The following is a 113,055-nucleotide window of genomic DNA, read 5'->3' on the forward strand; positions in this document are numbered from 1 at the left end:
CTTCTTCCGTTCTCGCTGAGAGGCGTGGTCTTCTCCACGGGGGCGGGAAAAAAGAGGGGGCCCCCCCCCCCCCCCCCCCCCGCCACCTTCTTCGTGGTCCGCTCGACTCAGGCGACGTCGGTGCTGTACGCCGACGTGTCCCCGGACAAGGGCACGCCCGGCCGCCCGTCGACCCCCACGGGGACGCCTCCGGCGACGGTGACGCGCTCGGCGCGGCGGTGCGCCGAGCCGTAGTCGAACACGGCGTAGTGCTGAGTCGCCTGGTTGTCCCAGATAGCCAGGTCACCCTCGCGCCACTGCCAGCGCACGGTGTGCTCCGGCCTGGTGACGTACTCCTGGAGCGCCCTGATCAGGTCACGACCCGTCTGAGGTGCATAACCCACGACGCGGCGGGCGAAGCCGCCGAGCAGCAGCGACCGCTCCTGGGTGTCCGGGTGCACGCGGACCGCGGGGTGCTCCGTCTCGAAGGCCCGAGCCACATAGTCCTCCTGGTCGCCCTGGGCCAGACGGTGGGCGTAGGTGTCGTCGGTGTAGTCGCTGTCGTTGCTGTGCACGATGCGCAACCGGTCGGCCAGGGCGCGCAGTTCCTCGGGCAGGCTCGCGTAGGCAGCCGCGGTGTTGGCCCAGAGGGTGTCGCCACCGACCGGCGGTATGACCTTGGCGTGCAGCAACGCGTAGGCGGGCGGGCGATCGATGAAGGTGAGGTCGGTGTGCCAGTGGTTGGCGCGTGTGCCCTGTCGCGAGTCAATCTCGCGCAGGTGGGGCCGACCGTCGGGCGCGTCATAGATCGGGTGGCCGAGCGTCGGCGGGCCGAGCCGCTCGGCGAAGGCGACCTGTTGACCGTAGTCGAGGATCTGTCCCCTCAGGAACACCACCTTGTGGTCGTGCAGCGTCTGGCGAACCCGGGCCACGATCTCGTCCGGAAGCGGACCGCTGGTGTCCACTCCGCTGATCTCGGCACCGACGTTGCCCGTCAGGGGCCTGATTCGGACATCGAACTCAAGCAGACTTGTCATGGTGCTTACCTTTCTGGGACGGCGACCTTCCAAGGTTGCCTCGTTTGCCAATAATTGGCAACACAAGGCAAGCCAATGAACTCGCGAACCTCGGCGAGCTCTGGGCGGCACTGCACGGGGTTCGAGCCGGACTCCACCCTGGTACGCGTCCCTACCCCGAAAGAGACATCTCCGCCTGCCACTTGGGGCAACGCCCTGCCCCCGCCCGTTGAAGATCCGGAACTACTGTTGCTACACATGAGAAAAGAAAACCGTTCGGCAAGTACGGAACAGGCAAATCCAGCCGTCTCCACAGAGCCCCGACGAAAGGCACCGGACCGATGAACGTTCTGATCGTCGAGGACGACGACGGGGTCGCCGAGGCGCTGCAGCAGACCCTCCGGGCGCACGGTCACCACACTCACCGGGTCAGCGCCGGGACCGATGCCCTTGGCCGGCTCGGCGAGGCGGAGCTGGTCCTGCTCGACCTCGGTCTGCCCGACCTGGAAGGACAGGAGGTGTGCCGGCGTATACGCGAGCGCTCCTGCATTCCGGTGATCGCGGTCAGCGGACGCACGGAAGAACTGGAGCGGGTGATGGCGTTGCACATGGGCGCGGACGACTTCATGGTCAAGCCGGTGGGTCGGCACGAACTGATCGCCCGTATCCAGGCCGTCTCGCGGCGTGCCGCGGGCTGCCCATGGCACGCGCGGGGAGGGGCACCCGAAGCCGCGGCTCCGCCTGAAGCTCCCGCACCCGCTCCGGTACCCGCTTCGGCGCAGGGGCCCGCGGTCGCCGCCGTACCGAGGCAGCGGACCGAGAAGTCGGATGGACAGCCGGAGGGGCAGCTGCACGCCGGCCCCCTGCGGCTCGATCCCCGCACACGCAAGGTGTTCCTGGGCAACGCAGAAGTGCGTGCCACCCGCAAGGAGTTCGACCTGCTCGCGATGCTCATGGAGGAGCCCGGCACGGTGCTGGAACGCCAGCACATCATGGCCCGGGTGTGGGACGAGAACTGGTTCGGCTCCACCCGCACCCTCGACGTCCACGTGGGCTCGCTGCGCACCAAGCTCGGAAGCACGGCGTGGATCGAGAACATTCGCGGTGTCGGCTACCGGTTGACGGTGCCGAGCGCCGTGCACGCCTGAACCAGGAGGTGCCCAGCAGTGACCACCAGCGTGCACAGCGCCCCCCTCTCCCCCCGCCCACTCCCGTCGTTGCCCCAGGAGGGCGCCACGGTCGTTGCCGCGGCCGCCGCCCATCAGGTGCGCGGCCCGCTCTCCTCCGTACGACTGCGTCTCGAACTGCTCCAGGACCGCTTTCTCCAGGCCGCGGACGACATCGCGCGCCGAGAGGTCCGCGGCATCCTGCACGAGGTGGACCGGCTCTCCCACGTCCTTGAACAGGTTCTGGCCTGGGGGACGATCGACCATGGCGCCGCCTCGACCGAGACGGTCGACACGCTCGGGGTCGCGGCCTCCCGGGTCGATGTCTGGTCGGTTCCGGCCGGGGCGCTCGGTGTGCAGATCGGCCTGGACGGCGTGGCCTGCACGGCGTGGCAGGTGGGCGGAGCGCTGGAGCAGGCGCTCGACGTCCTCCTGGACAACGCGTTGCACGTCTCCGTCCCCGGCGGCACTGTCCAGGTGGTCGTGCGCGAGGCCGACGGGACGGTGCGCGTCGAGGTGGCCGATCAAGGCCCTGGGATGACGCAGACGGAGATCGCCCGCGCCTGCGAGCCGTTCTGGCGCGGCGCGGCCGGCCTCGGCCGCGAGGGCACGGGCTTGGGGCTGACGATCGCCGCCGCCCTGCTCACGGCGTCGGGCGGCGGCCTCGAACTGGGGCGGGATGTCGACGGCGGGTTGCGAGCGGTCGCGGTGCTGCCGGCGACGGACTGACTGACCCGCTCGCTCAACCCTGCGTGTTCCATGCCTCGTTGAACCGGTCGGTGATTTCGTGGGCGAAGGCCATGATCGTTCCTTGGGGGCTGATGCCGGTCGCGCCCGGAAGCACACTCGCGTCACAGATCCGAAGGCCCTCGAAGCCGTGCGGCGCACCCCTCCCGTCGCACACCCCGCCCCGCTCCACCCGGCCCATCCTGGCCGAGGCCATGCCATGGACCGACACCAGTTCCCAGTCGCGGGGCTGTACCTGACGGCAGAAAGCCTCGGCCTGCCCGACAGTGCGCAAGAACGGCGCGGTGGACACCGGCGGGACCACCTCCACGGCGCCCGCGGCGAACAGCAGTCGGACACTGTCGAGGAAGGAGTCACGCAGCACCGCATGGTCCACGGCGGTCATGTCGTGCCGGGCGAGCACTCCCCCACCCGGCACGGCCCGGACCGACGCGGCGCCGTGCAGGCGCACCTGGGTGGTGTAGACGCCCAGCCGGTCATAGTCCGCCAGGAGGCGTTCGAGGTCGGCGGCGGGGCGGTTGGCCAGAGCCGCGGCCAAGGTGCCGCGGGAAACGTTGGAGGGCATCATCAGTACGCCCCGGTCACCGAACTCGTGCAGCTGTGCGGTGAAGATGGTGCCCTGCTCCGCCCTCACCTCGTGCGGGAAGCGCGCGATGGTGCGCAGGTTGACGTGGAGGGCCAACTCCCTTCCCGCTCGGGCTGGTTGGATTCCGCTGCGCTGCAGAAGGGCCGGAGTACCAAGGGGCCCGGCCGCGAGGAACACCGCATCGGCACGGTGCACGGTGCGCGCTCCGTCCGGCCCGACCGCAAGGACACCGCGCACCCGGTGCGCCCGGTGCAGAATCCGCAGCACCCGGGTGTCGGGCACGATGCGCGCGCCGAGTGCCTGAGCCTGGGGGAGGTAGCTGAGGGCCATGCTCTGCTTGGCGCCGCTCGGGCAGCCCGTCGTGCAGCGATTGCGATACACACAGCCCCGTACCGCCCGCCGGGCAGGCTGCCAACGCCAGCCAAGCGCCTCGGCGCCGGCGACCAGCAGCCGGGAGTCGCGATTGTCGTCGGCGCCGCCATGGGCCTGGGTGTGCACGTGGAGCCGGGCGCTCACCACCCGCAGGTGGTGCGCCAGATCCGCCGCGCGGTAGCCGTCGAGGCCGGCCTGAGCCGCCCATCGTGCCAGGAGCCCGGGGGACGGATCCCACAGCAGGCCCCCGTTGACGACGGTGGTGCCGCCGACCGCGCGCCCTTCCCCGTAGGCGAGGGTGGGTGTCCCGAAGACCGGGGTCAGTCCACCGTTGCGATACAGAGTGCGCATGTTGTGCGCGGGGTCGGCGCCGAGGCGGGCGGCATCGACCCGCGGCCCTTCTTCCAGGACCGTCACCTGCCGTCCCGCGGCGGCGAGTTCCCGCGCCGCCACGCTGCCGCCCGCGCCCGAGCCGACGACGAGCACCTCGGCGTCAGGGGCGCGGTGCGGAGAGCGGAAGAAGCGTGTGGTGTTCATCCGGTGTCCTTGGCGTCGTGGCGCCCCCGGCGGCGCGGGGGCTGCCGTCAAGGGCTCCTATCAGGGCGAGCGCGGTACTGGAGCGCACCACGTCGGCGAAGCCGGGCAGCGCGGCGAGCGCCCGCATGCCGCGGCGGCCCTGGTCGCGGGACGCGGTGCGCAACGAGTGCCCGGCACAGACCAGGCGGTAGGCCAGCGGCAGGGCGCACAGAGCAGCCGCGTATCCAGCGCGGTAGGGCCCGGGTAGCGCGCGCAGGGTGCCGAGCACATGCGCCTCGGCCGATGCCCGTGCGGCAGCATCGTGCAGGCAGACCGGGTACTGGGTGAGCCAGTAGGTCCGCACGCCGCTGAAGTGCAGCGCTGCGCGCAGCGCGCGTTCGCCGGCCATCAGTGGGCCGCCCCGGCCGCCGTCGCCTTCTCCCGTACGAATTGGGCGAGCAGGCGTGTCGCACCGCGGCCCAGCACTTCGTCGAGGGCGTCCAGAAAGAGCCTGGCCTCGTCCGGGCCTGCCACCAACGGTGGGGAGGCGATCAGCGCGATGTCCCGGTTGGAGCCGAAGAACGTGAGGATGCCGTGGTCGCGATAGAGCGCGGCGATCACCGCGCCGGTGAGCAGCTTGGCGAACAGCTGGGGGTCCTTGCCCAGCCTCCCCGGCACCAGCCGGCGTAAGGATGGCGGGATGTGGAGCCCCTGGCGCAGATACAGGCCGTGCAACGCGCCGAGTCCCGCCGTCGAGGCCACCAGGGCCCGATGGCGGCCGGCCAGCTCGGCAAGGCCTGGCCCGAGGATCTCGCCGAGCGCACGGGCCCGCCCGGGAAAGTCCTCTTCGACGGCGACCGCTACCGCCTCCAGGGCCGTCGCCGTCTCCTCGCCGAACCCGTAGTACGTGGTGCTGTGCAAGGTGGCGTCGCCCAAGTTGTCGTACGCCGCCCGGAAGACGGGCTCCCGGGCGACGTACCCGGAGATGGAGGACTTACCGCCACCGAAGGACTTCGAGGTCGTCACGACATCGGGGACGAGACCAGGGTGGCGCATGAAGTGGAACAACTCTCCGGTCTTGCCCCAGCCGGTGTACACCTCGTCGAAGACCAGCAGGATGTCCCGTTCGGTGCACAAGCGCCGCACTTCTCGCAGGAACGCGCCGGAGCACTCGCGCAGGCTGGAGGCGCTGAACGGCTCGATGACCACCGCGTAGACATCGCTGTGCCCGCGGTCGTCGGTGTGCCGCTCCAGCGCGAGGCAGAAGGACTCGAGGTCGCCGTAGGCGAATGAGTCGGTGCCCGGCAGCCGGGGATACGCGAAGTGGATCTCCGGGGACGCGGTGAGGGAGCCCGCGCCCAGCAGCTTGCCGTGGAAGGCGATGTCGGTGTGCAGCACGGTGCCGCGACGGCCCGCGTGGTACTTGTAGGCGAGCTTGATGGCGCCTTCCACCGCCTCCGCACCGGAGTTGGGGAAGTAGGAGATGTCCAGATCGCCCGGGAGCAGCGCGGCAAGGTTGTGGCTGAGCGCGGCGACGTACGGCGACAGGTAGTTCTTGTGGACCTCCATGCGGCGTCGTTCGCGGAAGCGGTCGCGGGCCTTGAGGATGCGCGGGTGGTTGTGGCCATGGTTGAGGACACCCACGCCGCCGGTGAAGTCCAGGATGCGGCGCCCGTCGCGCAGTTGTATCCAGGCGCCCTCGGCGCTCTCGACCAGGTCGCGGCCGAAGCCGAAGGTGGCGAGCAGCGAGACCTGGCTGCGGCTGACGTATGTGTCGTAGAGGTCGTGGACCTGGTCGATTCCCAGACGCTCGGCCTGGTCCAGAGTGAGCAGCTCAGGCATGGCGGGCCTCCTGTTCCGTCGGCGTGGACGGTCGGCTCCGGGCGGCGGTGCGCAGTCGGTCGGCGATGAACCGGGCGGCCGTGCGGCCCTCGCGCACGGCGTAGTTGGTGCCGCGGTCCTGCGGGAAGACCTGCCCCATGCTCGCCAGATGGAGGCCGTCCACCGCGGTCCGGGCCGGCGGCATGGCGCGGCTGTAGTCCGGAGTGATCACGGGCTGGGCGTACTCGGCACGCCAGACGTGGTGGGCGTCGACCCAGTCGCGGCCGAAGCCGGGGAACATCCTGCGCAGGTGCGGCAAGCTGTACTCGAAGACCTCCTCGTCGCTCATCCGGTACAACTCGGCTTCCGGCGGAAGGTACTTGGACAGGTAGACGAGGTGTGCTCCCCCGTAGCGCCCAGGGCTGTCCAGGTTGGTGTGCTCGATGACGCCGACGTACGGGAACGACGGGTCGTTGACGTTCAGCCAGTAGGTGTCGGAGAGCCTGCGGTTGTTCTCCAGAACGAGGCACACGTTGGCCAGGTACCGGATGCCTCGCAGCTGCCGTACGAGGGAGGGCACGGCGGGGTGCGGCCGTGCGCCGGCGTCCGGTTCCAGGAGGCGGGCGGCCAGCGCGGGGGCGACGGTGAGCAGCACCTGGTCCGCGCCGATCTGCTCGCCCTCATCGGTGCGCACACCGGTGACGCGGACGCCGTCCGTGGTCACGCGCTCGGCCGCGGTGCCGGTGCGGATGTCGGCCCCCAGGGCCGTCAGGCGCTCGCGCATCGCCGCGATCAGCGTCTCGCTGCCACCGCGCAGGTAGTACAGCGTTTCGCTGCCCGACTTGGTGCGACTGCCGCCGCGCAGATGGAGTTTGGTCCACATCCAGGTAGCACCGACCTGATCGGCGTACCGGCCGAACTTGCCCTCCAGCAGAGGGCGCCACACGACGTCGTACACCTGGCGGCCGCCGAGCGAGATCAGCCACTCCTTCGCGGTGCGTCCCTCCAGCTCCCGCCAGTTCTTCACCCGCCGGGCGCGCAGCGCGAGGACGCCGAGCCGCAGCCGCGCCAGGGGCGGCAGCGGGGTGAAGCGCAGCAGGTCCAGAGGGCTGGAGAGACGGTGGATGGTGTTGGCGTAGTACATGCCGGTGCGGGTGAGATGCGCCTCCAGCGCGTCGGCGACACCGAGCCGTTCGCACAGGTCGAGGATGTCCCGGTCCGAGGCGAACCAGTGATGATAGAAGCGCTCGACGCGCCGGCCGTCGCCTACGTCGAAGCTGCCGGCCAGCCCACCGAGCTCCGCCTCACTCTCCAGAAGTGTCACCAGGTGGCCGAGCTCGGCCAGTTCCAGGGCGGCGGCGAGCCCGGTGAAGCCCCCTCCCACCACGACGACGTCCGTGCTGGTCGCGCTCCGCGAAGTCATGCGCACTCCCTGACGCGGCCGGAGCCGGGTTGTGGCGCCGGACCGGCGAGCGGTTCGAGACGCTCCAGGACGACGTAAGGGGGGCGGGCCTGTACCTGTCGGAGGATGCCGAGGAGGTACTCGCCGAGTATCCCGCAGGCCAGGGACTGCGCCCCGAACGCGCCGAGTGCGGCCGTGCGCCCGGTGCGGGGGCGGATGAGTCCCAGGCCGAGGCCTGCGGCGAGCGCCGCAGCTCCCAGATATGTGGGGATGCGCAGCGGCAGGCCACACGAAGAGGTGAGGATCCCGCTGCGGGAGAGCATCAGCATCTTGCGCAGGGTGTACTTGGATTCACCCACGGCGCGTGGGGCCCGCTCGTAGGTGACGGTCGTCTCGGGGAAGCCGGTCCAGCTGATCGCGCCGCGCAGGAACAGCTCCCGCTCGTCCAACCGCGTCACGAGGTCGACGACCGCCCGGTCGAGGAGTCGAAAGTCCCCCGTGTCGAGTGCAAGGGGCTGGTCGGCCATGCGGGACAGGGTCCGGTAGTAGGCGTGGGCCATGAGCCTTTTCAGCACTGTCTCGCCGTGCCGTGCGATGCGCCTGGCGGAGACGATGTGCCAGCCCTCGGACCAGCGGTCGACCATCCGCGGAATGAGCTCGGGCGGGTCCTGCAGGTCCGCGTCGATCAGGACGACGGCGTCACCCGACGCCTCGGTGAGGCCGGCCAGACAGGCAGCCTGGTGCCCGAAGTTGCGGCTCAGGCGCACGGCACGGACGGGGCCGGAGGCTGCGTACGGTGGTGGGTCGACGGCGAGCTTCTCGATCCGGGCCCAGGTGCGGTCGGTGCTGCCGTCGTCGACGTAGATGATTTCGTGCGGCAGGGCGGTCAGGGCGCGCGTGAGACGGCGGTGCGTCTGCTCGAGTATCAACTCCTCGTTGTAGCAGGGGATGACGACGGTGATGAGACGGGAGCGGGGCGGGGCACTGCTCCGCTGCTGGTACACCATGGGAATCTCCCTCTGTGTCACAGGGTCAGCAGCAATTCGAAGGGCGGGTCGGCCACCAGGTAGAAGTGGTCGCCGGGAACATTCAGTTCGCGGTGCGGGCCGGTGGTCAGCCGACGCCAGGGGCGGCAGTCCGCGTCGGCGTCGATGTCTCCGAAGATCGTGGTCACGGGGCACCGCAGGGCCGGGTCCGACGCACGAGGCCGGTAGCCGTGGAAGAGGGCGCCGTCGGCGCGCACATAAGGCAGGACCAGTTCCTGGAACTCGGGATCGGCGGCGAGCTCGGAGTCGGTGCCGCCAAGGGCGAGCAGGCGGGCGACCACCGCGGCGTCGTCCGCCGGAGCTTCGCCGACATCCTGCGGGTAGGGAGCGTCCCGTGAGCCGGAGGCGATCAGATGCGCCGGCCGGATGCCCCGGCTCTCCAGCCGCCGGGCGGTCTCCAGGGCCACGGCCGCGCCCATGCTGTGCCCGAACAGGAGCAGCGGACGGTCGGCCAGCTGCTCCACGACGTCGGCGATGTCGCGGGCGAGCTCCCGCAGATCCGTGGCAGGCGACTCGTCAATGCGTTCGGCTCGGCCCGGGTACCGCACGGAGTGGACCTCTGTGCCGGGCAGTTGTCGTCCCCAGTCCCGGAAGAAGGCGGCGGATCCGCCGGCGTGCGGGAAGCAGACGAGGCGGCGCTCGGGGTCGGGCAGGGGAGTCGGGCAGTGCAGCCAGCGCGCCCGCGCGGTGCGCGGTGCGCGGCCGGCCCGCGAGATGGCGGCGAGGTCGGTGGGGATCACTTTCCGGGCTCCTGTTCTGCGCGGCGTCGGGCGCGCAGGGTGCGTGCCCGACGGGCCGCCTCGCGGTGGGTGTCGGCGGCCTCGTGGGAGCCGGCGCCTGCGCCTTGCACCAAGGCGGCCTGGGCCGCGACCGTGGTGTGCCGGAAGAGCTGGACCATCGGCGGGCGGGTGCCGGTGTGCCGTTCCAGTGCGTCTTGGAGCTGGAACACGGCGAGCGAATGACCGCCCAGGTCGAAGAAGTTGACATCCGGCGGCACGTCGATGATCTTGAGAACCTCGGCCCAGGCGGCCGCCACGGGGGCGATGCCGCCTCCCGGCCCGGGCTGAGCGACGGCTGGTACCCGGGCAGGTTGCTGCGCGTCGGCACAGGCCAGCAGAGCCGCCCTGTCGGCCTTGCCGTTGATGGTCCGCGGCAGATCGTCGAGCACGATGATCCGGGTCGGGACCATGATGCTCGGCACCAGCTGCTGCATCTGCTTCCGAAGGTCCTCGGCGGCCGGCGCGGCGGGGGCGGCGGGGGCGGCCACGAAGCCGGTGAGCGCGGTGCCCTGCGGGTCGGCCACCGCCACGGCCTCGTTCACCCCTGGCAGGGCCCCCAGAACCGCTTCCACGGCGGCTAGTTCGACCCGGTGACCCCGAATCTTGACCTGGTGGTCCCGGCGGCCGAGGAAAGTGAGAGTGCCGTCGTCGTTCCAGCGGACCAGGTCTCCGGTGCGGTACATCCGGGCTCCGGGCTCCGTGGTGAAGGGGTCCTCGAGGAAGGACCGGGCGGTGGCCTCGGGCCTGCCCAGGTAGCCGGCGCTCACCCCGGCCCCACCGACGAACAGCTCACCCTCGACGCCGGGCGGCAGGAGGCGCAACTGTTCGTCGAGCACGTACAACTGCGCCCCGGGCGTCGGCCCGCCGATGGAGACCGGCCCCGGCGCGGCGTATCGGCGATAGCTCGCCCACACGGTCGCCTCCGTCGGCCCGTACTCGTTGACCAGGAACGCCTTGTCCGGCCGCAGGGCGAAATGACGGCGCATCAACTCGGCGGGGAGCGCCTCACCCGCAGTGATCACGGTGTCCAGCGTGCGCAGCAGCTCCAGACCTTGTCGCTCCGCGGCATCGAGCAGCACCGCGTACAGCGAGGGAACACAGAGCAGATGCGTCACCTGATGGCGGTCGATGAGGTCGATGAGCCGTTCGGGGTCACGGACCTCGTCGGCGGTGGCCACGACCAACTGCCCGCCGGCCGTGAGCGTGCCCCACAGGCCGGCGACCGAGGAATCGAAGACGAGCGGCGAGACGAGCAGGAACACCGGCACACCCGGATAGACCGTCCGCCGCGCAAGGGTCGAGGCGGCCAGCTGGCGGTGGCCGATCTCCACGCCCTTGGGTTCGCCGGTGCTGCCGGATGTGTAGATCAGATACGCCGGGTCGTCGGGGCCCACGGGCAGGGGCGCACGGACCCCGCCGGCATCGTCGGCTTCACCTTCCGCGCCGGGATCCTTGTGGTCCTCGGCGCACACCACCGGCAGGTGCAGCGGGGCGAGACGGCTCGCGGTGGCGGCGCCGGCCACCACCGCGGCGGCTCGCACGTCGTCCAGCACCCGGGCCACGTGCTGGTCGGGGTGCCCCGGGTCCAGGGGAACATAAGCGGCACCGGACTTCAGCACCCCGAGCACCGCGGCGACCATCGCCGTGGAGGGTTGCGTGAGGACGCCGACGCGGCAGCCCCGGCCCACCCCCGCCTCGGTCAGGCGTGCTGCTATTCGCCCGGCCCAGGCATCCAGTGCCCGGTAGCTGGTGGCGTCGGTGGCGCAACTCACCGCTGTGGCATCGGGTTTCAGGTGGGCGAAGCGTGCCGCAAGCTCGTGCACCGGTGCCGGCTCCTCACGTGGAAGGGGCGCACCCCGACCGAATGCGCGCACCTGACCCAACGAGCCTTTCGCATCCAGCTGTCGGCCTTGCTCCGTGTCTGCGGCCAGTGATGTCGTCATCGGTTACTCCTCTGCTGGGCAAGGCGCCACAGGGGCGGGCAAGCGGCGCCGGGACTAGGGCTGCGCACCGTCGGGGTCGATGGCGTCATGCGCGGGGCGCGGGTGCCGGTGCGAGCCTGACGTTCCCCCGCAGCCGATCCCACCTGACAAAGCATTAGGCAACTATTGGACAATAGCTTGCCAGCTGTGGCACTAATTAGGCAACCTCACATCTGGACGTGTATCAACAGGGAGGCAGAACGTGACTACAGCCCCTTACGGCACTTGGACCTCGCCCATCACCGCACACGCTGCGGCGGCGGGCGAGGCGCTGGTCGAATGGCTCGGCTTTGTCGGTGACCAGGTGTGGTGGACCGAGACCAGACCATCCGAGGGTGGGCGCAGTGCCCTGGTCGCGCATGCTCCCGACGGCACCGTGTCCGAGGTCCTCGGAGCCGGGTGGAACGTGCGGTCCCGGGTCATCGAGTACGGCGCCCGGCCCTGGCTCGCCCTCGGCCCGACCTCCGACGCCGGATTCGTCTTCACGCACTGGGACGACCAGCGGGTCTACCGGGCGGCGCCCGGCGCCGAGCCCGTGCCGCTGAGCCCCACGGGAGAGCTGCCCGCCGGAGCCCGCCACGGCGACTTCGCCCGGGTGGGAGACGAGGTCTGGTGTCTGCGCGAGAACGCCCTGGACACAGCGGGCACCGACGTGCGCCGGGAACTGGTCGCGCTGCCCCTGGACGGGAGCGCGGCCAACGACCCGGCGGCCGTTCGGGTGTTGGCCGCCAGCCACCATCTGATGACAGGGCCAAGGCTCTCGCCCGATGGGCAGCAGGTTGCCTGGCTCGGCTGGGACCACCCGCACATGCCGTGGGACACCACGGAGTTGATGCGCGCCGCCGTGCGGCCGGACGGGACACTCGGTCCTGCGCACAGGGTGGCCGGCGGCCCGGGGGTCTCCGTCGGCCAGGTGGAGTGGGCGCCGGACCGGCCCGGGACGCTGTACATGCTGAGCGACCCGGACGGCTGGTGGAACATCCACGAGATCGGCCCGGACGGCGCCGCGCACGCGCTGTGCCCGCGTGCGGAGGAGTTCGGGGAGCCGTTGTGGCGCATCGGCGCCCGCTGGTTCCTTCCTCTGGACGACGGACGGCTGTGCGTGGTGCACGGCACGAGCGAGCGGCGCCTGGCCATCCTGGAACGCGGCGGCGCGCTCGTCGACATTCCGGCCGGCCCCTATACGGAGTGGGCAGCGCTGGCGACAGATGGCCGGCGGATCGCGGGGACGGCGGCGGGGCCGCGGCAGCGCTCGCGCGTCGTCCTGGTCGACCCTTCCCTGCCGCGGGCAAGCGGGCTCGCCGGCTCCCGGCTCGACGTCCTGCGCGGTGCGCACGGCGGTGGCGGGGCGGAGCACGCGGACTGGCTGCCGCAGGGGCGGCACGAGGTGTTCGAGGGCGCGGACGGACAGCCGGTCCACGCCTTCGTGTATCCCCCGCGCAATCCCGGCTTCACGGCGCCGGAGGGCGAGTTGCCGCCGTACCTGGTGCAGGTGCACGGCGGGCCGACCACGCGCAGTCGACTCGTGGTGAATCACGAGATCGCCTTCTTCACCAGTCGGGGCATCGGCGTCGTCGATGTCCAGTACGGCGGGTCCACCGGTTTCGGCCGGTCCTATCGGGAGCGGTTGCGCGGCAAGTGGGGCATCGTCGATGTGCAGGACTGCGTCGCCGTCACCCGAGGCCTGGTGGCGGCCGGGCTCGCCGACGCGGGACGCATCGGCATCCGTGGCGGCAGTGCCGGGGGCTGGACGGCGGCGGTGTCCCTCGTGACCGCGCCCGACGTGTACCGCGCCGCCGGCATCTACTACCCGCTCCTCGACCCCGAGGAATGGCGCGAGCGCGGCACGCACGACTTCGAGTCTCGCTATTTGGAGAGCCTGCTGGGCCCATGGCCGCAGTCGGCCGAGCGTTATGAGCAGGTCTCGCCACTGCGGCGGGCCGGGCATGTGCGGGCGCCGTTCGTCATCATGCAGGGTCTGGACGACGCCATCTGCCCGCCGGTCCAGGCGGAGCGCTTCCTCGACCGGCTGCGTGGCGGCTCGGTCCCGCACGCCTTCCTTACGTTTGCGGGCGAGGGGCACGGCTTTCGCAGGGCGGAGACCGTGGTGGCCTGCCTGCAGGCCGAACTATCCCTCTACGGGACGGCGTTCGGCTTTGATCCGCCCGGGGTGCCGCACCTGGAACTGTCCGCCTGAGCCGCCGGCCGCGGTGTCCTGGCCGTCAGCCGGCGGGAGCCCGCTCCCCTGCCACGAGGTCACGTATCAGGTCGGCCTGGCCCGCCAGGGTGCGTCCTGTCATCAGGACCCGGATCGGGACCTTGACGCCCAGTTCGCGGCCGAGTCTGCGAGCTAGGTGGGTCACCTGAAGGGAGTCTCCGCCGAGGTCGAAGAAGTCGGCATCCGCCGCGAGGGCGTCCTGCCCGAAAAGCTCCGTCCAGAGCCGGGTCAGTACCGCGGTCGGGTCGGGTTCGGCGGCAGGTGCCAGTGGTTGTGGATCAGCGGGGGCGGAGGGTGCGGCTTGGGCCGATGGCCGTGTGCGCTCCGTGCCCCGGTCGGCACTGCGCGCCTCGTCCTTCGGCAGCGCGGCCTCGGGGGCCAGCCAGGGCGGGCCCGCGAAGGGGTAGTGGGGCAGGTGCACGCGGCTGCCAGGGCCGCACAGTGTGCTCACGTCCAGCGGCTGGCCTCGGGTCCACAGCGCACCGAGGGCCAGCAGGACCTCCTCCTCGGGGCGCTCGTGGCGTGCCGGGTGAAGCGGAACGGACTCGAGACCCGCCGCCTGGGCCATCGCGGACAGGACGCGCCCGGGCCCGCACTCGACGACCAGCGCACCGGGAAACTGCTCGACGAGCGTCTCCATGACGTCGGCGAACCGCACGGTGCGCCGGGCCTGTTCGACGAAGAGCCCGGCCCTGGGCTCCGTGCCCGCGGGCATCAGGCCTCCGGTCACATGTGTGGCGAACGGCACCAACGGAGCGCGCAGGTCGATGTCGGCCAGGACCTCGGTGAGGCACGCCAGCGCGGGCTCGACGAGGGCGGTGTGAAAGGCACGGCTCGTGGGCAGGCGGCGCGCGAAGACCCGGTCTGCGAGACGGTGGGTGAACTCGTCCACCGCCCGGGTCGGGCCGGCCACCACGCAGCCTTCGGTGAAGTTCACGGCGGCCAGCTCCAGTTCGAGGCCGCTGACAGCGAGCAGTTCGCGCGCACGCGCCTCGGAGCAGCCGAGGGCGAGCATGGCGCCTTCGGGACACTGCTGCATGGCCTGCCCGCGGGCGGTCACCAGCCGGGCCGCGTCAGCGAGCGTGAACACCCCGGCGACACAGGCCGCCGTGATCTCGCCGAGGCTGTGCCCGGCCACTGCTGTCGGCGTGAGGCCCAGCCCGGTCAGCGCGGTGGCGCAGGCATACTCGAGGGCGAAAAGCGCAGGTTGGGCCAGCTCGGTCTCCTGGAGCTCCTGCACGGGAAAGCGCGGGTCGGTCAACGCTGTACGCAGCCGGCCGGACAGCGGTTGCGCGAAAGCCTCCAGGCACTCCTGCAGCGCGGCCGGGAACCCTGGCAGCGCCGCGATGAGGGGCAGGGCCATGCCCGGGTACTGCGTGCCCTGTCCCGGGAAGACGAACACCGCCGGGGCGGGCCCCTGCACGGGCCTGCTGCCCCTCGCCACGCCCGTGCCGTTGCTCAGCCGCCGGGCCACCTCCGCGGTGGTGCGTCCGGTGACCGCGAGCCGGGCGGGCAGCTGGGCCCGTCCGGCGACGAGCGTCGCGGCGATGTCCGGCAAGCCGGTTTCCAGACGGGACAGATGGATACCGATGCGTTCCGCGCTGCGGTCACGGGCCGCCTCGTCGGCGGCGGATACCAGGACCAGGCGTGCGGCTGCCCCGGGGGCGGGCCGCTCGGGCCGGGCTGGCGGCTGCTCGATCACCACATGAACATTGGTGCCCCCGATCCCGAAGGAGCTGACGCCCGCTCGCCGTGGCTCCGGACCGCTCCACGGGCTGCACTCGGTGGGCACGTACAGCGGTGAACCGTCGGTCTCCAGCAAGGGGTTGAGGCCGCCGAACCCGGCCACGGGGGGCACCGTCGCCTCCCTCACCACCAACAGCGCCTTGATCAGGGCGGCGACACCGGCCGCGTTGTCGAGATGGCCGACGTTCGCCTTCAGCGCACCCACGGCGACCTGCCCGGGCCGGGCCCCCGCGGCGCTGAGCGCGGCCGACGCCGCCGACCACTCGATGGGGTCACCGACAGGGGTTCCTGTTCCGTGCGTCTCCAGATAGCCGATCGTGTCGCCGGGAACGTCCGCCACGCTCAGCGCCGCCCGGATCACCGCTTGTTGACCCTCGACGGACGGGGCGTAGTAACCCGCTTTCGCCGCGCCGTCGTTGTTGATCGCCGTGCCGAGCACCACACCGTAGGGATCGCAGCCCTCTGCCACCGCGTCGTCGAGGCGGCGCAGCACCACGCAGGCCGCCCCGGCCCCGGCGACGACGCCGTCTGCGTGCTCGTCGAAGGGACGGCATCGGCCGGAAGGCGAGTGGATGCCGCCCGGTACGGCGAGGTGTCCGGCCTGCGGATAGGGGATTCCTGCCGCGACGACCAGAGCCTGGTCGCAGTCACCGTTCAGCAGCGCCTGCACGGCCAGATGCACCGCTACCAGCGACGAGGAACAGGCTGTCTGCACGGCGACGGCGGGCCCCGTGAGCCCCAGCTTGTACGAGATGAGGCTGGCCATGAAGTCCGGCTCGGTGCCGTGCACCGCGTCCTCCAGGGTCATCGGGTCCAGCTCCCCGCCGGCCACCATGGCCCGCATGTAGCCGCTGCCCGACGCGCTGGCGAAGACCGCCGTGGTCGGCGCCCCGGGCCCGCCGACGGGGGCGGACCCGGCATCCTCCAGCGCCGCCCAGGCAGCCTCCAGCATCAGCCGGTGCTGTGGGTCCATCATCTCGGCCTCGCGTGGGGCGACCCGGAACAGGACGTTGTCGAAGCGGTCGAAGCCGTCGAGATGACCGTGTACGGGCACGTACTCGGGGTCATCCAGGAGGGACTTGGGCACCCCGCGGGCCAGCAGGTCCGCCTTTTCGTAGCGGGTGGTGAGCACTTTCCCCTCCGTCAGGGCCGACCACCAGCGGGTCACGTCGTAGGAGCCGTCTCCGCCGGGGAATCGGCCGGACAAGCCGGTGACAGCGATGTCCAGGGAACGGTCACGGGCCATGGATCCACCTTCGGTCGGGCCTACCGGGCGTCAGACAGATGGGCGCAGAGGTTCACGCTCCCGGAAGGTTGCCATTCCTGACACAACGATGGCAACCTCTTGTCAACTAAGGCGGCAGGGCATTCGTCCGCGGCCCGCACGCGGAGGAGAGAGATCGTATGGACATCGCCGGACAGACCGTTCTGCTCACCGGTGCCACCGGCGGTGTCGGCCGGACCCTGGCACGGGCGCTCACCGAGGCCGGCGCCGACCTGACGGTGACGGGCCGGAACACCGGTGCGCTGCGCGAGCTCGCCGATGAGGTCGGCGCACGGTCGTTCCCCGCCGACCTCGCCGACGCAGAGGAAGTGGCCAAGCTCGCCGAGCACTGCGTCGGCACCCGCGTCCTGGTGGCGGCCGCGGCCCTGCCGGCCAGCGGGGACCTGCTCGAGTACACGACCGAGCAGGTCGAGCGGGCCCTGATGGTGAACCTGGGTTCCGTCGCCCTGCTCACCCGGCTGCTGGCTCCGGCGATGGTCGACGCCGGCGGCGGACACCTCGCCCTCGTCGGTTCGATGTCGGGCAAGGCGGCCACCCCCTGCTCCTCGCTGTACACCGCTACCAAGTTCGGCCTACGCGGCTTCGCCCACGCCCTCCGACTGGACCTGCGAGAGGCGGGGGTCGGGGTCTCGCTGATCCAGCCCGGGTTCGTCGGCGGGGCGGGCATGTTCGCCAGAACCGGGGCGCCGTTGCCGCGCGGTGCCCGCACCGTCACCCCCGAGCAGGTGGCTCGAGCGGTGCTGCGGGCCGTCACCGATGACCGCGCCGAGATCAACATCGCCCCGATCGGGCTGCGACTGCGCTGCGCACTGGCGGTGCAGTTTCCCACTGCGGCGGCCTGGCTCGCCGGGCGGGGCGCCCCGGATACCGCCGGCCACCAGATCGTCGACGCACAGCGAGCCCTCAGATGAGGGCGGCAGGGCATGGCCATCGCCGGTCGGCCGCATCCGGATCACCCCCTCCGCCAGCGGATCATTCCCTCTGTCAAGAGGCAGCGGCGAGGATACGCCGCAGCCAGGAGACGCGGGCCCGATGGGCGGCCCGCGACAGCTCCGCCTGAGGCACCCATTCGTCGAAGCTGTGGAAGGCGCCCGACCACACGTGCAGTTCGACCTCACCGCCCACCCGCCAGATCCGCTCGGAGTAGGCCATCGCCTCGTCGCGAAGCGCCTCTACCGAGCCGACCTCGACGAAGGCGGGGGGCAGCCCGCGAAGGCCCGTTGCGCGGGCCGGGGCCGCGTAGCACGAGACCTCGGGGGTACCGCGGCGTGCGCCGAGCAGCGCGTCCCAGCCCGCCCGGTTGGAGGCACCGTCCCACAGCCCGACGTGTTCGAGCTGCGCCACGGAGTTCGTGTCGCACCGGTCGTCCAGCATCGGGAACTGCAGCATCTGCCCGATAGGGCGCGGCCCTTGACGGTCCCGGGACAGCAGGGCGAGGCCGGCCGCAAGTGCGCCGCCCGCGCTGTTGCCGCTGAGCACGAGACGCTGCGGGTCCACGCCCACATCCGCTGCGTTCTCCGCGAGCCAGAGCAGGCCCGCGTAGCAGTCCTCGACCGGCACGGGGTCGGGGTACTCGGGGGCGAGCCGGTAGTCGACGGAGACCACGGCGAGGCCGAGTTCCTGGGCCCGGTCGAGCTCTCCGGCCAGCTCGGTGCTGCGGTGGCTGCCGGAGACCATGCCGCCGCCGTGTGTGTGGTAGATCGCCGGGTGTGGTCCGCCTGGTGCGGTCGGGCGACAGATGAGCAGCGGTATCGGAGGCGTGCCGGGCGGCCCCGGAACGGTTCGCTCCTCGACGGCGAACGCCCCTTCGCGACGCAGAGCGGTATCCGTCAGCCGGCCCTCGAGCGACCTGCGCCGACGGTCCGGTATCAGTTCGGGCGTCAGCGGCATCGGCAGATCGGCGAGGATCGCGTGGAGGGGCTGGTTCAACTCACGATCGAAGGGCGGGTGCTGGCCGGTTTCGGGGTCGGGGGGTGGGAATGGCACGGTGAGGGTCATGGTGCATCCTTCGTCGTCCGGTCGCGGGGTGCGACGGTGGGCACGAGCCGCTCAGGCATCGGGGGCGAGGGCGAGCGCGTCGACCTCCAGGAGCAGATCGGGACGGTAGAGCGCCACCACCTGGACCACGGTGCTGGCCGGGGGGCGCCGCGTGTCGATGAACTCGTCGCGCGCGGAAAGGATCTGCGGCACGTGTGCGATGTCGGTGACGTAGTACGTGAGCTTGATGACGTTGTCGAAGGTGAGGCCGGCGGCGGCCAGGCAACCGCGCATGTTCCGGAAGACCTGGCGTGCCTGAGCCGCGGGGTCTCCGGTGCCGACGAACACGCCGTTCTCGTCGAACGGCATCTGCCCGGCGACAGCGGCAACCCGCCCGGGGCCGGTCACGACGTGGGCGTAGCCATCGCTGGGGGCGACCCCGGCCGGGGCGCCGATGTGGGTCAGGGCGCCGGGGTTCCCCCGGTGCTCGGGTTGCTGTCCTCCTCGGACGGGGCGTCCCGCCATGGGGGTCTCCTGTCTGTGAGCGTGGTTCATGACGTCTTCGCCGTCAGGCGTACCGGCAGCGACGCGGGGCCGTTGACGGCGATCGACCGCACGCGGGTCACGGGCCCGGCCTGCTCGATCGAGCAGCCGGAGTCGAGCAGTTCCGAGAACAAGATGCGCATCTCGGCGCGGGCCAGCGTGCTCCCGATGCAGAAGTGCTCACCGGAGGCAAGGGCGATGTGCCGGTTGGGCCGACGAGCGATGTCGAAGCGGTAGGGAGCGTCGAAGACATCCTCGTCGCGGTTGGCCGAAGGCAGCCAGAGCACGAGGCGGTCGCCCTCCTCGATCCGCCGGCCGTGCAGAGTGTGCGGCCGGGTGGCAGTGCGCATGCTGTGCGTCGCGCTGGAGGTCCAGCGCAGGATCTCCTCCACTGCGCCGGGCAGCAGATCACGGTCCTGGTCCGCTTTGCGCCACTGATCAGGGTGTTGGAGGAAGGCGAGCATGCCCCCGATCAATGCCAGGCGGCCGTTCTCGGTGGCGCCGATGAGATTCTCGCAGTTGAGCAGAATCTCGTGCTCGGGCAGCAGCTCGCCGTGCACTGTCCCGTTGACAAGCGAGCTGAGCAGGTCGTCGGCGGGTTCGGCCATGCGCGCGTACAGCAGCTCCATGAAGTACTCCATGAGCCGCGGATGTGCGGCCAGTGAGGTGTGCGCCGCGAAGGCCTCCTCACACCAGTGGTACACGGTGTCGTGGTCTCGCTCGGGGATACCGATAATGCTGCTGATCACCGAGAGCGAAAGCGGTCCCGCGATGTCCTGCGCGAAGTCGCAGCTGCCGCGCTCGATGGCGCGCAGTAGCAGGCGGCGGGTCGCGGCGCGGATCGGCTGCTCGAGGGCGCGCACCGACCGGGTGCTGAACCAGGCCGCCATGAGCGACCGCAGTTCCTTGTGGCGCGGCGGGTCGGACAGCGCGAGGGTCAGGCTGCCGCCCGGGTCCTCGCCGAGCCGGGCCGGGCGCAGCAGGACGCCGCGGGCCGAGCTGTAGGTCTGCGGATCGCGGTAGACGGCGCGGATGTCCTCGTGGCGGGTCAGCGACCAGAACGCGGGCATCTGAGCCGCCTCGTGATGGTGTACAGGCGCGAACCGTCGCATCCAGCGCCACAGTTCGTGCGGATGGCCACTGTCGTACAGGCCGGGGTCGAGAAGTGCGGAGAGGGAGGGGGCGGGGGCTTGGGCCATCGTTGCCGCCATGGGGCTGCCTTCGGGGTAGGCCGCGGTCTGCCAGGCGTCCGCGATCGGGTGGGCGGGTGAGTCAGGGGCGGGCGGTGAGCATCAGCGGTCGGGCCTCTGGCGCGTGTGCGCGCCTGGTGAACTGTTCGGCGAGGGCCTGTACGAGCTCCTGCGGTACGGCGTTCGGCCGGAAGGCGAACTCGACGAGCAGTCCGCCGTCGTCGTCGGGCCAGCACTCGGTATGCAGTTCGAGCGGCAGCTCCAGGTAGGGCTGGCGCACGAACCGGGTGCGCAGACCGGGCAGGTCCAGGTCCGGTGGCGGATTGTCCTGCAGCGCGAACAGCGTCTGATACAGCGGGTGTCGGCCGGTGCGGGGCGGATCCACCAGGGTGAGGACATCCGTCAGCGAGGTGTCCTGCGCGGCCAGGGCACGCTGGGTGATGCGTCCGGTGGCGCGGACGCCGGCCGTGCCGCCTCCCAGCGCGGCGGCGCGCAGCCGCAGGCAGACCATGTCGATGTGGCAGCCGACCACATCGGCGAGGCCCGGCCCGTCGCGCTGGGCCACGGGTACACCGACCGCGAAGTCCCGCTGCCCGGTCACGTCCGCGACACTCGCGCCCCACAGGGCGAGCAGGGCGACGAACCGCGTGACCCCCGCCCGGCCGGCCATCCGGTCGAGCGCAGCCACGACGGGCGCGGACAGTTCGGCGGTCACCCGGCCGGGGCCGTCCACCTGTGTATGCGGCGGTGGCCAGCCCAGTTCCGGTACACCGACCAGCTCGGTCACGTACGGGTCGGACGGGTCCGCCGATGCGGACATGCGCCGTCGCAGGGCGCGCTGCGCGTGCAGCTCGGCCAGACCGGGTGGCGCGGGCGCGGCGGGCTCCGGTGGTATGGCGCCTGCCGCTGAGGCGTAGGCCGCGGCCAGGTCACGGGCGAGGACGGACTGCGCGTGTCCGTCGAAGGCGATGTGGTGCACGACGCAGCCGAACACGGTGGTGTTCCCTGCCCCCACCGGCGCCAGAGCGGTGCGCCACACCTCCCCCATCAAAAGGTCCAGTTCATCGCTCAGTTCGGCGCGCAAGGCCCGCACCGCCGCGTCGACGGACTCAGCGCCGGGCAACAGTTCGAGCTCGGGCGCGGGCAGGTCCACAGGCACGGCGGAGGGCCGAGGGTCCGGCACGTAGGCCGCGCGCAAGGCTTCGTGACGCTGGTGCACCGCGCGGACCGCCTCCTGCAGGGCCGCGCGGTCAAGAGGGCCCTCGATCACCCAAGTGACCAGACAGTGCCCGGTCTTGTCCGCGCTGTCGACAAGCTGCCTGGTCAGATAGACCGTCTGGATGGGTGTCAGCGGTATCGGATCTGCCGGATCGGGTACAGGCGCCGGGGCGGGAGCGGCGTCGGTGGTGCGCAGCCAGTCGGCGAGCGCGCGGGCAGTGCGGTGGGTGTAGAGGCGGGAGACCGGTACGGGGCGCCCGAGCCGGGCGGCGACCCTCGCGCACACGCGGCCGGCCCCGAGCGAGGTGCCACCGAGTTCGGTGAAGGGCACGTCGAGCGGTACGCGGGCCAGGGCGAGCACGGCCGCGAAGGCATCCGTCACCGCCCGCACCACCGGGTCGCCGTCCGCGTCGCCGACGGGCACCGCCGTGTCCCGAAAAGCAGAGGGGGACGGTGGGTTCGCAGCCTGCGCGGCCCGGGCCAGCAGTGCCCGCTCGTCCAGCTTGCCCTGCGCAGTCACGGGGAACACGTCAAGGCTCACCACGAGGGCGGGGAGCTGATAGGAGACCAGCACCGAGCGCAGCGCACCGAGGGCACCGTGCAGCGGGTCGCCCGGCCGTACGGGGCGGCAGAACGCCACAAGTTCCTGCTCCGTGCCCGCCACCGAGGTGTGCGCGAGGACCCGGCATGAGCGCACTGCCGGCAGCAGTTGCTCCACCTGCCGTTCCACCTCGGCGGGCTCGACGCGGTGGCCGCGGATCTTCACCTGCCGGTCGGCCCGTCCCCGGAAGTGCAACAGCCCCTCGGCGTCCCATTCCGCCAGGTCGCCGGTGCGGTATACACGCACCGGCGCACCGGACGGGCCGACGGGGAGGTGGGTGAACTTCTCGTCCACCACAGTGCTCGCGCCGAGGTAACCGAGCGCCAGCCCCTCCCCCGCGACACAGAGTTCGCCTCTCTGGCCCACCTCGCACGGTGCTGTGCCGCCCTGTTCGACGACGTACACCTGGGTGCCGGGGACAGGTCGGCCGAGGGGGATGCCACCGGGCCGCGCGCAGTCCGCCGCCGTGATGCGGTGTGTGGTGGTGAACACGGTCGACTCAACGGGGCCGTAGCCGTTCAGGAGCGTTATTTCGGGGTGGTGCTCCAGGAATCGGCTCACGTGCGCGACGGAGAGTCGCTCACCACCGATCAGTACCTGGTCCAGCCCCCGGAAGGCGCCCGGGTCCTCGTCCACGACCATGTTGAACAGGCTGCTGGTGAGCCAGGCGGTGTTCGCCCCGTGGCGTGCGACGGCGGAGCGCAGGGCGGCAGGTGACAGATAGGGGTCTTGCACGATCAGCGACGTTGCGCCGCTGAGCAGCACCGACCACAGTTCGAGACTGAAGGCGTCCCACGGCAGGGGCGCGGCAAGCGGCATGACCGTGTCGGCCGTGAAGTGGGCGAAGCCACCTGGGCCTTGTGGGAAGAGGCGTGCCGTGGCGCGGTGCGGGGTGACCACTCCCTTGGGGCGGCCGGTCGTGCCCGAGGTGAAGAAGACGCTGGCCGGGGCGGTGCCCGCGACCGCCGCGGGCCGGAAGTGGGCAGGCGGGGGTGCCGGTGCGGCAGGTGGCGACCACACCTTGAGCGGCGACCCGTCGAGCGGGTGGTCGGTCCCGGCCCCGGCGATGACCAGGGGCGCATCGAGGTCGCCGAGGACGTCGGCGAGACGGCGGCTGTGCCAGGAGGGGTCGAGCAGCGCGTACGCGGCGCCGGTCTTCAGCACCGCCACCAGGGCGACAATCAGGTCCGTCCCACGGGGCAGCAGCAGAGGCACGATACGGCCCGGCCCCGCTTTCAGGGTGACGAGCTCGGCGGCCCACGCATCGGCGGTGCGGTCCAGTTCGGCGTACGTCGTGCGGTGTTCCCCCTCGATCAGGGCCACGGCGCCCGGTCGCTGCCGGGCGATCCGGGCAAGGGCTTCGTGCAGGCCTTCGGAGCGGCCGGCCCACGAGAGCCCCGCAGACCAGGAGGGGTGGGGCATGGCGCGCTGCTGGGGCGGGGGGTCTGACGGCACGGTGCTTCCTCTTCCTGGTCCGGGGGGGGTGGCGTTCGTGGGTGAAGAGCTGGCCGGGTCACCAGCGGTGGTGCACCTGAGCGCGGATATGCCGGTCGTACAGGTCTCGCAGCCGGTCGAGGGTGGCCTGGGGCAGCGGCGCCATAGCCCCGATCTCGGCGTTCGCCCGTGCTTGGGCCACCGTCGTCGCGCCGGGGATCACCGTGGTGACGCCGTCGAGTTGGGTGATCCAGCGCAGAGCCAGCTGGGCGGGTGTGACACCGGCCGGAGTCAGCTCGGCGAACTCGGCGGAGGCGGTCAGGCCGGTCTCGTAGTCGACACCGGAGAAGGTCTCGCCCACGTCGAACTGCTCGCCGTGCCGGTTGTAGGCGCGGTGGTCGTCCGGAGCGAAGACTGTGTCGCGTCGGAACTTTCCGGACAGCAGGCCCGAGGCGAGCGGCACGCGGGCGATGATGCCGACTCCTGCCTCCCGTGCGGCGGGCAGGACGGCTTCGAGGGGCTTACGCCTGAAGACGTTCAGGATGATCTGGATCGAGGCGACGTTCGGCCGGGCAAGGGCGGTCATCGCCTGGGCGCAGGTTTCCACGCTGACGCCGTAGGCGGCGATCCGGCCCTCATCGACCAGGACGTCGAGCGCGTCGTAGACCGCGCCGGACTCGAACACGGCGTCCGGCGGCGTGTGCAGCTGTACCAGGTCCAGGGTGTCGACGCCGAGATTGGCCCGTGAACGGTCCGTCCACGCACGGAAGTTGTCGAGGGTGAACGCGGCGAGCTCCTGCGGTCCGCGGCGCCCGAGCTTGGTGGCGACCATGGGTCGCTTGCCCGGCGAGGTGCGAAAGTCCTTGAGGAAGGCGCCGACCAGACGCTCGCTACGGCCGTCGCCGTACACGTCGGCGGTGTCGATGAAATCAACGCCGCCGGCCACGGCAGCGTCAAGGATGGCCCGGACGTCGTGCTCGCGCACATGGCTCCACCCGTCGCCGAACTGCCAGGTACCGAGGCCTACGACGGAGACCTTGCGCTCGGCCTTGGGCAACAGTCGCTTCTCCATGGGAATGCCTCCTGGTTTCGCTGGTGCTGGGGAGTTCATGCCGGTGATTCGGACAGCAGGGCGTCGAGGAAGGTGTTGGAGAACTTGCCGTCCGGGTCGCGCTTGGCCACCAGTTCCCGGAAGTCGCGCGCGCGGCGGTAGCAGGAGCGGATCCGCGGCCCGCTCATCGAGGTCAGCTTGGCCCAGTGCGGCCGTGCGCCCAGCGGCATCAGCGCCTGCTCCACCGCGGCGATCGCTGCCGGGACTCGGACGCGGTCCTTGGTCCACGTGAAGTGGAATGTCACCGAGTCCTGTTCATGGGCCGGACTCAGCCACAGCGCGTCGCCGCGCACGGTGCGCACCTCGCCGACCTGCAACACCGGCGCGAGGAGTACGCCCAGCGCGCGCAGGGCGGCGAACGCGGCGGGAGCGGCGGCCCGTGGCACGAAGTACTCGGACTGCAGCTCGCTGCCTGCTTGCGCGACGGTGCCGCAGCGGATGTGTGGCAGACGCTCGTGCCATGGCCCGGGCACACCGGACTGGTCGGTGCACGGCGCCGGGTCGGCCCCCGGGACGGGGTTCAACGGGTGGTGGGCCGGAACGCCGAGTTGCAGACCGGTCGGGGGGCGGTCGGGGCGCCATTTGAGCCACAGGTTCGCGTCATCGGCCCAGCGGGTGAACAGGCTGACGCTGTAGGCGGCGCCGAAGACCGCGTCGAAGGCGTCTTGTACGTCGTCGAGCCGCGCCCCCACCCGCACCGACTGGGCCATCTGATAGGCCGGTTCGATCGTCAACGTCACCCGGGTTGCGATGCCCAAGGCACCCAGGGAGACCACCGAGCCATCGAAGGTGTCGTGGTCGGCAGCCTTGCTCAGCTCTGTCATCTCGCCGTCTGGGCCGATCAGTTCGAGGCCGACCACGGCGGCCGCGAGTCCCTGCAGGCGGTCACCCGAGCCGTGCGTGGCGGTGGCACACGCGCCGGCGACCGTGATGTCGGAAAGCGACGCCAGGTTCGCCAGCGCGTGGCCCTGCCGGTGCAGCGCTGCGGACACGTCGGCGTATCGCATGCCCGCGCTCACCGTCGCGCTGCCCGCCTCGGCATCGACGGTGACAGCCGCCGGCAGACGGTCGAGCCGCACGAGAGTGCCGTCACTCGGCAGGATGCCGGAGAAGGAGTGACCCGCGCCGAGCACGCGAACTCGTTTGCTGTCCGCGACGACCTTGCGCAGCTCGTCCACGGAGCCGGGGCACGCCACCGGGGCGGCACCGAGTTCGACATTGCCCGCCCAATTCCTCATGACGCGTCCGCGAGGGCGGATGCGGCGCGGTCGACCATGGTGTCTGCCCGGACGAAGGTGTAACCGCGCTCGAGCAGACCCTCGATGATCGGAGGCAGCGACGCCACCGTGGGAGAGCGGTCGCCGCCGCCGTCGTGCAGCAGGACGACGGAGCCCGGTCCGACGCCGGCGAGCACGTCACGCGCGATGTCCTCGGCCTGCCGCAGAGCCCAGTCGTCCGGTGCCACGTCCCACAGCACCGTGGTCGTGTCGAACTGCGCGAGGCGGCCCAGCACCGTCGAGGTCCGCGAGCCGTAGGGCGGCCGGAACAGCCGAGGCACCGTGCCCCCGCTCGCCTCGGCGATGGCCTCGTCGGTACGGGCGATCTGCTCGGCGAGCTGCGCCTGAGACAGTTCGGGGAGGAAGGGATGAGACCAGGTGTGGTTGCCAAGGGCGTGCCCCTGGTCGCGCATCCGCACCAGGTTCTCGGCGAATCCCCCCGCATTGATCCCGACGCAGAAGAACGTGGCCGGGATCCCGTAGCTCTCCAGAATGTCGAGAATCTGCTCGGTGTACGGAGGCAGCGGACCGTCATCGAAGGTGAGCGCGACCTCGCGGCGGTCGCGCCGTCCGTGGCTGAACAGGCGTCCGGCGGCGGCCAGTTCGCGATCGGCGCCGGCCGCCCGGGCTATCTGGGCGGCGAGGTCGGCCTCGCGCCCGGTCTGCGTACCGCGGCGGGCCTGCAGGGGTGTGAGACCGTCCGCGCGGCGCAGGCTCGCCAAGGCCAGTTCCCTGGCCGGTACCGATCCGAACAACGGCCGGTCGGGCAGCAGCCAGGGGTCGGCGCGGTTCACGCGCACACCCGCCGCCATCAGGCGGCCGTCCAGGGTCCCGTTGGTGGATTCCACCGCGACGGTGGCACGGCCCCTCAACTGCACGAGCCGGTCGATCAGTTCGTGGGCGCGCGCCGATGGGTAGTCGTCGGCCACGACGTCGTGGCCCATCGAGTCGATCACCGCGAGCTGGTATCCGCCCGCGTGCCATGCGATTCCCGCGTGAAGCATCCGGCCGTCTCCCTATTCCGGTTTGACGTATTCGCTGAAGTGGCGCTCGTCGAACAGTGCGGGCCAGGCCGCGGAGTCGTAGGCCAGCTGCCGCCCGCGACGCAGTGCCTCTCGCCAGTACGGCTTCACCGGTGGCCACAGCGGCCCGGTCTGGCAGTAGGAAGCGTCGACGAAGTAGCGCGGGCGGCCCGGCAGGCCAGGCTTGGCGCGGCGAGCGTGGAACAGGGCGGAGTGCAGCACCACGGTCGAGCCGGGCGGCAGGTCCTCGACGAACACCTCACCGGGCAGCTCACCGGTGCCCAGGTGGCCGCGCGCCGACTTCTCGGCTATTTCGTGGTGCGAGCCGGGCAGCATCGCGAGCCCGGCCATGTCCGGGTCGATGCCGTCGAGGTAGTGGAGCGTGTGGACCATCGGGTGGGTTCGGTGCGCCTGGGGTCGCTGCTCGTAGTCGTGGTGCCAGGACTTTCCCGGCCGGTCCGGGGCGTGGCGGTCGCTGTGCATGTGGTGGTACACGAAGCTCGGCCCGATCAGCTGCGCCAGCACGCGCAACAGCGGTTCGTGGGTGAGGAGTTCGGCGTGGGCCGGCAGGTCGAGTTCAAGGACGCTCGGGACCCGGTGGGCCTCCGGGGAGAGTACGGCGGCAATGGTCTGGGCGCGCAGGCCCTCGCCGACCCAGCGGTCCACCTCCGGCTTGACACGTTCCACTAAATCGATAGGCAAGAAGTTTGACAGTATGAGGTAACCGGATTGTTCGAACCGCTCTATCTGCGCTGCATCGAGAAGCGTGGCGCGCGGAGCGTAAGTCGTCTGTGCGGACACGGAAAGGGTCTCCGTTCATTGGTGATCGGTACGGCGAAAGAGAGCCCGCGCCCGCCAACGGGGCAGCCGGGCGGCAGACTTGCCATGCTAGGCAACAGGAAGCTGCTTGCCAGTTGCGTAAACTGGCAAGAAGAGATTGACATGCTGTGTCAATTTCGTCAACGATTCAGGCAAATTTGTTTGATCTCCGTTGACACTCCACTGCGGCACCGCGGCTGGCGCAGCACGACGAGGGCCCGACCCGCGTATCTCTCGCGGACCGGGCCCTCGCAGCCCTACCGGTGCTCTCAGCTACCCTCGGCGCTCTGCGCCGCTCCGGCCGTACGCCGGTGCTCTCAGCGTTCGCCGCTGTTCTCCAGGGACTCCGCCAGCAGCCTCCAGATCTCGGCAGCCAGGTCGAGGTTCGAGGCCCGCCGCGCCTCCTCACCCAACTGCTTGAGGCGCGCGCGGCCCTGCTTGTGCTCCCCCTCGGCAATCAGCAGCAGCCCTTCGAGGGTCTGCAGCCGGATCCGGTCCCGATAGGCCAGGACGAGTTTTTCGAAGTCCACCTCGTCGTAGGCCCTCCTGGCGTCCTGAAAGCGGCCCTCCTCGAAGGCGAGCTGGGCCTGCAACACCAGCAGCTCCTGCTCCTGCACGGGCGTGCCCACGATCGGCAGCGCCATGCGTGCCTCCTCCAGACAGATGCGCGCCCGTTCGGTGAGGGCGGGCCTGGACTGCAGGTACAAGGAGGCCGCGGCCAGCCGCAGCCGCACCCACAGGAGCGGATCGTCTCGACTGTCCAGGGCTCGCACAGCCTGCTCCAGATAGGCATGCACCGCCTCGTCGTCTCCGCATCGCGAGGAGACCGTGGCTGCCGACCACAGCGCCTCGACCCGCAGCCTGTCGGACCGCTCGGCGACCAGGTCGACCAGCTCTTTCGCATGTTCCAGGGCGTCGGGCAGGCGGCCGCTCTCCACCTCGACCGAGACCAGCGCCAGCAGAGCGCTCCCGATGTCGAAGGCGGAAAGGCGTGCTTCCTTCGCTTCGCGGTAGGCGCTCATGGCGACATCGAACGCACGGGAGGCCTGACCCGCGGAGCGCAGACAGCGGGCGAGTTCCGTCCTGGACCGGCACTGCAGCGCGGGGAGTTGGAGCTCGTCCGCAATCCGTGTCTGCTCCTCCAGGCAGACCAGCTCCTCGGCCCGCTCGCCCCGTCGCAGCCGGTAACGGGCGATCAGCCACAAGGCCTGCCAGCGCAGCAGCGGGTCCTCCTGGACCGCCTCACCGAGCACCCCGATCAGCTCCTCGACCGCCTGGTCGCCGTCCGAGGAAGTGGCGATGGACAGAGCACGCGTCAGCGCCCCGGCGCCGCCCACGGGGCCCGAAGGGGACTCCAGGACCGAACGGTCCACGCCCAGCTGCTGGGCCAGGTAGGTGATCACACGTTCCGTGGGTTGCCGCGCGCCCGACTCCAGGCGCGACAAGTATCCCGTGGAGATCTCCCCGCCGGTCAGGGCGGCCTGAGAGAGGCCCCGCTGCTTTCTCAACGTCTTGAGGCGTGTCCCGAACAGGTCTGCCGTCATGTGGGTCCCGCCATCCTTGTGCCATCCGTGTCACGACGTCGCTGCCTGACCAGGCAATCTTAACTTTCTCTGCATAGTTCCGGCAACACTCTTGCCTCCTGGTTGGCACAGCAGGGGCAGTGCAGCGGAGAGGCAGGAATCTGCGGTCTATGCCAATTCTCCGCAAGGGTGCTTGCCGAGTGCCGGGGCCGGAGCCAAGGGTGGAGGTCGACCAGTGCTTCCTCCGCTCGGAATCTACGTTCTTGTCTGGAGATGCCCATGCGTGACATCGACTGGCCCTGAGACACTGCGGGGCCCCGGGACCTTGCGGGTTCGATGAGACGGGATGATCAGATCGCACATGGCAAAGATGCACGTGGATGAAGTGGACAATGGCGCGGGCCTCGTGGAACAGCTCCTACGCGCCCAGTTCCCGCAGTGGGCCCAGTTACCTGTCCGGCGTCTGGCGTCCGGCGGACCGTAGGGTTTACCCCTGGACCTGGGCCGTACAGCCCCGCTGTGGACACACTCCGACCTCATGCCGAGCAATCTGCCGGCCTCGGACGGCCGGCTCGCCGCGGTGCTCGACTTCGGCACCGCGGGTGTCGGCGACCCGGCCATCGATCTCGTCCCCGCCTGGAATGCTGCCCGCAAAGGAGCGGCAGGCCTTCCGCGACAGGGTGGACGCCGATGACGACACCTGGGCGCGCGGCCGTGGCTGGGCGCTGTCGATGACTGTGGGACAACGGTCGTACTACCGGCACACCAATCAGGTCATCTCCGACAACGCCCGCTACGTGCTGCGTCAGCTGACCGTCTGAGCAACTGGTGGGCGGCCCAGACCCGTCCACCAGTCGCGGTGCTCCTGATACCAGCGCACCGTTTCCGCAAGCCCCTGCTCCAGCGGCATCCGGGGCGCGTACCCGAGCCGGGCCAGTTTGCGGGAGTCCAGGATGTAGCGGCGGTCGTGTCCCTTGCGGTCAGGAACGTGTTCCACGAACGACCAGTCCCTGCCCAGCAGTTGCAGCAGGGCAGCAGTCAGGTCACGATTGGACAGCTCGGTGCCGCCGCCCACGTTGTAGGCCTCGCCGGTGGCCCCCTCCGCGGCGGCCAGGGCGATCCCTCGGCAGTGGTCACCGACGTGGAGCCAGTCACGCACCTGGGCCCCGTCGCCGTACAGCGGCACCTTGTCACCGGTGAGCAGGCGCGTCACGAACAGCGGGATGATCTTCTCCGGGTACTGGTGACTGCCATAGGTGTTGGAGCCGCGGGTGATGACGGCGGGCAGCCCATGCGTGCGGTGGGCCGCCAGGACGAGCAGGTCGGCGGAAGCCTTCGTGGCGGAGTAGGGCGAGTTGGGGCGCAGCGGCTGCTCCTCGTCCCAGGCCGCGCCTCTGTCGTGGGTGCCGTAGACCTCATCGGTGGAGACATGGACGAAGCGGTGCACCGCTTCGTCCATGGCCGCGTCGATCAGGGTCTGGGTGCCCACCAGATTGGTGCGGACGAAGACCCCGGCGGATGCGATCGACCGGTCGACATGAGTCTCCGCGGCGAAGTGGATGACCGTGTGCGCCCCCCGCAGCACGTCACGGACCAGCGGGGCGTCGCAGATGTCCCCGTGCACGAACCGCAGGCGGGGGTGGTGTGCCATCGCGGCCAGGTTGGCTGGATTGCCCGCGTAGGTGAGCCGGTCGAGGACCGTGACGCGGGCCCCGGCGAACTGCGGGTGAGCGTCGCGCAGGAGGCCGCGGACGAAGTGGGAGCCGATGAATCCGGCTCCCCCGGTGACGACGATGTGCACGGGATGTGACCTCTCAGTTCTCCCGGGTGATGTTCATGACGTAGGTCCCGTAGTCGGTCTGGCCCAGCCTGCGGCCGAGCGCGTAACAGGCGTCGGCATCGATGAAACCCATGCGGTACGAGATCTCCTCCAGGCAGGCGATGCGCACGCCTTGACGCTGTTCGAGGACCTGGACGTACTGCGCGGCCTTGAGCATCGCGTCGGGGGTACCGGTGTCCAGCCAGGCGAAGCCGCGGCCCAGGTTGGTCAAGCGGGCTCGCCCCTGCTCCAGATAGGTGTTGTTGACGTCGGTGATCTCCAACTCGCCGCGCGCGGACGGGCGTTGATTCTTGGCTATGTCGACGACGTCGTTGTCATAGAGGTAGAGGCCGGTGACCGCCAGCAGGGAACGCGGATGCTCCGGCTTCTCCTGCAGGGAGATCAGCGCACCGTCCGAGTCGGTCTCGGCGACGGCATAGGGCCTGGGATCCTGCACCCGGCAGCCGAACAGCGTGCAGCCGTCCACGTCGGCCATGTGCTCCTGCAACAACCGGGACAGGCCCGGCCCGTGGAAGACGTTGTCGCCGAGCACCAGGGCAACCGGGCCGTCGCCGATGTAGTCGGCACCGACCAGGAAGGCGTCCGCTATGCCACGCGGTTCGTGCTGGACGGCATAGCGGATGTCGAGGCCGAGCTCGGAGCCGTCCCCGAGGAGAGTGCGGAACATCCCCACGTGCTGCGCCGAGGAGATGAGCAGGATCTCGCGGATACCGCCCAGCATGAGGACGGAAAGGGGGTAGTAGATCAACGGTTTGTCATAGACGGGGAGCATCTGCTTGGACACAGCATGGGTGAGCGGGTGCAGTCGTGTCCCAGTACCCCCGGCCAGAACTATGCCTTTCACAGTGCCCGCCCTCTCTCGTCGAGCGGGCACAGTAGATCGCTCACGCCTCCTGTGACAACCCCGCCCATATTCCAACTGCCGTCCCGTAGGCTCCTGTTGAAACCTGTTGACACGGCCACGTTCAACCTATTAAATACCGGTCAGCCGGTTCTTGAGAAGAGGATCTGAACCGCGTATCGACGGCTGGCGCTGTGGCGGGTCCCGCCCTGTCACGGTGCGCCGGCGTCCGTGACATGGAGGAGTGGAATGCACCCGCAGACCCGGCGCACCCTCACGGCCAAGGAATTCTCGGACATCAAACACACGGTGTCGATCCGTTCCCGGTCGCGAGCCCGGCTGCGCGAGAACGCCTCGTACGCCTCCCAGGTACCGCGGGAGGTCAGCCTGCAGCTCACCTACAAGTGCAATCTGCGCTGCACGCACTGCTATCAGTGGAACGAACAGGGCTTCTTCCGCGACTGGGGAATCGAGAAGCAGCGCACGGAACTCGATCCTGCCGTCGTCGAGGACGTGCTGAAGTCGACGGCACAGGTACGCAGCAAGCTGTTCCTGTGGGGCGGTGAGCCGTTGATGCACAGCCGATTCGACGAGGTGTCGCGCCTGGTCGAACGTCACCCGCGGACCGTCAACATGTGCACCAACGGGCTGCTGTTCGAGCGCAAGCTGGACGATCTGCTGCGCATGGGCGAGGGCCTGAACCTGTTGGTCAGCCTGGATGGCCTGGGCGCCGACCACGAGGAGCTGCGCGGCCGGGGCACGTTCGCCCGCACCACCCGCAACATCGAGACGATGCTCGACCTCAAGCGCAAGGGCGAGTTCAAGGGCGAGCTGTCCCTGTCCTGCATGGTCTCGCACGTCACAGTGCACCGGATGTACGAGTTCATGGAGTGGGCCGAGCAACTCGACGTCAACACCGTCTACTTCCAGTTCCCTTGGTACATCAGTCCCGAGGTCGCCGACGCGATGGACGATGTCTATCAGGAGCACTTCGCCTGGCTGCGGCCGGACACCGGCACGGCCCGGCCCACCTGGCACTCGTACACCTACCGGTTGCCGACCGAGCTGCTGCCGACGCTGCGCGACTCCATGGCCGCGCTCGGCGGCCGGGTATGGGGGCCCCGCGTGCGCTACCAGCCCCAGCTCGAAGCGGACGAGGTGGAGTCGTTCATTGTGGGCACCTCGAAGCCGGCCCAGCGACGCACCCGCTGCCTCGCCGTCACCAACCGCATGGAGGTGCACGCCGACGGCAACGTAAGCTCCTGCAAATTTTTCCCGGAGTTCGTCGTGGGCAACCTCTACGAGACCCCGACACTCGAGCTGTGGCAGAGCGAGCGGTTTCGCCGGGTGCGCTCCGTCCTCGCAGAGACCGGCATGATGCCGGTCTGCTCCAAGTGCATCCTCCTCTACCTGAACGGAGTGTGACGCGCGATGAGCGCTGCCCCCGAGATCGCCGAGACGGAGGCGCGCGTGCGCACCGTGCTGGCCGACGTGCTGGGTGACAAGGTCGAGGACCCCGAACGCATCACCGTGAACGCCGACATGGTCCAGGAGCTCGGCCTGGACTCGCTGCAAGCCATCCAGTTCCTGCTGCACATAGAGGACGAGTTCGACATCGAGCTGGACTACGAGAACCTGCAGCTCGACCACTTGCGCACGGTCCGGCACTTCGCCGCCGAAGTCCTCGGGCCGCTGGTATCGCAGCCGTGAGTGTCCCGGTGACCGGGCGCGGCGCGTACTTCGGCTCCTTCGATGCCGAGAGCCACTGGCGCCCGACGGACCTCGCGGCGCTGCCGCGCCTGGCCGACCCGGCAGCGGACCGTCTCGTGGCCTGCATGGACGAGGCCCTGTTCGCCGCGACTGCTCCCGGCGACCTGCTCATCACCCGGGGGCCCGTCAGCGACAGGCTCCTGCACACCTGGAGTGACGCCGGATTCCCGGTAGATCACCACCCGGCCGTCGGCACCGCCGTGGGTAACACCGTGGAGCAGGCCCTGCTCGACGACACCTCGCTGCGGCGCCCGCTGGCCGGCGCCGTCCGGCCACAGCCCTACGCAGTGCTGCCGCAGACTGCCGAACTTCTCGCCCGGCTGGGCCGGGCGGACGCCGTGCCCGACCCGCAAGCCGTGACCCGGGTGAACAGCAAGACGTGGTCCAGCACACTGGCGGCCCGTCACGCACTGCCGGGCGCGGGCCATGTCGTCGCCACTTCCCGGGAGTTGGCGGCTGCAGTTGATTCCCTGGCGGAGCAGGGTCAAGGCGTGGCCCTGGTCAAGGACGTCCACGGCGTGGCCGGGCGTGGCACCTTCGAGATCACCTCGCCGCGGATGCTGGCACGCCTGGTGCGACATCTGCGCGGCCAAGAGGAGCTCGGGCTGCGGGTCGAGTGCGTGGTCCAGGCCCGATACGAACGCCAGGCGGATTTCTCCGGCCAGTTGAGCATCGGCCGCGACGGATCGTGGCGGCTGCTCGGACTACAGTCACTGACCAACGCCGGCTACCGGCACGAGGTGTCAGGGCCGATGCCCGAGCAGGTCGCGCAGCGGGCCCGCCGCCTCGGCTATGACCAGGTGCTCGAAGCGGTCGCGCGCGAGTTGTCCGCCGAGGGGTATTTCGGTCCGGTCGCCGTGGACTCCATGTTGCTGCGCGACGGGGGCTGGGTGCCCGTCCTGGAGGTCAACGCCCGTATGTCCATGGGGGCGTTGAACTTGGCTCTCGATGCCCGGGTGCGCGAGCACGGGCTGCGCAGTCATCTGTGGCAGGAGGATGTGGCCGTTGACGCCGATGCCGGCGCCGACCGGTTGCTTCAGGTCCTGGCCCGCGACGGGCTGCTCTACACCGCGGGGGCATCGCCCGGGGTGCTGTTGCTGGCTGGCGGTTCACTCACCGCGCCCCGCGGCAGGCTGGTCTGCGCGGCGCTGTGCCCTCCGGGGGACTTCGCCCAGTGGCGCTCGCGCACCCGGGACGCCGTAGGGCGGGCGGGCATGCGCTGCACCGCCAAGGGGACACCATGACCTGGGGCATCGGCCTGATCGGGGCCACCGGCATCGCGGAACGAGCCGTGATAGGGCCCGCCGTCGAGCGTCCGGAGCTCACCGTGCGCGCGGTCGCCGCGTCCGACAAACACCGCGCACTGGCCTTCGGGCGGCGTCACGGCCTGCGGGTGCTCGCCTCCTACGAGGACGTGGTGAACGCGGCGGACATCGACGTCGTCTACGTGTCGCTGCACAACGCGGCGCATGTGCGCTGGGCGTGCCGCGCGGCCAGTGCGGGCAAGACCGTGCTCGTCGAGAAGCCGCTGTGTCTGGGGGTTGCGGAGTGCGAGGCCCTGCGGGAGGCCGAGCGGAGAGGCGGCGGCCGGGTTCTGGAGGCGCTGCCCACCTTGGGGCACCCCTGGCACGAGAGGGTACGCGAGCTGATCGGGGCCGGGTGTCATGGGCCACTGTCCGCCGTGCACAGCCGGTTCGTCTTCGCGTGGCCCGCAACCGGCGGCTATCGCACCCGTCGGGACCTGGGCGGCGGCGTCTTTTTCGACGCGGCGGGCTACTGGCTCCAGGCGCTTCAGGAGACCGTCGGCCTGCCCTCCTCCGGCGGATCTGGAGTGGCCCGGTGTGTGGAGCCCGACGGCGCCGACCACGCCTTCGAGGCCGAACTCCCCCTGGGCCGGGCCGTGTCGGCGACCCTGTCCTGTGCCTTCGGCGCCCGTCACGTGGCGGAGCACACCTTCGAGTTCGCTGCGGCGCGCGTTCGCGTGCGCAGCGTACTGCTGCCTGCCGCAGGGACCATGGCGCTCAACATTGGTGTGCGTACGCCGACGGGCCGCACGCAGGTCGTGCGTACGCCCGCGGTGGCGTACTACCCCCGCCAGCTCGCGCGCCTGGCCGCCCTCCTGGAGGGGACCGGCGGACACTGGGGCGCCGATCTCGCGGCAGCCGTACCCCGGATCGCCGCCATGGAACGGATCCACAGCGCGGCACGACGCGATGTGGTGACCGCCCCGTCTGACAAGGAGCATCTGTGACTCCAGCCCTTGACCCGGCGGTGGCCGGCGCGCTCACCGCCCTCCGCGTCGGCGCGAACGATGTCGTGGAGTGCGCGCCCCTGGCCGGGGGCACGTACAACTCGCTGGTGCGGGTGTTGCTGCGCGACGGGCGGCGCTGGGTGGTGAAGCTGCCACCGTCCAGCGACGACGCGTCGAAGCTTTCCTACGAGCACGATTTGTTGCGCGGCGAAAGCGTGTACTACGGCGCCGCGACCCACATTCACCAGGTTCCGGTGCCGCAGGTGGTGCACGCGGGAATCGAGGGTGACCCGCCGGAAGTGGCTTACCTGGTCATGACCCAGTGCCCCGGAACCCCTTGGCACAGGGCCGACGCGGAGCTGAAGCCGGCCGAACGGGCCCGGCTCCGCTCGGAGCTGGGCGGCATCGTCGCCCGGATGCACGCCGTGACGGGCGACGGGTTCGGGTATCCCTCCGGTGTGTTCGCGGCGCCCGCTGCGACCTGGCGCGAGGCCTTCACCGCCATGATGTGGGCCGTTCTTGACGACGCCGAGCGATACGACGCCCGTCTGCCGCGCCCTGCGGCGGACGTGCGCAACGTGCTGGCCGCTGCGGCCGGCGTCCTGGACGAGGTCACCCGCCCCGCCCTCGTTCACTTCGACCTGTGGCAGGGCAATCTGCTGCTGGACGGCGCTCCCGGTGCCCGCACCATCGGGGGTGTCATCGACGGTGAGCGCATGTTCTGGGGCGACCCGGTCGCCGATTTCGTCTCGCTCGCCCTGTTCGACGACATCGAGGAGGACAAGGCGTTCTTGGCCGGTTACGCAGAGTCCGGCGGGGCGGCCCAGTTCACCGGCTCCGTGCGGCTGCGCCTGAATCTGTACCGCTGTTACCTGTACTTGATCATGCTGGTCGAGGCGGTTCCGCGCTGTTATTCGCGCGAGCAACAGGCCTGGACCTGGCTGCATGCGGGCCGCGCCCTGACTCAGGCGCTGGTCGCGGTGGAGGCGGCCGCCGGGAGCAGGCCGTGATCGCCCTGCTGACCTCCGGCGTCGCCCTGGGCGTGCACGTGCCCGGGCTGTTGTTGTCCGCACGGCTCGCCGAGCTCGGGGTCGCCGCTTCGGTCGAGGTGATGGAGCGGTTGCTGCCCCCCGAGCGTCTGGAGGCGATCAACGCATCTCGTTCGCTGCTGCACCGCAACTTCCGTGCAGCGCGTGCCGCCCAGCGGCTCGCCGCCGATCCCAGTGGGGCGATCGAGGACGCGACACTCGTCGCCCTGCACCGGCGGTGGCACGAGCGCGGAGTGCGCCATCTGGTGGTCTTTTCCGGGTTCTGGCTGGGGCCCCTGGAGCGGCTGGCCGCGATGGGGTTGGCACTGCCTGCCCTGACTGTGTGTCATGTGGACTCCGTGACCTCCCCGTCGTTCCGCCGCACCGGCGGCACCACGCTCCCCCACCGCACGGTGTGGCTGTCGTCGGCGGCGCAGGGTGCCCTGCCCTGGACCATCCCCGTCAGCCATCAGGCGCCTCAGGCCTGGGAGGAGCGCGCGGATCGTCTCTTGGTGCACGGTGGCGGGTGGGGCATGGGCACCTACCAAGAACGGGCGAGGGACCTCGCGGACGCGGGGCACATGCTCGACCTCGTCGTCCATGACAGGGCGGCCAAGGCCACCGCGGACAGTACAACCCGCCACTACCTGATGGACCCCGCCTGGCACCCGTGGCTCGACGAGGGCTACCCGCCGCTCGGCCGCCTGCTCCCCGGCCAGGACCACCGCTGTGTCGAGTACCGGCGCGGGCGGGCCCACCACTCTTCGTTCGACCTGGCACGGCAGGCTACGGCGATGGTGAGCAAGCCCGGCGGCGGCACCCTGCTCGACTCCCTGTGGTCGGCGACCCCGCTGGTCCTGCTCGATGCCTCCGGCGACCACGAGGAACACAATGCCCGGTTGTGGTGCGCCCTCGGGTTCGGCATCCGGTACGAGGACTGGCGGGCGAGCGGCTTCGCGGCCCAGCGGCTGCGGCCCTTGCACGAGGCGCTGCTCAGCGCCCGCACCGGCACCGCGTGGCCGCACGATCTGGCCCAGGCCCTGAGCACACTGAAGGGAAGCGAATGCCCGACCTGACAGTTTCCACACTCGCCGACCACCTGTGGGATGACGCGAGGACCATCTGGGACCACCTGCGACTGGGCCACCCCGAACAACGCTGCGACGCCGTCATCGGACTGGGCAGTCACGATCTTGGGGTGGCCGCGCACTGCACGACGCTGTACCACCGAGGTCTCTCTCCCGTCCTGGTGTTCACCGGGAGCAACAGTCCCACGACCATGTCCCGCTTCCCTCGCGGGGAGGCCGTCCACTACAGCGAGTACGCGCTGGCCCACGGCGTGCCGGGCGGGGCCGTCCTGGTGGAGGCACAGGCGGCCAATACCGGCGAGAACATCACTTTCTCGCGCGAGATCCTGGCCGGCCAAGGGGTGGTGGCGCGGTCCGTGATGCTGGTGTGCAAGCCCTATATGGAGCGACGCGCGTTCGCCACGTGCCGGCAACTGTGGCCCGAGGTGGACGTGGTGTGCGCCTCTCAACCGATTGAGTTCGCCCAGTACATCGAGGCCATTGGTGATGCACGGCTGGTGGTGGACATGCTCGTCGGCGAGCTGCAGCGGCTGGCGGAGTATCCCCGGCTGGGCCACTGCATCGCGCAGGAGACACCGGCCACGGCGCAGGCGGCGTTCCAGCGCCTCACGGCCGCCGGGTTCGACAGCCGTCTTCTGCGTGCCCAGCCGTCTTCACCACACCGAACCGGAGGGTGATGGGCTTGAGTTCCTTTCCCCTCGCCCCCGAACAGCGCAGCATGCTCTTCCTGGAAGACCTCTTCGGCCCTGGCATCTTCCGCAACCTGACCGTGTCCGTCCCGGTCGGTCCACAGACCGGCGACAGCGAGGTGCAGGCGGTGCTCTCGGCGTTCCAGGAACGCCAAGAAGCGCTGCGCTGCCACCTGGTCGATGCCGAACGTGGCGTTCAGCGCCTGGGAGCCCTTGTTCCTCGTATCGACCTCCACACGACGGCGCCGCACGAACAACTCGAACAGCTCGTGGCCACGCGACGGCAGGTGCTCCTCAACGCTCCGCAGCAGCGGAGCACGCCTGGCCGCGCCCGCTACGAGATGGTCAGGTCCGCGGACGACCGAAAGCGGCAACTGCTGGTGACGCTCGACCACTTCATCGCCGACGGGACCAGCGAGGAAGTGGTCAGGGACGAGCTGTCGCCGCTGCTGCTCGGCAGGGGGCCGCAGCCCACGACGCCGTCCCCTGGCTTCCGGGCGCTGTGCGAGCGGCGCGGCCGGTCAGCCACCGGCGCGGACCGGGAGATCAAGTACTGGCGCAAGGCGATGACCGGCGCGGAGCCGTTGTCCGGGTTGATACCCCGATCGGATCCCTCGGCCAACCGCACGCTGAGTCAGGTCGAGACCCGGCTCCCCGGGCCGGCGCTGCACCGTCAGCTGCTCACACTCGCTGCGGCCTACGGCGTGAGCCCCTTCGCGCTGATCGCGGCGCTGACCGCGGCCGCGCTGTGGCATCGGACCGGTCGACGCTCCTTCGTCCTGTTCACCCCGGTGTCGTCCCGGCAGCCCCCCGCTTTCGACGCCACGATCGGCTGCTTTGCCCATGACCGTCCGCTCGCCTGCCACGTTGACCCGATGCAGAGCCTGTCGGCGTACGTCAAGTCCACGATGTCCAGGAACTGGCTCGCCCCGCGCTTCGCGGCGCTGAGCGTGAGTGATCTGGCCTGTGAGGTGCCGGCCCTCGCACATGCACTGCTGACCGAGCCGGTGGACTATGTGCAACTGCACGTCGGCGTGCGGGCACAGTCGGCGCCCGCACCGCCGATGGAGCGGGACGCGCGGCGCTCCCTGCGCGGTCTCGGCCCGTTCCGGCCCGCGCACGATCTCACGGTGACGACCCTGCGCTTTGGTTTCTCACCGGCCGCGACCACCGCGCGTGCATTCTTCGGCGGCCCGCACGGGGGGCTCGCCCCGGCCGAGGCGCTGACCGGCGACGTGCTGTCCTTGTTGACTGCCGCGTCGCAAGGCGAAGAGCACGTCGTGGGCACGTTCGTCGACCGGACCCTGGGATGACGCACACCGGCAAGCCGCCGAAGTCGCCTCCCCACCGAGGCGGCTCCGGTCCGCCGCACGGCGCGGCGGGCCTATGGTCTCGTGACTTCAGACTGTTCCTGGTCGCCAGGGCGGTGGCCAGACTCGGCGATTCCATGCTGCCGGTGGCGCTGGCCTCGGGACTGCTGCAACACGGGTACCGCGCCGGAGCGGTGGGGCTGGCCATGGCCAGCCCCACCGTGGCCTGGGCCACCCTGGTGATCTTCGCCGGTGTTCTCGCCGACCGGATGGACACGCGCCGTCTGATGATCGGCGCCGACCTGCTGCGGATAGCCACGCAAGGCCTGGTCGCGTACCTCTTCTGGTCCGGGCATGTGGTGATCTGGCAGATATGCCTCATCGGGTTGGTGAACGGAGGCGCAGCCGCCGTATTCCAGCCGGGAGTTGCCGGAACGGTGCGCGCGTTGTCCCGTGATGTGCAAAAGGCCAACGGGGCGATCAAGACAGCCGAGTCGGTCATGTATATGGCCGGCCCCGCCCTTGCGGGACTCATTGTCAGCGTCGCTTCGGCAGGGAACGTTTTCGCCCTGCACGCCCTGATCTACGCAGTCAGCGGCGCTTGCCTGATCGCCATGCGCCTTCCCCGTTCGCACGCCAAGAGTGCACCAGCGGGGCCCGCCACCGGCCTGGCACAGGGGCTACGGCAGGGCTGGCGGGCGGTCAGGGCCCGCCCCTGGCTGTGGGCGGTACTGATGCTGTGGTGCCTGTTCGCCCTGACGGCGCGCGGTCCGACCGGCCCGCTGGTCGCCACAGAGGTGGTCCAGGAGCACGGGGCCCAGTCCTACGGGTTCATCAACTCGGCCCTGGGCGCGGGCACGGTCATGGGGGGAGTGCTTGCCATGCGCACGAAACCGCACTTCCAACTCCGTTCGGGCGCACTGGCCTTGGCCCTCTTCGCGCTGCTGCCGGCCGCTGTCGGAAGTGCCGTGCCCATGCCGGTGGCTGCCGTGGGCGCTGCCCTGGCCGGCATGGGCATCTCTTTCTGGGGCGTGATGTGGGCGACCAGCCTGCAGACTCACGTTCCTTACGAGGTGGTCAATCGTGTCTCCGCGTTCGACATGGCGGGCTCGATGGCGATGCTGCCGGTCGGCGAGGCGCTCGCGGGCCCGGCGGCCGATGTGTTCGGTCTTCGCCAGGTCCTGTTGGCGGGCGGCGCCGCGACCTTGGCGATGAGTCTGGCGCTGCTCGCAGTCCCCGCCGTCCGCCGCCTGCCCCGTGTCGAGCCTGCGGCCTAGCGCCGGTCAGGCCGAATCGCGTACGACCCGGCCGTGCGCGAGCCTCTCCAGGAGCAGCCGGGCCGCGTGCCGGCCGCTCGCCTCGGCGGCACCGGGATCCCGAGAGGGGCCCGCGATGACCAGCGCGCCCAGCGCCTGCAGGACGATGTGCGGCACCGCGGTCGCCAACAGCCGGCCGGGCAGCCCGCCTTGTGCGCACGCCGGGTCGATGAGCACACCGTCGACGCGTCCGGCGGTCAGGAAGTCGGCGAGCCATGCCTCGTCGAGCCCGGGGCGGGCGAGGGTCACCAGCAGATGCAGCCCCGCCTCCTCGACCGCCTGTCGAGCCCCGTGTACCAGAGCGCTACGAGCGGAGTCCTGGCCGTCATGGCAGGCCTGCGGCGCGGTGACGAACGCGACCACCTCGCTGTGGCTGCCGGCGAGGGTTCGGGCCGCCTGGTTGGGTACGTAGCCCAGTTCCTCGATGGCGCGCAGCACGGCCTCGCGCGCATTGGTGCTGACATTGACCGATCCGTTGATGACACGGGAGGCGGTGCCCCGGCCCACCCCCGCGCGGGCCGCCACTGCCTCCAGGGTCGGACGTGCGGTAGTCATCTCAACTCCTCTTCTGCAGGGCCTTGTTCCGGCCGGTTTGGAGGACGGCGGGAGGACGCACGCCCCTCTCGCGCCGCGCGGTCACCGGACCGCGGGCGCGCAGCCTGCGAGTGGTCAGGGCCACGGTGAACATCAGCAGCGGCAGCAGCCCCAGCGCGGTCCGCAATCCGAGGGAGTGGGACAGGAGTCCGATCAGGGCCGGGCCGCCGAGCAGACCCACGTACCCCAGGGACGCCACGGCTGCGACGGCGCTGCCGGTGGCGTGCCCGGCCTGCTCACCAGCCGCCCTGAACAGCTGCGGCGTGACGCAGGACAGGCCGAGACCGAACAGTGCCAGGCCGCTCAGGCCGCTCAGGCCGTCGCCGACGAGCAGTCCCAGCGCCAGACCGCAGCCGGCGACGAGGGTGCCGCCCGCGAGCAGCGCCGACGCCCCCGCCTTTGCCACGAGCCGGTCAGCGACAAGCCGACCGCTCGTCATCGCCAGACAGAACAGCAGGTAGCCCGCCGGTGCCCACTGCGACCCGAGCCCTGCGTGTTCGCGCAGATAGACCCCGCTCCAGTCGGCCACCGCCCCTTCGCACAGCAGACAGGCGAAGGCGCAGGCACCCAGCAGCAGGATCCGCCGGTCGGCCAGTACCGGGCGGGTGCCGGACGTCGTGGGGCCGTCCTTCTGCTCCGCGGGCCCGAGTTCCATGCGGGCTCGGGCGCACTGCAGAGCCCCGAGGACAAGCAGAACGGCGGTGCCCGTCAGCACAGTCCGCGGTGCCAGTCCCAGGTGGAGGGATCCGATCCCCAAGGCCGAACCGGTGAGGGCGCCGACGCTGAAGGAGGCATGGACCGAGGCGATGACCGGGCGTGGGTAAGCCCGGTCCACCTGAACGGCCCGGGCGTTCATGGCCACGTTGTAAGCGCCGCCGGACAGGCCGAACAGCAGTTGGGCGACGACCAGACCGGCCAGGTTGGGGGCCCACCCCGAACCGAGTAGGCACAGGGCGACGGCGAGCGACGCGACGCGGCTGACCGCGGGAGCTCCACAGCGGTTCACCAAGCGGCCGCTGAGCGCGATCCCGGCGACGGTGCCGACGGCGGCAACCAGGAGGACAAGGCTCAACTGGAGCTCGTCCAGGCCCAGTTCCCGCTTGACGTCCGGGATGCGGGCCACCCATGAGGAGAAGGCCACCCCGTTGAGGAAGAAGTACCCCGACACGCTCCACCGGGCCGCACGCAGTTCCGGGCCCGGGCCGCACACGGTCGGGTGCGCGCTAGCGGACACCGGCGGGGACGGCGGAGTACAGGCCATGCAGCTCGGCGGCCAAGTCGAGCTGGCCCTCGCGTTCCATGGTCTCCGCGAGTCGGCGCAGGAATCCGGTCTTCAGATCTGGTACGTCGGTCAGGGAGATGGTGCGCCGCTGCAGGGCGATACCGATGGCCTCGAAGAAGCCGGAGGTGTCCACCTCGGCCTTGCGCCGGTAGTAGTCACCGCCGATGCGACTGCGGTCGGAGGAGCCCGACCCGTTCTGGGGAATGCGGTACAGGCTGGGGGTCTGGGCGAGGAAAGCGAGCCCGGTTCCACCGGCGGACATCCGAAACCACGTGTGCCCGTCCTCGGAGCCGCGCACATCGGGGAAGGCATGGGCGGCAGCGAGCTCGGTGCGGGCGGACACAGTCGAGGTGAGCGTGGTGTACCCGGTTTCGGTGCCGATGCGGATCCAGGCGCGGGGCCCTTCGACGGGGGCTTCGCGGTGTGACTCGATGATTTCCCGTACGGACGGGGTGAGCAGGTGCTCGGCGACAGGCGTGCCGACCTCGTCGATGACGGTGAACCCGGAATAGACGAAGTCTATGTCGGGCCGCTCCGCCAACAAGGCCCGGGTCAGCTCGAGGCGACGCGGGTGGGAAACGTCGTCTGCGTCCTGGAAGAGCACCATGCCGCAGCCGTTGTCGCGAGCCCAGCGCACCCCGATGTTTCGGCACACGCCCTGGCCGCGGTTGGTCTCCTGCGGCAGCAGGACGATGCGGCCTGGATCGGCTGCGGCGAGCTTGCGCAGGTGCTCGCGATCCGCTGCCCGTGGTGAGGCGTCGTCGACGATCACCAGGTGCCAGTTCGGATCGCTTTGCGCGTGCAGCCCGCGCACGGCCTCCTCGACGTACTGCGCGGCCCGTGGGCCGTCGCTGTAGTGCGCCATCACGAAGCAAGCGGGGTCGGTCCGGATGGACGTCATGGTCCCTCCACGGTTCGGTGCGAGTGGGGCTTGGTGCGGTGCCGTTCCTGGCCACGATCGAACACTGTCGACTCTCGAAGAGTCAATACATACCGGTCGACTTGTCGAATTCAGCATCCCGGATCCAGTCCTTCGAGGCACGTCACTCTCCACGTCCGGCCACGAGTGGCTCCTTCCGCGGGCAAGCTGAAAGCCTCCCAACTACCTTCTTGAGCAGGTCTTTTGTAGCTGCCCTGCGCCTCACCTGGACGCACTGCCACCTTCGGCCACCCCATCCGGATCACATGGCGGTCTCATCACATAGAAAACCAGTCGACCGTTCAAAATAGTGATCTGGCGCATGCGGAGCACGCCGCGGGGAGGAGAGCCCAATGTCAGCAGTTGGGCAGCGGGAGGCCAGCCCCATCGGCGGGGCCCGGCCCCTCACACCAAAGACTTCCCGCTCTCTTGAACCGCGACTTCCGCCCGGCTGCCGGGCGGCTTTGGCGGCGTCGTCAATGCTGGAGCTCCGACCCGGAGGACGAGGAGGACGGACGGGTGAAGAAGATCCACTTCGAGGGCTCGCACCGCGTACGGCACCCGGAGGACACCTGGGCCATCATCGACGCGCTGCGTGGCCTGTACGGCATCACACGCGTCGCCGATGTGACGGGCCTGGATGTGCTCGGTGTCCCTGTCGCCCTCGCGGTGCGTCCCGGCGCGAAGACCCTCACCGTCTCGCAGGGCAAGGGCACCTCCATGCTGCTCGCCCGTATCTCCGCGGTGATGGAATCCCTGGAGCTGTGGCATGCCGAATACGCCACCCCCGCCGCCGAGATGACCGGCGTGCCCGCGTGCGATCTCCGCCTCCCCTATCGCGTCGCCACCCTGCCCCGACCTGTCGGCAGCCTCCTGAGCGACCGCACACCTCTGGACTGGGTGCGCGCCAGGGATCCGATCGGCAGCGCCGTCACGCTCGTACCCAGCGCGTGCGTCACCCTGGACCACGAGGTGCGCGACGTGTGGGCACCTCCCCTGTTGCAGGCCTGCGCCAACGGCCTGGCCGCCGGCAACAGTTACCACGAGGCGGTCGTACACGCCCTGTACGAGGTCGTCGAACGGGACTGCGCGGCCGCCCTCACGACAATCCCGGCGAGCGGCCGTCGGCACATCGCCGCACAGAGCGTCGAGGACGAACGCTGCGCCGGACTGCTGCGGAAGATCACGGAAGCGGGCGCCCGGCCAGAGATCGTCGACGTACCCAACCGCTGGAGGCTTCCCTGCTTCGTCACGTACCTGTGGTCCACGGACGTGTCTGCGCCGGCCGTGGGATACGGGGTCCACAGTGACCCGGCGATCGCGCTGAGCCGGGCCATCACCGACTCCGCACAGAGCCGGCTCGCCGCGATCGCCGGCGGCCCCGAGGACCTCACCCCGCACCTGCCGCCGCTTGGCCCGGACCTGCCTTCGCCGCCGCGCCCAGGCGGGGCGAGCGTGACATGGCGCGACGTGGCCAAGCCCGCCGCCCGGTTCACCGAGGACACGGACGAAGCGCGCTGGCTGGCGACCACGGTCCGCTCCGTCACCGGGCACGCTCCGCTGGTCGTCGACCTGAGCAGCCATCCTCAGTTCAGCGTGGTCAAGGTCATCGCCGCGGGCCTCGAGCGGGAGGAGCGGCAGGGGACAGGGCGCCCGCGGGCCACCGCCACCCCGAAGGAGGCCGGGTGAGTACGCATGTCTTCGTCGGCCCGACCCTGGCCGTGGAGGAGGTGCGCCACACCGCTCCGCACGCCGTCGTCCACCCGCCGGTGCGCCACGGCGACCTGCTGCTGCTCGATGCGTGCGCCGAGGACACCGTGCTCATCATCGACGGTGTCTTCCGCCACGCGGCCCCGGTGCGCCACAAGGAGATCCTGGATCTGCTCGCCCGCGGCACTCGTGTGATGGGCGCGGCAGGCCTGGGGGCGCTGCGCGCGGCCGAGCTGTGGCCCTACGGAATGCAGGGCATAGGCCTCGTTTTTGACATGTATGCCCAGCAGCTGGTGGAGGCAGATGCCGAGACAGCAGTTGACCCTTCGGCGCCCTGCGACGACGTACCGGCCACGGTGTCGCTGGTGAATTTGCGCTGGTCGATAGCCAACGCGGTGAGCCAGGGGGTCATCTCCGCCAACCGAGGCGCGGCGGTCCTGGAGGCGGCCGGCACGGTGCACTGGGCACACCGGAGCTGGCAGAAGGTGGTGCGCGCCGCCGATAACGCCTCGTCCGGATCCGGTGAAGCCGCCCGCGCCCTGCACTCCTTCGCCCTGGACCACCCCGACCGTGCGGATCTCCAGCGGGCCGACGCGCTGGTAGCCCTGGCGCAGACGACCCACCCGCGCACCATGGATCTGGCGCCGCTCATCCCGGCCTGGCTGGTGCCGTGCAGCAGCCATCTGGAGCGCTGGCGTGGCGCCATCCGCGCCGCCGCGCCCGCACGCCACCCCACCGGCGTCTCCGAGCTGGACGTACTGCGCTTCCAGCAGCTGTACGCCCCGGACTTCCCCGCGCGCTACCGCCGTTACGCACTGACCTCCATCGCCGCAGGGCGTCGGCGCGCGCCTGAGGGCGACCCGGCGCAAGCCGCGCTGGCCGCTGCCGCCGAGCGCGGGATCACCGCGAGGCATCTGCCGCCGCGGGTTTGGTCGCACTGGCTGACCGCGCGCGAGCTGCGGGAAAAGAGTGAGCAGTGGCGCCTGTTGCAGGTACTGGTGCGCTCCTTTCGCATAGCACCGGGTGCGGTCGCCTTCAACGGCGTCCCCGCCGAGCTGCGCGGCGGCGCGCAGGCCTGGTCGGCCAGCGCGGACGCGGTGGCGGCTGCCGACCGGCTCAACGAGCACCGCTACCGCACCACGGCCCACCGCACGCGCGAGTGGCCCGGGGCCGCCGGGGTGCGCCACCACCTCGTAGCGGCCTGGAAGTTCGACGACGTGGACGAACTGACAGCCACCGCCCGCGACCGGGGCTTCCTCTGCCTGGCCGAGGCCGAACAGGCGGCCCACCGCTTCGTGCTGCTGCGCCGCACGGGCGCGCAGGACGAACACGGCGGGAGCACTGCCTGAACGCGTCGGTCACTGTGACCCGTCGTGCACACGTGCCGAGGGTGGCGCGATCAGTGACGCGGCGACGGCCTTGTTCACCGCGTCCAGACGGGAGACCGCGGACAACTTGCCGTAGATGTTGCGCAGATGACGCTTGACGGTGCCTTCGGCGATGGACAGCCGCCGGGCGATCTGCAGGTTGCTGAGGGCCTGGCCGGCCAGGGTCAGGACTTCACGCTCCCGCGCCGACAGCCTCTCGCCCGCGAAGGACCCCACCCGGTCCAGGCCGTGCTGGGACACGGAAAGGATCACGTGCCCCGGATGACGGTTGACGCACACGCTCTGAATCGCGGAGAGCAGCTCGTGGCGGGTTGACCCCTTCACCAAGTACGCGCTGGCTCCCAGGGACAGCAGTTCGCGGGCGAGCGCGACATCGTCGTGCATGGTCAGGACGATGATGCGGGTGTGCGGGGCGATGTGGCGCAGCCGTGACAGCGTCTCTCGCACGCCCTGCCCCGGCATCTCCACGTCAAGGACGAAGACGTCCGCCGTGACCTCGGCCGCCTTGCGGCAGGCCTCCTCGCCACTGTCCGCCTCACCCACGACCTCGATGCCGGCGGCGGCGAGGATCTCCCGCACGCCCTCCCGGAACAGTGTGTGATCGTCGGCGATGAGGATACGCAGTGGCCTACTCGTTTCCACCCGTCTCACCTCTCAAAGGCCTCAGGGGCACAAAGACCAGGACCCGGGTGCCGCGGCCGCTCTGCGACTCCACCGTGACCTCGCCGCCCAGGAGTTCGGCCCGCTCCCGCATCGAGAGCATTCCGTTGTGACCGCGCGGCGCCGCGGCGCCCGCGTCGAAACCGACGCCGTCGTCCTCGATGAGAGCCCGCACCTCACCCGGCTCCAGGTGGACGGCCACGGTGACGCGATCGGCGTGCGCGTGGCGCACCGCGTTGCGCTGCGCCTCGCGGACGATCAGCAGCAACTCCTCCGTCGTTTCGGGGCGCAGCCACGACTGATCGCCCGTGACGGCGATGCGCACATGTGCCGGGTGCTCGCCCATGATGTCGAGGTCGGCCATGAGCGCGGCGCGCAGCGATCCCGCGTCGCTGCGCCGACGCAGACCGGTCATGACCTCCCGTAGGCTCGCCAGGGAGGTGCGCACCGTCCGGCCGGCCGTTCGGGCCTTCTCAGCTGCCAGATCCGGGTGCGTGTCCTGGTAGAGGTCGTAGAGCTCGAACCAGTTGAGGGCGGAACCGAGGTGGCCGGCGACCTCATCGTGCAACTCCCTTGCAACGCGCCGCCGTTCGTCATTGTGCGCAGTGTGGACGCGCTCCAGGAGGTAGCCGATGTGCGCCACGGAGCGTGCCGTGTGGCGGGCCACGATCTGGCGGTGCAACAGGGAGAAGAGCACCGCGCACTCCGCAGGCGAGGGCCTGCTCTCCTCGGGCTCACCCAGCAGCACGACGACCACCGCGTCAAAGAGCGCCGCGGCGGCACGGCCCGACTCCACAGGATGAGTGCGCGTCCCGCCGGGCTGCACCGTCTGGCTGCCCAGCGATTCCGTACCGTAGGGCAGGTATGTTCCGCGCCGCAGCTCGGCGATGACATGCACCAACAGCTGCCGGGCCTCGGACATCTGGCGGTCGATGTGACGCTCACGCCCCAACAGTGAGCTGCCGGTGGCGTGCAGGGCCGCTTCGAAGCCGGCGAGCACTTCCTCCAGACGCAGCTCGAGCACAGCGGCCGAGGTCGAAGGCCTCTCGCGGTGCACTGCCACGCCTCGCCCCCCACCCGATCTGTGCCGGTGCCCTGCCGCAGGGACCGCTGTCGCAGCCGCCTGCCCTGCAAGGGCAAGCATAGGCGGAGTGCCGCCCGGCGTGCCCGGCAGCACGGCCGACCAACGCCTCAAAACCTTCCAGCCGGTAGGGAGTTGGCGTCGGCTGCGCCGGCGGCCAGGGCGTGCCGCCCTAGCCGCCTCCGCGCGGCCCTGCCCCCGGGCGGGCGGCGGGTGCTCATCCTGCGCCCCCTGGCACCTGGTCGGCGTCATCCCAGATGCCGCCGGTACCAGCCGCTGCATTCGGCGAACCGCCGTTCGAACCCCGGACCGGGCCGCTCTCCCGTGGTGGCCCACAGGCTGCTGCTGTCATACCAGTGGTCCTGACTGAGAAGGGCGTACTGATGCGCGGAAACACCGGGCACAGCGCGCCCGACCCGGGCACGGTGTTCGGCCACGGAGATCACACCGGGCGCCAGCGGCAGCCCCAGGTCGACGTGCAGGGCGCGCAGCACCCGGCTCAGTGCCACGGGCCGCGGATCGGCCGCGTGGTAGACCTCGGGCCCCTGCGCCGGCCCGCGAGCCAGGGACACCACGCAGCGCGCCAGGTCCTGCACATAGATCATGGAGGAAAGCGCCATCGCTTGCGCGGGCCAGTCCGCAACGCCCCTGAGCAACCGGACCAGAGTCGGCACGACCCACCGGTCCCCCTCGCCGTAGACGAGATGGGGACGCAGCACGGTGCCGCCGGCCTCGAGCACGGCGCGCTCCGCGCGCAACCGGGAGGCGCTGGCTGGGGACGAGGGCGCGGGCGTCAGATCCCCTTCACGTGCTCCACGGTGCGGTCCTGTGCCGTATACGGAGGCAGTGCTGACGTACAACAGGCGTTGGACTCCCGCGCGTCGGGCCTCCCTGAGCAGTGCCTGAGTGCCCAAGTGGTTGACGGCTTCGCAGCGTTCGGCGTCGCGGCCGACGTACGAGGCTGTGTGCACCAGCGTCGTGACGCCCTCGCACACACCACGCAGGCTCTCGGGACGGGTCAGGTCGGCACTGGTGTGATCTGCCCTGCCAGGACCGGGGAGGCCAGGGTCACCACGGGAGGAGAGGACCCGCAGCCGCGGGCCACCCTCACTCTGGGTGTGCGCCCGCAAGGCGCTCACCACTGCGCTGCCGATGAATCCGGTTCCGCCCACGACGAGGACGTCCTGGCGCGCGAGATCCCTCGAAAGGGTGTGAGCACGCGTCCTCGCAGCCACTTGGCGCTCACCCACCGCTGGGGTCCAGGAGCGAGACCCGGCATACGCCGACCTCACTGCCGCCCTGGTGGAAGCGGACGGTAAGCGTGATGCGCCCTTCATCGTCGCGCCGCGGCTCATCCGTGGACACCAGGCAGGGTATGTGGAACTCCACGTAGCGCCAGAACTGCGCCTGACAGGCCACAAGCAGGACCGTGGGGCTACTCGTGGCCAGGTGGGCCGCCTGCCTGGCCGCCTCCATGAGTACCATTCCCGGCACATGGTCCACCGGGTGGTCGAAGAGCACCGGATGCTCGGCGTCGATACGCAGCGGATGCACCCGAGCGTCGGAAGAGGCGCCCAGTACGACATCGAACGAAGCCTGTCTGCCCACCAGTTCGGGTTCGACGGGCTTGATGACCGCCCGTGGTGGATGTGCACCGATCCGCTCCCCGCGTAGACGGCGATAGACGGCCTGCGAGGCACACTTGGCGCTCAGCCTGCCGACGCCCAGCCATCGGCCCTCGCGATGGGCGACGACGTCGTACGAGTAGGAACTGACGACTCCGGCACGGCGTTTGACCTCGCCCAGACGCATCTGCAGGACCACATGGGCGGGCCGGCAGGGCTTCGACAGGCGCAGACCCTGTTCGGCAACCTCGAACGAGGTCGACTCGGTGAGGAAACTGAACCCCATCGGAACGTGAAGGGCCTGGTGAGCCAGGAGCAGGCAGGCCTGGCGGATCGTCTCGCCGAACAGCATCGGATCGTGCCATCGGCCGTCTATACAACCGTAGTAACTGTGCCCGCGCGACCACTGCGCTCCGAGTTGCTGGACGTCCTTGACCGGCCGCCAGCCGGTCAGCAGCACCTCGGACACGGCGGCGCGGTGGACCAGACTGCGCGGTACGGTCTGCTCGAAAAGCTCACCCCCGTCCTGGCCCCCTTCGCAATGCGGTCGATCGGCTTGCAGAAGTGCACTCATCCTGAACCCCCGGACATGGACGCTGAACCGTAAGAACGCGCTCTGAGCAGGAAAACGAGGGGCGATTCCCCCTGGGAAGTGCCGTGAGAACTGTTGGACCATACCAGCCGACTGGTATTTTTTGATCGCGGAAGGCAAGATTGGGTCCATGACGGGCCGCGGCGATCGCCGCCGAGGGATGGAAGACCACCATCCGCGCCGCGGCGGGATGGAGAAGCGACAGTGGCCGTAGGAGCAAGGACACGGCAGGAGCGCGCCGAGGTGACTCGGGAGGCGATCCTGGACGGCGCGGCGACCGCCTTCGACGCGGCGGGCTTCGGCAGTACCAGCCTCACCGACATCGCTCGGCACTCCGGTGTCACCAAGGGGGCCATGTACTTCCACTTCCCCTCCAAGGAAGCACTGGCCCAGGAACTGATGGCCACTCAGTTCGACGTGGCCTCCTACGTGTCCGAGGCCGAGACTCCCGGTGTTCAGACGGCGATCGACCTCACGCACGAGATGGCGCACGGGCTCCGCTCCAGCGTGCGGGTGCGGGCCGGCATCCGCCTGGTCATCGAGCTCGGCTCGTTCACGGAGCCCGACCCCACGCTCTACAACAAGTGGATCGATGTCGTGCGCGACATGCTGGCCCAGGCGCAGGGACGCGGCGACATCAAGGCGGAGGTGAACATCGGGGACCTGGCCACCTACGTCGTGGGTGCGTTCGCCGGCGTGCAGATCGCCTCGCAGGTGCGCACCTCCCGCAAGGACCTGCACGAGCGGGTCACGGACATGTGGACCTGGCTGCTGCCGGCCATCGCCCCCTCGCGCCGCATCTCACGCTTCGTGCCCAGCGGCTCCGAGGGGCTGTGGCGAGCGATCGGCGCCCACGAGACCGCGGACTGACCCCACGCCCCCGCGCGCCGCGTGCTCGAGTGCGTGCGCGGCCGCCGGGGAACGACGCCGAGCACCAGAGCCGGCCGCCCCTCACAGGCGTGACCCGCCGGAGGCGTCAATGCACTGGCCGGTGACCCAGCGCGAGGCATCGGAGGCCAGGAAGGCCACGATGTCGGCCACGTCCCCCGGCTGGCCCAGCCGGTCGAAGACGGACCAGGCCGCCAGCTCCGCGGCCGCCTTGGTGCTGCGCCGCTTGGCCGCGTTCATGTCGGTCTCGACGAACCCCGGCGCGACCGCGTTCACTGTGATGCGGCGCCGGCCCACCTCCTTGGCCAGGGCCAGCGTGAACGTGTCCACCGCACCCTTGCTCATGGAGTAGACCAGCGACTCCGGATACGCGATGCGTGTCGCGGCCGACGAGATGTTGATGATGCGCCCGCCCTCCCGCATCCGCTTCAACGCCTGCTGCGCCAAGAGCACCAGAGATTTGGTGTTCACCGCGAAGATCCTGTCGAAGAGCTCCGCGGTCACCTCCTCGATGCGGGCGGACCCGCTGGTGGCTGCGTTGTTTACCAGGATGTCCAGGCCCGGGCTTGCACCCAGCCGGGCCAGCCCGGTGTCGAACTGCCCATAGAGCCTCTCCAGTTCATCCGGCGCCCCCAGCTCGGCACGGATCTCGAAGGCCCTCCCGTCGCGGCCACGGATCGCCTCCAGCGTCTCGAGCGCCGCATCCCGGTCCTCCCTGAAGTGGACTGCGACCAGAGCCCCCTCCTGCGCCAGCTTGCATGCGATGCCCCGCCCGATCCCCCGACTTGCCCCGGTCACCAGTGCCGTCTTGCCGGCCAGCACGCCACCCATGCCCTATCCCCCTTCAAGAGCAACTTCCACATTCAGCAATCGAGAGTTGTAGCATCCGCAGGAGCGTTAGGGGATAGCCGCGGCCGCACCGGTCCGGATAACTACATCACCGCCCACCGGAATCAACAGCGGAAGCACCAGTTCCCACAGGTGGCCGAGCCACTTCTCGCTCTCGTCGGCGGGCACCCCCATCCACGCCAGAATCTCGACGCCGGAGACGGCCGCGGTGACCAGCGTTCGCGCGGACACATCGGCAACGTCGGCGGCCAGTTCCCCGTTCTTGCGGGCCTCCTCCAGCAGCTGCCACAGACGCCCCAACCACAGTGGGTAGAAGTCCATGGGCGCGGGCTTACCGCCCGAGCGCTCCCGCGTGATGCGCACACCGGCCCTGATGAAGGGGTCCTGCCTCAGCAGCCGCCCCAGGGTGTAGGTGGCATCCACCAGAACCTGCAGACGCCGCACCTGCGACTCACAGAGGTCCTCGATAACCGTCTCCAGGACGTCCCGGCCGCGCGCCTGAACGGCATCGGCCAGCTCTTCCTTGGTGGCGAAATGGAAGAACAGCGCCCCCTTGGTGACACCGGCCGCACGGCTCACCTCGCCCAGCGTCGCCCCGACCAAGCCATGATGGGCGAACTGCTCGGCCGCCGACACCACCAGAGCCTCCAGCGTGCGCTCCGAACGCTCTTGCTTCGCCATCGTGACGCTCCACCTCACCTCGAAAGAACGGGGCCGACAGCTCCTGCCGCCCTCACACGCCTACGCAGCCCGCGCCACCCGCGCCGTCCCCCCGGCACCACACGTCGGCAGCTCAAACGCGGCATCTGCCAGGTCCGCCAGCACCCGCGTCACCCCCAGCTGAACCAACTGTGCTGCGGCCGGGCCCAGTTCCCCCCAGCACCCGGGGTCCGTCCCGCCCACGAAGACCGGGCCCGCCAGAGCGCCACCCGCCCGCAGGTCCTTCAGGATCTCCAGCTCCCGCGACGCCCCGGCGACCTCGCCCACGATCAGGAGCAGCGCCCGAGCCAGGGGGTCGCGTGCCAGGGCGGCGGCCGCATCGACCAGCGTGACCGGGCCACCCAGGTTCACTGTCCGCACCCCCCTGCAGTTGAGCCGCATGGAGAGGAGGAAGGTGCCGGCCCCGGCCGGCTGCCCCACCAGCGATCCCACGACCACCAGGCGCTCCCCCGGCGCGGCGTCAAGCCGGCCCATCGCCCCTCCCTCCCGCCCCGCTCGCACGGCGCAGAGCCCGGACACCGGCCTGACCGACCCGCCCGCCCACTCTAGAAACCGGTCGAACGGTACGTCAAGAGAAACCGGTCGACTGGCTTATCAAACAGACGGTCAGCGATCAGGCCCCTAGGCAACCGCGCTCGGCTACGCCATCGACCGGGGCCACCCGGCCTTCCTGACAGCCCTGGAGTGGAGGGCATCGCCATATCCGCTCAGATCGAGCTACGGCGTTCAACCTCCGGCTCGGCCCGAGCGGATCCCACGCATCCGCGCTCCCACATCGGTCCCGAACACGAAGTAGGGGCCATCCGAAGATGGCCCCTACCTGCGACGTTTCCGTCGGGACGACAGGATTTGAACCTGCGACCCCTTGACCCCCAGTCAAGTGCGCTACCAAGCTGCGCCACGTCCCGGTGCGCGTGTCCCGCTGTGTTCTGCGTGATCGCGCAGTTAGAACTTTACCCCACGTTCGGGGGTGGTCCGCGCCCCCGCCGGACGCCTGGCGAGGGACAATCGGCGTATGAGCACCTCACCTCGACCCGATGACCGTGGCCGTGACCGTGACGCCGAAGGGCGGGCCCGCAACGCGCGGCCGCGTGATGGACTCGGGCGGCCGATGCCGTACGGCACCGAAGGGGTGGAACGGCAGCCCGAAGGAGTCACGCGCACGCCCGAGGAGACGGTCACTCAGGCGCAGGCGCTGCTCGACGCGGGGCGGCCCTTTCACGCGCACGAGGTCTTCGAGGACGCCTGGAAGTCGGGGCCCGAGGACGAGCGTGACCTGTGGAAGGGGCTCGCGCAGCTGGCCGTTGGGCTGACCCACTCCGCCCGCGGCAACCTCACGGGCGGGGCGCGGCTCCTGCTCAGGGGAGCGGGCGCGATCGACGCGGGGAAGAGGGGCGAGCGGCCGTACGGGATCGACGTGCACGGACTCGTTCTGTGGGCACGGCAGTTGGCAAAATCCCTGGAAGAGGAGGAGGGGCAGAAGGTGGACGCGGCCGAACACGCGCCCCGCCTGCGCGGAGCCGACGGCGTCTGACGCCTCTGACTCGGAGCCGGCGGCCCCGTCTGACACGCCTGACGCGAGGCCGAACCTCACAGCGGCCCCGGGCACAACAGCACCGGACACAACAGCACCGCACACCCGGCGGCGCGACCCGCTCGGCCCCGCAGCGCCCCCGTACGGCAGACTCTCGGCGTGCGAAAGATTCATGTCATCGGCATCGGCGCGGGCGACCCCGACCAGTTGACCCTGCAAGCCGTCAAGGCCCTGAGGAGCACCGACGTGTTCTTCATCCTCGACAAGGGCGGGGAGAAGGACGACCTCGTCCAGCTGCGGCGTGATCTCCTCGACGCGCACCGCGCCGACGGCGCCTACCGGGTGGTCGAGGCCCGGGATCCCGCGCGCGACCGGAAGGCCGGCGGCGCGGACTACTCACCCGCCGTCGGGGACTGGCGCAGCCGCCGTGCGGACATCTACGCGCGGATGATCGCCGATGAGCTGGGTGCGGACGAGTGCGGCGCGTTCCTGGTGTGGGGCGACCCCGCGCTGTACGACAGCACGCTCGGGATCCTGGAGGAGGTCCTCGACCGGGGCGAGGTGACCTTCTCGTACGACGTCGTGCCCGGTATCAGCAGCGTCTCCTCGCTCGCCGCAAGGCACCGCACCGGCCTGAACCGCGTCGCGCGGCCCGTGCAGATCACCACCGGGCGCCGGCTTGCGGACCACGGCTTTCCTGAGGGTGTCGATGATGTCGTCGTCATGCTCGATGCCCATCAGGCGTTCCGGCAGTACCAAGGCGGAGAGGGCGGAGACATGTACATCTACTGGGGCGCCTATATCGGGACCGCCGACGAGATCCTCGTCTCCGGGCCGCTCGACGAGGCCGCTCCCCGCATCGAGACTCTGCGGGCCGAGGCTCGCGAGCGCAAAGGCTGGATCATGGACACCTATCTGCTGCGCCGCAACCTGGACTGAGCGAACGGGCGCGCGGACCGCCGAGGCCGCCGTCACCGGACCGGACCGGCCCCGCATGCACAGGCCCGGGCCCGGTGTGAGGGTGACGGTGTGACCACCACCGCCGAGCCCGCCGCCGAGGCCTCTGCCCAGGGGCCGCCCGTTCTGGACAAGCGCCGCCGCAACATCGTCTTCGTGACGATCATGCTGGGGATGCTGCTCGCCGCACTCGACCAGACCATCGTGGGCACCGCGCTGCCCACGATCGTGGCGGATCTGGGCGGCGCCGAGCACATGTCGTGGGTCGTGACGTCGTATCTGCTCGCCGAGACGGTCGCCACGGTCCTGGTCGGCAAGTTCGGTGACCTGTTCGGTCGGAAGATCGTCTTCCAGGTCTCGGCGATCGTCTTCATCACCGGCTCGTTCCTCTGCGGCCTCTCGACGAACATGACGTTGCTCATCGCCTGGCGCGCGCTGCAGGGCATTGGCGCGGGCGGTCTCATGGTGACCTCCATGGCGTTGATCGCCGACGTCATCCCGCTGCGGGAGCGCGGTAAGTACCAGGGTGCGATCGGCGCCGTCTTCGGGGTTTCCACCGTCATCGGACCGCTGCTCGGCGGTCTCTTCACCGACCATCTGACCTGGCGCTGGGCCTTCTACGTCAACGTGCCCATCGCGATCGTCGTGGTGATCGCCGCGGCGCGGAACATCCCCGTCGTGAAGTCCGCGGTGCGTCCCGTCATCGACTATCTCGGCATCGCGTTCGTCGCGATCGGTGCCAGCGCGCTGATCCTGGCGACGAGTTGGGGCGGCAACCAGTACGCGTGGGGGTCGGGCACGATCATCGCGCTGTTCGTGGGCGGCGCGATCGCGCTCGCGTTGTTCTGTGTGGTCGAGACGCGGGCCGCCGAGCCGATGCTGCCGATGCGGCTCTTCGCCAATCCCGTCTTCACGGTCTGCTCGATCCTCAGCTTCATCGTCGGCTTCGCGATGCTGGGCGCGATGACCTTCCTGCCGACCTATCTGCAGTATGTGGACGGGGACTCGGCCACCATCTCGGGTGTGCGGACGCTGCCCATGGTGATCGGGCTGCTCATCGCGTCGATCTTCAGCGGCAACGTGGTCAGCAAGACCGGGACCTATCGGATCTTTCCCATCATTGGTGCCCTGGTGATGGCTCTCGGGCTCTATCTGCTCTCTCTCATGGGCAGCGAGACCAGCACCTGGCTCGAGTCCTTGTACATGTTCGTCCTCGGTACCGGTATCGGGCTCTGCATGCAGGTCCTGACCATCGCCGTGCAGAACACCGTCGTCTACTCGGACCTGGGCACGGCGACCTCCGGGGTCACCTTCTTCCGTACGCTCGGCAGCTCCTTCGGCACCGCCGTCTTCGGGACGATTTACGCGAACACGCTGAAACCGAATCTGGAGGACGGGGTCGCCGCTGCGAGCCAGGCAGGGTCGGCCGATCCCGCCGTGGTGGCCAAGGCCGCGCAGAGTCCGCAGGGGCTGCACGATCTTCCCGCGGAAGCGGCCGCGCCCATCATCAAGGCGTACGCCGACACGCTGCACACCGTGTTCCTGTGGACGGTGCCCGTGGCGCTGCTCGGGTTCCTGGTGGCCCTCTTCCTCAAGCAGGTGCAGCTGCGGGACAGCGCGCGGATGAGCTCCTCGGACATGGGCGAGGGCTTCGCTTCGCCCACGTCGAGCGGCAGCTCGGACCGGGTGCTCGAGCTGACGGTCGGCAACATCATCCGCAGTACCGGCATGGACACCGCTCGTCGTGTCATCCGCGAGTCCGACACCCGGCTCGACATCGCCGGCGCCTGGGCCGTCATGCAGGTCACGCTCTTCGACCGGATGGTCGGTCACTCGAATCTGAGCCTGATCGCCGCCCGGCGTCAGCTGCCCGCCGAAGTCCTGGTGCCGGTCTTCGACCGCATGGTCGAGGAAGGCTTCCTGACCCGCTCCGGAATGCTCTTCTCGCACACCCCCGCCGGCGAACGCGAGGCCGACGTGATCGGCAGGGCGTGGGCCAAGTGGCTGGGCGAGCAGGTGGAGAAGGACAGTGGCCGCCCCGCTGACCAGGACCTCGTCAAGGCGGTCGACGCGATCGCGAAGCGGCTGCTCGTGGAGGACCTGGAGCACGGCCTGGCCCCCGAGGCGAGGCAGCCGGTCCCGGTGTCGTCAGGCAAGGCCTGACGACACCGGGCGCCCCGTCCGAAGTCCTCCTGTCTCAGCGGAATGCGGCGACATTCCGGGTGAGCCAGCCGTCGAAGGAGCGCGGGGCGCGGCCCAGGACCCGTTCCACGTCCGGGCTGATCCGCAGTTCGGCCGGGTTCGGGGCGCCGATGATGTCCAGGGTGTCGTCGACGAGTTCCGCCGGCGCGAATCGGGTCATCGCGGCCTTCGCCTCGTCGCGGGTGAGTTCGTGGAACCGCACCGGCGAGCCGAGCGCGGCGGCGATCGCCTCCGCCTGTTGACGCGGCGTGATCACCTCCGGCCCGGTCAGTTCGTACACCCCGCCGGTGTGCCGTTCATCCAGCAGGCAGGCCGCCGCGACCTCACCGATGTCGGCCGGGTCGATGACCGGCACCCCTACGTCACCGAAGGGTGCGGCGACCGTCCTTTGCGTACGGACGGACTCGGCCCAGGCCATGGCGTTGGAGGCGAAGCCGCCCGGGCGCAGGATGGCCCAGTCGAGGCCGGACTCCCGCAACGCGTCCTCCACCGTGCGCATCGCGATCCGCGACGGGCCGAGCGGCCTGGTCGCCACGCCCTGCGAGGACAGCAGGACGACCCGGCGCACCCCGCCGGCCACGGCCAGGTCGATGAGGTCGGCCGGCCTGGCTTCGGGGGCGTGCAGGTCGCCGGAGAGCAGCAGGAACAGCGTCTTCGCCCCGTCCAACGCGGGGGCGAGGGAGGCCGGTTCGGCCAAGTCGGCCGCCACATGGCGGACCCCGTCCGGCACCGCCGCCGCGCGCCGCGACACCGCCGTCACCTGCTCACCCGCCTCGGCCAGGGCCTGCGTCAAAGGCTGTCCCACATTCCCGGTAGCCCCGGTCACTACGATCATGTTCAGCTCCTAGTCCTTTGTGCACTGCGGAAGTTGTGCACTGCGGAAGTTGACGTTAGGAACCAGACTTACTTTCCGTAAGGACGTACCCGGAGGTAAGCTCCGGACATGAGAGAAGGCGCGCAGCTGACGCAGGCCGAGCCGGCCAAGCGGTATGACGTGTTTCACACCGACTGCCCCGCGCGCGACGTGGTCGACCACGTGACCAGCAGATGGGGCATCTGGGTGCTGATCTCCTTGCGGAGCAACGACCTTCGGTTCTACGAGCTGCGCGACAGCATCCACGGCATCAGCGAGAAGATGCTCTCCCAGACCCTGCGCGCGCTGGTCCAGGACGGCCTGGTCCGGCGGGAGGTCGAGCCGACGACGCCGCCCCAAGTCACCTACGGGCTGACTGAGTTCGGTCAGGCCGTCGGCGAGCCACTGAGGGACTTGTTCAACCGGATCACGCAGTGGTTGCCGCCGCGCGACGCGTGACAGTCCGGTGCGGTCGGCCGACGGGCCGGTGAACCGCCCCACGGACTCAGGTCACTTGACCGAGGCCACGCCCAGGAAGGACAGCACGCTCTTCTCGTCCGGCAGCACCGTCGCACCCTCCGGTGGCCGCGGGCGTCGCACGATCACCACAGGAACCGACAGCGCCCGGGCAGCGGTGAGTTTGGCCGCTGTGGCCGCGCCCCCGCTGTCCTTGGTCACCAGGACGTCGATGCGATGCGCGCGCAGCAGGGCCGTCTCGCCCTCGACGGTGTAGGGCCCGCGGTCGAGGAGCACCTCGGTGTGGCGGGGCAGGGGCGGCTCCGGCGGCTCCACGGAGCGTACGAGGAAGTGGAGTTCCGCCAGGCCCGGGACCGCGTGTGCGTCCGCGAAGGTGGCGAGGCCGAGACGGCCCGTGGTCAGGAACACACGGCGCCCGAGCCCGGGAAGCAGCGCCGCCGCGTCGCCGAGCGCGGCTGCGTCGCGCCAGCGGTCGCCCCGCTGTGGCAGCCAGCCCGGCCTGCGCAGCATGACGGACGGTACGCCGGTGGCCGCCGCCGCCAGGGCCGCGTGCTCGCTGATGGTGGCGGCGAAGGGGTGGGTGGCGTCCACGACCGCGTCCACCTCCTGGTCGCGCAGCCAGGCGACCAGGCCGTCCACGCCGCCGAATCCCCCGACGCGTACGTCTCCTTCGAGCGCGGCCGGGCGGGCGACGCGCCCCGCGAGGGACGTGGTCACCCGGACGCCAGGACGGGCGGCGAGGTCGGCGGCGAGCCGGCGGGCTTCGGTGGTTCCGCCGAGGAGGAGCACATGCATGGCCCTGAGGCTACGCGGCGTGGCGCGGCCGGGTTCGAGCAGTTCAGCGCAGCAGCAGCTGGAGGCCGCCGAGCACCGTGGCCCCGATCACCAGCCGCTCGAAGAGACGCTGGTTGATCCGGTGCACGGCCGCCCTGCCGATGAGGGCGCCCGGGATCACGAAGAGCACGAGTGCCGCGTCGAGCAGCAGCGAGTGCGCGTCGATCAGGCCGAGGCCCACGCTGAACGGCACTTTCGAGGTGTTGACGATGAGGAAGAACCACGCCGACGTCCCCAGGAAGCCGAGCTTCCGGAAGCCCGCGGAGAGGAGATACATCGACATGACGGGGCCGCCCGCGTTGGCGACCATGGTGGTGAAGCCGCCGAGCACGCCGTAGGAGGGGGCCTTGAGCCGGGAGCCGCGCGAGGGTTTCGCCTCGTCGTCCGCACCGGCAGGGGCCCTGCGCCGCCACAGCGTGACCGCCGCCATCATCAGCAGGATCGCCCCGATCGACGTACGGACGGCGGCGTCGTCGGCCCACATCAGGAAGAGCGTGCCGACGACCACGCCACCGGCGACGGCGGGGAACAGCCGCCACAGGGTGGGCCAGTGGGCATGTCTGCGGTAGGTCAGGACGGCCAGGACGTCGCCCGCGATCAGGATGGGCAGCAGGACACCGGTCGACTCCCGGGCGGGCAGGACCGCGGCGAAGACCGCCAGGCTGACCGTGTTGGCCCCGCTGACGGCGGTCTTCGAGAAGCCGACGAGCACCGCGGCCGCGGCGAGCGCGGCGAATCCCCAGAGAGACACGTCCATACCGGGATGAGGCCTACGCCCCGCTGTACGTGACGCGCAGCTCCCGCTTGAGGACCTTCATGCTGGGGCCGAGCGGCAGTTCGCCGGTGAACTCGACGCGGCGCGGGTACTTGTGGCGGCCCAGGTGCTCCTTGGACCACTCGGTGATCTGTCCGGCGTCGGGCGCGGAGCCGGGCGCCGCGACGACGACGGCGCAGATCTCCTCGCCGTGCACGTCGTCGGGCAGCCCGATCACGGCGACGTGCGCGATGTCCGGGTGGCGCATGAGCACCTCCTCGACCTCGCGCGGGTAGACGTTGAAACCGCCGCGGATGATGACGTCCTTCTTGCGGTCGACGATGGCCAGGAACCCGTCGGCGTCCTTGGTCCCGAGGTCTCCGGTGCGGAACCAGCCGTCGACGACGGCCTCGGCGGTCGCCTCCGGGCGCCCCAGGTAGCCGGAGAAGACGTTGTGGCCGCGGACCACGACCTCGCCGAGCTCCCCCGTCGGCAGCAGCTCGATCCGTCCCTCGACGTCGGCGCGGGCGATCTCCACGTCGACGCCCCACAGCGGGTGGCCGATGCTGCCCGCCCTGGTGCCGAAGACGGGCTGGTTCACGGAGGCGGTGGGCGAGGTCTCGGAGAGCCCGTACCCCTCGTAGACCGGTACGCCGAAGGCCTCCTCGAAGCGTTCCAGTACGGCGACGGGCAGCGAGGCGCCGCCGGAGATCGCGAGCCGCAGCTCGGGAAGCTCGGTCGCCGTGGCCGCGGCGGCCACGAGGTTCACGTACATCGTCGGCACCCCGTGGAAGGTGTTGACGCCCTCCGCCGCCATCAGTTCGATGGCCCGCGCGGCGTCGAAGCGCGGCAGCAGGACGAGCGTGGCGCCCGCGCGCCAGGTCGCGTTCATCGAGACGGTCTGGCCGAACGCGTGGAAGAGGGGGAGCGCGCCGAGCGCGATGTCGTCCTGGCGCACGTCATGGGCGTCGAAGGCGCAGACGGTCGCGTTCATGACGAGGTTGAGGTGGCTGAGCACGGCGCCCTTGGGGACGCCGGTGGTGCCGCTGGTGTAGAAGACGACGGCGGGGTCGTCGGCGTCGCGCGAGACGTAGCTCGGGAGCGGCTCGGCCGCGCCCGCCAGGGTTTCCAGCTCGCCGTCCCCGCCGAGCGTCAGCAGCCGTACGCCGGTGGCGGCGGCAGCGGCCTTGCCCGTCCCGGCCTGCGCGGGGTGGCACAGCAGCAGGGTGGCGCCGCTGTCCCGCACGACGTGCTCGACCTCCTCCGCGGAGAGCAGCAGGTGCACGGGGACGACCACGCCGCCCGCGGCGAGGATCGCGTAATAGGCGCGCGGGAACTCGGCGGTGTTGGGCGCCATCAGAGCCACCCGGTCCCCCGGCCGCACTCCCAGCCCCACGAGCGCGGCGGCCTGCGCGCGGGCCTGCTCCCACAACTCGCCGAAGGTGAGCCGTAGTTCGCCCTCGACAAGGGCGGTGCGTTCGGGCCGGCGACGGGCGGGCTCGGCGAGGATCGCGGCGAGGGACAGCGTGGCCATGGGTGGTGCTCCGTTTCCTTGCGTTCCGTGCGGCCTTGCGGGAGGGGGTCAGCCGCGCTCGACGAGCAGCGCGCTGCCCTGGCCGACGCCCACGCACATCGTTGCGAGGCCGCGGGCGCCGCCGGTGCGGCGCATGCGGTGCAGCAGCGTGGTCAGAATGCGCGCGCCGGAGCAGCCGAGAGGGTGCCCGATGGCGATGGCGCCGCCGGTGGGGTTCACCAGCTCCGGGTCGATGCCCAACGCGTCGACGCAGGCGAGGGCCTGGGCCGCGAACGCCTCGTTGAACTCGGCCTCCTGAAGATCGCCGATCGACCAGCCGACGCGGGTGAGCGCCTTGTGGGTGGCGGGGACGGGCCCGATGCCCATGACGTCCGGATGTACACCGGCGGAGGCGCCCGCGACGTACCGGCCGAGGGATTCGAGCCCGAGCTCGTTCAGGGCTTCCTCGCTGACCAGGAGGAGTCCGGCCGCGCCGTCGTTCATCGGCGACGCGTTGCCCGCGGTGACGGTGCCGCCCTTGCGGAAGACGGGACGCAGGCCGCTGAGCTTCTCGTACGAGGTGTCCTCACGGACGCATTCGTCGAGGTCGACGAGGGTGCCGTCGGGCAGGGTGACGGGAAGGATCTCGTCGTCGAAGTGGCCCATCTTGCGGGCCTCGGTGGCACGTTGGTGGCTGCGCAGGGCGAAGGCGTCCTGGCGCTCGCGGGAGATGTTGTGGCGCTCGGCGACTTCCTCGGCGGTCTCTCCCATCGCGAGGACGCCGTGCAGGTCCTTCATGGCGGGGTTGACGAGGCGCCACCCGAGCCGGGTGTCGGCGGTCTCCATCTTGTGCGGCAGCGCTTCGTCGGGGCGGGGCAGGACGAAGGGGGCGCGGCTCATCGACTCGGAACCGCCCGCGAGCACGACGTCGGCCTCGCCGGAGGCGATGGTGCGGGCGGCGGCGGTGACGGCTTCCATGCCGGAGGCGCAGAGGCGGTTCACGGTGGCGCCGGGCACGGATTCCGGGAGGCCGGCGAGGAGGGCGGCCATGCGGGCGACGTTGCGGTTGTCCTCGCCCGCCTGGTTGGCGGCGCCCCAGTAGATGTCGTCGATCCGGGCGGGGTCCAGCTCGGGTGTGCCCGCGAGGAGGCCGCGTACGACGGTGGCGGCGAGGTCGTCCGGGCGTACGGAGGAGAGGGTGCCGCGGAGCTTGCCGATGGGGGTGCGGCGGGCTGCGGCGAAGTGGACTGGGCGCACGATACGGCTCCGGATCGTTTGCGGTAAATTAGCGCTGCTAGTTTTTTAGTCTACGGGGAGGTTCCGCTGGGCGGAAGAGCGGTTTTCCTTCCCCAACCCCGCCCCTGCCCGAAAACCCGCTCCGGCGCGGGGGCCTTGCGTGCCGTCATCACCGGCTCCGCCGAGTTCGTCCTCAAACGCCGGACAGGCTGAGATTTCCCGCCGGTCCGGCCATGCCTTTCAGGTTCGGGAAGGGGCGGGGTCGGGGTTCGGGAAGGGGCGGGGTCGGGGACTGGAAAAGCCCTAGCCGACCGCCACCCGCACCGGCCCCCCACCCGCGTCCACCCTCCCGACCCAGCTCCCCGAGATATACAACCCCCGGTTGGGCAGAACCCTCCGCCACACCCGCTCCCGGTACAGACACCGCCCGTCCTGCGTGACCGCCAGGACGGGGCACACCAAGGACTCCGCCGTCCGCAGGACGAACCGACCCCCCTGAGCACCCGGCACGAGCCGGTTCGGAGCCACCCACCGCAGGGGGGCATCCGCCACCACCGACACCGCGCCGCGCGGCCACCCCGCACCCGCAAGATGCCCCCGCACAGCGCCGGCGACCCCTACCCCCTCCCCCGCCGCCACCCGCGCCGGCTCCACCGCATGCACCCCGCTGCCCACCGCGAAGACGCCCGGGGACGCCGTGCGGAACGACGAGTCCACCGCTGGGCCCCTCGTCCCGGCGTCGAGGAGCACACCGCCGCGCCGAGCCAGCTCGTGGTCAGGAATGAAGTCCCCGGTGAACACCACCGTGTCGCAGGCCAGCACACGCTCCCGGCCGTCGTGCCGCCGCAGCCGCACCCCCGACAGCCGTTCGCGCCCCTGGAGTTCGGCTACCACCGCCCCGGTGAGGAGCGGCACCCGAGCCGCGGCGGCCCGCGCCAAGCCCACCTGGGCCCGCGTCTCCTCCGTGACGAGCGCGGCGACCTCCACGCCCGCGCCCCGCAGCGCGGACAGCGCCGCGAAGCTCACCGGCTCCGCCCCCACGACGACCGCCCGTGTCCCGATCTCCTGCTGGTGGACATGGACCGCCTGCTGCAACTCCCCCGTGGTGAACACCCCTGCGGGGCGCGACCCCGGCACGAGCCGCGCCGTCCGAGGCCGTTCCCGCGCGCCCGTGGCCAGGACCACCGCACGCGCGGTGATCCGCTCCAGGCCGTGCGGCCCCGTCGTGTCCACGGTCAGCGGCCCTGCCAAGTCGGTGGCGCTCACCCCGGTCCGCACGGCCGCTCCGGCGCCGAGCGCGGCCTCGACGAGGGTCTCCGCGTACTGCGGCCCCGTCACTCCCCAGCGCCCGAAGCCTCCGTGGTGGCAGTGGCGCGGCACCCCGCCGGCCCGCGCCTCCCGTTCCAGGACTTCCACCGTGCCCGCGCCCGAAGCGGCGAGGCTCGCTGCGGCGGCGAGTCCGGCCGGCCCCGCGCCGACCACGAGTACGTCCACATTCCGCTGCCGCCTCATCGTGCCGCCCCCGACTCGTCCCAGCCGTCGAAGAGTTCGCGCACCGCCGCTCCGCAGTAGAACCCCTGGCAGCGCCCGCCGCGCGCCCGCGTCCGCCGCCGCAGGCCGTCCAGTGATCCGGGCGGCACCGTGCTGATGAGGGCGTCCCTGATCTCCCCGCGGGTCACGCGCTCGCAGTGGCAGACGATGCTGCCGTACGCGGGGTCGATCGCGATGAGATCGGCGCGCTGGTAGGGGCGCGGGAACGCCTCTCCGAGGTTCGGCATGCGCACCGGGTCCAGGTTTCCGGCCACCGTCAGGTCGAGGTCGGGGCCCGCGGCCTCGGCGAGCAGGCCGACGACGTACTCCGCGATCGCCATCGATGCGGTGAGGCCCGTGGACCGGATGCCTCCGACGGTGATGCACCGCTCCCGCGGTGAACTGTGGATCTGGTAGTCGTCGTGCTCCGTGGCCGCGCGCAGCCCGGCGTAGACGGCGGTGACCTCCTCGTCCAGCAACGCGGGCAGGATGCGCCGGCCCTTGGCGCGCAACCCGGCGAGACCGTCCTCGGTCGTGACCGTCGCCCTCTTGTCGTCCAACTCCTCTGCGGTGGGGCCGAGAAGGACGTTTCCGTACACGGTCGGCGCTACAAGGACGCCCTTGCCGAGCGCCGTCGGTACGGGCAGAAGGATGTGACTGACCAGGTCACGGGCGAGCTTGTCGAAGACAATGAGCTGGCCGCGGCGTGGGGTCACCGTGAACTCGCCGCGGCCGAGCAGCCGCCGGTCGAGCGCGTCGGCGTGCAGACCCGCGGCGTTGATGAGGTAGCGGGTGCGGACCACACCACGGGTCGTGGTCAGTTCATGGCATGCGGAGCCCCCGCACGAGGACGAACCCACCTTTCCCACCTCGCAGTTGAGGTGCAGATCGACACCCCCGCGGACGGCCTGGGTGGCGTACGCGAGTGTCGTCGTCCAGGGGCAGATGATGGACTCGCCCGGGACGTCGAGGGCGCCCAGCGCGCCCTCGCCCAGGTGCGGTTCGCGGGCCCGTACCTCGTCGGCACCGATGATGCGGGCTTCGTCGTGGCCGTTGCGTTCCGCCTTCTTCAACAGTCCGGGCAGCGCGGCCAGTTGTTCCTCTTCCCAGGCGACGAGGAGCGCACCGACCGGTTCGACGGGGATGCCCGACTCGGCGGCGTACGCGGCGAGCAGACGACTGCCCTCGCGTACGAGGCGGGCCTCCAGGGAACCCGGCACGGCGTCGAAACCGGTGTGCAGGATCGCGGTGTTGGCCTTCGACGTGCCGTCACCCACGTCACCGGAGGCTTCCACCAGGGCGACGCGCAGCCGGTGGTGTCCGGCCAGTTCCCGGGCGATGGCCGAGCCGACCACCCCGGCGCCGACGACGGTCACGTCGTAGGGCTCGGTCGGCAGCGGGCCCTTGGTGGTGACGCTCATGACGACGGGGCCGGCGCGCGGTCGAGGAGGGCGTCGACCGCCGTGCGGAAGCCCCCGAGGCGCTCGGCGGCCTGCGTGGCGTCGATCTTCGGCTCGTACACGGTGGTGGGCCGCCACCGGGGGACGGCGTCCCGCACCGTGAGCTTCGGGTCGAGGCCCATGCGGGCGACGGCGCCCACCCCGAGGGCGGTCACATCGGGCAACGTCGATACCTCTACCGGGAGTTGGAGCAGATCGGCCTGGGTCTGCATCAGGAGGGCCGAGCGGGTCAGGCCGCCGTCGACGCGCAGGCTCGTCAGGGGCTCGCCCAGGTCGGTGGCCACGGCGTCGGCGAGGGAGACCACCTGCGCGGCGACTCCCTCGCACAGGGCGCGGACCAGATGGCCTGGAGCCGTGTCGAGGCCGAGTCCGGTGATCGAGCCGCGCAGGTCACCGCGCCACCAGGGCGCCGCGAGCCCGGCGAGGGCGGGCACGAACGTGACGCCGCCAGCGTCCGCCACCGAGGAGCCCACCGGGTCGAGGTCCGCCGCTCCTTCGATCACGCCGAGGTCCGTGAGCCAGCGGACGGCGGACGCGGCCGTGTAGACCTGCCCGTCGAGGCAGTAGCTGCTCTGGCCCGCCAGCCGCCAGGCGACGCAGCTGACCAGGCCGGAATCGCCGCGCCGCGGGCGGGAGCCCGTCTGGGCGAGCAGGAACGCGCCGGTGCCGTAGGTGCACTTGGCGGTGCCCGGCTCGGTGACGTCCTGGGCGAGCAGCGCGGCCTGCTGGTCGACGAGGAGGCCGGTCAGCGGGAGTTCGGGTCCGAAGGCCTTCGTGGTGCCGAACCGGCCCGCCGCGTCGACGACCCGGGGCAGCCGCTCGTCGGCGAGACCGAAGACGTCCAGGGCGCGCGGCGACCACGTGACGTCGTCCAGGTCGAGGAGCTGGGTGCGTCCGGCGGTGGCCGCGTCGGTGACGAACTCGCCGGTGAGCCGGTGGATCAGCCAGGCGTCGCTGGTGGTGACGACGCCTTCCCGGGTGAGGCGGCGGCGTATCCACGCCATCTTGGGCGCCGCGAAGTAGGGGTCGAGGGGGAGCCCGGTCAGCTGCTTCAACTCTTCGGCATGTGGGGCGAGTTCCGCGCACAGCGGCTCCGCGCGCCGGTCCTGCCACACGATCGCCTCGGTCAGCGGGCGACCCCATGCGGGGTCCCAGGCGAGCACCGTCTCACCCTGGTTGGCGAGACCGACCGCGGCGACCGGCTCCCCCGCGCCCGCCAGGGCTCGGCGTCCCGCGTCGACGACCGAGGCGAGCAGCGCCGCCGGATCGACCTCCACCCGACCCCCGGAGAGGTGGCGCGGACGTACGGGCGCGGCTCCTGAACCGATCACCCCGCGCTCGGGACACAGGACGAGAGCCTTCGTGCCGGACGTGCCCTGGTCGATGGCGAGGACAGCCTCGCCGCGCGGTCCTCCGCCGTCGGTGATCACCGCGGAAGCCTGCTACAGCGCCCAGGAGGGCGTCAAGGGCCCCCTTCAGGGCCGACGCCGCCCTGGTCTTTTCTCATATTGCCAACCGGCACGCCGAGTTGAGCACAAGTCGGTCCCAAAAGATCCACGAACCGCCCTGTGAACGGAAGTTACAGATCTACACTGACCGCCGAACAACATCACTACGCCCCAGGCCAGTTCACGACCCCTGCCCACCACCCTCCTCCCCCACAGAGGATTCATGCCCACTCCGTCAGGCCGCCCCGTGTACCACCCGGCGGGCCACGACGAACAGTTGCGCGCCGTGCTCCAGGACCTCAAGACGGGTCGCTGGGTGTCGACGCGCAACCTGCTCGACTCGACACCCGACTGGGGACTGTGGACGCAACGCACGCAGATCCTGGCCGCCGCCGTCGCCGGTTCCGATGTGGTCAGGACCTGGCAGGCCGAGGAACCGCACAGCGCCGCGGCAGCCGTTCTGCACACCCGGGTCCTCGTCGAGCGGACCCTGCGCGCCCATCGCGGCGGACACCGTCACACCAACGAACTGTGGCGCGAGGCGGCAGCGGCGTGCGGGGCCACGATCGACGCCTCGCCCGAGGACCCCGTGCCGTGGGTCTGCCTGCTCGCCCTCGCGCAGCTCGACAAGGGTCAGCGGTGGGACGAGCACCGGGTGCCGGCCCCCGAGCCGATGCTGTTCCCCGGCCCCTGGCATCTGCTCGCCGAGGCCGACAAGCGCGATCCGGGCAACCGCGAGGCCTACCACCGGATGCTGCAGTTCGCGTACGCCCGCCGCCCCACAGGCCCGCTCACCGAAGCGGTCAACTTCGCCCACTGGGCGTCGGGTTCGGCGCCCGCGGGCTCGGCACTGCACGTACTGCCCCTGTATGTGCGCGTCGAGCGGTACCGCAAGGACGGCGGTGCCGAGCACGCCCTGGATCTGCACTGGATCGGCGAGGACGCGACCCGCTCCGCCCTGCGCGCGCTACGGCTGTGGTTCGATCACGCGCTGCCCGCGGCCACCTCGCTCCTCGACCTCAGCCACCTGGCCCACGCGTTGTGGGGCGCGCATCAATTCCAGGACGCGGCAAGGGTGTTCGAGGCGCTCGACCCCTTCTACACCGTCGCGCCGTGGACGTACCGCACGCGGTCGCCCGGTGACACCGACGCGGCGGCCGAGGCCTTCACGCAGGCACGTACGCGCTGTCTGAGCGCCGTACGAGAGCCGGACTGAGGCACCCGGCTCCGTCCCGGATCAGCACGAGGTCTCCCGCACCACCCGCTCTCCCCCTCATCCCCCGCTCCCCGACGGAGGTACACCCGTGTCCCGCACCACCTGGTCGAGTCCCGCCTCGACCGAGGCCCCGCTGCCCGACGAGGAACAAAGGCTCAGGGAGCTCGGCTACCAGCCGGTCCTGGCACGCCGGATGGGCGGGTTCGGCAACTTCGCCATCAGCTTCTCCGTCATCTCCATCCTCTCCGGCTGCATGACCCTCTACGGCTTCGGACTCGGCACCGGCGGCCCGGCCGTGATGCTCTGGGGCTGGGCGGGCGTCGGCCTCTTCGTGCTCTTCGTGGGCATGGCCCTCGCGGAGGTCACCAGCGCGTACCCGACGTCGGGAGCCCTCTACTACATGGCCGACCGGCTCGGCGGGCGGCGCTGGGGCTGGTACACGGGCTGGTTGAACCTGCTCGGCCTGCTCGGCGCGATCGCGGGCATCGACTACGGCGCGGCGCTCTTCTCCGGGGCGTTCCTGAACCTGAAGTTCGGCTTCACGCCGACGCCGGAGAAGACCTTCCTGATCTTCCTGTGCATCCTGCTCCTGCACGCCGTCCTGAACCTCTTCAACGTACGCCTGGTCAGTCTGCTCAACTCGATCAGCGTGTGGTGGCACGTGGCCGGAGTCGCCGTGATCGTGGGCGTCCTCGCCATCGTGCCGGACCACCACCAGTCGCCCGGATTCGTCTTCGGTGAGTTCGTCAACGACACCGGGTGGGACAACCCGCTCTACGTCACGGCGATCGGTCTGCTCCTCGCGCAGTACACCTTCTGCGGGTACGACGCGTCGGCTCACCTCTCGGAGGAGACCTCCAACGCCTCGGTGACCGCCGCACGGGGCATCGTGCGTGCCATATGGGCGTCATGGATAGCCGGTTTCATCCTGCTGGCCGGGCTGACCTTCGCGATCCAGGACTACGCGGGCACGCAGGCCAGCGAGACCGGCGTACCGCCCGCGCAGATCATGATCGACGCACTCGGCGAGTCCGGTGCGACGGCACTGCTGCTCATCGTGATCGTGGCGCAGCTGTTCTGCGGCAACGCCGAGACGGCGGCGGCCAGCCGGATGGTGTTCGCGTTCAGCCGCGACAACGCGCTGCCCGGCTCGAAGGTGTGGCGCAAGGTCAGCTCCCGTACGCAGGTGCCGGTGCCCGCGGTGTGGCTGTCGGTCGGTCTCGCCGCGGTCATCGCCCTGCCCTCCCTGTACTCGACGACCGCGTACACGGCCGTGACCGCCATCAACGTCATCGGGATCACGCCCGCGTACGCCATCCCGATCTTCCTGCGGCTGCGGGCGGGCGACCGCTTCCAGCCGGGTCCGTGGAACCTGGGCCGCTGGAGCAAGCCGATCGGCTGGGTCGCGGTGGTCTGGGTCGGTTTCGTGACGGTCCTGTTCTGTCTGCCACAGGCCTCGCCGGTGACGGTCGACACGATGAACTACGCGTCGATCGCGCTCGTGGTGGTGCTGACTCTCGCCACGGTGTGGTGGTTCGTGGCGCGGCGCTCCTACAGCACGCCGTCGGCGTACGGGTCGGAGCGGGAGCAGGCGGAGATCGCGGAGGACATCATCTAGCTCCCTGGCCCCTTACGGGGTGCGGTCGTTGAGAATCCGCTGGAAGAGCCGGTGGTCGCGCCAGGCGCCGTTGATGTGCAGGAAATCCGGCGCGACACCGAACTCCTCGAAGCCGCTCTTGGCGAGGACCCGCTGCGAGGGCACGTTGTCGAGGAGGGTGCCCGCCTCGACGCGGTGCAGGCCGAGCTCCGTGTCGGCGGACAGGCAGGCGAACATCACCGCGGCGGTGGCCAGGCCTCGGCCGATGTGGTCCACGTCGATCCAGTAGCCGAGGTTTCCGCTGCGCAGCGGCCCGAGGACGATGTTGGACATGGTGACCGAGCCGACGATGTCCCCGTCACGGTCGAGCACCCAGGGAGCCGTCCGCCCGGCCCGGCACTCCTCCAGCTGGGCGCGGAGCCGGGCCGCCTGTGACTGCCGGGTGAAGTAGTCCTCGGGCCTGCTGGGCTCCCACGGCTCCAGGTGCGCGCGGCTGCGCGCACGGGAGCGGGCGAGCCCCTCCGCGTCCTCCAGCGTGGCGGGGCGCATGACGACGTCCGGGGTGATGCGGGTGCATTCCGTGATCATGCGCCAAGCGTAGGGACTGCGGCACACGCGCGTGCCGGTTGGTTCACACCGGCTGGCTCATGGCCGGTTGACTCATGTCCGGTTGACTCATGTCCGGTTGACTCATGCCCGGTTGGCTCACCTTCCGCCCGCCACCCGCAGGATCGTGCCGGTCGCGTAGGACGCCTCGTTCGACAGCAGCCAGGCGACCGCCGCCGCGATCTCGTCGGGGTGGCCCGAGCGCCCCAGCGGGATGCCCGCGGCGAGCTTCGCCGGGCGCTCGGGGTCCGCGTGGAACTCGGTCCAGATCACGCCGGGCGCGACCGCGTTGACGCGGATGCCGTCCGCCGCTACCTCCTTCGACAGGCCGACGGTCATCGTGTCGACGGCGCCCTTGGCGGCGGCGTAGTGGACGTACTCGCCCGGGGCGCCGAGGGTCGCAGCCGCGGAGGAGATGTTCACGATGCCGCCGCCGGAGCCGGTCCGCTTCATGTCGCGGATCGCCCGCCGGGCGCAGAGGAGGTAGCCGAGTACGTTCACGTCGAGTGCCCGGCGCATGGCGGCGGCGTCGGCCTCCGCGAGGGGGCCCACCGGGGCGCCGACTCCGGCGTTGTTCACCAGTCCCGTGACCGGGCCGAGTTCCGCGGCGGCGCTCTCGAAGAGGCGGTCGACGTCTGCCTCGTCAGCGGTGTCCATGCGGACGGTGAGGCAGCGGGTGCCCGCGCCTGCCGCGCGGACGGTCCCTGCCACCTTCTCTGCCGCCTCGGCGTCCGAGTGGTAACCGATGGCGATGTGGTGGCCGTCCGCGGCGAGGCGGGTGGAGATGGCTGCGCCGATACCGCGGCTGCCGCCGGTTACGACTGTGACGGGGTTCTGCGGCATGTTTCCTCCGGGGCGGGTTGAGCGGGGTCGCTGGTTTGATCGATCATCCCCCAACCCCGCCCCTTCCCGACTGTGACATTTGCGGCTCCGCCGCGGGCCGCTCGGCGCGGGGGCCTCGGTTGCCGTCAATCACCGGCTCCGCCGAGTTCGTCCTCAAACGCCGGACAGGCTGAGGAATCAGCCTCTCCGGCGTTCGAGGAGCGGGGTCTGGGGCGGAGCCCCTGCGCGGCGGAGCCGCCCATGGATACAGCCGGGAAGGGGCGGGGTTGGGAAGATCGCCGCCGGAGGCAAGACCCTCAGCCCCTTCGCTCCCGCACGAACTCCCGCAGCGTCCCCGGCCCCCTTCCCCCGAACCGCTCGATCGCCTCCGTCACCTGATACAGCTCGTGGTGCGAGCCGATCAGGCGGAACAGTTCCCACAGCTTGTCCAGGTGGGCGACCTCACCGCGGCGCACCGGCTCTTCGGCAGGTACGGGTACGCGACGACCTCGATCGTCGCCGTAGCGGCCGCCGCGGGCGTCACCAAGGGCGCGGCCCACCACCACTTCCAGGGTAAGGCGGACCTCTTCCACGCGGTGTTCGGCCGTGAACAGGAAGAGATCGCGTCTGCCGCCGCTTCCTGGAGCACTGCCTCGACCCCGGATTCCGGCGGATCGTCCTGCTCGACGCGCCATCTGTCCTCGGCTGGGAGACGGTCCGCGAGATCGAATACGCCCATACGCTGCGGGTGTTGACGGACGGGATGCGCATGGTCGCCACCGCGGGACACTCGGACGACGGGGGCGACGGGGGCGACGGGGGCGACGGTGACCTGGACGTACGCTGCCGGCTGATGTTCGGCGCGCTGTGCGAGGCGGGCATGCTCCTGGCCCGCTCACCCGACCCGGCCGCCGCCCTCGTCTCGGTGACGAAAGAGGCCGAACGGTTGCTTGCGGCGCTTGCCTAGCTGATTACGCGCTCAATTACTGGGCACTCGGAATCGCGTCACGTAAGGCTGAAATGCGATCTCCAAGGAGTGTGGTCATGTCGGCTTACGGTAGTTCGTCAGCGGCTTCGTCCGGCACCCGGACGAATGGTCTCGCGATAGCCGGTCTTGTCTGCGGAATCGTCGGGGTGTTCTTCCTCAACTTCGTCCTCGGGCCGCTCGCCATCATCTTCGGTGCTGTCGCCCTGCGTCAGAGGACGGTCAAGGGCAGCGCGGGAATGGCCAAGGCAGCCATCATCCTCGGCATCGTCGACGTGGTCCTTTTCATCGTGCTGATCGCCATCGCCGCCTCCTCCGGCGGATTCACCTGGTACGTCGGCGGCTGACCGAAGTCACTGAGGGCGGGCGGACGGTTTCGTCGGTGGGGAGGGAATGCGCGTGACGCGCATTCCCTCCCCACCGGCAGTTCAGTGCGCCACGCGGTCCTCGGGTGCGGCGTCCTCCGCCGCCAGGCTGTCCATGAAGGAAGAGACGGAGAAGACCGCGCGCCCCGGCCCCGCGGGGCCGTAACCGGGCGGCGACGTCAGGCCGTTGGACTCCATCGTCGCGCGGTACGCCTCCAGAAGCCGCACGTGGTACTCCAGTGGCGCCCCCTGTGGGTTCGCCTTGCCCAGGGGGGTCGTCGGCTCCGGGCACCATGTGGTGAAGCGGGGCGTGATGCCGCGCGACATGAAGTACTGCAGCCCCTCGACGGTGGAGTCGATGGCCTCGCCGACCGTCTTGAAGCCGAACGGCTCCGCCATCTCCACGCCCGCCACGAAGTTCGGGATGACGTTGCGCGGCCCGAAGACCTCGGCGGAGTCAAGGATGCGACGGTGCCACTCGTCACGGCCGACGTAGCGCTCCTTGCCGGGGCAGTAGCGCTCGAAGAGGTACGGGTCCCACACCTCGTAGTTGGGGTGGTAGATCCGCACGCCGTAGTCGTGGAAGCGCTGCACGTCCGCCTTGGGCAGTGCCTGCGCGACGACCTTGCCGATCCAGCGGCCGGGGAAGCGCTCCTCGATGGCCTTCGCGTACTGACCGTAGAAGTCGGCCTCGTCCTTGCCGCCGATCTGCGAGGTGATGGCGCCGCCGGTCAGCGTGTACGCCGTGGAGGACTTCGCGGTGTCGTACTTGTCGATGATGGCGAGGGCTTCGAGGACCTCGTCCATCGGCTTCACGCCCGTGTAGGGGCGGCCCGCCGCTTTCTGCTGGCGCCAGTTGTGGTTGATGTCGCAGTACTGGCACTCCTCCTTGGCGCCGAAGTACTGGCAGACCCGGAAGACCGTCAGGTAGATCAGGTAGCCCCACTGGATGGTGGGCGCCACCTCCATCACGGACTTGCCGTTCTCCAGCGTGTGCCGGTAGTAGTCCGGCATCGGCGGCAGGCCCACGTCGGAGATGCGTACGCCGTCCAGGTAGAGGCCGAGTACGCCGTCGTCGTCGGCGGCGACGCGGTACGGCGACGAGGGGTTCACGCGGACCGAGACGACCGTGCGGCGCAGGTCATAGGGCCCGCCGGTGAGGACGATCTCCTCGGGCGGACGGCGCAGGGCGGCGGCGCCGAGTTCGGGCAGGGTGCTGTGGTCGAAGGAGAAGATGAAGTACGACTTCGGCTTGATCTCGCCGCCCTCGTTGTCGCTGAGCGCGGACTCGTCGAACGCCATCCCGCCCCTGAGCAGGTCCTCCTTGATCACCGCCTCCCGCGGTACCTGCGGGAACCGCTCCATGAGTCCCTCGACGAGCTGGGTACGGCTCTCGCTGCGGCTTGCCATCTGCCGGGTACCTCGGATCCTGTCGGTGAATTGTGCTTTCCCGTGACCCCCACGCTAATACGCGGCTTTTCCGGCGCGGATCCGCCTCCGGTCTCAGTGGGCCTCCGCCTTGCGGCGGTACCTCCGGCGCCATGTCCCCGGGCCGGGAACCTGGCGGTGCGGGCCTCGCGTTGTTCCTTGCATGAACGAGCTGGTTGCCGGGGGGAACGTAGAGCTGCCGGACGGCGCCGTCACCCTCCGGGTGCCCGGCCCCTTCGACCTGTCCGTGATCGTCACGGGTGACAGCGGGAAGGTCGCGGGCGACGGGGACTTCGTCTTCTACAACCAGCCGGCCACGTCCGGCGCCCGGCTCCAGGGCGACACGGTCACTGTCGACGGGTGGCGCCTACGCGCCGGTGCGAGCCGCGTCACCGTGGCCGTGAGCCCCGCCGAGCCGGGCACTCCCCTGGGCCGGCTGCCCGCCATCGCGCTCCAGGTGCAGGGGCCCGGCGGCCGTCTCGTGGCGCGTTTCACACCGCCGCGCCCCGACCGCGAGACGGTGCTGCTGCTCGCGGAGATCTACCGCCGCGGCCCGGGATGGAAGCTCCGGGCACTCGGTCAGGGGTACGCGGACGGGCTCGCGGGGGTGGCACGCGACTTCGGGGTGGACGTGGCGGAGGACGGAGCCACGCAGCCGCCGGCCGCTCCGGGTCGGCTGCCGAGCGTGCCTGCTAGTGCACCCCCACGCTCCCGTCCGGCGCTCTCCCGTCCGGCGCCCTCCGGTGCGGCACCCTCCGGCGTGTCAGCCCCCGACGGGTTCCTCCCCCAGGTCAACGCCGCGCGGGCGTCGGCGGGGGCGCCTCCCGTCTCCCTCGACGCGAGGCTGACCGCCGCCGCGCACGCGCACGCGGCGGGCATGGCGGCGCGGTCCACGCTCAGCTCGGAGCACGCGGACGGCACGTCCCTCTACCAGCGGGTAGTCGCGGGCGGATACGCGTATCTGGCCATCGGCGAGCACCTGGTCTCCGGGCCGCGCACGGCCGCCGAGTTCGTGGAGTACTGCCTCTCAGGCGAGCAGTCGCGGGGAACGGTGCGGAGCCGCGCGTACACGCACGTCGGGGTGGCCCATTCCGCCGACGCGCGCTCCGGCGACATCTACTGGACGGCGCTGTGGGCCTCCCCGTTCAGCGGGCAGGGCCTCGCGGAGTGGGCATCGGCCGTGCTCCGTCTCACCAACGCCGAACGGACAGCCGCGGGTCTGCGTCCCCTCTCCCCCGATCCGCTCCTGACCGTCGCGGCGCAGGGCCACAGCGCGGACATGATCGCCCGTGCCTTCTACGCCCATACCTCGCCCGACGGCGGCGAACCCTGGCACCGCGCGTCCGCGGCGGGCAGCAGGCACCGGGCGATCGGCGAGAACATCGCCTGCGGGCAGCGCACGCCCGCCGAGGTGGTGGACGGCTGGATGAACAGCCCCGGCCACCGGGCCAACATCCTCAAGTCCGACTTCACCCATCTCGGCGTCGGCTTCGCGGGCGGCGGCTCTGCCGGGACGTACTGGACGCAGCTGTTCGGCGGCTGAGAGCTCTGCCGCCCGCCGCCCGCCGCCCGCCGGCTACCGGCCCCCCGACCACCGACCACCGCTGAGCAACCCCCGCGCCCCGGGCCGCGTCTGCCTGCAGAGCGGGCCGGCGCACGAGGTGGGGCCTTCGTGCACCGGCCCGCGTTGCCACGCAGCGGCGTCACTCACACGCAGTGGTATGACTCAGGCGGGCCCGCTCGGCCGGGCCCGCTCGGCCGGACCCGTCGGCCGGAGCCGTCGGCCGGAGCCGTCGGCCGGACCGTTCAGCTCACCGCCACCGGCACCCCGCTCCTGGCCGACGCGTAGCCGGCCGTCACGATCTTCAGCGTCCGCAGCCCGCCCTCGCCGTCGGCCACGTCCATGCCGCCCTCGCCCGGGCCGTGGAGGAAGGCCCGCAGCATGCGCTCGTCCAGATCGGCGCCGAAGGGCAGGGCGAGCCCCTGCCGGTGGCGTTCGCTGTAGCCGTGGACCGACTGGTCGAAGGCGTCCATCTCCAGGGTCGCCCGCTCGCCGACCACGGTGAGTTCGAGCCCGCCCCAGGAGTGGTGCGATCGCGGATGCGACCAGCTGCAGTCGATCGTCGCCACCGAGCCGTTGTCGTAGGTCACGGTGACCAGACCGCTGGTCTCGGCGTCGACCTCGCCCTCGTACATGCGGTTGTTCGTCTGGGCGTACACGTCGACGGGGCGCGCGTCGCCGAAGAGGTCGTCCAGGAGGTCGGCTATGTGGACCGTGTGGTCCATCAGGGCACCGCCGCCCGCGAGTTCGGGATCGGCGAACCAGCGCCGTGCGGACGGCATGGAGCCGTTGTTCGCGCCGGACACGGTCAGGACCCGGCCCGCCTCCCCCGAGGCGACGGCCGCCTTGACGGCCGCGTACGCGGGGCTGAAGCGGACGGGGAAGGCGACCGCGAGCCGTACGCCGGCCTTCCGGCACGCCGCGAGCATCGCCTCACCGTCCTCGACCGTCGTGGCCAGGGGCTTCTCGCACAGGACAGCCACGCCGCGGGACGCCGCCAGCTCCACCAGTGGGCGGTGGCGCGCGTTCTCGGAGCAGACGATCACCGCGTCCGGGCCCCAGGCGAAGGCCTCCTCGTACGTCTGCGCGTACGCGACCCCCATCTCGTCGGCGAAAGCCCGTCCCCGCACCTCACCGGGCGCGGCCGACCCGCTGTCGGGATCGCTGCCGAGCACCTCGACGCCGGGCATGCGGGCGAGGAGCCGCAGGTACCCGGCGGCGTGGAGGTGGGCGAACGACAGAACGGCGACCTTCATCGCGTGACCTCCTGGTTCTTCGTCCGGGGCTCGGTCGCCCCGCTCGTTGCGAGCTCCACCGCCCGGCCGGTACGGCTCGACTCCACCGCCGCCTCGGCGATCCGCACCGCCTCGATCCCGTCCCGCGCGCTCACCCGTGGTTCGCCGCCGCCCTCCTCCCAGGACGCCGCGAACTCCCGCAGCTCGGACAGGTAGGGGCTCTCCGTCATCGGGCTGGAGGGGATGGACTCGTTGGCCGCGCGCACCCCTTGCGCGGTGATCCGGTAGCCCGGCACCGACGTGGAGTCGTGCCGCAGCAGCCCGTCGCCGCCCGCGACGCGGAACGTCGTACGGAACTGCTGGTCCGGAAGGCCCCAGAGGCCGGTGATGTGACTGATCGCGCCGGAGGCGTGGGTGAGGACGGCGGTCGCCGAGACGACCTCGGCCCGGGCGCCGCCCGTGGCGCGCTCGACGCCCCGCGTCTGCGCGTGCACGCGGACCACGTCGCCCGCGATCCAGCGGGCGACGTCGATGTCGTGCACCATCAGGTCCATGATGACGCCGCCGGACTTGGCGGGGTCACCGAACCAGGGCGCCCACTGCGGCCGCGCCCCGCCGCGCGTGAACCGCAGCACCGCGAGGTCGCCCAACTCGCCTCGCCCGACGGCCTGTTGCATCGCCGCGTACGCCGGGAAGTACCGCACGACATGGGCGGGGTGCAGCCGGACGCCCGCCGCTTCGGCGGCTTCCGCGATCCCCTCGGCGTCGGCGGCGTTGAGCGCGAGGGGCTTCTCGCAGATGACGTGCCGGCCCGCCGCGACGGCCGCGAGGGCGAGTTCCTTGTGGGTGGGTGTGGGAGTGCAGATGTCGACGGCCGTGCAGTCGACGAGCAGTTCGGCGAGATTCGCCACCGCGGCGACCTCGCGGCCCGCGTACTCGGCGGCGAGCTTCTCCGCCGAGCCGTCGACGGTGTACACGCTGACGCGCGCACCCAGTTCCAGCCAGCCCGGGAGATGGGCGCGGGCGATACCGCCCGCCCCGATCAGGCCGATGTGAAGCGGTCGCATGAAGGGAGTCACCTTTCCTGGTTCCTGTCAGGGGCCGGCTCGGTGAAACGGGGCGTGGGGGTCAGCTCTTGGAGCCGGAGAGCGCGACGCTCTGCACGAAGTGCCGCTGCAGGAAGACGTAGACGAGGAGCATGGGGAGGCTCGCGATGAGCGAACCGGCCATCATCACGGGGTAGTTGGTCTCGAACTGGCCCTCCAGTGAGGTCAGTCCGGCACTGATGGGCATCTTCTGCGGATCGGTGTTGACGATCAGCGGCCACAGCAGGTCGTTCCACGACCACATCGCGGTGATGACGGCGAGCGCGGCGAGCGCGGGCCGCACCAGCGGCAGCATGATCGACCAGAAGATGCGGAACGCACCCGCGCCGTCGATCCGCGCGGCCTCCTCCAACTCCTTGGGGAGCGTGAGGAAGAACTGACGCAGCATGAAGGTCCCGAACGCGCTGAACATGCCCGGCAGGAACAGCGCGGGCGCCGAGTTGAGCAGGCCGAGCCGCTGGACGATGTCGTACTGCGGGAGGACGAGCAGCGAGCTCGGCACCATGAGCACGGACAGGAAGAGCGCGAACAGGACGCCCCGGCCCCGGAACTGCATGCGCGCGAAGGCGTAGGCGGCGAGCGAGCAGAACACCAGCTGCCCGACCGTGCGCCCCACTGTGTTGAACACGCTGTTGAACAGCATTTCCCGGAACGGCAGCGCGGTGAATACCTCTTCGAAGCTCGACCAGTTCCAGGTGTCGGGCAGGAAGGTCGGCGGCACCTTGGCCGTCTCGGCGAGGGACTTGGCGGCGGTGAGCAGCTGCCACAGGAAGGGGAAGACCATCACCAGGGCGCCGAGCGAGAGCGCCGCGTGGGTGGCGACCGAACCGGCTTTGAGACGACGGCGGTTGGAGGTCGGTTCACAAGGGCTCGCTGAAGACTCACGCATAGTGCACCCACCTCTTCTGCAGCCTGAACTGCACCAGCGTCAGCGCCGCGATGATCATCATGAGCAGGAAGGCGAGCGCGGCGGCGGCGCCCTGGGCGTTCTCGACGAAGGCCCATTTGTAGAAGAGGCTCACCACCGACTGGGTGTCGCCGATCGCCGGGTTCTTCTCGGCCATCATGATGTAGATCAGATCGAAGGTCTGCAGGGAGTTGATCATGCAGATGATGGACGCGAAGAAGATCGTCGGGCTGAGCAGCGGCAGCGTGATCGTGAAGAAGCGGCGCAGTGGCCCGGCGCCGTCCAGCTCGGCGGCTTCGTAGTAGTCCTGCGGGATACCCTTGATGCCCGCCATGAAGATGATCAAGTAGTAGCCGGTGGTCGACCAGACCATGACCGTGCCGATCGCGTACACGGCGGTCGAGGGGTCGGAGACCCAGTAGCGGCGGTCGGCGCCGAACCACTCGAAGACTTCGTTGATCAGTCCGTAGTCGCCGTTGTAGAGCCAGTTCCAGACGAGGCCGACGGCGACCGGCAGGGTGACGAAGGGAATGAAGTACAGCGCGCGGTAGACCGGGACGCCACGCAGTCCGCGCCGGTTGAGCAGCGCCGCGACTCCGATCGCGATCGGCAGGGCGAGCAGCCCGATGACGCAGTAGATCAGGGTGTTGCCGAGCGCCTGCCAGACGGTGACGTCCTTCAGGACGCGCACGTAGTTGTCCGTGCCCACCCAGGTGTTGCCGCCGAACGCCCCGAACTCGGTGAAGCTGTAGAAGAAGGTCTGGAGCAGCGGCCAGAAGTAGAAGACGGCGAAGCCGATGCCGAGCGGCGCGATGAAGAGGTAAGCGGCGCGCTGGTTGCGGGACTTGGGTGCGGGGACGGACGCCGGTTTGCGGCGTCCTGCCGCCTTCGCCGCCGCCGTGGAGGGAAAGACACTCATCATGCGCGCTCCTCCTTCAGGGCTCGGTCCATCTGCTCGCCCAGCGTGCGGGCGGCGCTCTCGATACCGCCCTTGCCACTGAACGCGGCGCCCAGGAGCGGGTACTGGAGGTTCTCCCAGACCGCGGTGTTCTTCGAGCTCGGGTACGGCACGGCGTACTCCAGCATCTCGATGAAGCACTTCAGGTCGAACTCGGGCATCGACTTGAGCCAGGCGTCCTGCGTCCCCTCGTACGAGGAGATGGTGACGCCCGTCGACGCCTGGATCTCGGCGGCCTTGCGGCCCGCCATGAAATGGACGAACTTCCAGGCCGCCGCCTTCTTGCGGCTCTTGGCGGAGATGACGTTGGCGAGGCCGTGGATGATCGTGGCGCGCTCCCGGCCCTTGGGCAGGACGGTGACACCGCCGTGGTCCTTGATGGCGGGGACGGCGTGCATCTGCCCGGAGAACGCGGATATCTCGTAGACCATGGCGGCCTTCTCCGACCAGAAGCGGTTGCGCGCCTTGGACTCGACCATCGCGCTCTGCGGCGGCGACCAGCCACGGTCGATCATGTCGGTCCAGTAGCGCAGGCCCTCGATGGAGCGCTCGTCGCCGAAACCGGACTTCCCGTCCTTCAGGACGTAGCCGCCGCCTCCGTGAATGGCGGGGTAGAGCTGGGCCTGGCGGTCCATCTCGGCGGCCATGCCGTGCACACGCCGGCGCGGGTCGGTGAGTTCGGCGGCGGCGTCGCGCACGTCGTCCCAGGTCCACGTCGCGTCCGGGTACTTGATGCCCGCCTTGTCGAAGAGCGCCTTGTTGTACCAGAGGCCGATGGTGTCGAAGTCCTTGGGAATGCCGTACTGCGTGCCCTGATAGGCGTAGATCTTCATGAGCGCATCGGGGTGGCGGTCCACGGGGGTCGCGTCGCTCCTGATGTGCCCGCTCAGGGGCTCCAGGACGCCACCGGCCGCGTACAGCTGGAGGTTGACCGCGTTCATCCAGAACACGTCGGGGGCCGTGCCGCCGCGCATCGCGGTCTTCAGGGTGGTCCAGTAGCTCGACCAGGGTGTGAGCTCCATGCGCACGGATATGCCGGGGTTCTCCTTCTCGAAGGCGTCGATCACCTTCTGCAGCCCGGGTACGTGGGCAACGTCCCACACCCCGTACGAGAGGGTGGTCCTGCCACCGCTCTCCTTGCTGTCGTCACTCTGGCCGGAGCAGGCGGCGAGCAGGGGCGTCGCCATCGCTCCGTACAGCAGAGTCCTCCTACGCATGAGCGCCTCCGCTTCCGGGCTGCGGTTCGTGGGGTTCTACGGCTCGTGGGGTTCTACGGCTCGAGGGGTTCTACGGCTCGCGGGGTTCTACGGCGCCGAATCCGTCAGGAGATCGGACTCGAACTGGTCAAGTGCCTTGCGTACGGCGCCGATCGCCACACCCTGTTCGCCGAGCGTGCTCAGCGCGATGCGCGGGACGTGCAGGGTCAGCGGGCGCAGCCTGTCCTCGATCAGCGGCACAAGATGGCCGCCCAGCGGGGTCGCGCCGCCGGTGAGCACCACCAGCTCCGGGTCGACGGCGAGCGCGAGGGCGGCGATGCCCGGCGAGATGCGGTCGGCGAAGTCCGCGACGGCGGCGAGTGCGCGCGGGTCTCCGGTGTCCGCGGCGCGGGCGAGCGCGGCCACTTCGGACTCGCCGGAGCGCCGGTCACCCCGCCAACTGAGCGCCTCCTGTGCGGTATCCATGCCGAGCAGCGGAAGCAGGCCGAGCTCGCCCGCACCTCCCCGCCGCCCCCGGTGCAACCGCCCGCCGATGGTGAGGCTGCACGCCACGCGGTGACCGGTCAGGACGCAGACGACGTCGCCCGCGAGGGTCGCCGCACCCTGCCAGCGCTCGGCGAGCACGGCGAGGTTCACGTCGTTCTCGACGAGGGTGTGCCCCGACTCCCCGTCGGCGAGGAGCCGCCCGAGGTCGAAACCGGACCACTCGGGGATGACGTGGGAGGTGATGGTGCCGCTCGCGTCGACGACGCCGGGTACGCCCACGCAGCGGGCGAGGATGTCGTCGCGCCGCACGGAGTGTGCGTCGAGGAAGGCTTCGAGGCCCTTGCGCAGGAGGTCGAGCCGCTGGGCTCCGCCCAGCTCCGGGTCGATGTCATCGCGCCGGACAGCGAGCACCGTCCCGCCGAGATCGGCGAGGAGCAGCACCATCTTGTGCAGGCCGATGTCGGCGCCCACGACGCGGCCCGCCTCCACACGGAACCGGAACCGCCGTGCGGGGCGCCCGGGCGCGCGCTCGGCGTCGTCGCGCTCGGCCTCCCCCGCCCAGCCGTGCGCGGCCAGCTCCTCGACGGCGGCTTCCACGGTGGGCCGGGAAAGTCCGGTGCCCGCGGCGAGCTCCGCGAGTGTCTGTGGGCTGCGGCGGTGCAGGGCGCGCAGCACGACGGTGGTGTTCAGCCGGCGCAGCGAGGCGAGATCGTGCCCCCGTGTCCCGTTCCGCAACACTTCTTCACCTCATGTCGAGGCCGGGGCAGCCCTGTTGACCATGGGGTCTACCGCTGCTCCCGGAGATTGGGGAGGAGACTTGCATATCCCCGGCCGACGGGGAACCCCCCTCGCGGGACCAGAAATCGGGAGGTCGGCCGGCTGGACCGCCACCCCATCTTCCTGATGACACGTCAGGAAACATCCGGGGGGACTCCGTGCGCCACCCCTTGCCAAGGCAGATAGTACGTGTTCGGATTATCTCAGTCGGGCGGCCACCCACCGCCTCGTAACCGCAGTTCAGACCCTGTACGGCGGGCCGGTGAGCCCTGCCTGAGCGACCCAAAGCTCCCCCACAGCTCCCCTGTACCCCCTCGCAACCCTCTCGCACGAAGTGTCCGGAGTCGTGCTGCCCGTATGCCCGCGGCAGCCCGGAAGAAGGGAACCCCCGTGTTCGATCTTTCGTCCGTCGACCTGCTCGACGCGTTCACCCGCGAACTGCGACTGTGCAAGCTCCGCGAGGGCGAGCACGTCGTCGTCCTCTCCGAACCCGGCAGCCGCGGCGACTACGTGGCGGCCGCGTTCGGCGCCGCGAAGACGTGCGGCGCCCATGTCATCGCCGCGACCGTCCCCGGCGGCAGCCCCGCGCCGATGCCGAGCACCCACACCGGCGCGGGCCCCGGCCTCGTCTCCGTACTGGGCGACTCCACGGCGCAGGACCTCCTGAAATCCGCCGATCTGGTCGTCGACCTCACCCGCGAGGGCTTCATCCACGCACCCGTCCAGCAGGAGATCCTGCGGGCGGGCACCCGCATCATCTTCGTCTGCGACGCGCCCGACGTCCTCATCCGCAATCTGCCCAAGGAGGCCGACAAGGACGAGGTGCTCGAAGGGGTCGAGCTGCTCAAGCGGTCGTCCGTCATGAAGGTGACCTCGGACGCGGGCACGGATCTGACCGTGCAACTCGCGGGCTCCAAGCCCGAGTTCCAGTGCGGCTTCGCAGACGACCCGGGCCGCTGGGACCACTGGCCGAGCACCATGGTGCTTGCCTGGCCGGAGATCTCCGACGGGCAGATCGTGCTCGCCGAGGGCGACATCCTGCTGCCCTTCAAGGAGTACGTCCGTCAGCCGGTCACCCTCCAGATCGCGGGCGGCCGGATCGAGAAGGTGTCGGGCGGCGCCGAGGCCGAGCTGCTCAACACCTTCTTCGATGACGCCGACGACCAGTGGGCGCGCAGCCTCTCCCACATGGGCTGGGGCCTGATGCGTACGGCCGACTGGTTCGCCACCGCCCTGTACGGCAAGGACGACCTGATGGGCATGGACGCCCGCGCCTTCGCCGGGAACTTCCTCTGGTCGACCGGACCGCACCCCGTCCTCGGACGCGAGTCGTACGCGCATCTCGACATCGCCATGCGCGGCTGCACCGTCACGGTCGACGACACCGAGGTCGTGACGGGCGGCCGGCTCACCGAGCGCTGACCCACACACCAACTGCCCCCGCACATCAGGAAGATGGAGGAAGCGTGGCGTCCAGCCAGTCGTACGAAGTCACCGTCGTCGGAGGCGGTCTCGGTGGCCTGACCGCCGCCCTCGCGCTGCGGCACCGCGGCCTGCGGGTCACCGTGCTGGAACAGGCGCCGCAGCTCGGCGAGGTGGGCGCGGGCATCCAGACGGCGCCGAACGCCAGCCGCGTCCTGCTCGGCCTGGGGCTCCGCCGGCAGCTGGAAGCCATCCACACCGAGCCGCTCGACCAGGTGCGGCGGCGCTGGAAGGACGGCAGTGTCGTCGGTCTGACCCCCCTCGGGCGGCGCTGCAAGGAGCAGTTCAACGCGCCGTACTGGCACTACCACCGGGCCGATCTGCACCGCGTGCTCATGGACGCCTGCGTCGACCCGGCGGGGCCAGGTCCGGCCGTCGCCCTGCACACCGCGAGCAAGGTCGTCGAGCTCGACCGCACGGACCCCGCGCGCCCAGTGGCCATCACGGACGACGGGCGGCGGTACGCGTCCGACGCCGTCATCGGCGCCGACGGCATCCGCTCCCGGGTGCGCGACCTGATGGACGTCCCCGACACCCTCCTCTTCTCCGGCGAGATGGCCTACCGGGCCCTGATACCGGGCGAGTTGATCGCGGCCGACCCGGCGACGCGCTGGCTGGTGGACCGCTATCAGTCCACCATCTGGTACGGACCCGACCGCCACCTGGTGCACTACATGATCCGCGGCGGCGAGTACCTCAACATCGTGGCCTGCGTGCCCTGCACGGACGAGGTCGCCGAGAAGTGGTCCGTCGCCGCCACCGCGCAGGACCTCGTCGACGCCTTCCCCGGCTGGGACGACCGGGTCCCCGCGATGCTCTCCAAGGCGAAGGAGGACGTCTCCTGCTTCGCGCTCCACCACCGGCGCCGCGACCCCGTGTGGCAGGACGGCAGGGTCGCCCTGCTCGGCGACGCCTGCCACGCGATGCTCCCCTACCAGGCGCAGGGCGCCTCGCAGGCCATGGAGGACGCCGCCGTGCTCGCCGAGGAACTTGGCGCGGTCACGACCGACGGCATCGAGGGGGCTCTGCGCCGCTATGTCGACCGGCGTGCCAAGCACGCCGGGATGGTCCAGGAAGCGTCGCTGCAGAACAAGACCTTCTACCACTTCCCCGACGGCCCCGAGCAGCGGGCCAGGGACGAGAAGCTGCGCCGCGACTTCGACGGCGAGTCGGACCTCTCGTACGACTGGCTGTGGGGTGGCACGCCGCTCAACGACCCCGATCTCGGCGCGTTCTCCTACCAGTTCACCCGCTGAGCCCACTTGGAGCGAACGTGAAAACAGGCGATCAGATCGTTCAGGAACTTCCCTGGAGATGGTCGGTCCAGGGCAAGATCTTCATCATCGGTGGTCTCGGCTACCTCTTCGACGCGTACGACATCGCCTTGAACGGCTTCCTCATGCCGCTCCTCGGCAAGCACTTCGACCTCTCGCTCAGCGAGCGCGGGCTCGTCGCCACCGCGAACCTGGTGGGGATGGCCGTGGGCGCCGTCGCCTGGGGCGCGGTCGCCGACCGGATCGGCCGCAAGAAGGCGTTCAGCGTCACGCTGCTGATCTTCGCCGTGTTCTCGGTGGTCGGCGCGCTCGCGCCGACGTATCCGGTCTTCCTCGCCCTGCGGTTCCTCGCGGGTGTGGGGCTCGGCGGCTGCATCCCCGTGGACTACGCCCTGGTGGGCGAGTTCTCGCCGCGCAGGTACCGGGGCAGGATCCTGACCGCCCTCGACGCGTGGTGGCCGGTGGGCGTGACCCTGTGCGGGCTCGTCTCGACGGCGATGCTGACCCTCGACGGCAACTGGCGGTGGATGCTGGCGACGATGGTGCTGCCCGCGCTCCTGCTGTTCTGGGCCCGGCGCGGCATCCCCGAGTCGCCGATCTATCTGACGAAGAAGGGCCGCGAGGCCGAGGCGCGCAAGGTCATCGACGACCTGGTCCGGCGGACCGGGGCGCCCGTGGAGCCCTACGTCATCCCCGAGCCGGTGCCGGACGAGGGGCCGCGTGGCGTGGCGGCCGCCGTCGATCAGCTGCGCCGCATCTGGGCGTTCAGCCCGCGCATCACCTCCGCGGCCTGGCTGCTCTTCGCCACGATCATGCTCGTCTACTACGCGGCGCTGAGCTGGATGCCCTCGATCCTCAAGGAGGAGGGCCAGGGCGACACGGCCGCGTTCATGAGCACCACCCTGATGAGCGGCGTCGGCATCGTCGGCGTACTGGTCTCCACCGCCCTGGTGGACGTCGTCGGCCGCAAGTGGCTGATCGGCGTCTCGGCACCGGTCGCCTCGCTCGCCCTGGTGGTGTTCGCACTGGTGCGGGACCTGCCGACGGGCTCGGTGGTGGCCATCGCCGTCTTCGGCTTCCTCGCGCAGCTGGCCATCCCCGCCCTGTACGCGTACGTCTCCGAGCTCTACCCCACGCCCCTGCGGGCCAGCGGCTTCGGCTGGGCATCCTCGGTCAGCCGGGCGCTCACCGGGTTCGCGCCGCTGCTCTTCGGCTCGGTGATGTGGCCCTTGCTGGGGCTGCCGCTGACGTTCGCCGTGCTCGGCGGATTCGTCCTGGTGGCCGTCGTGTGGATGGCGGTGGCCGCGCCGGAGACGAAGGGGCGTGAGCTGGACGGTGAGGAGGAACCCCCGGCGTCCACGCATCCTCTGCCGGTCGCCGAGCAGGCGGCGCTCTGACGCCCCGCCGCTCCGACCGCGCCTTGCGCCCCGCGCCCCGCGCCCCGCGCCCCGCGCCCCGCGCATCGTACGTACGACAGGAGGACCATGAAGCCCGCCCCGTTCACCTACCACCGGGCCCGCGACCTCGACGGCGCCACGCGGCTGCTCGCCGAGCTCGGCGATGACGCCAAGGTCGTGGCCGGCGGCCAGAGCCTGGTCGCGATGATGAACTTCCGTCTTGCCCGGCCCAGGCATCTGGTCGACATAGCCGGCCTGCGGGAGCTCGACGGGCTGCGCCAGGACGCGGCGGGCGGGCTGCGCGTGGGGGCGCTCACCACCCATCACACGGTGGAGAGGGATCCGGCGGGGCTGCTCGGGGCGGACTTCGGTGTGCTGCGGCGGGCCATGGCGTGGATCGGCCATCTGCCGATCCGCACGCGCGGCACGGTCGGCGGCAGCATCGCGCACGCCGACGCCACCGCGGAGTGGTGTCTGCTCGCGGTCGCGCTCGACGCCGTGTTCGTGGCCCGCGGGCCACGCGGTGAGCGCAGGATCGCGGCCGGGGACTTCTTCCTCGGCTACTACACCACCGCCCTCGACTTCGACGAGATCCTCGTCGAGATCGTCTTTCCCCGTCCCTCGCCGCACGCCGCGCTCACCGAGTTCGCCGAGCGGAAAGGGGACTTCGCGCTCGTCTCCGCTGTCGTGGACCTCGATGTCGGTGGCGGCGTGGTACGCGGCGGCCGCGTCGCGCTCGGCGGTGTGGCCGCCGCGGTGGTGCGGGTGCCGGAGGCGGAGGCCGTCCTCGCGGCCGGCGGCTCCTTCACCGACTGCGCGAACGCGGCGGCGTCCGCCGCCGCCCCTGCGTCCGACGCGTCCGGCAGCACCCACTACCGCAGACAGCTCGTCCGCACGCTGGTCAGGCGTGCCTGTGAGGAGGCGATGGGCCGATGAACGAGCCAGCGCAGAAGGGCCGGTTGGTCGGGCGGTCCGTGGGGAGGCGTGAGGATCCGCGGCTGCTCGCCGGGCGCGGCCGGTTCGTCGACGACATCGCGCTGCCGGGCATGCTGCACGCCCAGTTCGTGCGCAGCACGGTCGCGCACGGCGCGATCACGTCGGTCGATCTGACGGCGGTACGTGAAGTGCCCGGCGTCGTGGCCGCATTCACGGCCGATGACCTGGAGCTGGCCGATATCACTGCCCAACTCGGGCGCCCCATCGCGGAGTTCGTGCCCACGGCAATGCCCGTGCTGGCCCGCGACCGGGTCCGCTACGTCGGGGAGCCCGTCGCCATCGTCGTGGCGCGCGACGCCTACGCCGTGGAGGACGGGCTCGAAGCGTCCAAGGTCAGCTACGCCGCCCTTCCTCCGGTCACCTCCGAGGAGGCGGCTCTGGCGCCGGGCGCTCCTCTCGTCCATGAAGAGGCACCTCGCAACACCCTCGTGGACGTCTCGCTCTTCGCCACGGACGGCATCGACGCAGTCTTCGACACCGCAGCCTGCGTCGTCCATGTCGCGTCGCGTACCGGCCGGCAGAACGCCCTCCCCCTGGAGACGCGCGGTGTCGTCGCCCACTGGGACGACCGCGAGGAGCAGCTCGTCATGCAGACCTGCACCCAAGTGCCCCACCAGGTAAGGACGGTGGCCTCCCGCTGTCTGAGCCTGGACGAGCGGGCGGTACGGGTCGTGGTGCCCGACATGGGCGGCGGCTTCGGCCAGAAGTGCGTCGTCGGGCGCGAGGAGATCGCCGCGGCCGCCGCCGCGCTGCGCCTTCGCAGGCCGGTGAAGTGGATCGAGGACCGCAAGGACGCCCTGTCCGCGTCCTTCCTCGCCCGCGAGCAGCACTACGAGGTGCGCGCGGCCTTCGACGCCGAGGGCAGGATCCTCGGACTCGACGCCGACGTGGTGTGCGACATGGGCGCCTACTCCTGCTATCCGTTCACGGCGGGCATCGAACCGCTGATGGCATCGGCGGAGATGCCCGGCGTGTACAAGGTGCCCGCCTACCGGGTGCGCGGCCGGGCGGTCACCACCAACAAGGCGCCCACCGCGCCCTACCGGGGAGTGAGCCGACCTCAGTACGTGATGGTGGTGGAGCGCCTCTTCGAACGTGCCGCCCGCGAACTGGGCCTGGACGCCGTCGAGATCCGCCGCCGCAACGTCATCACCGAGTTCCCGTACACGGGCGTCAACAACATCACGTACGACCCGGGTTCCTACCTGGAGTCGCTGAACCTGTGCGAGCGGCTCGTCAAGGATGAGGGCTGGTACGAGAAGCGCTCGGCGGCGGCAGCCCAGGGCCGGCACATCGGCATCGGGTACTCCTGCTTCAGCGAGCGCACCGGATACGGCTCCGCCGCCTTCGCCCAGCGCAAGATGCGGGTCGTCCCCGGCTTCGACATCTCCGAGGTGCGGATGGACACCAGCGGCGCGGTGACCGTCACCACCGGCACGATGAGCCACGGACAGAGCCACGAGACGACGATGGCCCAGATCGTCGCCGACGAACTGGGCCTGGATACCGCCAAGGTGAGGCTCCATCAGGGGGACACCGAGCGCATCACCTACGGCTGGGGCACCTTCGCCAGCCGCTCCATCACGGTGGGCGGCAGCGCGGTGCGGCTCGCGGCGGCGAAGCTCGGCGAGAAGCTGCTCCGGATCGCGGCGGCGCGGTGGGAAGCCGCGCCGGATGATGTGGAGCTCGCCCCAGGGGGTGCGCGACACCGCGACGGCCGCGTCCTCACGTACGAGGAACTGGCCGATGTCGCCTACCTCCGGGCGCACTTGCTGCCCAAGGACATCGAGCCCGGTCTGAGCGCCACCGCCACGTTCGACGTCTTCGACGACGGGACCTTCTCGAACGCCACCCATGGCGTGGTCGTCGAGCTCCACGAGGACACCGGACAGGTGGAGATCCTGCGATACGTCTGCGTCGAGGACTGCGGTGTGGCGATCAACCCGCAGGTCGTGGAGGGCCAGTGCCGGGGCGGCATCGCGCAGGGCATCGCGGGCGTGCTGTTCGAGCAGGTGACGTACGACGCTCAGGGCGAGCCCTCGGCGACCAGCTTCATGGACTACAAGGTGCCCACGGCCCACGAGATCCCCGACGTCCTGATCCATCACCTGCAGACGCCGTGCGCGTTCACCGAGACGGGCGCCAAGGGCGCGGGCGAGGGCGGCACCATCGGGGCGCCGGCCGCTGTGCTCAACGCCGTCAACGACGCCCTGCGCCCCACGGGCGTCGAGCTCGACCACACCCCCATCACGCCGGAGACGGTGCACCGCGCCCTGAACCTGGAGCTCTCCTCATGACCGACACCGGCCACCTGACCGGCAACACCACCGATGTCCTGCTGCTCACGCTCGACGTCAACGGCGAGCGGCACGAAGTGATCACCGAGCCCCGCCGTACCCTCGTCGACGTGCTCCGGCACGATCTGCGCCTGACCGGCACCCACGTCGGCTGCGAGCACGGGATCTGCGGGGCGTGCACGGTCCTGGTCGACGACCGGCCCGTGCGCGCGTGCCTGATGTTCGCGGCGCAGGCCGAAGGCGCCCGGATCCGCACGGTCGAATCGCTGGCGAACGGATCCGAACTGAGCGATCTGCAACGGGCGTTCAGCGAACACCATGGATTGCAGTGCGGCTTCTGCACCCCCGGCTTCCTGATGCTCGCCGAGGGGTTCCTCGCCGAGCGGCCCGAGGCGACCAAGGACGAGATCCGCGAGGTCGTCGCCTCCAACCTCTGCCGGTGCACCGGCTACCAGACCATCGTCGAGGCGATCGACGGGTGCGCCGTCGCCCGGCGCTGCCCCAAGGAGTTCTGATGCAGCTCACCAACTCGGTCTCGGTCAAGGCCTCGCCGGACGAGGTCTTCGCCCTGATGAACGACGTCGAGCGGGTCGCCTCGTGCATGCCGGGCGCCGCACTCGACGGGCGGGAGCAAGACGCCTGGCTCGGCTCCGTGAAGATCAGGGTCGGCCCGATCAGCGCCGCGTACGCCGGTACGGTCCGCTTCCTGGAGGTCGACCCGCAGGGGCGCCGGCTGCGGGTGCAGGCACGCGGGGCCGACACCCACGGCAGCGGCGACGCGGAGGCGGAGGTCGCCCTCGAAGTGCTAGAGGCGGCCGAGGGCGCCCTGCTCAGGATCTCCACGGATCTGGTGATCCGCGGCAAGATCGCGCAGTTCGGCAAGGGCGCCATCGCGACGGTGTCCGACCGCATCCTGCAGCAGTTCGCGCGGAATCTCGGCAGTCTGCTCGACCAGGAACGGACGCCGGCCGCCGCCTACTCGTCCGGCCTGCCCTCCACCGCTCCCCGCGCCACCCGCCCCGCGGCCCCCGCGGAGGCCGAACTCGACGGCCTCTCCATGCTGCTCGGTCCTGCCGCAGCCAGGTACGGCCTCGTCGCCGGCGCCTTCGCCTTCGGTCTCTTCGAGGGCTGGCTGGTCGGCAGGCTCGGCGCACAGGCGCGGGAGCTGCGCGAGCTGCGGGCCCTGCGCGCGCCGAGGAGCGCCTCGTGAACTACGGGCAGGAGACGGAACGTACCTACGAGCGAGCCGGATTCGGCGCCCCGGTGCGCAGGGGAAGCCGCCCCGCGATCCTGGTCGTCGACCTCACGCGCGGTTTCACCGAGGACGACTTCGCCTCGGGCGCCGATCTGACCGACGTGGTGGGCGCGGTCGGTGAGCTGATCGAGGCCGGGCGTCCGGCCGACGTGCCCGTCATCTTCACCGCGATCTCCTACACGCCCGCCGAGGCCGCGGGCGGCGCCGTCACCTGGCTGCACAAGGCACCGGGCATGCGAGCCCTGGTGGAAGGCAGTGAGGAAGTCGTACTCGACCCCCGACTGCCGCGTGGGGAAGGGGACGTGATGGTGCTGAAGAAGGGGCCATCGGCCTTCTTCGGGACCCCTCTCGCCGCCCTGCTCACCGGCCTCGGCTGCGACACGGTCCTGGTGTGCGGGGCGACGACGAGCGGATGCGTGCGGGCCACGGCGGTCGACGCCGTGCAGAGCGGGTTCTCGGTGCTCGTTCCGCGCGCGTGCGTCGGCGACCGCGCCGAAGGACCGCACGAGGCGAGCCTCTTCGACATCCAGGCCAAGTACGGCGATGTCATCGACCTGAAAGAAGCAGTCGAGTACCTCGGTGCCCTCGCGCACGCCAGGAGGAACGCATGAACCCGTCCGACCGCTGCCTGCCGCAGTCCGCCCTCGCCGATCTGGCCGATGTGCCCGCCACCGGCCGCTGGGTCCGCTCGGGTGCCACCCGGCTGCATGTCCTCGACTACGGCGGCTCCGGCACCCCCCTCCTCATGCTGCCCGGCATCACGAGTCCGGCGGTCACCATGGATTTCGTGGCGCGCGAACTCATCGACGTCGTACGCCCGTTGGTAGTCGATGTCCGGGGGCGCGGGCTCTCCGACGGCGGTGGCTCCTACGCCCTTGAGGAGTACGCACAGGACGTCGAGGCCGTTGTCACGGGGCTCGGTCTGGACCGGCCCGTCCTGTTCGGGCACTCCATGGGCGCGCGCATCGCCGCGGTGACCGCGGTGCGCGGCAAGGTGGCGCTGCGCGGCACAGTGCTCGGGGACCCGCCGATGAGCGGTCCGGGACGCGGGCCCTATCCGACACCCCTGGAGGCCTTCCTGGACCAGCTGGCGCAGGCCCTGCGCGGCACCGACGCGGACGAGGTGGCCCTCTCCTGGCCGCGCTGGCCCCGCCGGGAGCAGGAGCTGCGGGCCCGCTGGCTCGCGAGCTGCGACGCGGAGGCGATCGCGGCAACGCACCGCGGCTTCGAGACCGAGGACTTCTTCGACTGGTGGCCCGCCGTACCGGGGCCCGCGGCCCTCCTGTACGGCGCGGACAGCCCCGTCGTCACCGCGGCGGGCGCCGCCGAAGCCGCGCGGCTGCACCCGTCGGCCGTCCTCGCCGGCGTCCCGGACGCGGGCCACATGCTGTTCTGGGACAACACCCGAGCGGCTCTCTCCGCGCTCCGCGAGGCGCTGCGCCCGATGCTGACCTGACAGCCCGAACCGATCAACCCCCGTGCTTAAGTGGGCCCCATGGCTGACGAAACCTCCACCACGACGCCTGCCCCGGCTCCGGCCGTGGCTACGGCGTCAGGACAGCCCGGGCCGCCCGCCGCCCTCACGGCAGCGCCCGGATACCAGGTCCGGCGCCTGTACCAGGCGTACCTCGCGGTCTGGATCCGCGCCGTGGACCCGACGCTGACCGGCCCGCAGTTCGCCGTGCTGCAGGCCGTGGACGCCTCGCCGGGTCACGACCAGCGGTCGATGGCGTCGGCGGTCGCCCTGGACACGTCGACGATGGCGGACGTGGCGCGGCGCCTGGAGAACCGGGGGCTGATCCTGCGCAGGACGGCCGCCGACGACGGCCGCCGCAAGCTGCTCTATCTGACCGAGGAGGGTGAGCGCACCCTCCGCGAATCCAACCGTCGCGCCCGCGAGCTCGACGAGCGGCTGCTCGAGCCGTTCGGCGCCGAGCGGCGCGAAGACGTCATGCATCTCCTGACGTCCCTCGCCGATCACTGGGAGGGGCTGACCGAGGACTCGTAGCCGTACGCCTCGCCGTACGAGAACATCCGGAGGATCCCGTGGCCATGACCGAGACGATGCCCGAGACGACAGCGACCGCGACGACCGTGACCGACCACCACGTCGGCATGATCGTACCCAGCTCGAATCTGACGATGGAGACGGAGCTGCCGCGCATGCTGCGCGACCGCGAGTCCGTGGCCCCGCAGGATCGGTTCGTCTTCCACAGCAGCCGGATGCGGATGAAGCACGTGACGCCCGAGCAGCTGAAGGCCATGAACGCGCAGACCGAGCGCGCCGCGCTCGAACTCGCCGACGCCAGGCCCGATGTGGTCGCCACTGCCTGCCTCGTCGCGATCATGGCGCAGGGCCCGGGCCACCACTGCGCGGCGGAGGACGAGATCACCGCCGCCCTGCGCTCCGAGGGCGCGCAGGCGCCGGTGATCTCCAGCGCGGGCGCCCTCCTCGACGGCATCAAGGCGGTCGGCGCCGGGCGGGTCGCGATCATCACCCCGTACATGAAACCGCTCACGCGACTGGTCGCCGAGTACATCGAGGACGCCGGGATCGAGGTCGTGGACGCGCTCAGCCTGGAGGTGCCGGACAATCTGGCGGTCGCCCGGCTCGACCCCGCCGATCTTCGCGAGCACTGGCGCCGTGTGGACCTGGGCCGCGCCGACGCGCTCGTCCTCTCCGCGTGTGTGCAGATGCCTTCGCTGGCGTCGATCCAGGTGGTGGAGGACGCGGCCGGCCTGCCCGTCCTCTCCGCGGCCACCGCGACGGCGTACCGCGTCCTGACCGAACTGGGCCTGCCGCCGCACGTGCCGGGCGCGGGCAGTCTGCTGAGGGGCCCGAGCGGCGCTTGAGCCCGGTGGGCCGAGCGGGCACGATGACCGGACGCACGCCACCGTGCGCCCGAACGCCCGCCGCCACCATGGGAGTTGACGCATGCCCGCGATTCCGCCGCCCGAGACCCAGCCGATCGACACCAGCAAACCGCACCCCGCCCGGGTCTACGACTGGTTCCTGGGCGGCAAGGACAACTACCCGGTGGACGAGGAGCTCGGGCGTCAGATCGTCTCGCTCGAACCGCAGACCAAGTACTGCGCCCAGCACAACCGTTGGTTCATGCAGCGCGCCACGCGGCGCCTCGCGGGCGAGGAGGGGATACGCCAGTTCCTGGACATCGGCACCGGCATTCCCACCGAGCCGAACCTCCACCGCATCGCCCAGTCGGCCGCCCCCGAGGCGCGCGTCGTGTACGTGGACAATGATCCGATCGTCCTCGCGCACGCGGAGGCGCTGTTGCGGGGGACGCCCGAGGGGGCGACGGAGTTCCTCCAGGTGGACGCGCGCGAGCCGGACAGGATCCTCGAACAGGCCGAGGGCGTACTGGACTTCGGGCAGCCGATCGCTCTCTCCCTGATCGCGCTGCTGCACTTCATCAGTGACGACGACGGTGCCCGCGACATCGTGGAGCGGCTCGTGTCCGCCCTGGCGCCCGGCAGTCACCTGGTCCTGTCCCAGATGGCGGGCGACTTCGACCCTGAACGGACGCGGCAGGCGGTGGAGATGTACAAGGCGGGCGGCGTCACGCTCGCACCGCGGGCTCGCCCGGAGGTGGAGCGGTTCTTCGACGGCCTGGAGCTGCTCGACCCGGGCGTCGCGTGGCTGCCGGACTGGCATCCCGAGCTGGGCGTCGACGAGGTCGACAACGGCACACCGGTGCCGCTGTACGCGGGAGTGGGCCGCAAGCCGTAGCCGCCTGACCGGAAGTCAGGTGATTCGGCGCGGGATGTCGGATATCGCCCTGCGCCCGGTCAGTTGAGGGCAAGCTGGGCGCGGGCCCCCGGCAACGGCGCCGTACCCATGGGGCAGGATGACGCTCGCGCCGGACCGCGAACATACGTCCGGCGCGACCGCACAACCTGGAGACTGAACTGATGGAGCGAGCCCTCACATGGCACGACCTGATCACCGCCGGTATCGCGGTGATCGCCGGTATCGCGGCGGGTCTGCTGCTGCGCATGATCCTGCGGTGGCTGGGTGAACGGGCCAGCAGGACCCGGTGGAGCGGGGACGACGTCATCGTCGACGCCGTGCGCACGCTGGTCCCCTGCGCGGCGATCACCGCGGGCGCGGCAGTCGCCGCCGCGGCCCTTCCGCTCACCCCCAGGACCGGCCGCAACGTCACGATGACGCTGACCGCCCTTCTCGTCCTGGCCGCGACCCTGACGGCGGCCCGCGTGGTCACCACGCTGGTGAAGTCCCTCGCGCAGTCCAGGTCGGGGGTCGCGGGCTCGGCGACGATCTTCGTCAACATCACCCGTGTCGTCGTGCTCGCGATGGGCTTCCTCGTCGTCCTGCAGACGCTCGGCGTCTCCATAGCCCCGCTGCTCACGGCGCTCGGCGTGGGCGGCCTCGCGGTGGCGCTGGCTCTCCAGGACACCCTGGCCAACCTCTTCGCGGGCGTACACATCCTCGCCGCCAAGACGGTGCAGCCGGGCGACTACATCCGGCTCAGCAGCGGCGAGGAGGGCTATGTCGTCGACATCAACTGGCGCAACACGGTGGTGCGCCAGCTGTCGAACAACCTTGTCATCATTCCCAACGCCCAGCTCGCGGGCACCAACATGACCAACTTCAGCCGGCCCGAGCAGGATCTGTCGATCATGGTCCAGGTCGGCGTCAGCTACGACAGCGACCTGGAGCAGGTGGAGCGCGTCACCACCGAGGTCGTGGAGAACGTCATGAAGGATGTCGACGGCGCCCTTCCCGACCACGAACCGGCCGTGCGTTTCCACACGTTCGGCGACTCCAGGATCAGCTTCACGGTGATCCTGGGCGTCGGCGAGTTCAGCGACCAGTACCGCATCAAGCACGAGTTCATCAAGCAGCTCCACCAGCGCTACCGCGCCGAGGGCATCCGGGTGCCAGCGCCGGTCAGGACGGTGAACGTGCAGCAGGGCGAGCTGCCGCCGGGGCTGATCCCGCACCAGCGCGAGGCCGCGGCGCCCACGAAGTCGATGCAGTAGCGGACCGGCACGGCGACCCGGAGGGGGTTTGACAGGTCCGCACCGCGCAGATCATGATTCCATTAATTGTTTAATGGAATCTAGAGAGGCGCGCGTGGACATGACCCTTGCCGACCCCACCGAGGCCGCCGGACCCCGGGGCGCGACCGCGCTCGAGGCCCGCGGCCTGGGCAAGCGCTATCGCCGCGGCTGGGCGCTGCGCGACTGCTCCTTCCGGCTGCCCGCCGGGCGGATCTGCGGTCTCGTGGGACCCAACGGCGCCGGAAAGAGCACCCTGTTGGGGCTCGCGACCCGCTTGGTGACCCCGACCGAGGGCGAGCTGCGCATCTTCGGTGTGCCGGTGGACGACCCGGCCGCGATGCCCCGCTTCGCCTTCCTCTCGCAGGACAAGCCGCTGTTCAAGCGGTTCACCGTGGCCGAGACGCTGCGGATGGGCAGCGAGCTCAACCCGGCCTGGGACATGGCCGCCGCCGAGCGGATCGTGCGCTCCGGCAACGTCCCGATGAACGCCAAGGTCGCCACCCTCTCCGGCGGCCAGCGCACCCGCGTCGCCTTCGCGCTCGCCTTCGGCAAGCGGCCTGATCTGCTGCTGCTCGACGAGCCGATGGCAGACCTCGACCCGCTGGCCCGGGACGAGATGAGCTCCCTGCTGATGTCCGAGGCCGTCGAGCGCGGCACCACGGTGGTGATGTCCTCCCACATGCTCTCCGAGCTGGAGGACATGTGCGACTACCTCCTGGTCGTCGCGGACGGCCGGATCAGGATGGCGGGCGACACCGAGGAGCTGGTCCCGGCCCACGCCTTGGTGACAGGGCTCGCGCCCGACGGCTCTATGCCCGCGGACCTCGCCCCGCACACGGTGGTCGAATTCCGGCTCCAGGGGCGACAGTTCCGAGCCCTCCTGCGCCCGAGCGGCCCACTGGCCCCGGACTGGGAGGTCTCCGAACCGAGCCTGGAGGAGATCCTGCTCGCCCACCTTCGCTCACCGGACGCGGAGCCGCTGTTCACACACGACGCACGTATCGAGGCCGAGGGGATCGCCGCCGCATGAGCACCACCCTGACCGAGCAGCCGCGCACGGGGCAGTCCGCCAAGAAGCCGGGGCTGCTGCACGGGCTCACCTGGCTCGTCCTGCGCCAGCACCGCACCACGACGTGGATCGTCCTCGCCCTGGTCGTGCTCGGCGCGGCCACGATCAGCTACGAGCGCGGCGAGATGGCCGACATGCTCGCCGGGATGGGCTGGCCCGACAAGGACGTCAGTCTGTCGCAGGCCCCGCAGAGCTACGAGTACATCACCCAGGCGCTCGGCGCCCTGCCCGTCGTCCTCGGCGTCTTCATCGGCGCACCGCTGATCGCGGGCGACCAGGAACACGGCACCGCGCACCTGGTCACCACGCAGTCGGTGCAGCGCCGCCGCTGGCTCGCGGCCAAGCTGACCTGGTGTCTCTCACTCGTCCTCGTGGCCACCCTCGTACTCTCCACGCTGTTCTTCTGGTGGTGGGAGCCCTACCGCGACCTCCTCCTCTCGGAGTGGCTCTCGGGCTCGGTCTTCGACACCACGGGCCCCGTCCTCGCGTCGCTCTCCCTCTTCCTCACCATCAGCGGCATCGCGATCGGCATGCTGATGCGCCGGGTGCTGCCCGCCATGCTGACCACCTTCTTCTTCGCCCTGGTCGTCCAGGTGGCCTGGGGCCAGCTCCGCGACCACCTCGCAGGACCGCGCGTGATCACGTGGCCGCTGAACGCCGACACGCCCGACCTGGTCAACAGCAGCAGCGTCGTGGAGGCGGACCGCTGGGTCGGCACCGCGGACGGGCAGCTCCACCCCTGGAGCACCTGCGTCGAAGCGACCGAGAAGGCCAGCACCGCCTGCGCCAAGGAGCACGGGATCGTCAACAACGTGGTCGAGTACTTCGGCTACGACCAGATGCCAAGCATGCAGTGGACCGGCGCCGCCCTGCTGCTCGGCGCGACCGCCGCCGTGGCCGTCTTCGTCCTGTGGTGGGCTTCGCGGCGGCCCCTCTAGAAGGCGGATGGCAGCGAGTACGTAAAGTGTCCGCAAACGAGCAGAGAGTGGGGACAGTGGTCGAATTCCGCATCGACCGGCGCAGCGGTGTGGCCACGTATCTCCAGATCGTGCGCCAGGTCGAACAGGCCCTGCGCATGGGCGCGTTGGTGGAGGGCGACCGGCTGCCGACGGCCGCGCAGGTGGCCGCGGCCACGAAGGTCAACCCGAACACGACGCTCAAGGCCTACCGCGAGCTGGAGCGTGCGGGCCTCGCCGAGGTGCGCCAGGGGGCCGGCACCTTCATCACCCGCTCACTCGCCCGCCCGCAGGCGGGTCCCGACTCCCCCCTGCAGACCGCGCTGACGGAGTGGATGGAGCAGGCGCGGTCGGCGGGGCTCACGGGCCAGGACGTCACGGCACTGTTCGAGGCGGCGCGCGCCGCCGCCTACCAGGGGGACACGGCGGGCTGAGCCCCGCGTCACGGGCCGCCCTCGACAAACCCCATAAGCAACCGCTTAGTATCGGGTGTGCGGGGCTCCCTGCCCCGGGATCGGTACCGCCGTCACCGCATGGAGAATCCGCATGGCATCCCTGCTCCTGTCCCGTCGTGACCTCGAGTTCCTGCTGTACGAGTGGCTCGACGTCCCCGCCCTCACCGGCCGGGAGCGCTACGCGGACCACTCGCGCGAGACCTTCGACGCCGCGCTCGAGCTGAGCGAGCAGATCGCCACGCGGCACTTCGCCCCGCACAACAAGAAGAACGACGCCCAGGAGCCCACCTTCGACGGCGAGCGGGTGCACGTCATCCCCGAGGTCAAGGAGGCCCTTCGGGTCTTCGGGGACTCGGGGCTCCTGGCCGCCGCGATGGATCAAGAGATCGGCGGCGGTCAGCTGCCGGCCGTGGTGGCGCAGGCCTGCTTCGCGTGGTTCCAGGCGGCGAACGTCGGCACGGCCGCGTATCCGTTCCTGACCATGGGCAACGCCAATCTGCTCCTCGCGCACGCCTCCAAGGAGCAGATCGACACCTACGTTCGACCCATGGTGGAGGGCCGCTTCCTGGGGACGATGTGCCTCTCGGAGCCGCAGGCCGGTTCGTCGCTCGCCGATGTGGGGACGCGGGCCGAGGCTCAGGACGACGGGACGTACCGTCTGTTCGGGAACAAGATGTGGATCTCCGGCGGCGAGCACGAGCTTTCGGAGAACATCGTGCATCTGGTGCTCGCGCGTGTCCCCGGCGGTCCGCCCGGCGTGAAGGGGCTTTCGCTGTTCATCGTGCCGAAGGTACTCGTCGGCGAGGACGGCTCGCTCGGCGAGCGCAATGACGTCGTGCTCGCGGGCCTCAACCACAAGATGGGCTACCGAGGGACGACCAACACCCTTCTCAACTTCGGCGAGGGCGTCCACCGTCCCGGCGGTGAGCCCGGCGCGGTCGGCCATCTCATAGGGGAGGCCAACCGCGGGCTCGCGTACATGTTCCACATGATGAACGAGGCCCGGATCGGCGTGGGCCTGGGCGCCACCGCGCTCGGCTACACCGGCTATCTGCACGCCCTGGACTACGCGCGCACCCGCCCGCAGGGCCGCCCGGTCACCGCCAAGGACCCGGCATCAGCGCAGGTCCCGATCATCGCGCACGCCGACGTACGCAGGATGCTCCTCGCCCAGAAGGCGTACGTGGAGGGCGCGTTGGCCCTCAATCTCTACTGCGGGCGGCTGCTCGACGAGCAGAACACCGGTACTTCGCCGCAGGCGCGCGACGAGGCGAAGCTGCTGCTCGACGTGCTGACGCCGATCGCCAAGAGCTGGCCTTCGCAGTGGTGCCTGGAGGCCAACAACCTGGCGATCCAGGTGCACGGCGGCTACGGCTACACGCGCGAGTACAACGTGGAGCAGTTCTACCGCGACAACCGCCTGAACCCCATCCACGAGGGCACGCACGGCATCCACGGCCTCGATCTGCTCGGTCGCAAGGTCGTCATGGCCGGCGGCGCGGGCCTCGCGCTGCTCGGCGAGCGCATCACGCGCACGACCGCCCGCGCGACGGCTGCCGGTGGTGACGCCGCCGAGTACGCGGCCGCCCTCGACGCCTCCGTACAGCGTGTGGCGACCGCGACCGGGAAGCTCTGGTCGACCGGGGACCCGCGGACGGCGCTCGCCAACGCGAGCGTCTACCTCGAGGCGGTCGGTCACGTGGTCGTCGCCTGGATGTGGCTGGAGCAGCTGCTGGCGGCCGAGCGCGGCACCGAGGACGTCCACGTGGGCAAGCGCGGCGCCTGCCGCTACTTCTTCCGCCATGAACTTCCCAAGACGGACGCCCAGTTCACGCTCCTGGAGAGCCTGGACCGGACCGCGCTCGAACTGGACGAGAACGCCTTCTGACCCAGAAGTACAGGAGCACAGAGCACACCGCCGCGAACGCGCACCACGTGGAGATGTACTCGCTTCGCCACAGCAGCACGCACACCGCCGCCCCGACGGCGACCAGGACACCGAAGAGGACAAGGCCCCGGTCGCCGGACAGGAGGAGGGAGCCGACCGTGGCGAAGAGATATCCGGCGATGACGAGCTCGGGCTGCGGCAGGCCGAGCGCGTATCCGACCGTGTGGCCGCGGATCTCGGCCGTCACGGTGCGGTTCGCCAGGTAGGAGGAGAGAGCCGCCGCCGTCGCGATGCCCGCCGCGAGGGGGATCATCAGGCGACGGCGGGCGCTCGGCGGAGCCGCGCACAGCACCGCCACGGGCACCCACAGGGCGAGCAGGGGAAGGGCGATCACGGCCCAGGCGACGGTGACGGGTCCCGTGCCGCCGCCGTTCCGCCAGACCCCGGACTCGATGATCTGGTGGGCGCCGAGCAGCAGCGGGAGCGCGGCGATCGGCAGATCGCGGGGCCGGCCGCCACGGGCCGCCCGGGTCACGCAGGCGACCCCCACGGCGGCGACACCCACGCCTGCCACGAGATCGGCCGTCGCGCTCCAGCACATGGCTCTCACGCTAAGGCTCCCGCCGTCCGCGAGCGCGGTGGGCGGTCCGCCGGGGTCACGGGCGGGTCCGCGGTTCGCTCCCGCCCTGGGGCCCCGTGGATAGCGACATGGGCAAAGCGCGTACGCTTACGTCATCCATCACTGGAGATCGCTCCCTCGTTCCCTGCCAGGAGGACACATGACCTCGGCTTCCCAGACCGCGCGCACCCCCGAGACCCTCGACCGCCCCTTCAGCGTCGGCAGCCTCACCCTGCCCAACCGCATCGTGATGGCGCCCATGACCAGGGAGTTCTCACCGGGCGGCGTCCCGGGCGCGGACGTGGCGGAGTACTACGCCCGCCGGGCCGCCGCCGGCGTCGGTCTGATCATCACCGAGGGGACGTACGTCGATCACGCGTCGGCCGGTACGAGCGACCGGGTCCCGCGCTTCTACGGCGACGACGCGCTCGAAGGCTGGCGCAAGGTGGTCGACGCCGTGCACGCTGCGGGCGGGAAGATCATTCCGCAGCTGTGGCACGTCGGCATCACGCGTGACGAGGGCAAGGGTCCGGTGCCGTCCGCTCCCGCGGCGGGTCCCTCCGGGATCGGCCTGGACGGGCAGCCGAAGGGCAGCGCGCTGACGTCCGAGGACCTCGACGACGTGATCCGGGCCTTCGCCGACGCCGCTGCCGCCGCCGAGCGCATCGGATTCGACGGCATCGAACTGCACGGCGCACACGGCTACTTGATCGACCAGTTCCTCTGGGAGCGCACCAACCGGCGCACGGACGGCTACGGCGGCGGCATCCAGGCCCGCACCCGCTTCGCCGCCGAGATCGTCGCGGCCGTGCGAGGCGCCGTCTCGCCCGACTTCCCCGTGTTCTTCCGGCTGTCGCAGTGGAAGGCCGGCAGCTACGACGCGCAGCTTGCCGAGTCCCCCGAGGAACTGGAGAGCCTGCTCACCCCGCTGGTGAACGCGGGTGTGGACGTACTGCACGCCTCCACGCGCCGCTACTGGCTCCCGGAGTTCGACGGCAGCGACCTCAACCTCGCGGGCTGGGTGAAGAAGGTGTCCGGCAAGCCCGTGGTCACCGTGGGCTCGGTCGGCCTCGACCAGGAGTTCATCGGCCCCAAGGGCTGGGCCGCGCCGTCCGCCTCCACCGGCATCGAACCGCTCATCGACCGCCTGGAGCGGGACGAGTTCGACCTCGTGGCGGTGGGCCGCGCTCTCATCGCCGACCCGGAGTGGGCGGCCAAGGCCCTGCAGAGCCGGCTCGCCGAGGCGCTGCCCTTCGACAGGTCGCTGCTGAAGAGCCTGGCCTGATCGACCACCGCCGGGGGACAGCAGCCAAGTCCATACGCTGCTGTCGCCCGCGGTCGCGTACGATGGGCGCATGACCTGGCCTGCCACCGAGCGCTACTTCCCCACCGCCGTCCCCGGCGGCCTGGGGCTCGTGCAGGACATCCTGAACACCGCGCCCTCCTGCGGCGTCCCCGAAGCCGATCTCCTCGACGACGTGGCCGCCGCTCAGGACTGGATTTCCGTGGCGCTGCCCACCTGGGCCGAGAAGACGGGGCGCACGGCGGTGCGGCTCATCCTCACCGATGAGGACCTGCCCAAGCTGCGACAGCTGCGCGAACAGCTGCGCCGGGCCCTGCTCTCCCGGTGCGGCACAGCGAGCGGCGAGACCGCACGCTTCACCTCCTGCGCCCTCCAGGTCAACCTGCACGGCGACGCCGCCGTGACCACCGAGCCCGAGGGCGAGGGCTGGCGCTGGCTGACGTCCGCCGTGCTGTGCGAGGCACTGCTCGCCCAGACCACCGGAGAGTGGCGGCGCCTGAAGATCTGCCGCAACGAACGCTGCGCCACGGCGTTCTACGACCGCTCCCGCAACAACAGCGGCGTCTGGCACTCCACCCGCGGCTGCGGAAACGCCGCGAACCTGCGGGCCTCGCGCCAACGCCGCCGCGCGGGCGCCGAGTCGGAGCCGACGCCGGGCGGCCAGGCGTAGAAGCGGCGACCGGCCGGCCGCCGCGACCCTCAACTGCCGTACTCCACCAGGCTGGTGGGCGTCACGATGCGTCGCGCGGGGCCCGGCTCCGGTTTTCCGGCCGGGTCGGGCTCCCTGCCCCGCATCCGGTCGGCGAGGAGCCTGCCCGCCGTCCGGCCGAGTTCGTCGCTGTCGTACGCGACGAGGGTGAGGGGCAGGCCGAGCGCGTCGGCCAGTTCGAAGTCGTCGAACCCCGCGAGCGCGGTGTCGGTGCCGGACGCGCGCAGAGCGCGGAACGCCCCGATCGTGTTGCGGTTGTTGGAGCAGAACAGCGCGGTGGGCGGCTCGGGCAGTGCCAGGAGCCCGGCCGCCGCCCGCCGGGCCTCGCGCGGTTCGGTCTGTCCTCGCCGTACGTAGTGTTCGTCGAAGGGGATGCCATGTGCGGCGAGGGCCGCAGCGTACCCGCGCAGGCGCTCGGTGCCGGTGTAGACGGCGGGCGGTGAGCCGAGAAAGCCGATCCGGCGGTGGCCGCGGCTGATCAGCCGGGCGGTGGCGGCGCGCGCCCCGCCGAAGTCGTCGACCAGGACGCAGTCGGCCTCGAAGCCTTCGGGCGGCCGGCTTGCGAGCACCACCGGTACGCCGTCGGCCACCGCGGCGGCGAGGTGGCGCTGATCGGCCGCGGCGGGGACGGCGATGATGCCGTCGACACGGCGGGCCACCAGGTCGGCGACGAGTTCACGCTCGCTGTCCAGGTCCTGACCGGTGTTCCCGATGACGGTCTTGAAGCCGTCGCCCGCGATCACGGAGTCGACGCCGAGGGCGAACCGCGAGTAGAAGGGGTTGGCGAGGTTCGTGACGACGAGTCCGACCAGGCCCGTGCCGCGCCCCAGACGGAGGCTGCGGGCCATCTCGTTGGGCCGGTAGCCCAGCTCCGCCGCGGCGGAGCGGATGCGCTCCCGGGTGGCGGGCAGCACGCGCGGGTCGTCGCGCAGGGCCCTGGACGCGGTCATCGCGCTGACGCCCACCCGCTCGGCGACATCCCGCAGGGTGGGCGGACCGTCCACGGGGGGACGCGGTTCCGGCATCGTCATGTGTGTCCTTTCCCGGGGGCCGCCTCACCGCCCGGCAGCCCCCACATACTCGGCCGTCCCGATCAGCGCCGCGTCCGCGCCCAGCGTGCCGGGGCGCGGCCCCACCGGAGTATCCCCGAGTCCGGTGCGCAGGGCCGGGCCGACCAGGTCCCAGGACTGCGCCATGGCCCCGCCGACGACGACCGCGGACGCGCCGAAGTCACGTACACACGGGGCGAGGACAGTACCCAAGGCCGCGAGGGCCTCGTCAAGAACCTGCGCTGCCCATGGCTCGCCCTCCCGCGCACGCACGGCGATGTCCCGCACGTCCACCCCGTGGTCGCCGCCGTAGCGGGCGAGGATCGCCCGCCGCGAAACGGTGTGCTCCAGGGGCATGCCGGCCCGGCGCAGCAGGTCGACGCGTCCCTCGGGCGGCACCCCCGGGCCTTCCCCGCACACGACGCCGTCCGCGAGGAAGGCCGACCCCACCCCCGTCCCCAGGGTGATGCCCACACAGCGCCGATGGCCGGCCGCGGCTCCCGCGCTCCACTCCCCGAGGAGGAACGCGTGCGCGTCGTTCAGGAACACGACGTCGGCGGGCCTCGGCCACACTCCGTCGAGCAGCACCGAGCGCACGTCGACGCCGTACAGGTCGTCGAACTTGCCCACGCCCTCGAAGCGGGCGATCCCCTTCTCGTGGTCGAAGGGCCCCGGTACGGCGGCGCCCCACACCTGCCCTGCGGGCACCTGGAGATCCCCGGCGCAGCGCACGACCGCGCCGAGTATGTGCTCGGCGTTGCCCCGCGCGTCGAGCGGCCGCCGGACGCGACGCCTCACCCGGGTGCGCAACGGGTCCACCAGGGCGGCGGTGACATGGGTGCCGCCGATCTCCAGGACGGCTCTCACCAGTGCCCCGCGCCCGCGCCGCGGCGGTCGCGCACGAGTGCCTTCACCACCTTCGCCGGTCCGCCCCGCGACTGAAGGCGGTAGCCGCCGACCGCCGCGGGCACTGTCAGCGTCTCCGCGTATGCCAGCGTGTGCCGCTCCCCCGTCGAGGTCAGCACGGTGATCCCCTCCCCCTCCACCACGTTCAGGACGTGGAACCGTCCCGCCGTGTCGTCCGCGGCGACGGCATCCGCGTCGAGTGCGTAGCGCCGCACCTCGTAGAACATCTCGTCCAGCGCGCCGAGCAGTTCCTCGCACCAGCCGTCCCCGCGCCGCAGGACGTACGGCTCCTGCACCAGATCGCGCGTCACCGCTTCGCCGCGCCGCTCCGTCTCCAGGTTGGTCAGGCCGTGTTCGTAGGGCAGGGGACGCGGATTTCCGTCGGCGTCGGGCCGCAGCCAGTCGTAGAAGCGCAGGCTGTACAGGTACGGGGTCGCGCTGATCTCAAGGACGAGGTTTCCGGCGCCACTCGCGTGCGGGGTGCCCGCCGGGATCATGAAGAGCCTGCCCTGTTCGGCCGGGAACGTCATGACGTGGTCCGCGGGGTCCATCGGCACCCCGTCGTGCGCCGCCTCTTCGATCTCCTTGCGGAAGAGGGCGAGGTCGGCGTCCTCGCGCAGGCCGAGATAGACGCGCGTGTCCGCGCTGCCGAGCGTCATGTAGTACGTCTCGTGCTGCGTGTAGTGCCAGCCGAACCGCTCCCGCATGTAGGGCTCCTTGGGGTGGCAGTGCACCGACAGATTGCCGCCGCCCACGGTGTCCAGGTAGTCGAAGCGGATCGGGAAGGACGTCCCGAAGCGGGCGTGTGCCTCGGGGCCGAGCACCTCGTCGGGGTGCAGGGCGCACAGGAGCTGGAAGGGGATCTCCGCCTGGGTCTCGGGGCCGTCGCCGATGAGGATGCCCGCTTCCGGGGCGATGAGTTCGTAGCCGAGGGCGGTGTTGCGCGCTTCGGGGTTGAAGCCGAGCGATCGCTGCCCCCAATGTCCGCCCCATGGAGTGGAGTTGAAGAACGGCCTGGTGCGTACGGGGCGGCGCGCGAGGGTGGCGCAACTCGCCCGCAGGCCGTCGCCGTCCAGGAACACGGGCCGCCCGGGGTCCTGTACGTCCAGCCAGCCGTCGAGCTGGCCGGCGATCGCGTCACGGTGGCGGTCGAGCATCGGCCAGTCCACGTAGAAGAGCCGCTTCAACTCGGCCCGCTCGCCCGGCAGTCCGAGGTTGCCGCCCTCTCCCGCCACCACCGCGGACTCCGCGTACCGCTTGGGCAGGTCGGCGTACCAGAGCACGTCGTGCAGGACCAGCGAGGCGCCGGGGCCGTACACCAGGAGCAGGTCCTCCAGGTCGCTGTCGTCCCGCGGGAGTTCGTCGAACAGGTCGGAGAGGGAGTTCTCCGCGAGCTTGCAGAAGTAGGGGTCGTCGGCGTCCGGCACGCTCATGGTGCGGCGCCGGACCACGCAGGGGGGTGCGTAACGCGTACGGATGTCGAGGGTGCGTACGGGCCGGGGGCATGCGGCGGTGAGCCGGGCCGCGATGGTCTCCCAGTCGGCGGCCGGTGGCCCCTCGACGGCCACGATCGCCGGTTCGGCCGGCAGTCGGGCGGCGACCGGGTCCCAGCCACCGGTCAGTACGGTCCCCGGTGCCGGGGGGTAACGCGGGTCGAGCCGGTACACGCGTGCTCCTTCGTGCGGAGGTTCTTCAGGGAGATTCAGGGGCGAACGAACAACACGGCGGTCGTACCGAGCGCAGGGACGTCGACGGCCAATGCGCCTTCCTCAACCGCCAGTTCACGTCCCGCCCTGCCCAGGTAGTCCGCGCTGTGAGCGGCCGCGACGGGAAAGTGGGCCCGCACCGGACAGGCCACCGGCTCCTCCGCGAAGGACTGCAGCCTCAGCAGGACCTCGCTCTGCCGTGGCGCGGTGGCACCGACCAGGCGGACCCGCGCGTCCCCGAGGTCGAGGAAGGCGAGCGACGTCTGCCCGCCGCCCTCCGCTCCCCTGGCCCGCACGGCCCGCAGCGGGCGGCTCCGGGCCGCCGCTGTGCGGGGGCCGAGCCCGTCGGCGGTGGGTCCGCAGGCCAGGCTGTAGCGGAAGGTGAACTCGAAGCCCTGCTCGCTGGGGAAGTTGGTGTCCCACAGGTTGTTGTGGATCCAGGAGAAGACGGTGGCGGGCTCGTCGTGCCCCATGGTCTTCGGGAAGGGCGCGTACGGCAGCGCGATGTTGCCGAACTGCACCAGCGGTGCGTCCTGCGTGGCCCAGGCGACCGCGAGCCCGTCGTCGGCGAGGGTCACCCAGCGGCGCACGGCGCGCATGTGGAGAGCCGAACCCGGCACCACAGGCAGTGAGTTGCCGGTAAGGCCGCCGGAGGCCTCCATTCGGACGACGGGCTCGTCGAAGGCGAAGGGGAACGCGAAGTAGGCGCTCTCCTTGCGCAGCGTCGCGTCCTTGTCGAGGCGGTTCTCGATGTCGAGGCGGGGCACGCCCATGGGCAGGGTGAGGGTGGTGCGCAGCCGGTTGGCTCCGGCCGGGCGCGTCTCGTACGTGATGGATTCGGCGCTCGCCGTCGAGTGGCGGGCGATGAGCGCGGCGGGCGGCGCGACGGCTCGGTTGCCGAGGTGTTCGAGGCGGTCGGATGCCGTCGTGCGGCTGGAGTTGTGGTTGAAGGCTCCGGCGGTGGTGTAGCTGTCGTGGATGTACGCGTTGAAGCCGACGGTCGCGTCAGGGCGGACGAGTTCGCGGCCGGTCGCCTTGTCGATGACCGAGGCGACGCAGGCGTGCGCCAGGTCCACGCGGACGGCGAGATGCTCGTTCTCCAGGAGCGTCGGCTCGGGACGGGCGAGCGCCGCGGCCGCGGCCGCCGCCGGGTCCTCGCGCTCTGTGCCACCGGTCGGGTTCCAGCCGGTGGCGGCCTTCACGACCGTGCCCACGGGACGCTCGCCGGACCGCGCCGCGTCGGCGGTGATATCCAGGCGCACCGATCCCGCGGGCGGCACCTCGTCGACGCGCAGCACCAGGAACCGTCCGGCGGCCCGGTGGTCGTCGTTGGTCTGCGGCTCTTCCTCGTGGACGATTCGGCGTCCGCTGCGGGCGTCGTGCACGGCCACCGGCTGCTCAAGGGGCACGCTGGACTCCGGCAGGAAGATCCGTACGACGTCCGTGCGCGGCCAGGAACAGGTGTTGACGACGTGGTACGTCGCCGCCGCGCCCGGTGCCACCGCGAGCCGCTGCCCGAGCCGGGCGCTCGCCCTGCCGAGGAGCGCGTGCCCGTCGTCGTGGGCGCGCATCGCCTGCCCGTACTTCCAGTGCCACTGGTGTTCACCGGAGTGACCGCCCTCGTCGCCGTGGGTCCACGGGTCGCCGGCGCCCCAGGTGTGCTCGTCGAAGAGCGACACCGCCTCGTAGACCCCGGCGGCGTCTGCGGTGTCCTCCTCGGCCCCCGTGGCGCCGAGGATTCCCGCGAACGTGCCGATGGTCTGGGCGTCGGCGACCACGGACTGGGCGGTGCGGGCCAGGGACAGCGGCCGCGCGCCGGAGCCGATTCCGTCGACCCACCAGTCGGTCCAGTCGCCGTCGAAGGTGTGGATGGCGTCGCCGAGCCTGGCCTCGGCGTCGGTGAAGAAGTCCTCGTTGCGGGAGAGCCGCAGCTGGGGGTGGGTCCACGTCTCGTTCCAGCGGCGGACGGTGTCGGCGATGATGCGCCGGGGTGGCGCGTTGTCGCCGAACTTGCCCTGCACGCGCAGGTGGAGCACGTCCCAGGGGTAGGGCTCGCGCTTGACCTCGGACTGGTCCATGGCCCAGCCGAAGATGCCGCCGCGGTAGGGGTACGGGTTCGTGGCCAGGGAGGTCAGATAGGCGGGAAGGAGATCGTCGACGTCCGCGTAGTCGGTGTCGAAGCCGAGCAGTGGGCCTTCCATGTAGGCGAGGCCGTGCGGGGTGTCGGTGACCCAGACGAGGACGCTGTTGCCGCTGGGGGCACGCCAGCGGAAGAGCCGGGGCAGTTTCTCGCCGCCGACCAGATGGGGCACGGAGCGACCGGCCCAGTTGTGCGCCACGGACAGGTACTTGACTCCGGCGGCGGCCAGCGCGTCGACGAGACCGACGACCGCTCCCGGCACGTCGGTCTGCATGGCCGAGGTGAAGGTGAGGCCGTGCTGGTCGCGCACTTCGTGGGCAGGCCGGAGCAGTTCGTGCAGCTCGTCCGTCGAGCAGGTCTCGGTGTGCAGGTTGAAGGGCAGCGCGGTCAGTTCGATGCGTCCTTCGCGCACGCGGCGTACGAACTCCTCGACCTGCTCCGCGGGCCGGGCCTCCGCCCACTGCCGGAAGGACCACAACGACTCGACGCACCACCGGAACTGCGACTCGGCGGGCCAGTCGTCGGTGGCCCGGGTCAGCTCCAGACAGGAGTCGAGGAAGGAGAGGTGCTCGGCCAGGACATGGCCCTGGGGGTCGGTGTACCCGATGTCGAGGTGGGAGTGGTGGACCAGGTGCAGGGTCCACTCGCGCTGCGGGGTGAGACGGACGTCGATGCCCTCGGTCATGCCCGGCAGGCAGACGGTGAGGCGGGTTTCGGTGTCGACGGCGGGGACCATGAGGCGTACGGAGCCTCCGGGGCCGGCGAGTTGCTCTACCGGCAGGGCCGCGCCGGACTCGGTACGGACGGTCAACTCGGCGGGCAGGACGCACCCGTTGACCGCTTCGATCCGCAGGGACTGCGTCAGCCCCTCGCCGTCCGCCGCCCTGCGCAGCAGCGGTTCCTCCGTCAGCCGCAGGGCGCTGCCGCCGAGGCTTCCCTCCGCGGTGACAACGCAGGAGCGCAGGCTGTCGCGTATCCGGTCGTTGTCCCAGTCGGTGGCGCGGACGAGGGCCCGTGTCGTCATGCGGTTCTCCCAGCGAGGCAGGTCAGCGGGCGGATGCGGTGACGCCGCGCAGGAACAGGCCGCGGAACACCAGGAAGAGGAGGAGCGTGGGCGCGGAGACGATCAACGCGCCGGCCAGGATGACGGGCGGTCCTGTCGATGAGTAGGCGTTGTTGAGGGTGGTCAGGGCCGCCATCACCGGCTGCACGTCGGGGCTGCGGCTGAGCGTGATGCCAAGGAGCAGGTCGTTCCAGACGGCTGTGAACTGGAAGATGAAGGCCGCGCCGAGCCCGGCCTTCATCAGCGGGACGTGGATGCGCCAGAAGATCCGCCGGAAGGATGCGCCGTCGATGAGCGCCGCCTCGGTCAGTTCCGGTGGCATGGTGGTCAGCTGATTGCGGATCAGGAAGAAGGCGAACGGCACCGCCCACGCGGCGTAGATCAGCATGAGCCCGATCCGCGTGTCGTACAGATCGGCGTCCGCGTACAGGCCGAAGAGCGGCGCGAGGAACATCTGCAGCGGGAAGAGCGTGCCGGAGTAGATGAGCCAGAACCAGAACGCGGGCCTGGGGATGGGCAGGACGACCACCGCGAACGCCGCCATGGCCGCGATGAGTACGGCGGCAAGGCCGCACACCACGGCGTAGAGCAGCGAGGCCTGGAAGCTGTCGCCGATGCCCGCCACGTTCCAGGCGGTCTTGATGTTCTCGACGAGGCCGAAGCCCTGGAACGTCCAGTCCGGCTTGCCCGTGTACTCGGCGGCAGGCGTCAGCGCGTTGACCACGAGGAGATAGAGCGGGATCAGCCAGAGCAGCACGCATCCGACGACGAAGAGATGGCGCACGGTGCGTCCCATGTGGAACCTCCTCAGGCCTTGGTGGCGGCGGCGCGGGAGTCGGCCTCGGGCATCTGGCGGCGCAGGTACATCCAGGAGGAGGCGACGACGATCACCGAGAGGACGAGGGCGATCGCCGAGCCGTAGCCCACGTGGAAGAGCCGGAACGCCTCGCGGTACATGCTCAGGGCGAGGGTCTCGGAGGAGCGGGACGGGCCGCCCTTGGTGAGGATCCAGATCATGTCGAACGCCTTGAGGCTGTTCACGATGGCCATCCCGACCACGACGACGGTCACGGCTCGCAGTTGGGGCAGCGTGATGTACCGGAACATCCGCCAGCCGCTCGCGCCGTCCAACTGGGCTGCTTCGACGGTGTCCTGAGGGATGGACCGTAGTCCGATCGCGAAGAGGACGACGTTGAGCCCGGTGGCCTGCCACGTACTGGCGACGATCATCGAGAGCGTGTTCTGCGGCCACTCCAGGAGCCAGGTCTGCGCCCACGAGTCCAGACCGATCCCGCGAAGGACCTGGTTGACCGCGCCGTCGGACGTCAGCATGAAGTTCCACAGGACCGCCGTGGCGGCGGCCGAGATGGCGTACGGCAGCACGATCACCAGCTGGGCGATGCCGCCGAACCGCATCCGGTGCGTGGCGACGGCGATGAGCAGTCCGACCAGGACGGGCAGGAGCAGGGTCCCGGCCACCCACATCAGGGTGTTGAGCAGCGACCGGCCGAAGATCGGGTCGTCGGCGAGCCGCGCGTAGTTGTCGAACCCGGTGAAACTCCTTGTG

At 70.7% G+C, this 113,055-nt stretch carries 100 protein-coding genes, 1 tRNA gene and 2 pseudogenes (1 of these 103 running past the window's edge); 47 read left to right on the plus strand and 56 right to left on the minus strand.

The genetic code is table 11. The features are described 5' to 3' along the window. Window positions 1-107: 107 nt before the first annotated feature. Window positions 108-1,016 carry a TauD/TfdA dioxygenase family protein gene (locus ACZ5WE_RS25320; protein WP_467692667.1) on the minus strand — a complete coding sequence of 303 codons (909 nt, stop codon included), beginning with the start codon at window positions 1,014-1,016 and terminating at the stop codon, window positions 108-110. A 320-nt stretch (window positions 1,017-1,336) separates the two neighbouring features. Here ACZ5WE_RS25320 and ACZ5WE_RS25325 point away from each other — a divergent pair, with 320 nt between their 5' ends. Then, window positions 1,337-2,143, plus strand: coding sequence for a response regulator transcription factor (locus ACZ5WE_RS25325; protein WP_467692665.1), 807 nt, complete (start codon window positions 1,337-1,339; stop codon window positions 2,141-2,143). Between the two features lie 18 nt (window positions 2,144-2,161). Further along, a complete protein-coding gene (locus ACZ5WE_RS25330; protein WP_467692663.1) occupies window positions 2,162-2,890 on the plus strand; it encodes a sensor histidine kinase in 729 nt (242 codons plus the stop codon). 13 nt (window positions 2,891-2,903) lie between these two features. Here the strand turns inward: ACZ5WE_RS25330 and ACZ5WE_RS25335 are convergent, their stop codons facing one another. From ACZ5WE_RS25335 to ACZ5WE_RS25365, 7 genes are read right to left on the minus strand one after another with little or no spacing between them, the layout of a single operon-like run. Beyond that, the gene (locus ACZ5WE_RS25335) at window positions 2,904-4,403 is read right to left on the minus strand and encodes a GMC family oxidoreductase N-terminal domain-containing protein (protein ID WP_467692661.1); all 1,500 of its coding nucleotides are present in this window, start codon (window positions 4,401-4,403) and stop codon (window positions 2,904-2,906) included. Beyond that, a complete protein-coding gene (locus ACZ5WE_RS25340; RefSeq protein WP_467692659.1) occupies window positions 4,360-4,791 on the minus strand; it encodes a hypothetical protein in 432 nt (143 codons plus the stop codon). The genes ACZ5WE_RS25335 and ACZ5WE_RS25340 overlap by 44 nt, the downstream gene beginning before the upstream one ends. Beyond that, complete coding sequence (locus ACZ5WE_RS25345) at window positions 4,791-6,224, minus strand: aspartate aminotransferase family protein (protein WP_467692657.1); 1,434 nt, start codon at window positions 6,222-6,224, stop codon at window positions 4,791-4,793. Before ACZ5WE_RS25345 ends, ACZ5WE_RS25340 begins: the two co-directional genes overlap by 1 nt. Beyond that, a complete protein-coding gene (locus ACZ5WE_RS25350; RefSeq protein ID WP_467692655.1) occupies window positions 6,217-7,626 on the minus strand; it encodes an NAD(P)/FAD-dependent oxidoreductase in 1,410 nt (469 codons plus the stop codon). The genes ACZ5WE_RS25345 and ACZ5WE_RS25350 overlap by 8 nt, the downstream gene beginning before the upstream one ends. Continuing rightward, window positions 7,623-8,612 carry a glycosyltransferase family 2 protein gene (locus ACZ5WE_RS25355; RefSeq protein WP_467692653.1) on the minus strand — a complete coding sequence of 330 codons (990 nt, stop codon included), beginning with the start codon at window positions 8,610-8,612 and terminating at the stop codon, window positions 7,623-7,625. The genes ACZ5WE_RS25350 and ACZ5WE_RS25355 overlap by 4 nt, the downstream gene beginning before the upstream one ends. A gap of 17 nt (window positions 8,613-8,629) precedes the next feature. After that, a complete protein-coding gene (locus ACZ5WE_RS25360; RefSeq protein ID WP_467692651.1) occupies window positions 8,630-9,391 on the minus strand; it encodes a thioesterase II family protein in 762 nt (253 codons plus the stop codon). Next, on the minus strand, window positions 9,388-11,253 hold the full coding sequence (locus ACZ5WE_RS25365; protein WP_467692649.1) for a non-ribosomal peptide synthetase: 1,866 nt from the start codon (window positions 11,251-11,253) through the stop codon (window positions 9,388-9,390). Before ACZ5WE_RS25365 ends, ACZ5WE_RS25360 begins: the two co-directional genes overlap by 4 nt. 361 nt (window positions 11,254-11,614) lie before the next feature. Between ACZ5WE_RS25365 and ACZ5WE_RS25370 the strand changes: the two genes are divergently transcribed. Beyond that, the gene (locus ACZ5WE_RS25370) at window positions 11,615-13,609 is read left to right on the plus strand and encodes an alpha/beta hydrolase family protein (RefSeq protein WP_467692647.1); all 1,995 of its coding nucleotides are present in this window, start codon (window positions 11,615-11,617) and stop codon (window positions 13,607-13,609) included. A 25-nt stretch (window positions 13,610-13,634) separates the two neighbouring features. Here the strand turns inward: ACZ5WE_RS25370 and ACZ5WE_RS25375 are convergent, their stop codons facing one another. Beyond that, window positions 13,635-16,622, minus strand: coding sequence for a type I polyketide synthase (locus tag ACZ5WE_RS25375; protein WP_467692645.1), 2,988 nt, complete (start codon window positions 16,620-16,622; stop codon window positions 13,635-13,637). 158 nt (window positions 16,623-16,780) lie between these two features. Here ACZ5WE_RS25375 and ACZ5WE_RS25380 point away from each other — a divergent pair, with 158 nt between their 5' ends. Then, window positions 16,781-17,572 carry an SDR family NAD(P)-dependent oxidoreductase gene (locus ACZ5WE_RS25380; RefSeq protein WP_467692643.1) on the plus strand — a complete coding sequence of 264 codons (792 nt, stop codon included), beginning with the start codon at window positions 16,781-16,783 and terminating at the stop codon, window positions 17,570-17,572. Between the two features lie 73 nt (window positions 17,573-17,645). Here the strand turns inward: ACZ5WE_RS25380 and ACZ5WE_RS25385 are convergent, their stop codons facing one another. From ACZ5WE_RS25385 to ACZ5WE_RS25425, 9 genes are all read right to left on the minus strand, one after another. Further along, a complete protein-coding gene (locus ACZ5WE_RS25385; protein ID WP_467692641.1) occupies window positions 17,646-18,659 on the minus strand; it encodes an alpha/beta hydrolase in 1,014 nt (337 codons plus the stop codon). 51 nt (window positions 18,660-18,710) lie between these two features. Next, the gene (locus ACZ5WE_RS25390; RefSeq protein WP_467692639.1) at window positions 18,711-19,163 is read right to left on the minus strand and encodes a RidA family protein; all 453 of its coding nucleotides are present in this window, start codon (window positions 19,161-19,163) and stop codon (window positions 18,711-18,713) included. A 26-nt stretch (window positions 19,164-19,189) separates the two neighbouring features. After that, window positions 19,190-20,392 carry a cytochrome P450 gene (locus tag ACZ5WE_RS25395; RefSeq protein WP_467692637.1) on the minus strand — a complete coding sequence of 401 codons (1,203 nt, stop codon included), beginning with the start codon at window positions 20,390-20,392 and terminating at the stop codon, window positions 19,190-19,192. A gap of 61 nt (window positions 20,393-20,453) precedes the next feature. Then, window positions 20,454-23,645 (minus strand): amino acid adenylation domain-containing protein, encoded by a 3,192-nt coding sequence (locus ACZ5WE_RS25400; protein WP_467692635.1) that lies wholly within the window; start codon window positions 23,643-23,645, stop codon window positions 20,454-20,456. A gap of 58 nt (window positions 23,646-23,703) precedes the next feature. After that, a complete protein-coding gene (locus tag ACZ5WE_RS25405; RefSeq protein ID WP_467692633.1) occupies window positions 23,704-24,696 on the minus strand; it encodes an aldo/keto reductase in 993 nt (330 codons plus the stop codon). Between the two features lie 35 nt (window positions 24,697-24,731). Next, window positions 24,732-25,973, minus strand: coding sequence for an FAD-binding protein (locus ACZ5WE_RS25410; RefSeq protein WP_467692631.1), 1,242 nt, complete (start codon window positions 25,971-25,973; stop codon window positions 24,732-24,734). Further along, window positions 25,970-27,016: a polysaccharide deacetylase family protein gene (locus ACZ5WE_RS25415; RefSeq protein WP_467692629.1), complete on the minus strand. Its 1,047-nt coding sequence runs from the start codon at window positions 27,014-27,016 to the stop codon at window positions 25,970-25,972. Before ACZ5WE_RS25415 ends, ACZ5WE_RS25410 begins: the two co-directional genes overlap by 4 nt. A 12-nt stretch (window positions 27,017-27,028) precedes the next feature. Further along, on the minus strand, window positions 27,029-27,835 hold the full coding sequence (locus tag ACZ5WE_RS25420) for a phytanoyl-CoA dioxygenase family protein (RefSeq protein WP_467692627.1): 807 nt from the start codon (window positions 27,833-27,835) through the stop codon (window positions 27,029-27,031). A gap of 335 nt (window positions 27,836-28,170) precedes the next feature. Further along, window positions 28,171-29,397, minus strand: coding sequence for a helix-turn-helix domain-containing protein (locus tag ACZ5WE_RS25425; RefSeq protein WP_467692625.1), 1,227 nt, complete (start codon window positions 29,395-29,397; stop codon window positions 28,171-28,173). Between the two features lie 517 nt (window positions 29,398-29,914). Here ACZ5WE_RS25425 and ACZ5WE_RS25430 point away from each other — a divergent pair. Further along, a complete protein-coding gene (locus tag ACZ5WE_RS25430; RefSeq protein ID WP_467692623.1) occupies window positions 29,915-30,070 on the plus strand; it encodes a phosphotransferase in 156 nt (51 codons plus the stop codon). After that, on the plus strand, window positions 30,057-30,197 hold the full coding sequence (locus ACZ5WE_RS25435) for a hypothetical protein (RefSeq protein ID WP_467692621.1): 141 nt from the start codon (window positions 30,057-30,059) through the stop codon (window positions 30,195-30,197). The genes ACZ5WE_RS25430 and ACZ5WE_RS25435 overlap by 14 nt, the downstream gene beginning before the upstream one ends. Here ACZ5WE_RS25435 and rfbB read toward each other — a convergent pair. After that, entirely contained in the window at window positions 30,182-31,177 is a 996-nt protein-coding gene (gene rfbB, locus ACZ5WE_RS25440) for a dTDP-glucose 4,6-dehydratase (RefSeq protein ID WP_467692619.1), read from the minus strand. The genes ACZ5WE_RS25435 and rfbB overlap by 16 nt on opposite strands. A 13-nt stretch (window positions 31,178-31,190) precedes the next feature. Further along, entirely contained in the window at window positions 31,191-32,060 is an 870-nt protein-coding gene (gene rfbA, locus ACZ5WE_RS25445) for a glucose-1-phosphate thymidylyltransferase RfbA (protein WP_467692617.1), read from the minus strand. Between the two features lie 246 nt (window positions 32,061-32,306). Between rfbA and ACZ5WE_RS25450 the strand changes: the two genes are divergently transcribed. The 9 genes from ACZ5WE_RS25450 to ACZ5WE_RS25490 are packed head-to-tail and all read left to right on the plus strand — an operon-like array spanning window position 32,307 to window position 41,470. Further along, window positions 32,307-33,482, plus strand: a complete 1,176-nt coding sequence (locus ACZ5WE_RS25450; RefSeq protein ID WP_467692615.1) for a radical SAM protein — start codon at window positions 32,307-32,309, stop codon at window positions 33,480-33,482. Window positions 33,483-33,488: 6 nt separating this feature from the next. After that, window positions 33,489-33,767 (plus strand): acyl carrier protein, encoded by a 279-nt coding sequence (locus ACZ5WE_RS25455; protein ID WP_467692613.1) that lies wholly within the window; start codon window positions 33,489-33,491, stop codon window positions 33,765-33,767. Then, on the plus strand, window positions 33,764-35,071 hold the full coding sequence (locus ACZ5WE_RS25460) for an ATP-grasp domain-containing protein (RefSeq protein ID WP_467692611.1): 1,308 nt from the start codon (window positions 33,764-33,766) through the stop codon (window positions 35,069-35,071). Before ACZ5WE_RS25455 ends, ACZ5WE_RS25460 begins: the two co-directional genes overlap by 4 nt. Then, window positions 35,068-36,078 (plus strand): Gfo/Idh/MocA family protein, encoded by a 1,011-nt coding sequence (locus ACZ5WE_RS25465; protein WP_467692610.1) that lies wholly within the window; start codon window positions 35,068-35,070, stop codon window positions 36,076-36,078. The genes ACZ5WE_RS25460 and ACZ5WE_RS25465 overlap by 4 nt, the downstream gene beginning before the upstream one ends. Continuing rightward, window positions 36,075-37,088, plus strand: a complete 1,014-nt coding sequence (locus ACZ5WE_RS25470) for a phosphotransferase family protein (RefSeq protein WP_467692608.1) — start codon at window positions 36,075-36,077, stop codon at window positions 37,086-37,088. The genes ACZ5WE_RS25465 and ACZ5WE_RS25470 overlap by 4 nt, the downstream gene beginning before the upstream one ends. Beyond that, complete coding sequence (locus tag ACZ5WE_RS25475) at window positions 37,085-38,182, plus strand: glycosyltransferase family protein (RefSeq protein ID WP_467692606.1); 1,098 nt, start codon at window positions 37,085-37,087, stop codon at window positions 38,180-38,182. Before ACZ5WE_RS25470 ends, ACZ5WE_RS25475 begins: the two co-directional genes overlap by 4 nt. After that, entirely contained in the window at window positions 38,170-38,871 is a 702-nt protein-coding gene (locus ACZ5WE_RS25480) for a YdcF family protein (protein ID WP_467692604.1), read from the plus strand. Before ACZ5WE_RS25475 ends, ACZ5WE_RS25480 begins: the two co-directional genes overlap by 13 nt. Window positions 38,872-38,876: 5 nt before the next feature. Next, the gene (locus ACZ5WE_RS25485) at window positions 38,877-40,196 is read left to right on the plus strand and encodes a condensation domain-containing protein (RefSeq protein ID WP_467692603.1); all 1,320 of its coding nucleotides are present in this window, start codon (window positions 38,877-38,879) and stop codon (window positions 40,194-40,196) included. Then, on the plus strand, window positions 40,193-41,470 hold the full coding sequence (locus tag ACZ5WE_RS25490; RefSeq protein WP_467692601.1) for an MFS transporter: 1,278 nt from the start codon (window positions 40,193-40,195) through the stop codon (window positions 41,468-41,470). Before ACZ5WE_RS25485 ends, ACZ5WE_RS25490 begins: the two co-directional genes overlap by 4 nt. Before the next feature lie 6 nt (window positions 41,471-41,476). Here ACZ5WE_RS25490 and ACZ5WE_RS25495 read toward each other — a convergent pair whose 3' ends face one another. Genes ACZ5WE_RS25495 through ACZ5WE_RS25505 form a run of 3 tightly spaced genes read right to left on the minus strand, consistent with a single transcriptional unit; the run spans window position 41,477 to window position 44,286 of the window. Beyond that, window positions 41,477-42,064 carry a LacI family DNA-binding transcriptional regulator gene (locus tag ACZ5WE_RS25495; protein WP_467692599.1) on the minus strand — a complete coding sequence of 196 codons (588 nt, stop codon included), beginning with the start codon at window positions 42,062-42,064 and terminating at the stop codon, window positions 41,477-41,479. 1 nt (window position 42,065) lies between these two features. After that, window positions 42,066-43,337, minus strand: coding sequence for an MFS transporter (locus ACZ5WE_RS25500; RefSeq protein ID WP_467692597.1), 1,272 nt, complete (start codon window positions 43,335-43,337; stop codon window positions 42,066-42,068). Beyond that, window positions 43,327-44,286 carry a glycosyltransferase family 2 protein gene (locus ACZ5WE_RS25505; RefSeq protein WP_467692595.1) on the minus strand — a complete coding sequence of 320 codons (960 nt, stop codon included), beginning with the start codon at window positions 44,284-44,286 and terminating at the stop codon, window positions 43,327-43,329. The genes ACZ5WE_RS25500 and ACZ5WE_RS25505 overlap by 11 nt, the downstream gene beginning before the upstream one ends. A gap of 537 nt (window positions 44,287-44,823) precedes the next feature. Here ACZ5WE_RS25505 and ACZ5WE_RS25510 point away from each other — a divergent pair. Continuing rightward, window positions 44,824-45,993, plus strand: a complete 1,170-nt coding sequence (locus tag ACZ5WE_RS25510) for a YcaO-like family protein (RefSeq protein ID WP_467692594.1) — start codon at window positions 44,824-44,826, stop codon at window positions 45,991-45,993. Then, window positions 45,990-47,363, plus strand: a complete 1,374-nt coding sequence (locus ACZ5WE_RS25515) for a TfuA-like protein (RefSeq protein WP_467692592.1) — start codon at window positions 45,990-45,992, stop codon at window positions 47,361-47,363. Before ACZ5WE_RS25510 ends, ACZ5WE_RS25515 begins: the two co-directional genes overlap by 4 nt. A 9-nt stretch (window positions 47,364-47,372) precedes the next feature. Here the strand turns inward: ACZ5WE_RS25515 and ACZ5WE_RS25520 are convergent, their stop codons facing one another. The 4 genes from ACZ5WE_RS25520 to ACZ5WE_RS25535 all read right to left on the minus strand — a co-directional run bounded on the left by ACZ5WE_RS25520 (window position 47,373) and on the right by ACZ5WE_RS25535 (window position 51,342). Next, window positions 47,373-48,044, minus strand: coding sequence for a response regulator (locus ACZ5WE_RS25520; protein WP_467692590.1), 672 nt, complete (start codon window positions 48,042-48,044; stop codon window positions 47,373-47,375). Beyond that, the gene (locus ACZ5WE_RS25525) at window positions 48,031-49,125 is read right to left on the minus strand and encodes a sensor histidine kinase (protein WP_467692588.1); all 1,095 of its coding nucleotides are present in this window, start codon (window positions 49,123-49,125) and stop codon (window positions 48,031-48,033) included. Before ACZ5WE_RS25525 ends, ACZ5WE_RS25520 begins: the two co-directional genes overlap by 14 nt. Window positions 49,126-49,391: 266 nt before the next feature. Next, a complete protein-coding gene (locus ACZ5WE_RS25530; protein ID WP_469157299.1) occupies window positions 49,392-50,498 on the minus strand; it encodes an NAD-dependent epimerase/dehydratase family protein in 1,107 nt (368 codons plus the stop codon). After that, the gene (locus tag ACZ5WE_RS25535) at window positions 50,386-51,342 is read right to left on the minus strand and encodes a ScbA/BarX family gamma-butyrolactone biosynthesis protein (RefSeq protein ID WP_467692586.1); all 957 of its coding nucleotides are present in this window, start codon (window positions 51,340-51,342) and stop codon (window positions 50,386-50,388) included. The genes ACZ5WE_RS25530 and ACZ5WE_RS25535 overlap by 113 nt, the downstream gene beginning before the upstream one ends. 222 nt (window positions 51,343-51,564) lie before the next feature. Between ACZ5WE_RS25535 and ACZ5WE_RS25540 the strand changes: the two genes are divergently transcribed. Then, on the plus strand, window positions 51,565-52,230 hold the full coding sequence (locus ACZ5WE_RS25540) for a ScbR family autoregulator-binding transcription factor (protein ID WP_467692585.1): 666 nt from the start codon (window positions 51,565-51,567) through the stop codon (window positions 52,228-52,230). A gap of 81 nt (window positions 52,231-52,311) precedes the next feature. On the opposite strand, the gene ACZ5WE_RS25545 is transcribed toward ACZ5WE_RS25540, so the two are convergent. From ACZ5WE_RS25545 to ACZ5WE_RS25560, 4 genes are all read right to left on the minus strand, one after another. Continuing rightward, window positions 52,312-53,079 (minus strand): SDR family oxidoreductase, encoded by a 768-nt coding sequence (locus tag ACZ5WE_RS25545; RefSeq protein ID WP_467692583.1) that lies wholly within the window; start codon window positions 53,077-53,079, stop codon window positions 52,312-52,314. Between the two features lie 66 nt (window positions 53,080-53,145). Continuing rightward, entirely contained in the window at window positions 53,146-53,778 is a 633-nt protein-coding gene (locus ACZ5WE_RS25550; protein ID WP_467692582.1) for a ScbR family autoregulator-binding transcription factor, read from the minus strand. Between the two features lie 60 nt (window positions 53,779-53,838). Next, entirely contained in the window at window positions 53,839-54,291 is a 453-nt protein-coding gene (locus ACZ5WE_RS25555; RefSeq protein WP_467692580.1) for a hypothetical protein, read from the minus strand. 360 nt (window positions 54,292-54,651) lie between these two features. After that, window positions 54,652-54,725, minus strand: a tRNA-Pro gene (locus tag ACZ5WE_RS25560). A 107-nt stretch (window positions 54,726-54,832) separates the two neighbouring features. Between ACZ5WE_RS25560 and ACZ5WE_RS25565 the strand changes: the two genes are divergently transcribed. The 3 genes from ACZ5WE_RS25565 to ACZ5WE_RS25575 all read left to right on the plus strand — a co-directional run bounded on the left by ACZ5WE_RS25565 (window position 54,833) and on the right by ACZ5WE_RS25575 (window position 58,471). After that, entirely contained in the window at window positions 54,833-55,351 is a 519-nt protein-coding gene (locus tag ACZ5WE_RS25565) for a DUF309 domain-containing protein (protein WP_467692579.1), read from the plus strand. Between the two features lie 159 nt (window positions 55,352-55,510). Beyond that, window positions 55,511-56,290: a precorrin-6A synthase (deacetylating) gene (cobF, locus tag ACZ5WE_RS25570; RefSeq protein ID WP_467692577.1), complete on the plus strand. Its 780-nt coding sequence runs from the start codon at window positions 55,511-55,513 to the stop codon at window positions 56,288-56,290. A gap of 90 nt (window positions 56,291-56,380) precedes the next feature. Further along, window positions 56,381-58,471 carry an MDR family MFS transporter gene (locus ACZ5WE_RS25575; protein ID WP_467692576.1) on the plus strand — a complete coding sequence of 697 codons (2,091 nt, stop codon included), beginning with the start codon at window positions 56,381-56,383 and terminating at the stop codon, window positions 58,469-58,471. 34 nt (window positions 58,472-58,505) lie between these two features. Here ACZ5WE_RS25575 and ACZ5WE_RS25580 read toward each other — a convergent pair whose 3' ends face one another. Next, on the minus strand, window positions 58,506-59,345 hold the full coding sequence (locus tag ACZ5WE_RS25580; RefSeq protein ID WP_467692574.1) for an NAD(P)H-binding protein: 840 nt from the start codon (window positions 59,343-59,345) through the stop codon (window positions 58,506-58,508). A 108-nt stretch (window positions 59,346-59,453) separates the two neighbouring features. Between ACZ5WE_RS25580 and ACZ5WE_RS25585 the strand changes: the two genes are divergently transcribed. Beyond that, complete coding sequence (locus tag ACZ5WE_RS25585) at window positions 59,454-59,822, plus strand: winged helix-turn-helix transcriptional regulator (RefSeq protein WP_467692572.1); 369 nt, start codon at window positions 59,454-59,456, stop codon at window positions 59,820-59,822. A gap of 51 nt (window positions 59,823-59,873) precedes the next feature. Here ACZ5WE_RS25585 and ACZ5WE_RS25590 read toward each other — a convergent pair whose 3' ends face one another. The 7 genes from ACZ5WE_RS25590 to ACZ5WE_RS25620 all read right to left on the minus strand — a co-directional run bounded on the left by ACZ5WE_RS25590 (window position 59,874) and on the right by ACZ5WE_RS25620 (window position 68,597). Continuing rightward, window positions 59,874-60,635, minus strand: a complete 762-nt coding sequence (locus tag ACZ5WE_RS25590) for a cobalt-precorrin-6A reductase (RefSeq protein WP_467692571.1) — start codon at window positions 60,633-60,635, stop codon at window positions 59,874-59,876. Between the two features lie 43 nt (window positions 60,636-60,678). Further along, a complete protein-coding gene (locus ACZ5WE_RS25595; RefSeq protein ID WP_467692570.1) occupies window positions 60,679-61,431 on the minus strand; it encodes a sulfite exporter TauE/SafE family protein in 753 nt (250 codons plus the stop codon). A gap of 13 nt (window positions 61,432-61,444) precedes the next feature. Further along, window positions 61,445-62,962 (minus strand): long-chain-fatty-acid--CoA ligase, encoded by a 1,518-nt coding sequence (locus ACZ5WE_RS25600; RefSeq protein ID WP_467692569.1) that lies wholly within the window; start codon window positions 62,960-62,962, stop codon window positions 61,445-61,447. A gap of 48 nt (window positions 62,963-63,010) precedes the next feature. Then, window positions 63,011-64,198, minus strand: a complete 1,188-nt coding sequence (locus ACZ5WE_RS25605; RefSeq protein ID WP_467692568.1) for a thiolase family protein — start codon at window positions 64,196-64,198, stop codon at window positions 63,011-63,013. A gap of 282 nt (window positions 64,199-64,480) precedes the next feature. Next, window positions 64,481-65,689, minus strand: coding sequence for an NAD(P)/FAD-dependent oxidoreductase (locus ACZ5WE_RS25610; protein WP_467692566.1), 1,209 nt, complete (start codon window positions 65,687-65,689; stop codon window positions 64,481-64,483). Further along, entirely contained in the window at window positions 65,686-67,128 is a 1,443-nt protein-coding gene (locus tag ACZ5WE_RS25615; RefSeq protein ID WP_467692564.1) for an FAD-dependent oxidoreductase, read from the minus strand. The genes ACZ5WE_RS25610 and ACZ5WE_RS25615 overlap by 4 nt, the downstream gene beginning before the upstream one ends. After that, complete coding sequence (locus tag ACZ5WE_RS25620) at window positions 67,125-68,597, minus strand: FGGY family carbohydrate kinase (protein WP_467692562.1); 1,473 nt, start codon at window positions 68,595-68,597, stop codon at window positions 67,125-67,127. Before ACZ5WE_RS25620 ends, ACZ5WE_RS25615 begins: the two co-directional genes overlap by 4 nt. A gap of 241 nt (window positions 68,598-68,838) precedes the next feature. Between ACZ5WE_RS25620 and ACZ5WE_RS25625 the strand changes: the two genes are divergently transcribed. Both ACZ5WE_RS25625 and ACZ5WE_RS25630 read left to right on the plus strand, forming a co-directional pair. Continuing rightward, a complete protein-coding gene (locus tag ACZ5WE_RS25625) occupies window positions 68,839-69,831 on the plus strand; it encodes a hypothetical protein (protein WP_467692560.1) in 993 nt (330 codons plus the stop codon). A gap of 88 nt (window positions 69,832-69,919) precedes the next feature. Then, window positions 69,920-71,449, plus strand: a complete 1,530-nt coding sequence (locus ACZ5WE_RS25630; protein ID WP_467692558.1) for an amino acid permease — start codon at window positions 69,920-69,922, stop codon at window positions 71,447-71,449. A gap of 12 nt (window positions 71,450-71,461) precedes the next feature. On the opposite strand, the gene ACZ5WE_RS25635 is transcribed toward ACZ5WE_RS25630, so the two are convergent. The 3 genes from ACZ5WE_RS25635 to ACZ5WE_RS25645 form a co-directional block, all read right to left on the minus strand. Beyond that, window positions 71,462-72,016: a GNAT family N-acetyltransferase gene (locus ACZ5WE_RS25635; protein WP_467692557.1), complete on the minus strand. Its 555-nt coding sequence runs from the start codon at window positions 72,014-72,016 to the stop codon at window positions 71,462-71,464. A gap of 117 nt (window positions 72,017-72,133) precedes the next feature. After that, window positions 72,134-72,877: an SDR family oxidoreductase gene (locus ACZ5WE_RS25640; protein WP_467692555.1), complete on the minus strand. Its 744-nt coding sequence runs from the start codon at window positions 72,875-72,877 to the stop codon at window positions 72,134-72,136. A gap of 296 nt (window positions 72,878-73,173) precedes the next feature. After that, on the minus strand, window positions 73,174-73,332 hold the full coding sequence (locus ACZ5WE_RS25645; protein ID WP_469157300.1) for a hypothetical protein: 159 nt from the start codon (window positions 73,330-73,332) through the stop codon (window positions 73,174-73,176). On the opposite strand from ACZ5WE_RS25645, the pseudogene ACZ5WE_RS25650 reads away from it, so the two are divergent. From ACZ5WE_RS25650 to ACZ5WE_RS25660, 3 genes and pseudogenes are all read left to right on the plus strand, one after another. Beyond that, window positions 73,309-73,395, plus strand: a pseudogene (locus ACZ5WE_RS25650) (TetR family transcriptional regulator); the annotation flags it as partial. The gene ACZ5WE_RS25645 and the pseudogene ACZ5WE_RS25650 sit on opposite strands and share 24 nt — an antisense overlap. Before the next feature lie 95 nt (window positions 73,396-73,490). Beyond that, window positions 73,491-73,823, plus strand: a pseudogene (locus ACZ5WE_RS25655) (hypothetical protein); the annotation flags it as partial. Window positions 73,824-73,900: 77 nt separating this feature from the next. After that, a complete protein-coding gene (locus ACZ5WE_RS25660; RefSeq protein WP_467692553.1) occupies window positions 73,901-74,188 on the plus strand; it encodes a DUF4190 domain-containing protein in 288 nt (95 codons plus the stop codon). Window positions 74,189-74,269: 81 nt separating this feature from the next. Here the strand turns inward: ACZ5WE_RS25660 and ACZ5WE_RS25665 are convergent, their stop codons facing one another. Further along, a complete protein-coding gene (locus ACZ5WE_RS25665; RefSeq protein WP_467692551.1) occupies window positions 74,270-75,616 on the minus strand; it encodes a radical SAM protein in 1,347 nt (448 codons plus the stop codon). A gap of 181 nt (window positions 75,617-75,797) precedes the next feature. Between ACZ5WE_RS25665 and ACZ5WE_RS25670 the strand changes: the two genes are divergently transcribed. Next, window positions 75,798-77,177: a CAP domain-containing protein gene (locus tag ACZ5WE_RS25670; protein WP_467692549.1), complete on the plus strand. Its 1,380-nt coding sequence runs from the start codon at window positions 75,798-75,800 to the stop codon at window positions 77,175-77,177. Window positions 77,178-77,440: 263 nt separating this feature from the next. Here the strand turns inward: ACZ5WE_RS25670 and ACZ5WE_RS25675 are convergent, their stop codons facing one another. The 6 genes from ACZ5WE_RS25675 to ACZ5WE_RS25700 form a co-directional block, all read right to left on the minus strand. Continuing rightward, the gene (locus tag ACZ5WE_RS25675) at window positions 77,441-78,451 is read right to left on the minus strand and encodes a Gfo/Idh/MocA family protein (protein ID WP_467692548.1); all 1,011 of its coding nucleotides are present in this window, start codon (window positions 78,449-78,451) and stop codon (window positions 77,441-77,443) included. Then, on the minus strand, window positions 78,448-79,497 hold the full coding sequence (locus ACZ5WE_RS25680) for a Gfo/Idh/MocA family protein (RefSeq protein WP_467692546.1): 1,050 nt from the start codon (window positions 79,495-79,497) through the stop codon (window positions 78,448-78,450). Before ACZ5WE_RS25680 ends, ACZ5WE_RS25675 begins: the two co-directional genes overlap by 4 nt. Window positions 79,498-79,558: 61 nt before the next feature. Next, entirely contained in the window at window positions 79,559-80,425 is an 867-nt protein-coding gene (locus ACZ5WE_RS25685) for a carbohydrate ABC transporter permease (protein WP_467692544.1), read from the minus strand. Beyond that, complete coding sequence (locus ACZ5WE_RS25690; RefSeq protein WP_467692542.1) at window positions 80,418-81,365, minus strand: carbohydrate ABC transporter permease; 948 nt, start codon at window positions 81,363-81,365, stop codon at window positions 80,418-80,420. The genes ACZ5WE_RS25685 and ACZ5WE_RS25690 overlap by 8 nt, the downstream gene beginning before the upstream one ends. After that, complete coding sequence (locus ACZ5WE_RS25695) at window positions 81,362-82,618, minus strand: ABC transporter substrate-binding protein (protein ID WP_467692541.1); 1,257 nt, start codon at window positions 82,616-82,618, stop codon at window positions 81,362-81,364. Before ACZ5WE_RS25695 ends, ACZ5WE_RS25690 begins: the two co-directional genes overlap by 4 nt. Before the next feature lie 87 nt (window positions 82,619-82,705). Continuing rightward, window positions 82,706-83,842 carry an ROK family protein gene (locus ACZ5WE_RS25700; protein WP_467692539.1) on the minus strand — a complete coding sequence of 379 codons (1,137 nt, stop codon included), beginning with the start codon at window positions 83,840-83,842 and terminating at the stop codon, window positions 82,706-82,708. 429 nt (window positions 83,843-84,271) lie between these two features. On the opposite strand from ACZ5WE_RS25700, the gene ACZ5WE_RS25705 reads away from it, so the two are divergent. From ACZ5WE_RS25705 to ACZ5WE_RS25785, 17 genes are all read left to right on the plus strand, one after another. Further along, window positions 84,272-85,303: a 2,5-dihydroxypyridine 5,6-dioxygenase NicX family protein gene (locus ACZ5WE_RS25705; RefSeq protein ID WP_467692537.1), complete on the plus strand. Its 1,032-nt coding sequence runs from the start codon at window positions 84,272-84,274 to the stop codon at window positions 85,301-85,303. 44 nt (window positions 85,304-85,347) lie between these two features. Then, window positions 85,348-86,619, plus strand: coding sequence for an FAD-dependent monooxygenase (locus ACZ5WE_RS25710; protein WP_467692535.1), 1,272 nt, complete (start codon window positions 85,348-85,350; stop codon window positions 86,617-86,619). 17 nt (window positions 86,620-86,636) lie between these two features. After that, window positions 86,637-88,034, plus strand: coding sequence for an MFS transporter (locus ACZ5WE_RS25715; RefSeq protein WP_467692533.1), 1,398 nt, complete (start codon window positions 86,637-86,639; stop codon window positions 88,032-88,034). Window positions 88,035-88,121: 87 nt separating this feature from the next. Further along, window positions 88,122-88,970, plus strand: coding sequence for an FAD binding domain-containing protein (locus ACZ5WE_RS25720; protein ID WP_467692531.1), 849 nt, complete (start codon window positions 88,122-88,124; stop codon window positions 88,968-88,970). Then, a complete protein-coding gene (locus ACZ5WE_RS25725; RefSeq protein WP_467692529.1) occupies window positions 88,967-91,327 on the plus strand; it encodes a xanthine dehydrogenase family protein molybdopterin-binding subunit in 2,361 nt (786 codons plus the stop codon). Before ACZ5WE_RS25720 ends, ACZ5WE_RS25725 begins: the two co-directional genes overlap by 4 nt. Further along, window positions 91,324-91,842, plus strand: coding sequence for a (2Fe-2S)-binding protein (locus ACZ5WE_RS25730; protein WP_467692527.1), 519 nt, complete (start codon window positions 91,324-91,326; stop codon window positions 91,840-91,842). The genes ACZ5WE_RS25725 and ACZ5WE_RS25730 overlap by 4 nt, the downstream gene beginning before the upstream one ends. Beyond that, window positions 91,842-92,537, plus strand: a complete 696-nt coding sequence (locus ACZ5WE_RS25735) for an SRPBCC family protein (RefSeq protein ID WP_467692526.1) — start codon at window positions 91,842-91,844, stop codon at window positions 92,535-92,537. The genes ACZ5WE_RS25730 and ACZ5WE_RS25735 overlap by 1 nt, the downstream gene beginning before the upstream one ends. Continuing rightward, window positions 92,534-93,193, plus strand: a complete 660-nt coding sequence (locus ACZ5WE_RS25740) for an isochorismatase family protein (RefSeq protein WP_467692524.1) — start codon at window positions 92,534-92,536, stop codon at window positions 93,191-93,193. Before ACZ5WE_RS25735 ends, ACZ5WE_RS25740 begins: the two co-directional genes overlap by 4 nt. After that, window positions 93,190-94,038: an alpha/beta fold hydrolase gene (locus ACZ5WE_RS25745; RefSeq protein WP_467692522.1), complete on the plus strand. Its 849-nt coding sequence runs from the start codon at window positions 93,190-93,192 to the stop codon at window positions 94,036-94,038. The genes ACZ5WE_RS25740 and ACZ5WE_RS25745 overlap by 4 nt, the downstream gene beginning before the upstream one ends. A 39-nt stretch (window positions 94,039-94,077) precedes the next feature. Then, window positions 94,078-94,590, plus strand: coding sequence for a MarR family winged helix-turn-helix transcriptional regulator (locus tag ACZ5WE_RS25750; RefSeq protein ID WP_467692520.1), 513 nt, complete (start codon window positions 94,078-94,080; stop codon window positions 94,588-94,590). 86 nt (window positions 94,591-94,676) lie between these two features. After that, complete coding sequence (locus tag ACZ5WE_RS25755; RefSeq protein ID WP_467692818.1) at window positions 94,677-95,435, plus strand: maleate cis-trans isomerase family protein; 759 nt, start codon at window positions 94,677-94,679, stop codon at window positions 95,433-95,435. 82 nt (window positions 95,436-95,517) lie between these two features. Beyond that, window positions 95,518-96,330 carry an SAM-dependent methyltransferase gene (locus ACZ5WE_RS25760; protein ID WP_467692519.1) on the plus strand — a complete coding sequence of 271 codons (813 nt, stop codon included), beginning with the start codon at window positions 95,518-95,520 and terminating at the stop codon, window positions 96,328-96,330. Window positions 96,331-96,512: 182 nt separating this feature from the next. Beyond that, entirely contained in the window at window positions 96,513-97,604 is a 1,092-nt protein-coding gene (locus ACZ5WE_RS25765) for a mechanosensitive ion channel family protein (RefSeq protein WP_467692517.1), read from the plus strand. A gap of 100 nt (window positions 97,605-97,704) precedes the next feature. Next, a complete protein-coding gene (locus ACZ5WE_RS25770; RefSeq protein ID WP_467692817.1) occupies window positions 97,705-98,655 on the plus strand; it encodes an ABC transporter ATP-binding protein in 951 nt (316 codons plus the stop codon). Then, window positions 98,652-99,632, plus strand: coding sequence for an ABC transporter permease (locus tag ACZ5WE_RS25775; protein WP_467692515.1), 981 nt, complete (start codon window positions 98,652-98,654; stop codon window positions 99,630-99,632). Before ACZ5WE_RS25770 ends, ACZ5WE_RS25775 begins: the two co-directional genes overlap by 4 nt. Window positions 99,633-99,679: 47 nt before the next feature. Then, a complete protein-coding gene (locus ACZ5WE_RS25780) occupies window positions 99,680-100,084 on the plus strand; it encodes a GntR family transcriptional regulator (RefSeq protein WP_467692513.1) in 405 nt (134 codons plus the stop codon). A gap of 112 nt (window positions 100,085-100,196) precedes the next feature. Continuing rightward, on the plus strand, window positions 100,197-101,993 hold the full coding sequence (locus ACZ5WE_RS25785) for an acyl-CoA dehydrogenase (RefSeq protein WP_467692511.1): 1,797 nt from the start codon (window positions 100,197-100,199) through the stop codon (window positions 101,991-101,993). Here ACZ5WE_RS25785 and ACZ5WE_RS25790 read toward each other — a convergent pair. After that, window positions 101,935-102,594: a DUF6629 family protein gene (locus ACZ5WE_RS25790; protein WP_467692509.1), complete on the minus strand. Its 660-nt coding sequence runs from the start codon at window positions 102,592-102,594 to the stop codon at window positions 101,935-101,937. The genes ACZ5WE_RS25785 and ACZ5WE_RS25790 overlap by 59 nt on opposite strands. A gap of 178 nt (window positions 102,595-102,772) precedes the next feature. Here ACZ5WE_RS25790 and ACZ5WE_RS25795 point away from each other — a divergent pair, with 178 nt between their 5' ends. Then, on the plus strand, window positions 102,773-103,897 hold the full coding sequence (locus tag ACZ5WE_RS25795) for an NADH:flavin oxidoreductase (protein ID WP_467692508.1): 1,125 nt from the start codon (window positions 102,773-102,775) through the stop codon (window positions 103,895-103,897). 70 nt (window positions 103,898-103,967) lie between these two features. Next, window positions 103,968-104,585 (plus strand): CGNR zinc finger domain-containing protein, encoded by a 618-nt coding sequence (locus ACZ5WE_RS25800; RefSeq protein ID WP_467692507.1) that lies wholly within the window; start codon window positions 103,968-103,970, stop codon window positions 104,583-104,585. A 29-nt stretch (window positions 104,586-104,614) separates the two neighbouring features. Here the strand turns inward: ACZ5WE_RS25800 and ACZ5WE_RS25805 are convergent, their stop codons facing one another. The 6 genes in view from ACZ5WE_RS25805 to ACZ5WE_RS25830 are tightly spaced (at most 35 nt apart) and all read right to left on the minus strand, a layout consistent with a single transcriptional unit that may run on beyond the window. Beyond that, window positions 104,615-105,649, minus strand: coding sequence for a LacI family DNA-binding transcriptional regulator (locus ACZ5WE_RS25805; protein WP_467692815.1), 1,035 nt, complete (start codon window positions 105,647-105,649; stop codon window positions 104,615-104,617). A 30-nt stretch (window positions 105,650-105,679) separates the two neighbouring features. Further along, window positions 105,680-106,540: an ROK family protein gene (locus tag ACZ5WE_RS25810; protein WP_467692506.1), complete on the minus strand. Its 861-nt coding sequence runs from the start codon at window positions 106,538-106,540 to the stop codon at window positions 105,680-105,682. Then, a complete protein-coding gene (locus ACZ5WE_RS25815) occupies window positions 106,537-108,246 on the minus strand; it encodes a class I mannose-6-phosphate isomerase (protein WP_467692505.1) in 1,710 nt (569 codons plus the stop codon). Before ACZ5WE_RS25815 ends, ACZ5WE_RS25810 begins: the two co-directional genes overlap by 4 nt. Before the next feature lie 35 nt (window positions 108,247-108,281). Beyond that, on the minus strand, window positions 108,282-111,449 hold the full coding sequence (locus ACZ5WE_RS25820; RefSeq protein WP_467692504.1) for a glycoside hydrolase family 38 N-terminal domain-containing protein: 3,168 nt from the start codon (window positions 111,447-111,449) through the stop codon (window positions 108,282-108,284). A 22-nt stretch (window positions 111,450-111,471) separates the two neighbouring features. Continuing rightward, window positions 111,472-112,284 (minus strand): carbohydrate ABC transporter permease, encoded by an 813-nt coding sequence (locus ACZ5WE_RS25825; RefSeq protein WP_467692502.1) that lies wholly within the window; start codon window positions 112,282-112,284, stop codon window positions 111,472-111,474. An 11-nt stretch (window positions 112,285-112,295) separates the two neighbouring features. Next, window positions 112,296-113,055 carry the 3' portion of a carbohydrate ABC transporter permease gene (locus tag ACZ5WE_RS25830; RefSeq protein WP_467692500.1) on the minus strand. It continues 224 nt past the right edge of the window, so only the last 760 of its 984 coding nucleotides appear in the window; its start codon lies off the right edge, out of view — the gene reads right to left on this strand; the stop codon is at window positions 112,296-112,298.

This window comes from Streptomyces sp. NPDC033180, from assembly GCF_055577645.1.

Coding starts and splice junctions, on each gene's coding strand:
- ACZ5WE_RS25805 (WP_467692815.1), bottom strand. CDS start 105,649: ATGCCGGAACCGCGTCCCCCCGTGGACGGTCCGCCCACCCTGCGGGAT.
- ACZ5WE_RS25490 (WP_467692601.1), top strand. CDS start 40,193: ATGACGCACACCGGCAAGCCGCCGAAGTCGCCTCCCCACCGAGGCGGC.
- ACZ5WE_RS25550 (WP_467692582.1), bottom strand. CDS start 53,778: ATGGCGAAGCAAGAGCGTTCGGAGCGCACGCTGGAGGCTCTGGTGGTG.
- ACZ5WE_RS25325 (WP_467692665.1), top strand. CDS start 1,337: ATGAACGTTCTGATCGTCGAGGACGACGACGGGGTCGCCGAGGCGCTG.
- ACZ5WE_RS25335 (WP_467692661.1), bottom strand. CDS start 4,403: ATGAACACCACACGCTTCTTCCGCTCTCCGCACCGCGCCCCTGACGCC.
- ACZ5WE_RS25380 (WP_467692643.1), top strand. CDS start 16,781: ATGGACATCGCCGGACAGACCGTTCTGCTCACCGGTGCCACCGGCGGT.
- ACZ5WE_RS25615 (WP_467692564.1), bottom strand. CDS start 67,128: ATGAGCGTCACCACCAAGGGCCCGCTGCCGACCGAGCCCTACGACGTG.
- ACZ5WE_RS25585 (WP_467692572.1), top strand. CDS start 59,454: ATGAGAGAAGGCGCGCAGCTGACGCAGGCCGAGCCGGCCAAGCGGTAT.
- ACZ5WE_RS25565 (WP_467692579.1), top strand. CDS start 54,833: ATGAGCACCTCACCTCGACCCGATGACCGTGGCCGTGACCGTGACGCC.
- ACZ5WE_RS25750 (WP_467692520.1), top strand. CDS start 94,078: ATGGCTGACGAAACCTCCACCACGACGCCTGCCCCGGCTCCGGCCGTG.
- ACZ5WE_RS25600 (WP_467692569.1), bottom strand. CDS start 62,962: ATGGCCACGCTGTCCCTCGCCGCGATCCTCGCCGAGCCCGCCCGTCGC.
- ACZ5WE_RS25770 (WP_467692817.1), top strand. CDS start 97,705: ATGACCCTTGCCGACCCCACCGAGGCCGCCGGACCCCGGGGCGCGACC.
- ACZ5WE_RS25675 (WP_467692548.1), bottom strand. CDS start 78,451: ATGAAGGTCGCCGTTCTGTCGTTCGCCCACCTCCACGCCGCCGGGTAC.
- ACZ5WE_RS25765 (WP_467692517.1), top strand. CDS start 96,513: ATGGAGCGAGCCCTCACATGGCACGACCTGATCACCGCCGGTATCGCG.
- ACZ5WE_RS25455 (WP_467692613.1), top strand. CDS start 33,489: ATGAGCGCTGCCCCCGAGATCGCCGAGACGGAGGCGCGCGTGCGCACC.
- ACZ5WE_RS25785 (WP_467692511.1), top strand. CDS start 100,197: ATGGCATCCCTGCTCCTGTCCCGTCGTGACCTCGAGTTCCTGCTGTAC.
- ACZ5WE_RS25735 (WP_467692526.1), top strand. CDS start 91,842: ATGCAGCTCACCAACTCGGTCTCGGTCAAGGCCTCGCCGGACGAGGTC.
- ACZ5WE_RS25355 (WP_467692653.1), bottom strand. CDS start 8,612: ATGGTGTACCAGCAGCGGAGCAGTGCCCCGCCCCGCTCCCGTCTCATC.
- ACZ5WE_RS25760 (WP_467692519.1), top strand. CDS start 95,518: ATGCCCGCGATTCCGCCGCCCGAGACCCAGCCGATCGACACCAGCAAA.
- ACZ5WE_RS25480 (WP_467692604.1), top strand. CDS start 38,170: ATGCCCGACCTGACAGTTTCCACACTCGCCGACCACCTGTGGGATGAC.
- ACZ5WE_RS25725 (WP_467692529.1), top strand. CDS start 88,967: ATGAACGAGCCAGCGCAGAAGGGCCGGTTGGTCGGGCGGTCCGTGGGG.
- ACZ5WE_RS25635 (WP_467692557.1), bottom strand. CDS start 72,016: ATGATCACGGAATGCACCCGCATCACCCCGGACGTCGTCATGCGCCCC.
- ACZ5WE_RS25505 (WP_467692595.1), bottom strand. CDS start 44,286: ATGACGTCCATCCGGACCGACCCCGCTTGCTTCGTGATGGCGCACTAC.
- ACZ5WE_RS25545 (WP_467692583.1), bottom strand. CDS start 53,079: ATGGGTGGCGTGCTGGCCGGCAAGACGGCACTGGTGACCGGGGCAAGT.
- ACZ5WE_RS25665 (WP_467692551.1), bottom strand. CDS start 75,616: ATGGCAAGCCGCAGCGAGAGCCGTACCCAGCTCGTCGAGGGACTCATG.
- ACZ5WE_RS25695 (WP_467692541.1), bottom strand. CDS start 82,618: ATGCGTAGGAGGACTCTGCTGTACGGAGCGATGGCGACGCCCCTGCTC.
- ACZ5WE_RS25790 (WP_467692509.1), bottom strand. CDS start 102,594: ATGTGCTGGAGCGCGACGGCCGATCTCGTGGCAGGCGTGGGTGTCGCC.
- ACZ5WE_RS25690 (WP_467692542.1), bottom strand. CDS start 81,365: ATGATGAGTGTCTTTCCCTCCACGGCGGCGGCGAAGGCGGCAGGACGC.
- ACZ5WE_RS25640 (WP_467692555.1), bottom strand. CDS start 72,877: ATGCCGCAGAACCCCGTCACAGTCGTAACCGGCGGCAGCCGCGGTATC.
- ACZ5WE_RS25775 (WP_467692515.1), top strand. CDS start 98,652: ATGAGCACCACCCTGACCGAGCAGCCGCGCACGGGGCAGTCCGCCAAG.
- ACZ5WE_RS25720 (WP_467692531.1), top strand. CDS start 88,122: ATGAAGCCCGCCCCGTTCACCTACCACCGGGCCCGCGACCTCGACGGC.
- ACZ5WE_RS25820 (WP_467692504.1), bottom strand. CDS start 111,449: ATGACGACACGGGCCCTCGTCCGCGCCACCGACTGGGACAACGACCGG.
- ACZ5WE_RS25345 (WP_467692657.1), bottom strand. CDS start 6,224: ATGCCTGAGCTGCTCACTCTGGACCAGGCCGAGCGTCTGGGAATCGAC.
- ACZ5WE_RS25660 (WP_467692553.1), top strand. CDS start 73,901: ATGTCGGCTTACGGTAGTTCGTCAGCGGCTTCGTCCGGCACCCGGACG.
- ACZ5WE_RS25625 (WP_467692560.1), top strand. CDS start 68,839: ATGCCCACTCCGTCAGGCCGCCCCGTGTACCACCCGGCGGGCCACGAC.
- ACZ5WE_RS25340 (WP_467692659.1), bottom strand. CDS start 4,791: ATGGCCGGCGAACGCGCGCTGCGCGCAGCGCTGCACTTCAGCGGCGTG.
- ACZ5WE_RS25450 (WP_467692615.1), top strand. CDS start 32,307: ATGCACCCGCAGACCCGGCGCACCCTCACGGCCAAGGAATTCTCGGAC.
- ACZ5WE_RS25670 (WP_467692549.1), top strand. CDS start 75,798: ATGAACGAGCTGGTTGCCGGGGGGAACGTAGAGCTGCCGGACGGCGCC.
- ACZ5WE_RS25495 (WP_467692599.1), bottom strand. CDS start 42,064: ATGACTACCGCACGTCCGACCCTGGAGGCAGTGGCGGCCCGCGCGGGG.
- ACZ5WE_RS25730 (WP_467692527.1), top strand. CDS start 91,324: ATGACCGACACCGGCCACCTGACCGGCAACACCACCGATGTCCTGCTG.
- ACZ5WE_RS25320 (WP_467692667.1), bottom strand. CDS start 1,016: ATGACAAGTCTGCTTGAGTTCGATGTCCGAATCAGGCCCCTGACGGGC.
- ACZ5WE_RS25385 (WP_467692641.1), bottom strand. CDS start 18,659: ATGACCCTCACCGTGCCATTCCCACCCCCCGACCCCGAAACCGGCCAG.
- ACZ5WE_RS25350 (WP_467692655.1), bottom strand. CDS start 7,626: ATGACTTCGCGGAGCGCGACCAGCACGGACGTCGTCGTGGTGGGAGGG.
- ACZ5WE_RS25610 (WP_467692566.1), bottom strand. CDS start 65,689: ATGAGGCGGCAGCGGAATGTGGACGTACTCGTGGTCGGCGCGGGGCCG.
- ACZ5WE_RS25590 (WP_467692571.1), bottom strand. CDS start 60,635: ATGCATGTGCTCCTCCTCGGCGGAACCACCGAAGCCCGCCGGCTCGCC.
- ACZ5WE_RS25555 (WP_467692580.1), bottom strand. CDS start 54,291: ATGGGCCGGCTTGACGCCGCGCCGGGGGAGCGCCTGGTGGTCGTGGGA.
- ACZ5WE_RS25685 (WP_467692544.1), bottom strand. CDS start 80,425: ATGCGTGAGTCTTCAGCGAGCCCTTGTGAACCGACCTCCAACCGCCGT.
- ACZ5WE_RS25745 (WP_467692522.1), top strand. CDS start 93,190: ATGAACCCGTCCGACCGCTGCCTGCCGCAGTCCGCCCTCGCCGATCTG.
- ACZ5WE_RS25405 (WP_467692633.1), bottom strand. CDS start 24,696: ATGGAGAAGCGACTGTTGCCCAAGGCCGAGCGCAAGGTCTCCGTCGTA.
- ACZ5WE_RS25425 (WP_467692625.1), bottom strand. CDS start 29,397: ATGACGGCAGACCTGTTCGGGACACGCCTCAAGACGTTGAGAAAGCAG.
- ACZ5WE_RS25375 (WP_467692645.1), bottom strand. CDS start 16,622: ATGGCCCGTGACCGTTCCCTGGACATCGCTGTCACCGGCTTGTCCGGC.
- ACZ5WE_RS25465 (WP_467692610.1), top strand. CDS start 35,068: ATGACCTGGGGCATCGGCCTGATCGGGGCCACCGGCATCGCGGAACGA.
- ACZ5WE_RS25580 (WP_467692574.1), bottom strand. CDS start 59,345: ATGATCGTAGTGACCGGGGCTACCGGGAATGTGGGACAGCCTTTGACG.
- ACZ5WE_RS25535 (WP_467692586.1), bottom strand. CDS start 51,342: ATGAGTGCACTTCTGCAAGCCGATCGACCGCATTGCGAAGGGGGCCAG.
- ACZ5WE_RS25680 (WP_467692546.1), bottom strand. CDS start 79,497: ATGCGACCGCTTCACATCGGCCTGATCGGGGCGGGCGGTATCGCCCGC.
- ACZ5WE_RS25795 (WP_467692508.1), top strand. CDS start 102,773: ATGACCTCGGCTTCCCAGACCGCGCGCACCCCCGAGACCCTCGACCGC.
- ACZ5WE_RS25415 (WP_467692629.1), bottom strand. CDS start 27,016: ATGCTTCACGCGGGAATCGCATGGCACGCGGGCGGATACCAGCTCGCG.
- ACZ5WE_RS25395 (WP_467692637.1), bottom strand. CDS start 20,392: ATGGCGGCAACGATGGCCCAAGCCCCCGCCCCCTCCCTCTCCGCACTT.
- ACZ5WE_RS25530 (WP_469157299.1), bottom strand. CDS start 50,498: ATGAGCCGCGGCGCGACGATGAAGGGCGCATCACGCTTACCGTCCGCT.
- ACZ5WE_RS25410 (WP_467692631.1), bottom strand. CDS start 25,973: ATGAGGAATTGGGCGGGCAATGTCGAACTCGGTGCCGCCCCGGTGGCG.
- ACZ5WE_RS25390 (WP_467692639.1), bottom strand. CDS start 19,163: ATGGCGGGACGCCCCGTCCGAGGAGGACAGCAACCCGAGCACCGGGGG.
- ACZ5WE_RS25800 (WP_467692507.1), top strand. CDS start 103,968: ATGACCTGGCCTGCCACCGAGCGCTACTTCCCCACCGCCGTCCCCGGC.
- ACZ5WE_RS25595 (WP_467692570.1), bottom strand. CDS start 61,431: ATGGACGTGTCTCTCTGGGGATTCGCCGCGCTCGCCGCGGCCGCGGTG.
- ACZ5WE_RS25430 (WP_467692623.1), top strand. CDS start 29,915: ATGCCGAGCAATCTGCCGGCCTCGGACGGCCGGCTCGCCGCGGTGCTC.
- ACZ5WE_RS25825 (WP_467692502.1), bottom strand. CDS start 112,284: ATGGGACGCACCGTGCGCCATCTCTTCGTCGTCGGATGCGTGCTGCTC.